Here is a 115,343-nt window from a genome sequence, read left to right on the forward strand (position 1 = left end):
GCCCGCCCTCGTCCCCGGCGTCGGGACCCAGGTCGATGACCCAGTCCGCCGTTTTGATCACGTCCAGATTGTGCTCGATGCAGACGACGGTGTTCCCCATGTCGACGAGACGATGAAGCACGTCGAGCAGCTTCCGCAAGTCGTCGAAATGCAGGCCGGTCGTCGGCTCGTCCAGAACGTACATTGTGCGGCCGGTGCTGGGTCGGCCGAGTTCGCCCGCCAACTTGACACGCTGGGCCTCGCCGCCGGAGAGCGTCGGGGCACTCTGACCGAGCGGCACATAGCCGAGCCCGACATCCGCGAGTGTCTGCAGCATTCGACGGATTTTGGGAACATTGACGAAATGCACGAGGGCGTCGTCGACGGTCATCTCAAGCACATCGGCGATGTTCTTCCCCTTGTAGCGTATTTCAAGTGTATCCCGCTGATACCGTTTTCCGCCGCAGTCTTCGCACGGAACCCAGACATCGGGCAGAAAGTGCATTTCGTGGCAGACCTGGCCGAGTCCTTCGCAGGCTTCACAACGCCCGCCCGGCCGGTTGAAGCTGAATTTGTTCGCAGTGAACCCGCGCACCTTGCTCTCCGGCAGACGGGCGAATACCTCTCTCGTGAGATCGAAGACGCCGGTGTAGGTTGCGGGATTTGACGACGGCGTCACGCCGATGGGCTGTTGATCGACGTTGATGACCTTGTCGATGAACTCCACCCCCTTCAGGCCGCGGTGCAAACCAGGTGTCACTCCGGCGCGATGAATTCTCGACGCCAGCGCCGGATAGAGGATGTCTGTGACAAGAGAGCTCTTGCCGGAGCCGGACACGCCGGTGACACATACAAAACGTCCGAGCGGGAACACGGCGTCAAGACCTCGAAGATTATTCTGGCTCGCGCCGAGAATCGTCAACACCGGTCGCTCGGCGTCGTGATGATCGATCGTTTCTCCGACAGCAATGGTCTCGCGAAATCCGCGGATCGGTCGGCGATTCGTCGGGACCGCGATTGCGTCGACTCCCGAGAGATATCGCCCCGTGAGCGATTCGTGATTCTTTCCGAGTTGCCGCGGTGAGCCGAATCCGACGACGTGACCGCCACGCGAGCCTGCGCCGGGTCCGAAGTCGATCAGATGATCGGCCGCCCGGAGAATCTCGTCGTCGTGTTCAACCATGAGCAGTGTGTTGCCGAGATCTCGCAGCTTCTTCAGCGCGCCGACAAGACGCTGATTGTCCCGCGGGTGCAGGCCAATCGTCGGTTCATCGAGCACATACAGCACGCCCGTCAGTCCGCTTCCGATCTGCGATGCCAGCCGGATCCGCTGTGATTCACCGCCCGAGAGAGTTGGAGCGGAGCGGCCGAGCGTCACATAGCCGAGCCCGACGTCGATCAGGAATTGCAGTCGGGAGTGTATCTCATGAAGCAATTCGCCGGCCAGCCGGGACTGACGACGGTCGAACTTCAGCGAGGAGAAGAACTCGAGCGCGGTCGTTAACTCCATGCCGCACACTTCGACAATGCGCCGGCTGCCCAACCGAACCGCATTGGCCTCGGGACGCACGCGACCGCCGCCACAGGACTGACAGGGAATCTCGGTCACGAGGTCGGCAAGTCTATGTCGGTAGATGAAGGAATTTCGAGTGGCCTCGTCGATGGCAGGAAAGAAGCCCTTCCATTGAAAACGTAAGCCGCTGATGCCGGCGGTCTTGTCAATCTCAATCCACTGATCGCCAAGGCCGAATAGTATGGCCCGCCGATGTTCGTCCGACAGCCTGCCCACCGGGAGATAGGGATCGAAGCCGATGGCGCGGGCCAGCGCGATCAACATGCCGCGCAGCATGGGGTTGGCATCCACGTTCTGCCAGACGGAGATTGCTCCATCGAGAATCGAGGAATGGGGTGCAATAATGATGGCATCATGGCTGGTCCCGCGCTGAACACCCAGGCCTTCACATGCGGTGCACCAGCCCATCCGCGAGTTGAAGCTGAAATGGTGCGGCGTGATTTCGTCGTAGCTTGTTGCGCACTGATCACAGGAAAAGTGCTGGGAGAATCGCAGTACGCGGTCGGCGCGCGATTCGTCCGATTCGTCGGCCCCCGGCGCATCCAGCACGTCGACCACCATCACGCCTTTTCCGAGAGACAACGCGTGTTCGATCGAATCACCGAGCCGGCCCCGACCACCGGAACGCACCACGGCGCGATCAACCACCAGTTCGACTCGGTGCGCGCGGCGGGCATCGATCTTCGGTTTGGAAGACAGTTCCACGACTTTGCCGTCGATGCGGGCGCGAACGTAGCCCTGGGCCTCGCAGCGGGCGAGCAACGATTCCCATGACTCTCCCGGAGAACGGTCAATCGGTGCACAAAGCAGCAGCCGTGTGCCTTCCGGCATCGCGGCGATTCGGTCGATGATCTCCTCGCTCGACTGCGTTCCGATCGGTCGATCGCAGGTCGGACAATGCGGCTGGCCAACGCGCGCCCAGAGGACTCGCATGTAATCGTAAATCTCCGTGACGGTCCCGACGGTTGAGCGCGGCGTGTTGCCCGCGGCCTTCTGCTCGATGGCGATCGCGGGGGACAGGCCGTAGACGTGGTCAACCTTCGGCTTCTGAAATTGGCCAAGGAACTGCCTTGCATAGGACGACAGCGACTCGACATATCGGCGCTGGCCTTCGACATAGACGGTGTCCATGGCGAAGCTGGTCTTGCCGCTGCCTGAGACGCCGCTGCAGACTGTCATCCCGCCGCGCGGAACACGCACCGTGATGTCCTTCAGATTGTGCTCACGCGCGCCGACGACAACGATGTCATTGTTGACGGCAAACGGCTTTCGATTCCCATGTCGGGTCTGCTTCGAACCGGCGGCCCGCCGCGCGGCCGCGGGGGCGGTCTTCTTCGATGATTGTCCTGTCAACACGGACGTGAGCGCCTGACCGGTGAATGATTCGGCGCATGCCGCGACAGCCTCAGGCGAACCGGCCGCGACGATCCGACCGCCGCCGCTACCGCCTTCCGGCCCGAGATCGATAATCCAGTCGGCCGTCTTGATGACGTCAAGATTGTGTTCGATCACGATCACGCTGTTGCCTGAATCGACGAACCCATGCAGCACCGCCAGCAACTTTCGAATGTCCTCAAAATGCAGGCCGGTCGTCGGTTCATCGAGAATGTACAGCGTTCGGCCGGTTGACTGACGAACCAGTTCCTTCGCGAGCTTGATGCGCTGCGCTTCGCCGCCCGAGAGCGTCGTGCTGGCCTGTCCCAGCTTGATGTAGTCGAGACCGACATCGTGCAGCGTGGCCAGCATTCTTCGAATCTTCGGAATGGCATCGAAGTGCTGCATCGCCTGCTGCACGTCCATTTCGAGGACATCGTGAATGCTCTTGCCGCGGAAGTGAATCTGCAGCGTCTCGTGGTTAAAGCGCCGCCCCTCGCAGACGGGGCAGGTGGTCCAGACATCCGCGAGAAAGTCCATCTCCACCCGATTTTGTCCGTTTCCTTCGCAGGCATCGCAACGCCCGCCCCCCTGCTCACCGGTGGATACGTTGAAGCTGAATCGACCTGGCGAGTAGCCACGGACCTTGCTGTCCGGCAATTTGGCGAACAGGTCACGAACTTCATCGAACAGCTTGATATAGGTGGCGGGATTGCTGCGCGGCGTGCGACCGATGGGCGATTGATCGATGTCGATCACCTTGTCGAGGTGCCGCACGCCCTCAATTCCCCCATGGCGGCCCGGATTGGCGGTTTCGGAGCCGTTCAATTCCCTCAGAAGCTGTTCGCGCAGGATGTCATTGACAAGCGACGATTTTCCGGAGCCGGAGACGCCGGTGACACAAACAAAGCGACTCAGCGGTATCTCGACGTCGATGTGCTTCAGGTTGTTATGCGCGGCGCCACGGATCACCAGCCAATCAAGGTTGTCCGCCGATTTCTTCGCGTCTGCGCCGGATTTCGCATCCTTCCGCGTGGCGGCGCCTGGGGGCTTCTGTTGCCGGGGACTGACTGCCATATTCTTGTTCGACGACATTCCTGTTCGTGGGAGCTGTTCGATATCGGTCTTGCCCGAATGTTAACCGAACCTGTTCCGAAGCGACACGGGCAATGACAAACGCCCGCTGTTATCAATGTCGAATAATCAGGACCCCATAACTCCGATGCACCACGGCCTGAACGCCATTCCTGGACCCTGGCGCGTTCGCGATTGACTGATATCAAGCCAGTCGGCGCGTTCGGCGATGTAGGGACATGTTGACCGGGGTTTCCGGTTGGGCTATTTACAAGGAGATCACATGTCTGCGCACGTCGCGACGCGAAACAAAACCGGCAAAGGCGAACCGAACATGCCAAAAAGCAAAACGAAGTCCGATGTCTCCCATGAGGCACACGAAACGACCGCCGCGGCGCACATGAATTTCAACCGCATCACCGACGAACAGTTCCAGGCCGCTGCGGATCATCTCAGGCTCGAACCGGATATTCAGTTGGTCTTGCGGACGCCCTACCGCGAGTTGATCGTTCAGATCCCCGTGCGCATGGACGATGGGCATCTCGAATTGTTCCATGGCTATCGCGTGCAGCATAACGCCGTCCGCGGACCCTACAAAGGCGGGCTCCGATTTCACCCCGAGGTCGATCTCAACGAGGTCCGATCGCTTGCGGCACTCATGACCTGGAAAACGGCGCTCGTGGACATCCCGTTCGGCGGCGCAAAAGGCGGCGTGACCTGCGATCCGACAAAGATGTCGCGCGACGAGTTGCAGCGACTCACGCGCGAGTTCACCCGCAAGATCGACATGGCTCTCGGCGTGTATCGCGACATTCCTGCGCCCGACGTCAACACCAATCCACAGGTCATGGCATGGATCATGGATGAATACGGTAAAAAACACGGCTACTCGCCGGCAATCGTAACGGGCAAGCCGATCAGCCTCGGCGGATCGCTCGGCCGCGAGCAAGCCACCGGTCGCGGCACGGTGATCATCGCTCGCGAAGCGTGCAATGCGATGAAGATCAATTTGCACGGAGCGACCGTCGCGATTCAGGGATTCGGCAACGTCGGATCGTGGACGGCAAGGCTGATCGCAGAACTGGGCGCGAAGGTCGTCGCCGTGTCGGACGTCAACGGCGGTATCCACTGCGAAAAAGGCATCGATGTGCCGGCGCTCTTCGAGCACGTGAAACGTGAAAGGACCGTGCAGGGTTTTCCCGGATCGAACGCGATCAGTAACGAGGACCTGCTCTGCCTGAAAGTCGATCTGCTGATCCCCGCGGCGCTCGGCGGTGCGATCAGTCGCGAGAACGCCGACAGCATTCAGGCCAGGCTCATCATCGAAGCCGCGAATTCGCCCGTGACGCCGCGAGCCGACGAGATGCTTCGGGCACGCGGGATCACGGTCATCCCGGATATCCTTGTGAATGCCGGCGGCGTGACGGTGTCGTACTTCGAATGGGTACAGAATCTCCAGCAGTTCCGCTGGGATCTTGACCGAGTGAATTCGGAGCTCGAGCGAAGAATGGTCGATGCGTGGAACCATGTGCATCGAATCGCCATCGAGCAGAAGCTCTCATACCGCGTGGCGGCCTTCTGCGTAGCGCTCGAAAAGGTCGCAGAGGCGACGCGACAGCGATTCTGATCGTACAACGCACGACATCAATCGCAGGGTTGCGAAAAAAAAGCGGAGACTGTCATTCACTTCGGTGCGGCATTGAGTTCGTGCCGTAGATGTGACACCGCGCGTTCGATCTGCGTAACATCGCGGCCGGATGCCCGAGCAAGACGCAAAAAAACGTCATACTCCGTCAGCGCCTCCATCGCGCGGCCGCAGATCCGAAGGCGCTCAGCCAGCGCATAGCGAAGGCCGACGTCGCCCGGAGCCAGCTCGACGGCGTGCCGGCTGAATTGCACGGCGTCATCACAGTGTCCTCCGCTCATCATCGCTGCATCGCCGATCTCGGAAATCAGAACCGGATTCGTCCAGCCGGTTTCCTCAGCCTGCGCGAGCCGCGATCGAGCCGCGTCCATCTCGCCGAGCGCCGCGTGCGCCTGCGCCGAAATCATCATCGCGAATCCGCGCCGATTCCCCAATTCGCCGGACAGCACCCGATCCACAAGAGACTTCGCTTCGGCTGCCGCGCCGGTCTTGGTCAACACGCGCGCCAGCGTCAGTTGGTAGTTCGCATTGGCGGGCTCGGCCGCCGCCGCTTGACGAGCCGGTGGCAGCGCCGCCTTCGGATTCATGTCCTCAAGGAAAAACGTGGCAACATGATAGTTGGCCATCGGCAATTCCGGAGCGATTTCGTGGATGTGAGTCCAAAGCACTCGTGAATCCACCCAGATTCGCTGCTGCGCGAGCGTGAACCGGACACAGCCCATGACCATACCGGCCGCGAGCATCGCGGGCAGGAGTAATCCCGTCCGGCGTGCGGCGTCCTTCGACGGAAATTCGCGACAAGGGTTCACGTCCCCACCGGCCGGCGTCATCTTGCAACGCGAAACCCATCGATCCAGTCCAATCGTGAGCGGAATCAACAGAAAGACGAGCGGCAGATAGAGAAACCGGTCGGCCACGCAGGTCGCGGTGAAGTGGACGCCGCCAAGCCCCGGGCTCAGGAGCACGGCGAAACCCACCAGCCCGACGAACAACGAACGGCATCGTCGGTACGAAAGTGCCGTCATCATGACATACCATCCAACAACCATCGCGCAGAGAAAGCCCGTCCAGGACATCCATGACCCGTCGGACGGTATCGACCTGAACGGACTCAACGCGGTCGGCCAGACCACATTTCCGAGGTAGAGCGTGAAATTATAGGCGACCAGAAAGCACCAGTTCACCGCGCGCTCAAAGCTGTCGACGCGCGGCAGACCCAGAACAGCGGTCTGTGCCTGCGACCGCCACGCAACATACGCCGCGAACGCGACAACCGGCAGAAAAGACAGCTTCTCCAGGACGGTCCTCGCACTGAATCGCCTCAACGGATGGATATCGAGCAACATCATCGCGATCGGCAGCGGTAAGACGATCGGTTTGGCCAGCGCGGCCAGCGTCATGAGCACGACACTGACCACCAGTGAGCCTCGCCCCCCCGTGCGACCGTACCATAGATAGGCAATCATCGCCGACAGGCCGAAGAATGCGGCGAGAACCGTCTTGCGCTGGGAGATCCACGCAACGGACTCCACCTGGGCGGGATGCAGCAGAAAAACGAGTGCTGCCGCGGCCGCGGCCCATCGACCCGCGAGGCACAATCGCATGAAGCCGAAAACGAGCATGCCGTTCAGGCCGTGTAAGATGACGTTGGTCAGATGGTAATAGAACGGATCCAGTCCGTCGCCGCCGGCCACTGCGGCATCCAACATGAGTGAAAGCATGGTCAGCGGTTGGTAGTATCCCTCGACCGTCGTCGGATGAAACACTTCGGAAAAGAATCGCCGCACGGAATCGAAGCTTGGCGTGCGAACCGCGTCGTTATCAACGACATACATGTAGTCATCGAGCGTGACAAACCGCCCCGCCAGGGCCGGCTCATACACCCAAAGCGCGATCATCAACAGGCCGACCATGATCGCAAGATCGAGCAGCCGGCGCGGTTTCGTTTCGCCGGTGCCGCCGGGACGATTCTCTTTTGCTTCGAGACTGCGAGGCATCATCAAGGAAAAACCTGAACCGCCCGCGCCGCGCCGAAGACGCCGAAGCGGCAGAGCCGGGAAATCACAATCCGTGAGCCCGCGTCGCGGCGGGCGCCTCAGTCGCATGCAGATCTTCGGGCGACGAATCCGCTGGCGATTCAATCAAATTGCCGAAGCCGGGAAAGTCGCGAAGCCTCAACAACTCCGGAGAGCGCCCGGCACGACGGGCATAGTTCGGATCTTTTGCGACAGCAGCCTCAAGATGTCGACGCGCGAATTCCATTTCGTCATTCGCAGCCCAGGCAATTGCCAGGCCGAGATGGGCCATCGGATCATTTCGGCGACGCAATGCCTCCTGAAATTCGGCGCGTGCCGAAGCAAAGCGCTGCACCTTCAGATAGGCGTGCCCAAGACCAAGTCGAATGCCGCTCGAAGCCGGCTGGAGGTCGCGCGCCCGTTCAAGATACTTGATCGCCTCCTCATTCTGACCGGAACGGGCCATCGCCACGCCAAGATTTTGCAGACACTCGATCCAATCCGGATTCGATTTCAGAGCGGCGCGGAGCATCTCAGCCGCTTCGCCGGCCCGACTGTCGTTGTTCAATAACAGGATGGTGCCGAGGTAGAACTGAACCGACGGATGATCCGGATTGCGCTGCGCCGCCCTTCGCGCCGCAACCAGCGCCGCGTCGAACTCATTCTCCTGAATCAGGGATTCAACTAGTCCCAGATGGGCGTGAATCCAGTTCGGATAGATGCGAACCGTGTGCTCATGCAGATCGCGACTGCTCTGCCATACCCATGTTTGCGCATGGGAATGCACGGCGAAAATCAGCACAAACGCAGCCGTGCCGATAGCGGTCCAGCGGCCCCACCACCATTGCCAGACCGGCCCGCGACGCCCCAGCCAGGCGGCCAACACGATCAGCGGCACGATCAATACGGCGTAGAGATACTGATCGCTCAACAGGAGACGGGCATAAGGCCATTCAAGCAGCGCGGGAGCAACAAACAGCACGCCGCCTGACAGCGCAACGAAAAAAGGTTTGCTCCGACGAAAGGCGATCACCGCGGCAACCAGCACCGCGACCACGACAAGAACATCAAACCACGCGCCCAGTTGAATACCACCGACCGACGCTGACGCAGGATTGTACGGAGTCAGGTTGATCGGCCAGAACAGCCGCGCGACCAGCGATGCAAACGCATGCGCCGGGCCGAAGGCGACCGCGGCGTCCCTTGCCGGTGGAATGCCTGCATCCGCCCGCGCGATGACCTGCATCGCGCCGGACAGGAGCGAGACAGTCAGCATCGGCAGCTTTTCCATCAGCGGAACCCAGCCCGTTCGGCGATACGGCCACACATCCAGTGTCAGCATGATGACAGGAAGCGCGATGAAAATGGGGCGACTCAACATGGCGGCCGCGTAGAGGATCGTCGCGAGCCCGATCCAGGCGCTTCTCTGTTGCGTTGCGAATGATCGAAGATAGCACCACAAGGACAGAAGCGCGAAGAACCCGCCAAGCAAGGTCATGCGCTGGGCGATCCATGTGACGGACTCCACCTGCACAGGATGAAAAGCGAATACACAGCTCAGCAGGATTGGCCAGATCACCGAGCCGGATAACCGCCGAACGATTACGAAGATGAGCAGCGTGTTCAGTATGTGCAGCACCATGTTCGTCAAATGAAATTGAAACGCCCGTGATGCCCAGCCGTGTGCCGCATCCACATCGACCTGCTCCGATGTCTTCACGGCGATCCAACCATCCAATCGAATTGAGAGTGCCGTCAGCGGCTGGTAATAACCTCCGGATTCGTCCGGTCGGTGAATGCGATCACGCGAAAATGTCCGACCCGCATCCGCCCAGCTCCACTCCGGCGACCAGATCGAGCCGGCCTCATACAGGTAAAGGTGATCCGTCTGATTCGCGAAACCGGCGGTCAACACGGGGAAATAGACGGTGCCCGCCGCGACCACGAGGGCAATGGCCGAACAAATCGAGATCATTGCAGGCGAAGGTTTCATACGCTGCCTTGGGCGCACAGGGGGTGCCGGATGCGGAATTGCAGCCGGCAATGGAACGCAGACGGCGAAGCCGCGGAGCGGGTCTCCGGAACAATACTCAACCGGCGGCGATTCACCGCTGTGGTAATTGTACGTCTCGTGCGGAGTCCCTACAATTCGTCGCCCTATGCGAATTCTGCTTACGAACGACGACGGCATTTACGCACCCGGCATTCTGACCATGTACAACGCGCTGGCGGGCCTCGGCAGCGTCGATGTCGTTGCACCGGAAACGGTGCAATCCGGCGGTTCTCATGCCATCACGATTCGCCACCCGGTGCTCTGGCGAAGCGTGCAGGTCGGGGACAAGTTCCGTGGGACGAGCGTCGAGGGCACGCCCGCGGACTGTGTGAAACTCGCGATCAACTCGCTGCTGCCGGAGCCGCCTGATCTCATCGTCTCCGGAATCAACGCCGGACTGAACACTGGGATTCACGTGCTCTATTCGGGAACGGTGGCCGCCGCGATCGAAGGTGCGATCCTCGGTCGCCCCGCTGTCGCCGTCTCCTTTGAGCTGTATCGCGACATGGATTTCATCGCGGCCGGTCGCATTGCTCGACGCATCATCGAACGCATCAAGGCCGAGGGTTTCCTGCCGGGCACCGTTTACAATATCAATATCCCGGAGTTGAAACCGGGCGTGCCGCGCGGCATCCGCGTCGCTCCCCAATCAATCCAGGCAATGGACGAACGCATCGAGCGGCGCAGTGATCCCTACGGCCGCGAGTATTACTGGCTGACGGGCGACTTCAAGAACATCGGCGAAGAAATGCACACCGACCGATACGCCCTCAGGGAGGGATATGTCTGTGTGACGCCGCTGCATTTCAATCTCACCGACCGCGCGCTGCTTGAAAAAATGAACGGCTGGTCGTGGCCCGACGATGAATAGGGGCATCCCCGAAGCGTCGGGCATGATGTTCAACGCATCGGACCGCATTCACTCGAGCGAACGCATGCCGGTTGCCTTTTACCTTGCCAAGCTTCGCAGCTCACGCAGACTCGACACCGGGATCATATCGACCGAAACAGGCTGAATCCGGGTGATTTTCCAGACACTGTTCTCACGCCGCCATTCAATGCGCCACACGGCGAAGTGAGTCGCCCCGATCTCCTTGCGGACACTCACGGTTGCGGCCCCGCCCAGCGTCATTATTGCGGCATCCCCTTCCACGCGCACCGTCCGCTGCGTAAACCTCGGATCGCGAATATCGATCAGATCGAACCAGTCCGCGAGGCTTGCGACGAATTCATCGCGACCAACTCCCTCACTCTGGTAGTTCGGACTGATGCGCACGCCGGCATCGACGGAGTCTTCACGGATGATCGACGCGACGAAAGCGTCCATTTGCTCAATGATCCGCTCACGATCGGTCGTCACGAGCATTTGCACAAGAAACAGGACGGCCGTGCCGGCAAGCGTCATCGGAATGGCACGCCGCTTCGCCCGGGCAGACTCCATTCGCTTGCGCATGAAGAGCACTATTGCAAATGCCGCAAAGCAGAAAAGCCCCAGCCAAAGTGGACTCTCGAACAGGACTCGGCTGAGGAAATCCATGACCCTTCGCTCGAATGAGGCGACGTCACGTGTTGAGCCTATTCGGCCCCGCAGTTCCACGCCGCGCCGGCGGCGATGAGCGCTTCCGGTCTGTCTCGCCGCTCAACCGGCGGATACTGCGATTCATCGCCGTACCATTGGTCCAGCATCGCGTGGAAATCGCCCGGCGACCTCACGCGCAGGAATGCCGACTTGACATCCAGATTCAACGGATGCAACTCGCTGTAACGCACGCCGAATTTGCGAAATTGAAGAACCGAAGCGGGCTCGCCGTGGTGCGCCGCGAGCAAATGCACGTGACGCTCGATCGCCGCTCGCTGGGCTGAGATGCTGGGCGGCCCTGGCAGTTCCCGTCCGGCCAGCAGCGCTCGAATTTCGCCGAAGATGAACGGATTGCCGATGGCTCCCCGCGCGATTGACACCCCGTCGATGCCGGTTTCGTTCAGCATGCGCACGCAGTCCCTCGCCGTGAAAAGGTCGCCGCTGCCGATGATGACGCGATCACCCACGTGTCGCTTGACACGTGCGAGAAACTCCCAGCGGCTCGGACCGACATAACGCTGCTTGACGGTTCGGCCGTGAACCGTCACAGCGGAACAGCCGATTTCAAATGCGGCGTCAAGAATTTTGAAAAAATTGCGCTCGCTTTCGATGGAATCATCCAGGCCGCGGCGCATTTTCAGCGTCACGGGCACGCGCCCGGAAACCGCATCGAACACGGCGCGGACGATCGAAATGGCGACGGGCGGATCCGACAGCAGAAAACCACCACGGCATCGGCCAAGCACTTTCTTCACCGGACACCCGAAGTTGATGTCGATGGCGTCGTACCCCATCCCGACCATGTCATCGGCCGCTTCCGCGAATTGTGACGGCTCGCTTCCCATCAGTTGGCCGCCGACGGGATGCTCCGCGGGATCAATCGACAGCATGCGCTTCATTCGCTTGCCGCCCTGCCCGACCAGCCGATCGAGCACGACTTCGTTCAGCGAATACGGGCAGCCGTACTCGCGAGCTAGCACGCGCATCGCGACATCGCTGTAACCGGAGAGCGCCGCTTGCGCGAACGGTGCGTCCAGCGAGATCGGACCGATGGCCAGCGCGGCAGGCGCCCCAACCGCGCACCGGCCGACAGGCACCGGCGCCCGGCGACAGACGTCAACGCCCGGCGGAATCGCCGGGATACTCTGACATGGATTCGACATCAAAATCCCGTTGCGTTACTTGGTCGATTCATTGCTTTTCTTCTTGCCGGACTTCTTCGACTTTTTCTTTTTGTCCTTCTCTCCCTTCGAGTCGTCGTCGCTTGTCACCTTCTTTTTCTTGTCATCGTCCGACTTTTTCTCGTCTTTGATCTCCAGATTCTTGACGAGGAACGCCAGAATTCGCTCCCGCACCTTGTCACCAAACGGCGAGGAAAGCATGTTTGTGCCGTGATATTCCTTGCCGCCCGGGTACTTCTCGGTCTCGACCCTGGCGCCACCGACCTCGGCCAGTTTCTCGACCGCATCGTACTCCGCCTCGGGGGAGATCAGCAGAATCGGCAGATAGGACGCGGCGGTCTTGATCGTCGCAAGCGAATCCAGGTCAAAATAATTCACGCCGGGCGAGAGGCAGACGATGGCCTTTGCATCGCTCGTTTGATTTGCAAAATCAAGCGATATGGTGCAGCCGACACTCGCACCGATGAGCGCAACCCGCGAAGTATCGATGTACTCCTGCTGGCGAAGGAAGTCGAAGGCCGCGACCGCGTCAAGCGTCGCGAGCTGGAACAGCGCGGTGGATCGCGCTTTGTATTGCTCGGTGAGATTCATGGACTCCGGCTTGGTACTGCCGCCGGTGCCGCGAATGTCATATGCCAGCACCGCGATCCCCTTTGCTCGCAGATCCGGGACGAATTCCTTCCAGCTCGAGCGATTCTTCGGATACATGTGTATCAGGACCACGGCGGGCGTGCGCTTCGGAACCTCGACCTTGACAGGATAGAAATCCGCCTCGATCGTGATGCCGTCGGGCGTGTTGAAGGTCACCTTGCGGTCACTGAAATCGGGCGGCGGGCGCTTTGACTTACCGATTTCCATCGTCGGTTTATCCTGTCCCACGGCTCCGCCGACCGCGCCGAACACCCCCACGATCGCGACCATGCCAAACACGAACCCACTTTGAAATCGTTTCATGATGAATACTCCCCGAACAGAGCCATCCGGCTCCCCAAGACCACTGTATTGCTCAGCGCTCCGGACTGCATACCGGGAGTTCGCTTTGTTTTCAGCATGCACATGACGAAGCTAGAGGATAAATTTGCTTAAATCGACGTCCCGCGCGATTTCGCCGAGCCGATCACGCACGTATCCGCCGTCAATAGTGACGTCCCGGCCGCTCATCTCCGGCGCATCAAAGGACATCTTTTCCACGACTTTTTCCATGATGGTCTGAAGCCGGCGGGCGCCGATATTCTCGGTGCGTTTGTTGACATCAGCAGCGATCGAAGCCATCTCGTCGATCCCGTCGGCAGTGAATTCGACCGCGAGCCCCTCGGTCGCCAACAGGGCGACCTGCTGCTTGGTCAGCGCGTTCCGAGGCTCGGAAAGGATGCGCACGAAATCCTCTTTCGTGAGGTCATCCAGTTCCACTCGAATCGGCAATCGACCCTGCAACTCCGGCATCAGGTCGCTCGGCTTTGAAAGATGAAACGCGCCGGCGGCAATGAACAGGACGTGATCTGTTCGAACGGGGCCGTAGCGCGTCGAGATCGTCGCGCCCTCGATGATCGGAAGCAGGTCGCGCTGCACGCCCTGGCGGCTGACATCCGGACCGTGACCGCTTCCCTGGGAGCAAAGCTTGTCCATCTCATCCAGAAAGATGATGCCGGACTCTTCGGCGCGACGAACGGCCAACTCGATGGTCTTCTCGCGGTCGATCAATTTTTCGCATTCGTCGTCGAAGATGATCCTGCGAGCCTCGCGGACCGTGACCTTTCGATTTTTCTGGCGCGTGGGCATCAGCCGATCCATGAGATCCTGAATCTCCGGACCGAGTTGTTCGGCGCCGCCGATGGTTGTCGCCAGCATGCCAACCGGCATCTGCTTCTGTTCGACCTGAAGTTCGATCAGCCGGTCTTCAAAATCGCCGGCGCGAAGCTGTTCGCGCAGTTTCTCGCGTGACCGACGGCGACTGCTTTCGGCACCCTCATCGACCACGTGGCCGGATAGTTCAGAGGATGGTCGCGGAAGCAGTTCATCGAGGATGCGCTCCTCGGTCAGTCGTTCCGCTGATTCGCGGACGACCTCGGTCTGCTCTTTCTTGACCATTCCGATGGAGATTTCGACGAGGTCGCGGACCATCGAATCCACATCGCGGCCCATATAGCCGACTTCCGTGAATTTGGTCGCTTCAATCTTCAGAAAGGGCGCGTTTACCAGCATGGCAAGGCGGCGGGCAATTTCGGTCTTGCCTACGCCGGTGGGGCCGATCATGAGGATGTTCTTAGGGCCGATCTCCTCGCGCATCGTGTCCGGCAACTGAAGCCGCCGCCAGCGATTTCGAATTGCAATCGCAACGGCCCGCTTCGCTTCGGCCTGGCCGATGATGTACTTGTCCAGTTCCTCGACGACGCGCCGAGGCGTGAGTTCCTTCATTCGAAATTCACCTTATCCAAGTGTTCGCGGGCCGCTTGATGGCTGACGATCTCGCGCGGCGCCGCGTTCCCCCTTCGTTTTCGATCAGCGCCGGCATGGCGCGGTGACTCAGGGCTTGCACTGCTTGTCTTCGATCTCGCGGATCTTGTCGATTCGTCGCTCGTGGCGGCCGCCTTCGAATTGCGTATTCAGCCACACTTCGACGATGCGCCGCATGAGCGCATCGCCAATGAGATCGGCCGGCAGGCAGAGGACGTTGGCGTTATTGTGGCGCCGCGCCATCTCCGCGGTAAGCTCATCATGGCACAGCGCGGCCCGGATGCCGTGCAGCTTGTTCGCCGTGATCGACATGCCGATGCCGGTGCCGCAGAAGAGAATACCCATGTCGCAATCACCGTTTTGAACGGCGCGTGACGCCGCGTACGCAGGATCGGGATAATCCATCGACCTGGACGAATCGGTCCCGAAATCCTGTGCCTGCTGACCCATCTCCTCGAGCAGCGCCTTCACCCGGGACTTGGCCTCATAGCCGCGATGATCGGCACCTAACGCGATTTTCATACTGTCACCTCATGCAGCCGCTTCCGCAGCGCGAGTTCAATCGCCCGGGCGGTCTCCTCATATTCTTCCAGCGGACCGCCGACCGGGTCGTTGATTTCCGTGTCAATCGCGATCGGCGCGACGACTGTTGACGGCCGAAGGGGGAACGCGGAAATCGCGTCAACATGGCTGCGGGTCATGCCGAAAATGTAGTCGGCGGCCTGAACCAGTTCACTCGACAACCCGCGCGATACATGACCGGAGATATCCACGCCGCGCCGGCGACAGACCTCAATTGAATATTCGGAGGCGCGACCGCCGCCGTAGGATGCCGCGCCGGCCGACATCACGTTCACGCCGCGTGCAGGAAGCTCGGACTCATCGCAGCCTATCTTCCGAGCCAGCATATTTCGAAACAATCCCTCCGCGATGGGCGAGCGGCAGGTGTTGCCGGTGCAGACGAACAGGATGTTGACCGCGGCAAGCCTGCGGATGGTCCGCTCGTCCCAGACGCCCTCGCGAATGATGGAGTAGCCGTCTCCGTTCAATTCAACAATCGTGGAGCCTTTGCGATATCTCGTCGGGCCGCTGTCGATCACAAAGTCGATCTCGTCGCCAATGGACGAAAGGATCTCGGCCGCCTCGACCGGCGCGGCCTGACCCGCGCGATTGGCGCTTGAGGCAATCACCGGAACCCGCGCGCTTGTTAGAAAAGATGCGCAGGCGACATGATCCGGACATCGCACTCCAACGCTCCCGCGAGAGTATATCGCATCGAAGCCCTCGGAACTCAGCCGCGGCCGAATAGGAACGTCCTCCGATGGATCCACTTTGAAAATGAGCGTGAGCGGCCCGGGCCAGCCCTTTTTGATGAATCGGCGTCCGATGTTGGACAGGGTTGGCACGAAAGGCTCGCATTCGTCAATCCGGCCAATGTGAACCGTAAACGGCTGTGTCGCGGCGCGTCCCTTCACGTCGCGAAGCCGATTCACGGCTGCCCCGCTGGCGGCATTGGCCGCGAGGCCATATACGGTTTCAGTCGGAAATGCAACGATGGCCCCTTCCGCGAGGGCCTTCGCCACGGCAAGAATTTCCGGGGCGTCGGTCGCATCGGGGCTGATCGAAATGAGTTGGGCCGTCATTTAACCGCTTTGCTCCGCTGAAATTATGAATCGAACGTCGCGGAGTGTCAAGAATGATTGTCAAGGGTGGGCAGGGTCAGTCCGGCTGTTCGGAACGGGCGAACGGCAGTGCGACGCCGTCACGCGCCGGTGCATTCGCCGCTGACCACTTCGAGCAATTCGATCGCCGGTTCACCATCACAGTGGATCAACCCGACGCGGCCATAAACCGGAGCGACGTTTGGTCGATCAAACGCCGCGACGATCGGTGATGTTCCCTGAAAACGCATAAACCACTTCGGTTCAATGCGACGCAGCACCCGATGGGAAATAAGAATCTCGCCAAGCGGCCGCTCCCGCCGGAGTATGGCCTCACGAACCGCGTCGGCGGTATGCTGAAGGTGAATCCGCACGGCCCCCACTTCGACGACGAAACCGGAATTCGCCAATGAGAGCAGGATTTTCCGTGCGTACACGGAGCCAATCAGCCGATCTTCGACTACTTCCAGTCGGAGTGATTGACCGTGGAATTTTTCGAGCACGGTCGTCATGTGCAATTCATGAACCAGAAGAGAATCAAACGGCGGCGGCACCTCGCTCGGTGTGAGAATCTCGGCTTCGGCTGCCAGACGCAAACCGAAGAAATCACCGGCGAGATGATCAACGGCCACGCGCGGATCACTGATTGATTCGAGGTTTGGCATGTCCGCGTGCGACTCGTGCATGTAAGCTCTTGAAATGGATTGCAGCGTCAGGCTATCCGATGATCGGCCAAGGACATCCGCCCTCGGCGGGGTTCGCTATGTATACCTTACATTCCGGAACTGGTCTTCGAAAAATCGCGGCAAGAGCGGATCGACGACCAGCAGGCCGGCCCGTGTGAGCGTGATGCAGTCGCCATCGATCCTGGCATAGCCATCGGCCACCAACGCGCCAAATGCCTCCAAGAACTGATCGGTGATCGACTCGCCGAATTTTTCGCGAAAGTAGGCGTCATCGAGTCGGCCCGTCTTTAACTGCAAAATCAGCTCGCGCGTCAATCTCTGCCTTGGGGTCATCGGAAATGCGCGATTGATCGGCAACTCTCGGGCCGCACACTTCGCGACATACTCGTCCCATGTGTCCACGTTCTGGAAATGGACGCCGGCAAAATGCGAGAACGAAGCCACGCCGGTTCCAATCATGTCGGCTCCGTGCCAGAGCGAGTCGCGATAAACAAAACTGCTGCGCTCACTGGGTTTCACCAGCGTGTATGCGCTGGAAATCGCATAGCCGGCCGATTCAAACCTGCGAAACGCATGATCAACCCAGGCTCGCTTTGTGGGCCAGCCGGCAATCGGCACCGGATCACCGGAAGACTTGCTCTCACGCGATAAGACCGTGTTGTGCGGCATCTCCATCTGATAGATGGTGAGGCTATCCGGCTGCATCGCCAGCGCCTTTTCAACGGCCGATTCCCACTTCGCATCCGTCTCACCCACCATTCCGGCGATGAGGTCGATATTAATCTGCGGGAAGCCGACTTCTCGCGCCCATTCGTATGCCTGAAAAATCTCGGCCGATTGATGCGCTCGGCCGTTCTGTTCCAGCAACTGGTCGTCGAAGTGCTCGACACCGAGCGAAAGGCGCGTGACGCCGATCTGTCTAATGGCTTCGAGCTTGTGTTTTTTCAATGTGCCCGGTTCGCACTCGAAGGTGACCTCGCGTGCCGCGTCCCACCGCCAATGCCGGTTGATTCTCTCGACCAGTTTGAGCAGTTGCTTTTCGCTGAGAAATGAGGGCGTCCCGCCACCGAAATATACGAATTCAAACTGACGGCCGTCCAGCGCGGGCATCCGTGAGTACAACTCAATTTCGTGGGCGAGCGCGTCGCAATAGACATCCACCTCGCTCGCGTTCTTGTCGGTGTACACGCGGAAATAGCAGAACTTGCAGCGTTTGCGGCAGAATGGGATGTGCAGATACAGGCCGAGCGGCGCCGGCGCCCTATCGTGCGGCTCGCCGACCGGTCGGGTGGGAACCGCATTCAGCGCGCTCAACGCGGCCGGCAGGTGGTCGCGCGACCAGACGGAAAACGGCGGGTAATTGGCGACAAAGTAACTGCCAATATCGGTTTCAGGCTTTTCGCCGGGGGCCGTGATTTGAGGAAGTTCCAACATCGCTGAAAGACATCGTAGTCCGATCAGGCGATGGATTCAAATTCGGGGTGATCAATCCGGAGACATCGCGTGCCTTTGGCGGAAAAATCGTGGGTGATGGAGGCTCGCTTACTGGCTTAACAATTCCTCGACAAGGGCCGCCGCGTCCAGATCATCGATCATGCCGTCGTCGTTCATGTCGCCGGCGCAAAACTCCCGGGGCGTCGCATTATCGGGATCAAGCCAGGTCGCCACGAACAACGCGAGGTCCTGGCCGTCGATCGCGGAGTCGCCGGTGAGGTCTGCCTTGTCGCAGGTCGCGGGCATGGTGCTGACACTGGTGAGATATACCCTGTCGAGGGAGTTGGCAAAGTTGTTGTTAATCGCGTTGCCGGCTGCAAAGAAATTGACCTGGCCCATATCGCTGTCCGGAGCGCGCCACTGAACGTGGTAAAATGCGGTATTGCCCAGACTGGCCCAGTTCGCCACAGCATTGCCGACGCCGGTGGCGGTGTGCGTGATAAAGTTTGTCCCACCCGTGCCTGACGAATGTCGCGTGTTTACAGCATCGGAAACAATGGGCGTGCCAAGAAACGCGCCGAGCGGACTTTCAGCACTGAACTCGAAACCCGCCCCCGCCTGAACGGTATCCGTCACCATGATGGTGATGTCGTAGACCCGATTGAAGTTGTACATGACTGGCGCATCAAGAATCTGGACGCTGCCGGTCGAGTGACCGAGACTTCCGGCATGGCAGGCGGAGCAGTTATTGCCGTTGCTCGCGGTGCCTCCATTTCGGAACGGCAGCGCTCCGGCGCGGTTGGCGAAGGCGAAATCGGCGCCGCAAATCAGAACGAACCCTATCACAATCCCGGACAATTTCGAATCGGGTGTCATTGTCTGCTCCCTCTCGTGTTTTGCCGCGCGCTCTCGAAGGCCTCGATCACCTCCAAGTGGACGACTCTGTGCGCGGCCATTTCCGTAGCAATGTCATCCGCTACTACCGGACATTGCACGAATCCCGAATTTTCTGTTGAGTTGGGAGTTCACCGCTCTCCGGTGGCCCGGCACCGGAGAGCGCGAACCCGCATGACGCAGACATTTCGTTCAAACTTGTCCAACTGGCGGCAACTGACGTGCAATGATTCGGCTATGGGCCGACATGAATTCGGGGGGAGATGATCTCGGTTTCTCACGATCGCGGGAGGCGGTCCCGCATAATTGACCGGAAGCCCAGCATCCTTTTTGCAGGTTGTTCAGAGCGCCGCGAGATAGATCTCCCGCAGCGACTCAACCGTCAAATCTCTCGGATTGAATCGTGCGGTCCACTGAAGAAGGGCCATGTCCGCCAGATCAGGAATCGCGTCGAGCGTCACGCCGATGTCACTTAAGCGGCGCGGCAGGCCAGCCGTTTGGAGCATCACCTCGACCCGGCAGGCAAGCTCTTCGGCGTTTCTGACCCCGAGGGGTCCATCGCCGCACAGGTCTGAGTATGGGTCAGATGCGCCGACCGCATTAAAACGAATGACATGTGGCAGCATCAGGCCGACGGCAATTCCGTGTGTGGCGCCATACATGGATGTCAGCGGATTGGCACAAGCATGCGCCGCGCCGAGCATGGATGCTTCGATCGCCGCGCCCGCACAATGCGCGCCGAGCAGCATGGCGGAGGAAACGGACAACTCCGATTCGACGTGTGCCGGGTTCCGGCCGTGCGATTCCGTAGCCGCCCCCGTGATCGCCGATTCGAATGCCGGATTCAGCAGCCGCCAGGCTGTGCGTGAAAGCTCGCGCGAGGCCGGGGTGCGTTTGTTGCAGGCAGCGGTTTCAATCGCGTGTGCCACGGCGTCGATGCCTGTTGCCGCGGCGACGGCGCGCGGCACCGTCGCAATCAGCTCGGGATCCAGAATGGCAACACGAGGCAGCGCTTTCCGATCGCCGCAGGCCATTTTCTGATGCGAATTGGGGTCAGTGATCAGCGCAAAGGACTGTGCCTCGCTTCCGGTCCCTGCCGTCGTCGGAACACAGATCGATGGCAGCATCGGCTTCGATGCCTTCCCGATTCCCCAATAATCATGCATTACCCCGCCGTTGGTCAGAATGAAGTTGATGCCTTTGGCGCAGTCCATGCTGCTGCCGCCGCCCAAGCCGACCAGAAAATCCACGCCCAGATCGCGAGCAATCCGGACACCCGATTCGACTTCATGGGTTGTTGGGTTTTCGCGGGCGCCGTCAAACGCAGTGACCTCGACACCCGCATCACGCAGCGACTGGGTCGCGCGCTCGGCATGACCGGCTCGAACAATTCCCGGATCGGTAACAAGCAGGACGCGTGTTGCACCCTCCTCGACAGCCAACGACCCGAGTTTGCGCAAGCTTCCTTCGCCAAAGACGATGCGAACAGGAGAATGTCGAAGGGCGGAATAGGATTCGATGAGGTCAAAGCGCATGGAGGCGTCCGAAGGAAGCTGACTCACGATGGGCGGCAAAACTGATAACGTGCGGCATATAGGTATCTTTCTGTCCAGCAGGCGGGATTCTCCGGCGATCCGGATACGCTCCTGATTTCAAGCTAGGTGGACTCAAGCGTCATTCCATCATAAGCCAGTTCCATGCCAGCCGGCAGACCGGCATTGGTTTCCGCATGCCCCAGTTCGTGGGCGATGTGTGTGAAAACTGTACGCCTCGCGCCGATCTGACGGGCATGCGAAACCGCCTGAGTCAAGTTGAAATGTGTCGGATGCTCGCGCTTTCGCAAGGCGTCGAGGATGAGAACGTCCAAACCTCGAAGCAACGGCCACGAATCCGGCGGGATGTAGTTCACATCTGTGCAATATGCAAAATTGCCGACGCGAAATCCCAAAACGGGCAGTTTGCCGTGCATGAGCGGAATCGGCGTGATGGTCCTGCCGCCGATTTCAAACGGGCCGCCAATCTCGTGCGTGCGGAGATTGGGAACGGCTGATGGGTAAGCATTCTCCGGATCGAACACGTAGGGGAACATCTGCCGAATGCGAACCAATGTGTCATTCGCGGCATACACCGGCAGTGGGCCGCCCTGAAGCCAATTAAAGCGCCGAAGATCGTCCAGCCCCGTGACATGATCGACATGATAGTGGGTGTAGAGCACGGCACTGACGCGGGAAATCGCGTGCGTGAGACATTGGATTCGCAATTCCGGCGTCGTATCGACGAGCAGGGAGGTCTCGCCATATCGGATGATCACGCTGGGGCGCGTTCGCTTGTCGCGCGGATCCGACGACGTGCAGACTGCACAGTCGCATGCAATCATCGGCACACCGTGCGATGTGCCGGAGCCGAGAACAAGGACGTGAACAGATGAATCGGGCATGATCCGGATTATACGGGACAGGCTCCGTGGGCCGTAATGAATGATTTGCGCCAACGCCGTGCCGCTTACCTCCTGACCTACGGCGAAATACTGCAAGAGAAAGCCATTCCATCGACGCCGGACAAAGCTTGTCCGCTGAAGTAGATGATCTGGCTTTCGGTTTCGCCCCGCGGAAGCACGATCGATCCGAACTGAAAGTAAATCGGATGCCAGCGGTCCTTTGTCGCACTGAAGACGCGTGTCCAATTTTCGCCGTCTCGCGAGATCCAGAGGCCGGCTTCGCGGCTGAGATTGACGCTCGACACCTCGATCGACGTGGAGAGGGCATACACGCCGCCGAACCGCGCGCCGTAAATGCAACTGCCGTCGAGTTCCTGCAATCGCTCGACGCGCGCGGTGGCCTTTTCGAAACGGATCACGGCGTTTTTCTCTCGCTCGGTGTCGGTGCCGTAGACCAGGGTGTCGCCGAAATCGAAAACCTGCACCGCCCGAAAGCGCTGCTCGCCCTTTGCAATCCAGTCGAAGTCGCGCAGGTCCTCGGACAGACGACCAATGCCCGGCTCGTGATTGTGGTCGCCGGCGAGCACCCAGTAACACCTCAGCCGTTCATCGAACTGAAGATTGTGCAGGTGGAGAATCGATCCGCCCTCGAAGACCCGCGCGATTCGATAGGATCGGCCTTGATCATCGGAGACGAACAGGCGCACCGGCAGGCCGTGCGCGGTTCTGGAATTGTACTCGCCCCAGAGGACGCGATCGTTGGGGCCGACTGTTATCGTCATCGGCGGCGCGAGTCTTTGACCGCCGTCTTCGATTCGCGCAGGGATCATGTCCGGATCACCCGACGCGGCGTAATAAACAAACTCGCGGTTCGAAGCGATGATCGTGTCGTCGGTTGTCACACCGATCGCCTTCACTTCGTGACGGAGCAGACGCGAAGCCAATCGCGAGCAGGAGGCAAGCCGGCGCAGCGCCGATTGCGGCATCGCGCAGCGGAGCTGCCATGATCGACCGTTGTCAGTCGATCGATAAATTCTGTACCCGCGCGATACATAGACATCTCCGCCGCGCGAGACGCTCAGGATGCGTCCGGGGCCGATCGGCGCGGTCTGAATCCGCTGTCCTGATGCACTCGATTCCTGACCGCAACTGAGATTCACCATGTCACCTGCTCGCCGGGCCGATCGATAAATGACTGCATCCAGATTTCAAGCGTGATTAGCGCGTAGATCAGGTATGCGTGATCCGCGCGGGATGCGGCGTTCTCCGCGAGGACACGCTGCACCGATTCAGGCGAGAACAAACCGCGATCGCGGATTCGCCGCTCGCCGAGCAGGTCGTTCATCACGGTGCTCAGATCGTCAGTGATCCATTTGCGAAGCGGGGCGCCAAAGCCGGTCTTGCTCCGATAGAGGATATCGCGACCGACCAGTGGTTCCATCGCTTTCTTTAGCACCGACTTCGTCTCGACGCCGCGGAGCTTGTAGCGTTCAGGAATGCGAGCGACCAGCCGCATGAGTTCCACATCCATGAAAGGCACGCGGGCTTCGAGGGATGCCGCCATGCTGGTCTTGTCGGTATAGAGAAAGTTGTGTGCCCCGAGAAATCCCTGGATCAGCATGTGCGAATGGCGGTTCAGCACACCCGAGCCGACAAAATCGTCGTAGTAGCGCTGCATGGCTGACGACAGGCGATCGGTTGTGGCGAGGCGCGCGGTGAATGCTGGCGAATAGAGCGATCGCCGGGTTTCCGGGCTGGACCAATCGGCAAAAGCCAGCGTGCGTGAGAGGCCGCTCTCCAGCAAGGCTCGCCGAAATTTTCGCAGTCGCCTGGGGATCGCCTTGCCGGCACCCAGCATGGCTGACGCAAGGGCCGCGGCGGAGGCCAACGCAGGACCGGATATCCAGCGCGGAATGCGGTCGAGCCGGGCATAGAGACGCTGACTGACGTGACTGCGATAACCGAAGAAGACTTCGTCACCGCCCGTGCCGGAGAGCAGCACCGTGGTGCCGTCGTCGCGAGCCAGTTTCGAGATCAGGTACGAAGGGAAGATGGCGGGATCGGCATCCGGCTCGTCAAGGTGATAGACCAACTTCGGCAGGAGTGCCACCATATCGGCACGCACATCGACGGACTTGAGTGTCACGCCGAGCCGGTCGGCGACTTTGACCGCAAAGGGATAATCATCCTCGAACTGGTCGAGCGCCATGTCCTTAACCGGGACCCGCGCGGTGTAGCATCGAATCTCCCTGTCCGGAAATGACTTCCGCATGCAGGCGACGATGCTGGACGAGTCCGCTCCGCCTGAAAGGAACGCACCAAGCGGCACATCGGACACCATTTGCCGGCGCGTGGTCCGAAGGAATGTCTCCCGGACGTCCTCGACCCAGTCCGCCTCGCGGCGGGAGTCGTCCGGTTCATACGCCAGGAAAAACCACCTTTTGTTCTCCACGATCCGGCCGTCGCGCCAGATCATGCGATGGCCCGGCTCGACTTTCTGTATGCCGCGGAGCAGCGTGCGTTCGCCGGGCACCCAGAGAAAGGTGAGATAGTCGTGCACGGCGTCCGCGTTGAGTTCGCGAGAGATGCCGGGTATCCGAAGCAGCGCCTTGATTTCGGAGGCGAAGAAGAGTCCTCGGCCAAGCTGCGTGTAATACAACGGTTTGATACCGACATGATCCCGTGCAAGCACGAGTTGCCGCGCCTTTGAATCCCAGATTGCAAATGCGAAGATTCCGTTGAGCCTGTGGACCAACTCAGGCCCCTCTTCCTCGTATAAGTGAACGAGCACCTCCGTATCACTGTGTCCGCGAAACACATGCCCCCGCGCGACCAGCCCTTCGCGAATCTCCTGAAAGTTGTAGATCTCGCCGTTGAAGGTGATCCATACCGAGGCGTCCTCGTTGGACATGGGCTGATGGCCCGCGGGAGACAGATCGATAATCGACAGTCTGCGTTGGCCGAGACCGACCATGGCCTGGGTATCGTGCCATGATCCGGAATCGTCCGGTCCACGATGCTCCATCGCGCGGCACATCGGCTCGATCAGCTCGGGACGATGTTCACCAACATAGCCGCAGATGCCGCACATGTAAGATCCGCCACCCTCCCCGCCGGTACCGCCCGACAAAACCTCGGCGCTGCCGGGTTCACTACGACCAGAAACCTAATCTCGTTTCGGAAATTCTTCAAAGCGGTCGCATTCCGCGTCCGTTTCGGTATGTCGCGTTGAGGCCGGTCCACGAATCCGAGTTTGCGGACCTGGATTCAGGCCAGGTGTCCGCGACTGTGCACTTGGATCAACCCGATTCCGATTCGAACGATTATCCTGAGAAGTTTGTCGGCCGTTACCTCGCCAAAGTTCGTTTGAGCATGTCGACCACCTTGTCAATCTCCGAGTCAGTCGTCGGCCGGCCTACGCTGAATCGAATGGTTCCGACCGCCCTTTCTCGCGAATATCCCATGGCTGTCAGCACGCGCGACGGCTTTGCATCGCCTGCGTGGCAGGCTGCTCCCGTCGATGCACACACACCGTCTAGCTGCGAGAGAATCTCGCCGCCGATCCAACCGGGAAAACTGACGCTGACCGTACTGGGGATGCGTTCGACCGGATGGCCGTTCAGCACGACGCGTTCGCCAAAGCTCTCCGCGAGCCTGCTCCAGAAGTAGTCTCGATGTCGATTGTGATCGCCCTTTTGTAAATACTCCGCGGAAAGCGAGCACGCCTTTCCCAGCCCGACCGCCATCATGAGATTCTCTGTTCCCGCGCGCCGTCCGGACTCCTGGCCGGCGCCATGAATCAACGGCTCAAGTTGCAGTCCGCCGCGAATGTAGAGCGCGCCGATTCCCTTGGGGCCGTAGAGCTTGTGTCCCGCAATTGAAAGGAAGTCGGCGTTCATGGTTTGAACGTCGACCGGCACCTTGCCGAGCGACTGGGCCGCATCGACATGGAACAAGACACCACGCTCGCGGGTGATCTGACCGATTTCGACGATGGGCTCCAGCGTACCGACCTCGTTCTGGGCGTGCATCACGCTGACGAGGATGGTGTCCGGCCGGATTGCCTTGCGAATCTCATCGGGATCGACGCGACCGTATCCATCAGTCGGCACCTCCGTATGGGAAACGCCGAACGACGCGAGCCATTTCATGGGATTCAAGGTGGCCGGATGCTCGACGGATGTGGTCACCATGTGCCTACCGGCCGACTGCCTCAACTGAGCCGCGCTCTTGATGGCCCAGTTGCTCGCTTCGGTGCCGCCACTGGTAAAGGCGATCTCACTCGGGTCGGCGCTGATCAGGGCTGCGACCTGCGCCCGCGCGGTTTCAATGGCTTCTCGCGAACGGCGGCCGAAGGCATGACCGCTGTTCGGGTTTCCGAATTCGCCATGCAGGTAGGGCATCATGGCTTCGGCGACGGCCGGATCGACGGGCGTGGTGGCGTTGTAGTCGAAGTAAAGCATGGTTCCAGATCGGGTGTTGTTTCGAATTACTGATACCCATCGCGCAGGCCGAATCGATTCACACGAATCTCGGAAGATTGCAATCCTATTGCGCGAAACGCCGATGAGCATTATATGGAGAATGCAGCAGATCTGACAGCCAAGCCGCGGGACGACGACCAAACGATCCGAAGACGAGATGACACGCACGTTCTTGCCGTCGTACTGGCGCGGGCAGGCAGCAAGGGGCTGCCGTCGAAAAACTCGCTTCCGATCAACGGCCGGCCGATGATCGCGTACACGATAGCTGAAGCGAAGGCCGCCACGTCGATTGATGCGGTCTGCGTCACCACGGATTCCAGTCATTGCGAGGCCGTCGCCCGGGAGATGGGTGTTTATGTCGTCGAGCGCCCGGCGGAACTTGCGAACGATACGGCAACGGTCGATTCAGCGGCACGCCATGCCGTTGAGACTTACGAGAAATTCCGCCGTCCGGTCACGCACGTCGTGCTGCTATACGGGAACGTGCCGGTTCGCGCCCCGGAGATTATCGATCGTGCGGTCTCGAAACTTCTGCAACACGGGTGCGATTCCGTTCGCAGCGTGACGCCGGTCGAAAAGCAGCATCCGGACTGGATTCACCGTCTTGAAGGCGATCGGCTTGTCCAGTATCGCCGAAACTCCATCTACCGCAGGCAGGACCTCGAGCCACTCTATTATCACGACGGCGCGGTCGTCGCGGTGTCGAGAGCGTCGCTCTTTAGAGTCCGAAATGACGACGCCCATGCGTTTTTCGGGATCGATCGGCGTGCCGTTATTTCGAGCGGCGGACCGACCGTTGACGTAGACTCCGCCGATGACCTGAAGCTGGCATCAGCTATTCTGTCCCGGACTGATGAATCAGCGGCACCGCCGCGTGACTATGCTCCTGCGACGCGCGTGGTTCAGATTGGAGACCGTCTGATCGGTCCGATGCAGCGGACATTCATCATTGCTGAAGCCGGCGTGAATCACGACGGTTCAATCGACAAAGCCAGACAACTGATTGACGCGGCGCGCGAAGCCGGCGCGGACGCCGTCAAATTTCAATGCTTCCGAGCCGACCGGCTCGTTGCGGCCGATGCGCCGACCTGCGACTATCAAACGATTCACGACGCCGGGGCAACCGATCAGCGCACAATGCTTCGGCGACTCGAACTCACGCCTGAAAACTTCAGGCAACTGGCGGAATACGCCCGCAGCGTCGGCTTGATTTTCCTGGCGACGCCGTTCGGCATCGAGGAACTGGAATTTATCGTCAACGAAATCGGTGTACCCGCGATCAAGATTGCATCGCCCGACATCATCAACGTCCCGCTGCTTGCCAATGCGGCGGACACAGGCAGGCCACTCATTCTCTCCACTGGCGCGAGCGACAACGCGGAGATCGAGTCTGCAATCTCACGGCTGAAGAATGTCGGTGCGGGCGATCGGTTGATACTGCTTCACTGCGTCTCTTCATACCCCACGCCGCCTCAATGCGCGCGACTCGCAAGAATCCGCCAAATGAGTTCCCGATTCGGCATGCCCGTCGGATTCAGCGATCACGTCGACGACGTCGCCATTGGCGCTGCCGCAGTTTATGCCGGGGCGTGCGTTCTCGAAAAACACATCACGCTCGATCGCACCGCGACCGGACCGGATCATTTCTTCTCTCTCGACCCAGATCAATTCAGAAACTACGTCGCGGCGGTGCGGACTGCCGAGGCGGCCCTCGGTGACGGCCGCACTGCATTGGATCCGCGCGAATTGCAGGTCCGGGAACGTGCCCGCGGTCGCGTAGTCGCGAGCCGGACAATTCGCGCCGGCGATCTGTTTACGCCGGACAATCTCACGATTCAGAGGGCGTCGCGCGGACTCTGCGCCTCAGAATGGGAAACCATTATCGGTCGGCAGGCCTCGATGCCAATCGAGGCGGGCGGGCCGATCACGCGGGCGTCAGTTCGGAGCCTCGCCCAGGAAGAGACCGGCGTTGGATCTCTGCGGAAATAGGCTGAATCGAGCGGCGTTTCGGACCGATGAGCCGTCAGAAGCGGCCCAGCCTGGTGGATTGGCCGTACGTCCATGCTTCGATAGATTGAGGTCGTTACATGTCACAGGCAGATGCACTAACGGGGAAGGCACTGGTCGATGCCGCGATTTCGGATGTCGGCGAGATCGCGACGCTGCCGGAAGTAACGGTCAAGATCATACAAATCGTCGAAAATCCAAAGTCTACGGCGCGCGACCTGCACGAAGTCATCAAGAATGATCCGGCGTTGTCCGCTCGCATATTGAAGGTAGTCAATTCGGCGTTTTACGGGCTTCCCGGACAAATTGCGAGCATCGATCGCGCGATCGTGCTGCTCGGTCTCTCGGCCGTGAAGAATATCGCCATCGCCGCCTCCATGACGCATCTCTTTAACAGCGGCCCGGCAATCGAAGGCTTCAGCGGATCCGAAGTCTGGAAGCACTCGATCGGCACCGGCGTCGCCGCTCGCATGCTGTCGGCCGCACAAGGCCGCCCGACTGTTGAGGAGAGCTTCCTCGGCGGCATCATCGCCGATCTCGGGCTGCTCGTGGAACGCCAGGTTTTCCCGAAGCAACTCGCCGAAGTCATCGCCCAACTCGATGCCGACGGCGGCGACTTCTGTGAGCTGGAGCAGCAGGTCATCGGCGCGGATCATCAGGCCTTTGGGGCGGCGCTCGCGGGCAAATGGCGGTTTCCGCAGCCGCTTTGCACGACCATCGGTTATCACCACAAACCCCACGTCCTGGCGCCGGCAATGCGCGAACTCCCCACACTGGTCTGCATCGCCGACATCCTCGTCAGTCGGCTGGGCATGGGCTTCTGCACCTACGGCGAAGACATGGAGATTCCGATGGAATTTCTTGACGTCGTGAAACTGACGCCTGAGGCCGTACAGAATGTGATGGATCAATTGCCCGAGCAGGTGGCACTCGTCGAAAATATCTTCGCCTCCTAAGCGTGGCTTGCGAGCGTCTGCGGAAAAAGACGGACGCCGTGTCGTCGGGTTCGCACGACTGCTATACTCTCGTGCATGTCCGAATCGCTCGCCATCACGGCCATATCGCTCGGCTTTCTGCACACAATCCTCGGCCCGGACCACTATCTTCCGTTTGTGGCCATGTCGCGCATCTGGCACTGGTCGCTGCCCAGGACCCTCGTCATCACAATGCTGTGCGGGATCGGACATGTGCTCAGCTCGGCCGTGCTGGGGATCGTCGGGATCGCACTGGGCTTGGGGCTTGAGAAGCTGGAGGCGGTTGAGAGCGTTCGCAGCGATCTGGCGGCATGGGCTCTCATCGCGTTCGGGCTTGTTTATCTTGTATGGGGAATGCGCGCGGCCTATCGCAATCGTCCGCACACGCATCTCAGCATCGGGGGCGGCATGATTGTAGAGGCGCATCACGGGCCGGAACACGCAGAGGTTCACGACTCCGCAAGCGAAATGCCGCGGCACGCTTCGATGACGCCGTGGATCCTGTTCACCATTTTTGTCTTCGGGCCCTGCGAAGTTCTTATCCCTCTGCTGATTTTTCCCGCGGCGACCGGGCAGATCACAAGTGTTTGGTGGGTCACATTCCTGTTCGGCATCACGACAATTGCCACCATGATCGCCATTGTCGTGGCACTGCTGCTCGGCGTGAAATCCCTCCGACTGCGGGCGTTCGAACGATTCGGGCATGCGGCGGCTGGCGCTGTCCTGCTTTCCTGCGGGCTGGCCATCAAGTTCGGTCTCTGATCCGCACCTCAGACAGATTTTGATTTCGAATTGATCCGCATCATCGGCCGCGGACCTGCTTCAAGCACAACCCACGAACGCTGGTCGGACTTCATCACATTCATGGGTTGAATGGCAAGGAATGTCTCAAGCTGAATGAGGCTCAAGTAGCGCGACCACGCTTCCGCGCCGAGGAAAAAATCGCTCTCCGCCTGAATAATGTCACGATAGGGTTTGATGATTTGACGAAGATCTGCCGGTTCTGATAGTTCGTGGTAATGGCACGCTCCAGCCACACCGATGCCACAAATCGGTCCTGACGGCAGCTTGAACCAGAGCAGGTCGCCCGGATCGACGGCCTGAAAGGGAATGCGTCGAATCGACGACAACCGGCATTCAACGCGTTTGCGACCCGTAGCCATCCGCTGCAAATATCGCTTGTGCAGTACGACAAGATGGTGTCGCATATTGAATCCGTGTGGCGAAGCGCAGTTGAGACCGCGGGCAATCCCGCGAAGTTCCGGCAACCGAGTATCATGCGAGTCAATCGAGTATGCAATCTCCGCCAGTTTCATTACGGCGCGATGTGATTCATGGCAGTTGAACAACTCCGATCTGACTGGTCAGCCGAACTCCAACAGGACCAAAAATGCGGACGATCGGGCGCGAGCCGGCACGCTTCGGCGATGGGCTCCACGACATGCTTTCGCGCACGCCGCTCGTAGCGAAACAGTTGAGAATTGCGGGCATACCGAAGGGCGACCCAATCGCCGCACGGTTTCTGCGGCTCCCGAGGCGCTCCTATCAAAAGGCCGTCACGGCGTTATCGCCGTATGACAGGACCCAGGAAACCTATCCCGATGGGCGTACATCGCTTCAGATGCTGATTGAACAGGCTATTGAGAAGAGGAAACCGCTCTTCGCATTCGTGAACAATCGACGGGGAGGCAGCGCAGCGGACGCGATTGAGGGGGTCCTGACGCAGTGGTTCTAGCGGCGGCCTAAAACCCCGAAGAACGCCGTGGACCACGGAGCCGTTGTTGGGCAATAGGGAGTCCACCTGAAATGTCGCGTTTGGGAAAACGAGGCTGACGGGGCTCGAACCCGCAACCTCCGGCGTGACAGGCCGGCGCTCTGACCAATTGAGCTACAGCCCCAAACGGCTATTTCATCATCATGCGGCCGGCCTTCGCAGACCGCCACCGAATGCCCCACCGACGGCGGATGAAACACCATCGATCGGACACTCCTAAGAGATTGAAAATTAGTCGCCCACCCTCGTCCTGTCAAGATCACCGCAGCCCGTATTCTTCGTCCTCATGATGGGACCATCCGTCTCCCCGCCGACCATCGGAGCGAGTAGAATGATTGGGAGAGCGGCCATCGCCATCCGACCCGCTTGCCGGTACGCGCCGGGGATGCGCGGCCATGGGACCTAGATGAGCACTTCGCCATCAGAAATGACTCGGCTTATCGCGGCCGTGGCACAGGGCGACCGGAACGCCTCGTCCGCCCTGTTGCCGGTCGTCTATCAAGAGCTGCGCGCATTGGCCGGCAAGTATCTGCGGGGCCAGCGCCGCGACCACACCCTGCAGCCGACCGCACTTGTTCACGAGGCCTATTTGAAGCTGATCGATCAGACTCAGGCCAAGTGGAACGATCGCGCCCATTTCTTCGCCGTCGCCGCAACTGCGATGCGTCAGATCCTGGTCAACCATGCAGTGGCGCGAGCGGCGCTGAAGCGCGGCGGTGGACGTGCGAAAATTGCGCTCGACGAGAATGTTGCGGCCGGCGATCAGCCCGAATTCGACCCGATCGCCCTCGACGAGGCGCTAAAGAAGCTTGCAGAATTCGACGAACGGAAGAGTAAAGTCGTCGAATTGCGATTCTTCAGCGGCCTGACCGTTGACGAAGTCGCCGAGGTGTTGAACATCTCACGGAGCACTGTCGAAGGTGACTGGCGTATGGCACGCGCATGGCTGTCTCGCGAGCTGGCTGAAGGGGTGTAAGCGGTGGACGCTGATCGATTCCGACGGATCGATGAGATATTCAATCACGCGCGCTCGCTGGAGCAGGACGATCGGACCGCTTTTCTTTCGGCTGCTTGTGGCGAAGACAGATCGCTGCGATCGGAAGTCGAGGCTCTGCTGAACCACGACGACCACCCCGATGCCCTCTTTCGAACCCCTGCGATCAAGGCAGGACTTCAGTTCTCAAGCCTTGGCGGCAGCGTCTCAATCGCCCCGGCGGATAGCCCCATCCCCGAGTCGATCGGCGGCTATCGCATTCAGCGCGTCCTGGGAGAGGGCGGATTCGGCGTTGTCTATCTCGCGATTCAGGACAATCCCAGCCGCACGGTCGCCCTGAAGGTCATCCGAGAGAGCATTGCGACACCGCAAATGCTCAAGCGATTTGACTACGAAGCACAGATACTTGGCCGGCTTACTCATCCGGGCATCGCGCAGGTCTACGAAGCAGGCACCGAAGGCACCGGCCGCGGCACCCGCGCCTTCTTCGCGATGGAATACATTGAAGGCAAGCGGCTGGATCATTACGCCGACGATATGGCCTTGGCTGTGGAGAAGCGGCTCGATCTTCTGGCCCGTGTCTGTGATGCCGTGCAGTACGCGCACCAGAAGGGCGTCATTCACCGCGACCTCAAGCCGCAGAATATTCTCGTTGACGAACTGGGAAACCCAAGGATTCTTGATTTTGGCGTATCCCGCACCACAGACTCCGACATCTACACCACCACGCTGCACACCACCGCCGGACAACTCATCGGCACCCTGCCTTATATGAGTCCGGAACAAGTTACCGGCGACCCGACCGAAGTCGATACGCGCAGCGATATCTATGCGCTGGGCGTCATTCTCTATCTGCTGATGACCGGAAAACTGCCGCACGATTTGGGAAGCCGGTCGATTGCCGAGGCTGCGCGCGTCATCCGCGATGAGCAGCCCACGCGACTCAGTTCATTCAGCCGTGCGTTCAGGGGCGATGTCGACACGATCGTCCTCAAAGCGATGGAGAAGGACAAAACCCGCCGCTATCAATCCGCCGCCGAACTCGCGACGGACATCCGTCGGCACCTGCGCGGCGAACCCATCGAGGCAAAGCGCAACAGTGGTTGGTATGTCCTGCAAAAGACCCTGCGGCGATACAAACTTCTCGCAACGGTCTCCGCTTCCTTCGTGGTTGTCCTGATTCTGGCAAGCATCGCACTGGCTCAACTCTACCGGCGTGCCGAATTGCAAGCCGGCATCGCCCGAACAGAAAGAGATACCGCGCAAGAAGCGACGCGGCAGGCCCAGCAGGAGACTGAGCGTGCCCGAATCGAGGAAAGTCGGGCGACGGCAATCAAGAACTTCATGCTCCGATTGCTTCAGTCCGCCGACACACGCAGCGCACGCGGGGAAGATCGCACGGTGCGAGAAATGCTCGATTCGGTTGACCCGTGGCTTGAAAAATCACTGGCAGCCGAGCCACAGGTCGTGGTTGCGATTCGCGAAACTACCGGCCAGGTCTACCTGAGCATGGGGCTTTACGAACAAGCCGCAAATCAATTTGAGAAAGCGCTGGCGACGGCAGAGACTTTCCGCAGCGAAGAACCCGCCGTTTATAGCAAGCTCAAGCTCCATCGCGCCGTAGTTCATGAAAAAACGGGACGGCTTGAAGAAGCCGAGGCCGAAACCGAGGAGAGCCTGAACACGCTACGGCAGTTGTATCCCCCGGACCATCCCGACATTGGCTGGGCGCTCATGAACCTTGCCGGCATTCGCATGTCGCGTGGGCGCCTCGATGGCATCGAGCAGATGCTCACGACGGCCGTCGAAATCGCGCGGAACGCGCCTAAAACGGGCTGCCCCCAGGAGAATGAGGATTCGGATCTGGCGGCCACCATCGGAATCCTGGGAGCCTATTACTTCCGACAGCGCGACTTCGACAATTCCGAGCGGTGCCTGCGAGAAGCCATTGAAGTCGGGGTCGCCAAGCTCGGCGAAAACCACCCGACGCTCGCGCCGATTTACAACAATCTCGCCGCTCTTCTCGACACGAAGGGCCGACTCGATGAATCGCTGCCATACTTCCGGAAATCGCTTGAGGCCGCCCGGACGACAATGGGCCCCAATCATCCCGACGTCGCATACGCTTTGTGTGGACTGGGACAGGCTCTAACCCGGCTTCAACAATTTGAAGAGGCACTCCAACTCTTCAATGAGGCGATCCAAATTCGGCGGGATGCCCTGCCGTCAAACCATCCACTGATCGCAGTCGCGCTCACCGGGGCCGGTCGAGCCCTCAACGGCCTGGGAAAGCCTGACCAGGCCGAGGCGATCCTGCGAGAGGCGTACGAGATTCGACTCGCGACAGCCCCACCCAACGACTATGGCCGGAACTTCACCGCCGCGATCCTCGGAGAATGTCTCGTTCAGCTCGGCAAACTGGACGAAGCCGAGCAGATCCTGATCACGGCATACGAAGGCATCGTCGCGGCGCGCGGCCCCACTTTCGCCATAGCGCAGGGCGCGGCTGCCAATCTGGCAAAGCTCTACGACGCGCGCGGGGATACCGCAAAAGCCGCCGAATGGTCCGAACGGTCGAACGCAAGTGAATGATCTTGATCGACGACAGATGCCGTCGATGGAGCGTGCATACCGGCTGGCTTTAGGCCATCGTCGATAAGCGGAGTGCCAGGTCGCAGACGCGGTTCGAGAAGCCCCACTCGTTGTCGTACCAACTGACGAGCTTCAGCATGTGGCCCTTGGCCATGGTTCGGGTCGAATCGAAAATCGAACTGTGCGGGTTGCGAATGATGTCGCTGCTGACGCGCGGCTCGTCGCAGTATTCCAGAATGCCCTTGAGGCGGGGACTCTCCGAGGCCTTCTTGAAGACGGCATTGACTGCCGCCACATCGACGGATTTATCCAGCGATACCGTGAGGTCCACGACACTGCCGTCGGCGACCGGCACGCGAAACGCGAAGCCGTCCAGTTTTACGTTCGGACTGGGCACCACCAACCCGATCGCCTTGGCGGCGCCGGTCGATGACGGAATGATGTTCGTTGCGGCCGCCCGCGCGCGGAGCAGATCGTCGCCATGCACCATGTCGAGAATGCGCTGATCGTTGGTGTACGCATGCACGGTCGTCATAAAGCCCTCGATTTTGTTCCCGAAGACTTCCGGGTGATCGACGAGCACCTTGATGACCGGGGCAAGACAGTTGGTCGTGCAGCTTCCGTTGCTGACAAAGGTGTGCTCCGGCTTAAGTGTCTCATCATTGACACCCATTACCACCGTCGCATCGATCTGATCCTTCGCGGGCGCCGACAGAATCACCTTCTTTGCGCCGGCCTTGATGTGGTCGTCGTAACCGGCCTTTCCGCCAGCCGCCCGCCCCGTAAACTTGCCCGTTGCCTCGATGACAATCGTGGCGCCGAGTTCCTTCCAGGGCAGATTGGCGGGGTTCGTCTCGGTCAGGACTCGAACGCGATCCCCGTTGACGACGATGCTGTTCTCATCGTGGGAAATTTCACCATTGAAGACGCCATGGACGCTGTCATACTTCAAGAGGTGCGCATGAACCTTGGGCGTTGAACCGACGTCGTTGATCGCGACGATGTCGAACTGCCCTTTCCGGGCAACCATTGCTCGCGCGACGAGCCGACCGATGCGCCCAAACCCGTTGATCGCCACTTTCACAGCCGCCATGTTACGTCACCTCCTTGACCAGGCGCCGGCCTACCGACGTCGGATCGCAAATAGCCGTTCGCGAGCGGACCGTGCGGCGCACGACCGTCGCGGGTGTTTTCGAGCATGAGGATAAAAACGGTCGATGGCAGCGTCAAGAAAGGCGGATGGGCGGCGGCGCACCGATCAATCCAGTCGAAAAGTGCTTTGAAACCCGATGCGCCCGGGCCCGACGGAGATCCATTACGGCAATTGGGCAGGATGACGAGGCGCTTCGCCGATGAGGACTCGGATCACATCGTCCGCAACCGTGGATCGCTCCTCCAGGGAATCAATCGTCAGCCCGGCAACATGCGGAGTCAGCAGGCAATTCGGCGAACGTCGAAGCGGATGCTGAAGAGGCAGCGGCTCGGTCTCAAATACGTCCAGCGCCGCCCCACTCAGGCGACCGCTCTGTAAGGCCGCAGCAAGAGCGATCAAATTAATCGCGGAGCCGCGCGTGATGTTGACCAGTGTCGCCTCCGGCTTCATCTTCGCCAGCGCGTCGGCATCAATCATCCGGCGCGGCGAAACCGACTGCCGAAGATGAATTGAAAGGACATCCGACGTGCCGAGCAGTTCGTCGAAGCTGACGGAACGGGCTTTGAAAGATCCAGGCTCCCCGCCGAGCGGATCGTGATAGATCATGGTCGAGTCGAAGGCCTGCTCCAGCATTCTGCCCACGTGCTCCGCGACCGGATCGAGCCCCAGAAACCCAATGACCGCATACCGAAACTCGCGCACTTGAATCTGCCGCGCGATGTCGAAGCGCCCCTCGCGTACCTGGCTGTCCAGAACAGGAATGTGGCGATGCGAGGCGATCATCAGGCCCAGCGCAAATTCAGCGGCGGATTTCACAGCGGCATTCGGCGAGTACACAACCGGAATATCGCGCCGCTTGGCGGCGCGCAGATCGATGTGATCGATGGTTTGGCTCGCGCGACCGATGACGCGAAGCTTTGGCGCCGAATCAATGATGCGGGCGGTGACATGTGCCTTGGCGCGAACGAGCAGGGCATCCGCCTCGGCCATCGCGCCGATGATGGTCGCGGGAGCGGAGTCGGGAAGTATGGTCACCTCCCCTACTCCACGCAGCTTATTGACGACAGCCTCGGAAAACGGCTCCGCCAACACGATGCGAAACGGCCTTCGATTCATCGAGCGCCGCCTCCATTTCTCCTCCCATATCGCCGGATCGGATCGATCCGCTTTCGTTCAACAAAGACTTTGCCTGTTCCAGCCCTTGTCCTATAATAACAACTTGTTGCACTGAAGCAACACTTTTTGTTACGGACGACAGAATTTGTCGAGGGAGTGACACATGCTTTCGCACCCGCTTCGGGGCCGACGTTCACCAACGCAATTCCTGCCGACTTTGACCTGCACTCTGATTCTCGCCTTCGGGGTCGCCGCCCGTGCAGATGATGCGCGTCCGGCCGGTCCGGAATCGCCCAGGCAGGGAAATCCCCCCGAAAGTGACACAAATACGACACCACCTTCGGTAACCCGTCCGGTCGACGGCGCGATCATCCGCGAACCTTCGCAGGGCCGTCCCATTTTCGTCACTCCGGGAGACACGTTCTATTTCGTCATGAGCCTGCCGCCCAACTTCAAGGGTGACGTCGGCTTTTCACTTCGCCATGCGCTGGAGCCGTCAATCAGTTCACTGCTGCGACCGAAGACGCCGCCCTCTTATTTCAACCAGGAGTACTGCCATATTGTCCTGCAAGTCGCCGAGAAGATCGAGCCGGGTCTGTACGATCTTGAAGTGAAAACACCGGATGAAACGTATTTCTCCCGCCGGAGCGTTCGCATCATTGATCGATTCAAGGACCGGTTCAGATTCGTTCATCTGTCAAACATGAACATCGGCGATCCGACGGCGCCCGATTTCGACGACATGCTGCCCAAGGAGATCAATCTGCTCGGGCCTGAGTTCATCGTTGCGACTGGCGATTACACCGAGTGGTCCCGTGTCGCGGACGACCCGAAGAGTTGGGCGCGCGTCCTGAAGTATTTCGAGCAGTTCAACGCCCCCGTTTACATGCTCTGCGGATCGCACGACCACGAGGCAAGCTTCACGAAGTTCGTCGCGACCGGCCCCATGGGCACGATCGACTACGGCGACTATCACGGCATCCTGCTGCTGGACCACCCGGCGAATCCCCTGGACCAGGATTACTCGCAGATTCAGTGGATTGAGGCGGATCTCAAACGGAACAAAACCAAGCGCATGAATTTCCTCTGCGCCAACAGCGACGAAATGGGGATACTCGACATCTGGCGAGAGCGCGGCGGTATCGAAGACTACGTCAGGGACCACCACATCAAGCTCTACGTCGCAGGGGGATCAACCGACTGGGACTTCAAGGAATTCGCCCACAAGCTCGACGGTCTCGACGACTTCCACTTCGCACGCACGCATCAGTCAAGCACCTGCATGCGGGACCGGGCCACCGGATTCAGTCACTATCGCGTGATCGAGATCGATGGCGACAACCTGGCGTATACCTATGCCAACGATACGGCACCGGAGCCGCTGCAGCACTCCGTTCCATCCGGCCGCCTTCGTGTCTATTTCGATGCGCCCAATGACGGCACCTCGAGCAAGGTCGGCGCGACCGTGCAAAACGCACTGAACCAGTCATTTGATAACGCTCGCCTCTGGATTCGCGTTGCCAAACGAGGTAATGAGAAGCCCGTGATCGCCCCCGGTCGCATCGTCCGCATGGTCGATGCCGGCGATCATTGGGGTTGCGAAGTATCCTACGATCTGCCGGACAAAGGCGCTGTACGCATCATGGCATCGACCAATCCGAAGGACATCCCGCCCAAACCTCCGATCGTCGTCGCGCTGGAAGGTCCGCGCCAGTGGCGCTTCCGACCGAAGTCGACTGACTTCGGCCTCACCTATTTCGAAAGCAAGGCCGATGTCGCCGTCAAACTGACGAACGAATCGAAGATTGAAATCGCCGCGTGGCCGGTGATTCGCGTCAATGGCGCCCAGTTGCATCCCGATCCGGAGATTGTGTCGCGACTGCCGCTGACGATGAAGCCCGGCGAGAATATCTCAATCCCCCTTGCCGTGAACCTGCGGCGGGTCAGTCCGGGGCCGCACAAGGTGCAGATCAGTTTCCTGGAAGACCCGCTGGGTCGCATTGAGACGTTCGACGTGGCGTTGCAGATGGATGATGCCCTGTCCGAGGCGGACGAAGAGTGATCTAGGGCGCCCCGGCGCCATTATTGCGGCGAGCCATGAACTGAGTCGCATGGAAAATCGTGCGCTGTCATTCCCCCGGCTCACTGAGCGGTCGGATCACTTTGACAAGGAGGAACCGAGCCGTCATCGGAGGCCCGCGATATGCCCGCACCCGCCAAACCGATGCGATTGATCCACCTGCTCGTCCTGCGGGCGGCGGCCATTGTCTACCATCCGCGATCAGTCACGTACACTTTCCTTGCGGCACTCCTGTTCGGCCTTGCCGTTTCAAGCTACTTCGTCTTTCGCGGCGAACATTCCGATAGTGATTCCGGCATAACGAGCAACTCCGCACCGGCCCGCGCGGTCGGCTCCAACCTCCCTCACTCTGCTGAGAGTCGCCAGCACGGCTTGTCGCGACCCGCCGCACAACTCGGAAGCCAGGCCACGAATTTCGCTGCGGGTGTTGAGCACCGCCGCGGCGATCCGCCTGCAGCTCCACCGGCAGACCGGCCAAAACCATCCATCGAGTTCGGCCCGTCGCTGGCCCAACTCATCCACGATCGCGGTCACATCACGGTCACCGTCCACATCGCGCTGTATGACGACGGCCGCAAGCGCCATCGTGCATTCGGCGACGGCGTCACCCCGGTGTCAAACATGTACTGGGGAGCGCGATTCGGCGTGGAAACACACATGGTCAAGGATGCCGGTTGGCAGCGTGTCTACGCCGACGAAGGCACCGGCGGAACGATACTATCTCGAATCGTTCTGCGCAAGCGCATCGAGCCGACAGCGGCATGGCGCGCGCGTTCGGTCGAAGCCCCTTTCGACCTGTATCTGCTCGCCCTGGCCTGGCCGCAGTCGAATATTGTCGAAGCGATGAACCGGCCCCTTCAGGAAGCGCTCTGCGGCGAAACGACCTTCATCCGCGTGGACGGACAGGACATTGCCTTCGGGGCTGAGAGTGTTCTGGTCGGCTATCTCGGTCAGAATCGGATGCTGACCCAATACTGGGACCCCTTCACACCGCTCGCGGACTGCCCGCCCCCGGCGCGTCAGATCGGCGTTTTCTACATCGCTCCGCGGAGTGCGGTGCTGCTGCATCGGCCCGCCGAGGATTACGGGCTTTACTCCGCCTTGTTCGCACGCGAATCGATTACGCCGGAGGCCTACGTCCTGAGCGGAATGCTCGCCGCCTTGGAATCCGGCGAAATCGACGACGCCTTCCTGCGTGAGTCGGCGAAGTCCTACGCCAAATATCAGAAATCCGTCACGCCACAGCAGGCAGGCATCCTATTGATCAGGTGACCTGAACGAGTCACCGGTCGATACGGCGATTGCCCCCTCACACACCTCGCGCGCTCAAAGACCCGCGCGGGATCTCGCGGCCCTCCGACGCAGATGAAGAATCAGTTCCACTTCGCCGATCGCCCGATCGACGCGCTTGGCGATTTCCACCGGCGCCCATCCGGCGTCCGACAATTCCTGAATACTCCGGTGCAGCGCGTCGGTCTCGTCCATCGCGATCGAATCGGTCCCATCGGATTTCGAGAGCGTGCCGGCCGGCTCAACGGATGCGTGCTCGTCGGCCGATGTGACTTCGGAAATTTCGCTTCGGATCTGTGTCGTCGCATCGTCCGAGACCAGCCACTCCATTTTCGCTGCTTCGGCATTCTCTCGCGCGACCTGTTCGCCCGCCGCATCGCCCGAGTCCGTCGAGCCCGAGCCTTCCTGCTTCCGAAGCGACTCGGCCCGCGCCAGAAGCGACTTCAACTCGTTGATGCGCCGATCGGCATCAGCAATGCTTATCTCCAGCTTTGCGAAGCGAGTATCGATCTGCCCGTTGACCGTGCGTGAAAGGTCGTTTAACTCCACAAGCACCGATTGAAGATCCTGGCGGATCGCCGTGCTCTCGCGCGTGGCACTGTCAATCTCTCGCCGGTACTGCCGCGGAGATCCGTCCCGAAGCCGCCGTCGGCGCAGCGAAATCATGAACATCATCAGCGCGAAGATTGCCACGCCGAAAACGAACAGCGATTGCTCGGTTGTCATGTCGCTAAATTGTGCCAACATCCGGAGAATCCGTTCTCCATTGCGCGGACGCACGCGCCCGTGCCGGGTGTCATGCCTCTATACGACATATGCCCTCGACACACCGCATGATAACCTGCGATGCCCGGCGTCACATCTCAAATCCGCGAACCGTTTGGAACCGGTCCACTACAGAATTTATCGACGAATTCCACCATAATTTCCGACCGTGGACGAGGGACCGCACTTCTTTGTCACCATCCTGCCACTTATTCGCTGTTGACCTCTCGTCCTGATTGGTTGTTCAATCTCCGAACAGCCGTCTGCGTAGCCCTGGGTTTTGATGAGGAGTGCCCCCGATGATTTGCGGATTCCGCATACAAACATGGATTCTCAGCGGCGTCATGCTTGCAGGGTTCTTCGTTGGCTGTGCCCGCCAGTCAGTCGAACTCGCAGCGACCGATCGCGCAACAGCAGAGTCGATTCCAACCGCGCCGCCGCCCGCACCAAGCCCGCACGCGAACTACTACAAGTCCATCGATCGAGCCACGCAGGAGGGCATGCGCCGAACGCTGCACGAGCGAATCCGCGGGCATCGGCGTCAGACCTATGCCCAGGTCTGGATCGTCCTCGAACGCGCCGACGAGAACCCCGGCGATCCGACCCGAATTCTCGATCTCTATCGCAACGAATCCATCACGAAATTCGGCGGCGGGAACGGGCCGTATAATCGTGAGCACACCTGGCCCAAGTCATACGGTTTCCCGAACGAATCAAGCCTGCCCTACACCGACTGCCACCATCTGTTCCTTTGCAACGTCAGTTACAACTCCAGTCGCGGTAACAAACCCTATGACGATTGTCCGGGGGGAATTGAAAAACCGACAGTGGCAAGTAACGGAACGGGCGGCAACGGAACGCCCGCGGGTGAATATCCGGGACAGTCAAACTGGACCATCGGCTCGGCGCAGTCCGGCAAATGGGAAACGTGGATCGGGCGTCGCGGCGATGTCGCGCGGGCGCTGCTGTACCTCGATGTTCGGTACGAAGGCGGAATCGATCCAGTGAGCAATCGTCCGGAACCCGACCTCGTGCTGACCGATGAAATGAACCGCATCCGAACCGGCTCGGGCAACGTGGCATACATGGGGCGCCTCTCAACACTGATTCGGTGGCACCATGAAGATCCGGTTGACGACAAGGAGCGGCGGCGCAACGACATCATCGAGGAATATCAGGGCAATCGGAATCCATTTATCGATCATCCGGAGTGGGTCGACTGCGTCTTCGAGGGACGATGCGATTAGCAATCCCGACACCGCTCGGCTACGCCGGCGCCGGCACGCAACACCGCCGCAAAAGTTGACTAATCGCTACAGACCGAACCCATATCTGCTGAGTGGAGTAGATCAGCCGCCGAGATCGCTATTATCGCACTCCTCGACGTATTCACCGCGTCGCGCAAAAGTCGCATGCCTCTTGCAACCAGTCACCTGTCCATCGATCTGTTTCCCGGAGGCCTGCAATGAGCGACATCAGCATCTCATCGTCCACTAACGTCAATCTGTCTACCTCGGGCATCGACGCCAGGACAACCGCGACGACCAAGGGTGAGACGGCCATCAATTCCGTCACTGCAAATCAACTGAACGTCGGACAAGGCGCGTCGCCGCGTCCTCCTTCTGGCGATTCGGTTTCAGGCGCAACCGGGCTTGAAACCGCCAACCAATACGGCCGGACGGTTGGAGCGACCTCGCAATCCTACTCAATGACGCTCGAACAGGTTGACTTCAACAAAATGTCGATTTTTGTTCTTGCCCTGCTGAGTTCCCTATTCGGCGGCAAGGAGAAAAAAGATGACGAAAAGAATAACCTGCTCGCCTTGCTGATGCTTGCCGGCGGGCAGCAGCCGACGACGTCGAAGATGACCTACTACGAATCCTACACGACCGAAACGACGCAGCTCTCAACAGCTACCAGCTCCAGCGCGGTGCAGGCAACACCCTATGGCACCGATACCGGGGTCGCGCCCGGCGCGGGAGGTTCGTCGGTCGGTGGCCGGGTTGACGTCTCCGCGTGAGTCGTTCAATCGAGGCAACCCATACGGTGTGCGGCACCTCGCAGCCGCACAGCGGTTTCGCGCCCATCCAATCAATTTTTTCAAAAGCCGGATCGACCCAGCCGTGCTAACCTGTCCCTGTATGGCCCGTCCACGGATCATCTGGGACAATGAGTGCGACCTGTGCAACAGGCTGCTCAACCGGATCATCCCATTCCTGAAATCTGACCGGTTCGACTTCATGCCGATTCGTGACTGGCTCGAATCACTCCCGCCGGACGAGCGAAGGACCGCGCAACTCCGCGATGAAATGAGGGTGATTACCGGGTCCGGAGCGGTTCTGGGTGGCGCCGATGCCGCACTTTACATCATGCGGCGTGCCGCTTGGGTGTGGCCGATCGGCGTGTTTGGCGCAATTCCGGGGATCATTCAGTGCTCGCGGTGGATGTATCGACGTCTGGCAGTCTGGCGCCGGACGAGTGCAACCGCCTGTCGCCCTCGTCGGCGAGAATTGAATGAGCCGTCATCCCCCGGGGTTGGCGGCAATCACACCCCTGGAAAGAAACGCCTTTAAGTGAGGTCGGGAAGCCGGTTGCTGCAATAATTGGCTGTGATTTTCGAGAAAACAGGATTTTTCCACTTTACAAGCGATGAAGAGTGGGTACTTTTTAATTGGTTCCCGATTAGAGACTTCCTTTCCTTTCTCTACTCTCCGGCCCGAGAGTCGGGAACTAGGAGCCCGCACTTGCTGCGGGCTTCCTTATTTTCTTCCCAGCCAAACAGCATTTTTGCTAGACAAACAGCGCTTCCATGCGCTGTCGCTCTCTCCGGGGAGTCTTTTCAATGAAGTGGAGAATACGATGATCTTGGTCCAAAACGACGCCCAATGAAATAGGGCGTTCTCCCTATTTTGTGATTCAGCCCGTTCCTCACTCGAGCGCGACAACTCAAAGCGCGTTTCCGACTTGAACCCGAGCGAAGGCGCGCGGTCGGGATGGATCGCGCTGGTAAAAGATTCCCCGAACCGACGGTCCTTCGCCAATCATTGGTCGTGGATAGGACGGTCGCACATACTGCGGAATCGGCGTTTCATGCGTCTTTTCGAAGAGATGGTATCCTGCAAGCCGTTGGCCATGTGGATCATCGCCAGCTGATTTCAACTCGCGATACGCGCCGCTCGACAACACTTCGTCCAACCGCAGCCCGTGATAGTCGCTCTCGCTGTACTTCGCGTCCCAGATAAGGATCGTCCCAGTCGGCATCGACGCGAGCAGGACGGCGTTCTTCATCGCCCTTGGATTCTCCACGAGCCCGAGACCGTATGCGAACCAGCCGCTCGCCGCAAAAATCGGGCGGTCGGACAACTGCCGCCGGTCAAGCTCATGGACCACCGACGCCGCAGCAATTTGCGCTGCACGCAACGTCAGTGGCCGAACCTGCACCGCAAACTGGCACAAGGCCGGAATGAGCATTGCGAGGACCCACGCACTGCGCACCCCTCGCTTCCAACGACCGCCGACTACGAATCCGGCAGCGGCAGTCAGCAGCACCACGCCCGCCAGGATCACGCGCACCGCCCACCAACTCGGCACATTTGTCGGCACAAGCCGACCGACCGCCCTTTCCCATTCGAGCGCGACGAACAGCACAAGCCAGACGAAGGCGGCCAACTTCCAGTGACGTCGCGCCACCGGCGTCGATCCGATGTCGCGGTGTGCCGCTCCATTGACATCACCGACAAGCGTGTCTAAACCTCGGACCGCCAGGATCGCAACGAACGGGGAAACCGCCACCATGAATCGACCATAGCCGCCGCTGGCATAGATTCCCGTCGCCTTGATGACGGCATGCACGAGAAAAAACGCAGCCGGAAGAATGACAACCAGCGCGTCGGATGCGGCTGCGAAACGGTCCGATGGCGTGCCGCGTGCGCGACACCGAAGCGAAGAAAGACTCGATGCCGCACCGACCACCGCCAGCACGGCGATCAGCGGCGTGACGGCATAGAGCGCGTCCGGCACAAACGCGCTCCACCCCGTCGGCGGATACTCGGTCGAACCGCGCGGCTGAAAGAAAATCGAGACCGGCCAGGCGCCAAGGAATACGCGAAACAGGACATTGTGTGCGATCGGCGCCCAGAGGCTCAACACGGCCGAAAGAACGACACGGCGTCGCAGAGGGCGCGGATTCGATTCCGTGGGAAACCCGGTTCGCCCCGCACCACCCCATCCCACCCACGCCAGGGCAGACCACCAGATCGGCACGAAGATCACAGCCTCGTGCCGGGTCAGCAGCGCAGGCGAGAACAGCAGGGCCGCCCAGACAATTCGCCCTCGCGACAAGAGCAGCACCGCAATCACAAGGTAGAACGCCGTGAAATTCTCGGTCAGCGTCGTAAACCCGAGCACACAGAACAACGGTTGCAGATAGCAAAACGCGACGGCTCGCCATGGATGCGGAGCGCCGCTCCGGTAGGCAAGCAAGGCTGCCATGTATGCGACACCTGCCGATACCGTTGCGGAAAGGAATCTCGAGGCGTGCCAAGCCACGTCGATATCCGCCGGCCATGCCGCCGCTGCCATCGGAATCGTGAAACCCGGTCGGCCCCAGACATGCAGCAGATACTTCGGATACCACCAGGCCCATCGCGCCATGAGAAAATGAACGAGATCATCGTCGTGATGAACACCATTTGAAAAGAAGCCCAGCACGATCGTGGCGAGCCAGCCGATCAGGACGCAGGCCGCGACGGTCCATCCGCCACATAGTGATTCGCCGCGAATGGATGTGAAATCCGAGTGGCCGGCCGCGGCGGAATGATCGGATTGGAGCGGTATCTCTTTGAACTGACGAGGCCTCTGCGCGGACAGGGAGCGAGAATCACGACCGGCCCGCGACTCAGGTGACATCGACACCCCATTTGAGCTTGCTGATCAACGTGTCGAGCGGGCGGCGCTTCGGGTTGCGAACCAGCAGCACCGCGTGCGGCGACTTTGACACGAAAATACGGGTGTTCGGAATCAGATTGCGCACGCGCTGACCATCCAGGACGGTCACAGCGCCGACGCTCTGCGGCAGCACCCGGATACACACGCGCGAACTCGCCGAAACCACGACAGGACGGTGCGTGAACGAATGCGGACAACGCGGCGTCATGATGATTGCCTCGACGGCCGGTTCCACGATCGGACCGCCGCATGACATGTTGTGCGCCGTCGATCCAGTGGGTGTCGCAAGAATGACACCATCCCCCGCCAATACGCACAGCGGCTGATCGTCGATCGTGACTTCGAGATTGATCGTGCGATACGGATCGCCGACGCGGACTACGCAATCGTTAAGAGCCATGCCGGTCCACACGTCCCCGCCGGGATCGATCACGCGTACATCCAGCACCAATCGGTGACTGATCAACTGCTCCTGTCCGATCAACTTCTCCAGCGAATCGTAAATTTCGTTCTCATCGAAGTCGGCCAGGTAACCCAACTTACCCATGTTGACGCCGATGATCGGCACCTGGCGTTGCTGCATCGCTTGAGCAGCGTGCAGGATCGTGCCATCTCCGCCCAACGCGATCAAATAGTCGGGGACGGACTCGTTCACGCGCTCAGGGTGCCCGTCCATGTCCGAGCCCGCCAGCATGCCTCGGTCTTTCAGCCACGCTTCCAGGCGGGCAAACGCCTCAGACACGAACGGTTTGCTCGCATTGCCGAGCAGGAACACGCCGCATTTTGGTTTTTCTTGTGACATTTCATTCCTGCCGAGTGGGAGCGAACGGGATCGTTGGGCCGGACGCTGAGTCTCCGCCAGTGGCGCCGCCGCGCGTTTCTCCGCCGTTTTTGCCGCGCAAAGCCCTGCCGTAGCACCGGTTGCGAAATTATAACGGAGAACCGGCGATCGGTTTATCGAAAAGCGGCACGGGAAGGTCGCGCGGGGATCGGGCGAGGCTTGGCAACGGCACGACCCCAAACAAGGACAATCCAACTCTTTTTTAGAACTGTCCGCCCGCGCGCTTTTCGCAGAATCCGGGATGGTCCGCGGCGAGCCCGCGCGCAGCGCGGCCTTCTGACTGAGTCCGAAAATAAGTGCAATCCAGGCACCGCCGATGGCCTGGCGTTCATAGAATGAGCATGGATGAGAGCCGATACGGTGGCTTCTCGCAACATACTACTCAATAAGTACTTATATCACGAATACTGAACAATACTCAGAGAACAACCTCCGGCATGACTCGCGTCGAGCTGAATAAACTTCGGTCGCTGCCGGCTCGTCGGACACATAGGCACCACGAATAATCACCGTGAGTTGCGAACGACGGCGGCCCGCCTTGGCTGCTTTACGACGTCGTCGACCGCGACGAGTGCAGCCAGGTACGGGATCGGGGACAATCCGCCTTCGTACACTCCCGCCGAGGGAAATCGGAGATGTTTCGGGCGTTCGCGTAACGCCCATTTTGTCCGCATCGATGCGGAGGCTCTCATCATGGCGAAATTTCAATACGAAGCGATGGATGCCGCCGGGCAGGAGCACAAGGACGAGATTGATGCGCCGACGTCTGAGGAGGCGATCGCAAAAATCCGTGCCCTTGGATACTTCCCGACCAAGGTCAAGCAAAAAGGCGGCCCGAAGAAAGCAGCCGGCCCCGGCGGCCCCGGCGCAAAGCGCAAAGGCGGCGGCGGAATTGGCGGCGTTTCGACCAAGCAACTGACGCAGTTCACACGCCAGCTTTCGACGCTGATGGATGCAGGTCTGCCCATTCTTCGTTCGCTTCGTATCCTCGAACAGCAGCAGAAACCCGGCGTGCTCCGCGTGACGCTTCGAGCGGTGGCGGAAGATGTCGAGGGCGGAGCCACGCTGTCGGAGGCGATGTTTCGCCACGCGCGCGTTTTCGACCGACTGTACTGCAACATGATTGCGGCCGGCGAGGCGGGCGGCGTTCTGGACGTCATCCTCCAGCGCTTGGCCGACTTCATGGAGAAGGCTCAGAAGCTCAAGCGCAAGGTCATTGGCGCGATGATCTACCCGTCGGCGGTGATCACATTCGCGTTCCTGATCGTCGCGGGCATCATGTACTTCGTCGTTCCGAAGTTTAAGACGATCTTTGCCGACTTCGATGCGGAATTGCCCGGACTGACGGTGCTGCTGCTTGATATGTCGGACTTCATGGTCGGCGTGACGCGCGGGCCGAACGGCGAGGAAATTCCGATGACCATCCCCGGGTGGGTCATCATTATCGCGACCCCGGTACTGATATTTGCGATCTGGAAACTCACTCGCCAGTTCAAGGGGGGACGCTATGCGCTGGATGTGCTCAAATTAAAGATTCCGATCATGGGTAACATCCTGCAGAAATCCGCCGTGTCAAGATTTACGCGCACGCTCGGAACGCTGATCGCGGCCGGTGTCCCCATTCTCGAGGCCATCAACATCACAAAGGATACTTCAGGCAATGAGGTCTACGTCCGTGCGCTTCAACGCGTGCATGACTCGATTCGCGAGGGCGAGTCATTTGCCGCTCCGCTCAAGGCGACGCGCGTTTGTGACGCCATCGTCGTGAACATGGTGGACGTCGGCGAAGAAACGGGCGATCTCGACAAGATGCTGATCAAGGTCGCCGACAATTACGATGACGAGATCGAGACCCTCGTCCAAGGCCTGGTCGCAATGCTTGAGCCGGTCATGGTCATCGTCCTCGGAATGATTGTCGGTTTCATTGTTATCGCCTTGTTCCTTCCCATGGTGAGCCTGGTGAACAATCTCACCGGCGGATGATGTGTCAGCGAGAGTTAGATTGCCACGGGACACCGGTCCTGATGGCTTGAACAGGATCAGACAGTCGTGACTTCAGGGATCGCAACATTTCGGCGGGTTTCGGGTGGCCGACCGCGGACGCACGAACGGCGATTGCCAAGCCTTCTGTTTGGCTACACGCTGCTTGAGATGCTTGCCGGTCTTGGCATCCTTGCGATCCTCCTGACGATCGTCATCGTCGCAAGCCGTTCAATGATCGGTTCGCAAGCCCGGACCTTGGCACAGCAGCAGTTGCAGCTCATCGCCGCGGGAATCGAGCGGTACGCCGGGTACTGGCCTCGTCCTGAGATCGGCGGACGGGTGATTGCGGACCGCGCCTGGCCGGATCCGTTCCCGATCCGGGTCTTCAACAATGCGAACTATCAGACGATCAGCCCATTCAATGACCACGCCGCTTTCCGTCTCACCGGTCTCGGAAGCGGCGTCATTGAGGATCTCATCAATTACACGCTTCCAGACCGCGTGGTCAGTTCGGACGGTACCGGCGGCGATGTGATGGCGGCGAACGTCTGCCTGACTTATGCGTTGCTGGCCCGCTCAGGCAGCGGACCATACCTTGAGGACACGGACGCCGGAGCGATCATCAAACGGGTTTCGGAAGTCGATGGCGGCAGTTTCCTGATTCAGCTTCCTCCCGCGACGGCGGGCAATGCCAATGTCCCGGCACGGGTTGTGGTTGATCCGTGGGGAACGCCTTACCGCTACTTCTGGGTTTACCGCGACTCGAACGCATACCGCGGCTATCTACCTGTACCGACCGCGAATCCGGCGTCACCCGCATTTCGCAAAGCCGTCGGGTTCGTGCTGGAGTCGGCTGGTCCGAATCGAAAATTCGGGGACGTCTGGCGCATCGGTGTGCCGCCGACGGTCGATCTGGACGAAGCCGCCGACAATATCGTGATCAGTGTTCCGTAGGAGTGTGAGATGCATCCGCGCGTGATGGAACAATCTCAAGCGAGGCGACCTGCCGGTCATCGGACCGGCGTGGCCTGCACTTCGCGCGGATTCACGCTGATCGAATGGCTTGTGGTGATTGCGATTATTTCAATCCTCATGACCGTTTCGACATTCGCATTCCGAAATGTGCGGGAAAAAGGCGCGATGGCGCAAGCCAGGAACATGATCCTTGCCTCGGCCGCGATTGCTCGGAATTACGCCATCGAGAACCACATCGAAGCGATGATGGTCATTAATCCTTATAGCGGTCGATTTGAACTGTGGCACTTGAATCCGCCGACCCGGGGCGGCGCATGGGACCCGTTTTCGGGCGGGATTGCACCGCCGTTCACGGATGGGTATGCCTTCGCTCCGGTCTACAACCGCCTTGCGACGCTGCCCGTCGGATCGAACGGCAAGCCGATGGTCGCTGTCTTTCCGGTCGACTACGACGATCCGACCTATCGCCCCACCGCTGACAATGAGCAGAACATGGACAACCTCACATGGACTGCCCTCTGCTTCGATGAAAATGGCAGACTGGTCACGCGCACGCGCCGCATCGCAACCCGCTCCTACCGATTTCGAGATGGCTCGATTCGCGCCGCCGGCCAGCGCAATCGTCTGGAATCTGAATTGCCGAATCTCGCATTGCGGGAGCAGCTGCCAATTCAACCGCTGGTGACTTCCGCCGATACGGCGATCACCTCGACGCGTGGCTTCGTGATTTGCGACTGGACCAGGGCTCAGGGCATCGTCGGTGACGCTCCTTCGCCAATCGAGCTGATCACCGGACTCCTCCGTGAAACCCGGCCGGGACGCCGTTACTCCAACCTTGGCGAGGTGGTTCTTCTGGATCGTTTTTCGGGACAACCGATGACGGGAGACAAGAAATAGTGCCGCACGTGCTTCACAATTCGGCCCGTCGCGCGTTCTCGCTGCTCGAGACAACGATCGGCATGGCTATTCTGGGCATCGGCCTCATCATGGTGGCGGCCTTGTTTCCCGTTGCGCTAACGCAACACCGCGACAGCGTCGATCGTGCCCGGTCGCTGGAACTTGTTCCGCAAGCCGTCGCGATGGTTCACAAGCGGATGAATCCCGACCTGCTTTGGTATAACGCGCCACTGCTTTCGCAGGGTTTCGATTCGCCCTGGAATGTCATGCCCCTATCAAATATTGATGCGGCCGGCCGGTGGTCATTCGACCCGGCCAATCCGAACAACAGCTCGTTCTCCGCTGGCTATGACTACATGCTGAATTACACAGACGCGATCAATGGCGCGCCGTTGTTCAGTGTTCACCAGGTTTATGCCAACGACATTCTCAGCGATCGAGAATTTCCGCTCAGTGACCGGCAGGCCAATGAGTCAGCTAACCGCCTCGTCTGGTACGGTTTCCACCGCAAGCTGGCGACCGGCGCGAATCTCTATGCCGCCGCCATCTGCAAGCAGCGGCGCGACCAGATTTTCGCAATGCAGGACCTCTCGGGCGCATCCGCATTGGTCGATCCGGTGCCGATCGCGGATCGTCCGCAGCGCTTCCCCGTGCCTTGGCGGGTGACTGTTTCGCGTGTGGCAGGCACCAACGCGCTCTACATCAACAACCCCTCGCCTGCGGCCAATTCGCTTACACTGGCTGATCTGGCGCCCGTTGCCGCCAAGATCATGGTGCGCGGCGTGCCTGATTCGCTCCCGCCAACCGTGCCTGTACCGGCCGGCCAGGTGCTTACCGTCTCGGAAACGCTGACGAACGGGACAGTTCTTGTCCGCGAAAACATCGACAAGATCGTTTCGGATGTTGACGTGTGGGTGTTCCCGCCGTCCATGAGCGGCCCGGGCCTGAGCAAGGAAGCTCCCGTACTGGAATGGAAGGTCGGTCTATGAAGCGCTCGGCGCGACAATCGACTCCGCTCTCCTGCACGACCGCGGCCGCGCCGTCGAATCAGTGCCGCATTCATGGCATACGACGGCCGTTCGCGCCGCGTGGATTCACGCTGATCGAGATTCTCGTGACAGCCGCGCTGCTCATTATCACGATGGCGGCCATGATTCAGATCTTCAACGTCACGTCGGACACGACGATGCGAACGACGGCCAACTCCGCCGTGATGTCGCGTTCCGCGGCAGTTCGCGAAGCGCTATCCGATCAGGTGGCAAAAATGAGCCCCGGCCTGCTCATCATCGAAAGCCCCACGCCGACGAGCGTCCGCGCCGAAACCGAAGACGGGTTTCGCATGTGGCGGCTCCGGCACGACCGGCTTGTCTTTCTGACGACGGGCGATGTCGACGAGTACCAGTCATTCACTGATCCGACCCGCGCGGATCCGAACGGCGCGGTAGCAATGAATCAGAAACCGCGAACGGCAACAAGCAGCGAAGCGCTGGTTTACTTCGGTCCCGGCACCCCGCTGACCATCTCTACGGGGCCTGTCAGACCGGCCCGCATTGATGACGATTCCGATCCGGCCGGCGCGGTCCTCACCGCCTCGGAATGGGTCTTTCTCCACCGCGCCATCCTGCTGAACCTTGACATCGATCCCAATGCGGATCCGGCATGGAATCCGACGACCATGTCGCAGGTGACCGCCGCGGGCGGCATGCTCTTCGGCGGCCCGCTTCGCCCCGAATTCCAGAACGGCACAATGGACGTGATCATCAGCGATCCGGTCGGCGGTTACCCCGCAACGGCCCGCACATTTGCTTCGTTGATTCTGTCGAAGACTGCCGGTCCGGCCGATCTGCTCGGCGAGACGCCGTCCATTGCGTCGCTGTGGCAGCCAAGCTATGCCCCGCGCAATGCGAACATGCAGAACGTGAACCTGCTCAACTACTACACGCGCAGCGGCTCCAACTTCGTGCCCGGGCTTGCCGATTTCCGAATCGAGTGGACCGACGGCGGCGCCAACGACCCGCTCGGGCCCGACGGCATCCCCTTTACCGGCGACGAGGATTTGCGCACGCGGTGGTTCGGCCTTCGACCGGATCCGACATTCAGTATCGACGACACGACATTGAACGGCATTATCTCGGGCACGGGTCCGGAATTGCCGTATGTCGCCGTGCGTCGTCAGGACTTCACAACCGACACGCGAAGTGACGCAGCCGTGGCATTCGGGATCGCGCCGGGAACGCAGAACCGCATTGAGTGGTCGCGCAACGGCAATGGATCGGACACGGATTCGGCCTACCGTGCAATCTGGCGGTTGGATACATGGCAGCATCGGCCAAAAGCTCTGCGATTCACCTATCGAATCTTCGATGAAGGGAATCGTCTCAAGCAGACGACGGAAATCGACTTGAACGAAAACGGAGACTTCGATCCGGATGACGGTCCGAACGATCAGCAGCGGCGATTGATCATGCGATGGGGACGCTCGTTCTCCGTCGTCGTGCCGGTGCCGTGACCTCGAACCGCCGGAACGCGCTGGACGATTGGCGTCCGCATACCATAAGACCGGGGATGTGACCCGGGAGTAATTTGGAATGACCAAAGTTGGGAAACATTGTCTGATCCAGTCGCAGGCGTCCCCGCGATCGCGGCGCAGGGTGATTCGCCGCGCCTCGGCGATGGTCTTCATTCTCGGAGTGCTCTCCCTGATTACGCTGGTCGGCCTGGCTTTGATCGTCAAAACGCATGGCGAAGCCGAGCGCATCACGATTCAGGAGACCGCCTCATCTGAAAAGGTCGCACTCGAGGGTACGATCGCCACCATTCAGGAGATTCTCCGTCGCGACATCTGGGGAGATCCGTTGCCGCTGGCCGAAGCCGCCTTTGAACGGCCGCTTTCGAATGACGCGCCCATCGGATCCGATCCCAATCCGATCCTCGGCACACTTGGCAATCGCCTGGGTCTCCGCGAGAACAATGAACCCTACGACGCACCAGGGGAAGCCGATCGGTGGCTGGCGTCGAACATGCCCTATCTGGCCGATCCGGCAAACCTGCCGCCAACCACTGAGACCAACGTGCTTGCATGGGACCATGTGTCCTACATTGGGTCGGACATTCTCCAGCCACGGATGGTGACGCGCATCGTGGGCGGCGCCCCCGTTACCCAACATGTCAATCCCTTTGTCTGGGCGATCAATTCGCGCAATCCCGCTGATCCGGAGCTGGTGCGATATGACGCATCGTCGCTCGACGGCGTTCCGATCATTCAATCTCCGGTTGATCCCGGGGATCTTCTTCCCGGCTCGACGACCAATGTGTCAATCCGAAACGCCCGCATCGTCTGGGAAAACTCGCAGGCAGGCGGCCACCTTGAAGCCCTCGCGGCCAAGCTGGCGCTCCCGGCGAACGCGGGCTTCGCGGCGGATGTTGTGCCGCAGTTTCCCTACTTCGACACCAATCGCGACGGCATCGTCGATCTGTGGGATGCCGACGGCGACGGCGTCCCTGATTCGCCACTGAGCCTCGTGATCGAAACTGATCGCGATGACGCCAATCAGCCACGGCGACTCTATGCGGCGGTCCGCATTGTCGACCATGGCGGCATGCTGAATGTGAATACCGCGTCGTCGCTCAGGTTGCCTAATGGCGTCCTGACTTTTGATGAGACGCGCGACGGCCTCCAGCGCCGTGGGAATCGTGCCGTGGATTTCAGCTTGAACGGCGTTGTCCATCGTGACGATTGGCTGAACAGCTCGCGAGTTTCGTCGCTGATGGACTATCGTTCCAATGGCGTCGATCCGGATGTGTTCGATCGTGACTTCATTCGCCGGACACTGGTCGGCGGCCTGCCGGATCCATCGACGTTTTTCCTTCCGTTCGACCTGCGGGATGAGTCATCGCTGCGGCATCGCAATCTGCTGGTTCGGTATGATCGCATTCGCGACCAGTTGGCCAATGCAAACGACTATCGAAACATCGACCGCGCCTTGCGAAACACGCTGCTGTGGTCCAGAGAGATTTCCTCAGTCACCGACGGCACCTACGCCGGCTCACCCCGATGGGCACGCCTGAATTCGAATTATGAACCGCCTGCCGCGACCACGGAGTATGAAGGCTACACCAACGCGGGCGGCGCGGGTTGGCGTCAATTGCTCGATGAAGAACAGCTCTTTGCCGTCAGAAAGCCCATGCTGACGACGGTCAGTTCGGAAGTGATGATGCCGCCAGACATCGGTCTGCGAACACTCCCGGCAACTGGAGATTCGCCGATCGATCGCCGATTGCGGCAGCTGTGGTCACTCGGAATGGATTGGCCGGTGCTCATGCAGGCCGGCTCCGCGATTGAGCAGGATCCGGCGCGACCCGATGCGGCCGCTTCGCTCTCGCTCATCGGCTCTTACATTCTGCCTGCGACCAAGCCGCTTCCGGCCGACTGGGCACGCGTCCAGTCGATCGATTTGAACATGGCATCGTCGACAAGCCCGATCTCCGCCAAGGCTGATTTCATTCGGTATGTCGCCGCGGCAACATATCTTGCCCTTGAAGCCGGCGCGAATACGGCCAGTTTCAACTACCAGGGCATTCCCCTGCTTGATACGCAAGCAGTTGGCGCTTCGCTGAATCGCCAGTGGCTCGCGTGGCAGCTTGCCGTCAATCTGGCCGATTACCGTGATGCGGATTCCGCTCCAACTTACTGGCCGTGGCGGCCCGCGCCCGGCGAACCGGTCCAATACGTCATCGGCGTTGATCGACAACCGTTCTTCACTGAAGCATTTGCCTTCCTGACTGCGGGCAACACCGAAGGCTCCGGTCCAATTGGCACCAACCCGCCGCCCGGTTCGCCCGGTACGCCGGGAGGGCCGCCAATTGTTCGCGACCGCTGGTACTATGCATTCGAACTTTTTGTTCCGCCAGGCTGGAATGTGAGCACGGCAAATCTCTATTTCCGCGCACCGGAACTCGGCCCGGACCTTATCCCCCTGTCGGCGTTTCGCCAGCAGACGGCGACGGGCCTGGGCGCAGTGCTGCCCGCGGTGCTTTCCGGCGGACCGGCCGATATCGACGCCGTCACCGACCGCGATCATGGAAACTACTATGTCTTCTGCAACTCGCTGGACGACGCACCGGCGGACATCCGTGCCAGGCTGACGGCATTTCCTCGTACCTATGTGTACAACGGCCTGGCCATTGATACTTCCGGATTCGGCAGAATGGAACTTGTCTATTCACCGACTGGCCAGGCAGCGCCGTCGGCAGGCTCATTCCCGAATCACGTGCTCGACGTCATCGGGCCTCAGTACTCAGGCGGCGAACTTGCGGATCAATCTTTCCCCGGCACCGGCGCAAACCTGCCCGGTACAACCGACGACTTCAGTTGGGCTCGTCGGCCGTCGCTTACGGTCATGCCGGAGGGCGGCATCCGCGCCTTCTCGCTTCGCCGCAGTACGAAGGGCTGGCGATTCACGACGGCGTGGCACATCTACAGCGTTGCGCCGACCGGTATAAGCCTTCCGAGGCTGGCCAATTTCGATGAATCACTGGGCGAGCCGAACCGGGAAACGAATCAGTCCGGCGCCGACATTGATTCGCGCATTCCCGAATCGGTCTGGCCGGCGATGACCTCGATGTCAGGCGCTGTGGCGGAGGACGACTTCGTCTCGGGTCTGCCGTTCGCGGCGTTCGACTCGGTCGCCGATTTGTCGCGCATGCTCATGGTCGGCCCCGTGAACCTGACAAACACGCCGGCACGACCCGTTCTGTTTGATTACACCGCCATCACGCCGACCATACGCACAGGCGTCGAGCTTCCAGCCACAGTGCTCATCGCCCAGACGCTGACAGCTCCGCCATCGGGCAATGCCCCCTTCGGTGATAGCTCGACGCGCGTGGCGGCCGGCCGGGTGGACTTTGTTGACGCCTACCGCGTGGGAAATCCGTCTCAACCGTGGACGTGGAAGCTCTTCGACTATCTGACTGTCAACAGTCCGCTTCATGACGGCATCGACAACGACGGGGACGGACTCATCGACTTTGAAGCCGATCCGACCGAGGCGGTCGATATCGGTTTCCGCATTGCAGGGCGCGTCAATCTGAACACCGCCCCCGCGACGGTGCTCCGCGCCGGGCCCTTCATGTCTCTGCTACCGACGTCACCGCAGATCGCCCTTTACAACTCCGCGCCGATCAATGATCCGATCGCCGCGTTCTTCGCTGGAACCGGTTTCTACTATGACCTGCCGTCCGCAATTATCGCAAAACGAGAGAACCGCCGGACGTGGCTGCGTCTGCCGGACGGAACCACGGGCGTACCGCAGGTTGTCGCCGTCGCGCAAAACGCTGCGCCCGGCGGTGGCGCGGGCCCTGGTGGAGGCTCCGGCGTGGGCAGCGCCACGACGCGAAAACCGTTCCAAACGATCGCTTCGCTCGCCCATTTGACTTCCGTGACGGACGCATCCGGTCGTGACGACCTGTTCCGAATCGATCGATATCACACATCCGCGGCGAGCGGCGCGTTGCTTTTCAACCACATTATTCCCGAGCGTGATCCAACAGTCGGCGGTTCCACCAACACGCACCCGCGGCTGGGGCTCGATGGCTCACCTTATTCGCCAGACTTCCGTTTCCGCCCCGGTCGAAGTGTCGCGGATTATGTGCCGATTGAGACGCCCGCACTCTTTGTCGGAGACCCCACCCAGGTTCGCAGCGATCCGATTGACGGTGCAGGAATACGAGGCCGCGACATCCTTTTGTCGCGCCTCACGAACACGTACACAACGCGGTCCGACGTCTTCACGGCATATATCGCCCTGATCGACGAGGACGGCAATTATGTGCACCGCAGCGAGGTGACCTTGGACCGCAGTCCATGTTTCAATGAGGTCTCGTCGCAGGGTGCCCCGAGGCGGCCGATCATGCCGCAGATATTGACCCGAACGGACGGGAGTTATTCGGACGACACGAAGTGATCGGCGTCCTTGTTTGAATGCTCCCTCCCGGTCACCCAACAGCCCCAATTGGACCAATCATGGGTCCGAGAGGGGCCTGCGACGTGGCCTGGACACACCCGGAGATGGGTCCGGAAGACGAAAAAAACCACTCCGCAAACGGCCGCGCGTCGCGGTCGCGGCAAGCCTTGCGGCGAGCCGAAAGTATATTGCGGAAAAGACTTTACTGACCGCTTTGAACGAGGCTACAATGTACCGAACAGGTCCTGCCTCGGGGGAAGGCGGAACGGATTCATACCTTCAGTGTTTACCTGACTAGCGGAGGAACGCAGCCATGCTCGCACGACGTACTCGAACCGCATTCACCCTCATCGAATTGCTGACGGTGATGGCGATTATCGTGATTCTGATCGGTATTTTGACGCCGTCGCTCACCGGCGCCCGGAATCGTTCGATCCAGACAGCCATCAAGGCGCAGATTAACGCCATGTCGGTTGGTCTCGAGTCGTTCCACGGCGATGAAGGCAAATACCCTGCCTCCAACCCGGTGCTCTGGGCGACAGACGTCAACAACACGCTTGGCATCCGCGCCGCTCAGATGGCTGCGTGGGAGGTTGACGACGGCAGCAGCGACCTTCAGGGTGCCCACATCCTCGTCGATGCGCTGGTTGGCCGCGATAATCTTGGTTATGACCCGCGCGCGCCGCAGGTCGGCCCTGGCGGCAGCAGCGACCCGTACAACCGATGGTCGCCGCAGAACGATCGCCGTGCCCCGTATATTCCGGTCGATGGCGTCAGCCTGACCACCGGCAATGAGCCGCCTGAGGACGTGCTCGGACAGTACACCAACCTGAACCAGGTACAGCCGACGATCGACGGCCTGAAGTGCCAGGTCTTCCGTGACAAGTTCGGCTGGCCGATCCTCTACTATCGTGCTAATCCTTCGGCCAATCAGAACACGCCGATCGTTCAACGAACCACCGGCGCGGCCTACGGCGACGGCGTCTATGACGGCGCGGATAACCGCTACTTCACGAGCTATGCCGGCTCGCCGCATCGCATCGCCGACGCGAACATCGGCCTCCCGACGCCCTATCCGAATTCAGCCTCGCTGGTGACGGCGACCTCCGGCAACTTTGCCGAGTTCATCCGCTCGATCCGGGCGACAACCTATGATGTCACGAACACGACCAACATTGTCTGGCCGCGGCCGGTCAAGGGCGATCGTTTCATCATTCTCAGCGCCGGTAAGGATGGCAAGTACGGCACGATCGATGACGTGGCGAACTTCGAGGTCTTCTCGACCGAACGCTGATCGATTTTGCATCGTGTGGCGGTCCGGCGATCGGCTAAAGAGGATTGCCGGACATTCGAAAACAAGTTGATTACTTCGCGGGGTCGCTCTTTGACGGGCGACCCCGCTTTGTTTTGCGCGATGGACCGCACATCACATTCTGTAAAGCATCCAATAGACGATCACACCCGTGACGGAGACGTACAGCCAAATTGGCAATGTCCATCTCGCGATCCGCCGATGATGATCGATCTGGTTCCGAAAGGCACGATACAGCGTGATCCCCACCAATACCGGAACGACAGCAGCCAGAACGACGTGAGAGATAAGAATGAAGAAATAGACGGCTCGGATCGTGCCGACGCCCTCATACTTCACCGAACCCACGTTGAAGTGATAGACAAGATAGCTGGCGAGAAATGCAGAAGAGACCGCCACCGCGCCAAGCATGCACGCCCGGTGCGCGATGATTCGCTTCGACCGCACCATCGCAAAGCCGGCGAGAATCATGAGGGTGGCCACCGCGTTCAGCGTCGCGTTCAGATGCGGCAGATCCTGGACTGTCACCGATTGACCTCGCGAAGAAGCCACATGATGTCAGCGAGAAGGCGGTCACGGGTCGCCTGAGGCATCGGCCGGCCAAAGACTTCGCTCCGCGGCCATGCCATTTCTTCGTCCGTGATGATCTCGTAGTAACCTCGAATTTGTCCGCGATGATCGATCAGCACAAAGCGCGGGGAATGCTCGACCTGATGTTCGCCTTCGTCCATCCTTGTCGCTGGCAGTTTAAAGCCGCTGCGTGATAGATCGTATATGGACAACGTATCTCCGGTAAGGAAGATCCAATCCATCGCGTCGGCATTGAACTGGCGAGCATACTGCAGCAAGACCGGGGGCGTATCCGTCTCAGGATCGACCGTGAAAGAAACGGTCACGACATTCTTCGCGCCGCGCGTGAAAAGCGCTTGATGCAATTCTCGCATTCTCTGCGTCATGATGGGACATGGACCGCCGCATGTGGTGAAGATGAAATCCGCGACCCAGACCTTGCCTATTAGATCCGCCCGCGTGACCGTTCGACCGGTCTGATCGATCAGTTTGAAATCGGGTACTTCGCCAATAATCGGCAGCCGCTGCTGTGCGGCAATTGACCGCCCCTTGCCGAATCGGGCTTCATCGACTCGGCGAAACTGCAAGTATGCCAGACTTCCGACGAAGACCAGTGAGACGACCATCAGAACCCAGAATCGCCGGGTAATGACGGGATCCGGGCGTGAACCGGCTGGGGGTGGCGGCAACGGCGGATCGACCGAGCTTGCAGACGAGACATCCGAATTGAGTCGGGCTTCTTCACGTGATGAGTGGATCATGCCATCTAATTCTAATTTCACAGTGCAATTGCGACAAATCGTCGCGAAGCCGCTGGACGCGGCGATGAAACCATGCTGGCCGAATCGACGCCGCCAATCGGACCGGAGGTCTATTGGGCCGCCCTGGCGGAATCTCGGATTGCGACGAAAATCGATATTCCGATCATGAGTAGGGCAAACGCCACTGTGACGCCGAGCGCTGCCCACAAATCGATGACATGTCCGACAGCCTCCGAACCACCGGGAAATACGGCATGTCGCAGCAGCGCGACCGAGTAAGTCATCGGATTGACCAGCGTAATCCACCGAAGCACGGCGGCCGATCCCGAAGGCGGAAAGAAAGCGCCTGACAGAACCAGCATCGGCATCAATAACAGGTTCATTATGCCGTGAAAGCCCTGTGTCGAGTCCATGATCCACGCCAGCCAGAATCCGAGCGCCGTCACTGCAATCGCGACTGGTATCATCGCTGCGGCCGTAAGGAGAAAACTCTCAATGCTCAACGGTACGCCGGCCGTCGGCGCAAGCAGCAGAAAGACAGCAGCTTGGCCGATCGCCAAGATCGAAGCGCCCATCACCTTACCCAGAACAATCGCCAGGCGCGGTACCGGCGCAACGAGCACGCCCTGCATGAAACCTTCGCGCCGGTCGTCGATGATTGAGATCATCGCGAATATTGATGTGAACAGGAGAATTGCCGCGAGCGCGCCGGGGAATGTGTACTGCATGTAAGTCATCGACGCGGCGCCCTCAGTGACTCCGCCGGACGCCCCCAATGAAAACGACCTCCCAAGCCCGCCGCCGACCATCAACCAGAAAATCAATGGCGTTCCCAGGGCACCAATGATGCGACTGCGCTGCCGCAGAAATCGGACGATCTCCCTCTGGATGAGCGTCCGGCACGGTAGCCACAAACCGACGACTGCATCGGACGGCGACACGGATTTCATGCTGGCAGCAGACTCAGGAGTCATTTCGCCACTCCGTTGCGCTCGGTGGCGTCTTCAAAGCGATGCCCCGTTTCATGGATGAACACATCCTCCAAAGTCGGCTTACCCAGTGTGATGGACCGGATTCGTGTACCAAATTGACCAAGCAGCCGCGCCATCAACTGGGCGCCATCCGGAGCCTCCACACGGACCACGCCGTTTACACAGCCCGCTTTCACGCGGAGTTGCTCGGTGATGTCTCGTGCCAGCAAATCGGCATCGTCCGAATCGATCGTCACGCACTCGCCACCGATTCGCCGCTTCAATTCATCAGGCTCGCCAATAACGACGACCCGTCCGCGATCGAAGACCGCCAGTCGGTCGCATCGGTCGGCCTCGTCCATGTCGTGCGTCGTGAGCAGCAGCGTTGTTCCACGGGATTGCCTGGCCGCAAGCAGATGCTGCCAGAGTTCCTTGCGGGCCCGCGGATCCAGTCCGTTGCACGGTTCGTCGAGGATCAGCAGCGACGGCTCGTGCAGCAGGCACTTCGCCAGTTCGACCCGGCGTTTCAGCCCCCCCGAGAGTGTCTTCACAAGCGAGCCGGAGCGTTCGGTCACACCCAGAGTGGCCATCACTTCATCAACCCGGCTACGCAACGAGGATCCCATTAGTCCGTAAAGACGTCCGCCATGCATCAGATTTTCGCGAACGGTCAGTTGCGCATCGAGGCTGGGTGATTGAAACACAACCCCGATCCGACCGCGAACGAGCTCACGCTGATTGACGACGTCGTAGCCGGCGATGGTCGCCCGGCCCATCGTGGGAGGAAGCAGCGTTGTCAGGATTTTGAAAAGCGTGGATTTGCCGCTGCCGTTCGGGCCCAGAAGTCCGAAGCACTCGCCCGACGATACATTGAAGGAGACACCGTCGAGCGCGAGTTGCGAACCATATCGATGGTGGATGTTCTCGACAGTGACGATGGACACGACTCTGGCACCCTACCTCGCAGCAACGCGCGGTCGTTGCATGTCACACCGCGATGCCCCCCAAATGCCATTCGGAACAAACGCGGGCATGCGCGAAACGAAGGCTCCGATCCGCAGACGTCCACGCGAGACAAAGTCGACCTCAAACCAGCCATCGGCCGGCCATGAACAGCCCCGCGAGCAGCGGCAGGTATGCAATCGAAGCCAGCAGCATCGATCGAGCCGATCGACGATCGCGCGAACAGGCAAATCGGATCGCACAGATGAGCAGGCCGTAACCAAGAGTCCCCGCTCCGAATAGATAGGCCATGCCGGCCCGACCGACAAATGCCGGCGTCAGCGACACAAGCAACAGAGCGATCGTGAAAAGAATCGTCTGCCGGCTGATCGACCGGCCGCTGGGATCGACGACACTCAGCATGCGATATCCGCCCCTGGCATAATCCTCTCGATAGAGCCATGCGATCGAGAAAAAATGCGGAATCTGCCAGACAAACAAAATGGCAAAAAGCAGCCAGGCATCCACGGTCAGTGCCCCCGCGGCAGCCGCCACGCCAATCATCGGCGGGATTGCACCCGGTACCGCACCAACCAGCGTGTTCAGACTTGTAACCCGTTTCAACGGCGTGTAAACAACCAGATACAGAACCAGCGTCGACAGCGCAAGTAAAGCTGCCAGCGAATTGACAACCAGCAGCAGGTATGCAAATCCGCCCGCGCCGGTCAACACGCTGAAAACGACGCCGCCAAGCGGTGTCACCCGACCGGCTGGAATCGGCCGACCCGAGGTCCGCACCATGCGGGCATCGTGGCGTCGTTCCATCACCTGATTGCCCGCATTTGCCGCAAATGCGACCAAGGCCGTCCCGAAAATGACATGAAAAAGACCCGCGGCCGTCGCCGACGATCCAGCGGCCAGACCGTATCCAACCGCGGTCATTGCAAGGACGAGCAAACTCAGCCGGAACTTTGAGAGTTGCAGGAAGTCCGCGACGCGGTTGCGAATCGGGGATGCGGCCGCTCGGCTCGCGGACAACGGCGCTGTGATTGACATATCGAGCGGTGGAGTCAACCTACTGCGCCTCCAGCCAAATCAGCGGTCTTGATTGTCGCGGAGCCGCACAGACGCTCTGCAGACTGAGTTCCTGTTCGAGGCAGCCGAGCCGTCCTGGTGAATCCGATCACGCGCAGCACGGCCGTCCACGAAACACCGAGGAGAATCGCACCCGTCGCGACATGCGCCGTCGCGATCCAGGGCGCCTTGCCAGAAAGCACAGTCCATGCGCCAAGTCCGACCTGTGCCGCAACCAGCAGCGCCGCCAGCATCACTGGCCGTGCAATGGGCCCCGGAGCCGGCCGCCGAATGACCACACAGAGCGCGACAATGACGGCGACGATCACGATCAGCGCTCCGGCGCGATGCAGCAGGTGGACGCCGATTTGAAATCCGGAGACCTCGGGCAAGAAGAATGTGAAGGCTCGTTCGTGGTTATACGCCGCAACATCCGCCTCGCTCAAGCCCGGGAGGAGCCGCCCATACGCCAGTGGGAAATCCGGCACCGCCAATCCAGCATGCGAATGCCGCATCAGGGCGCCGAGAAAGAGCTGACCGAAGACCAGCGAAGTCAGTGCCACGGTTGCGACACGCATCGCCCCTTTTTCCACGCGACTTCGCTCCGGCGGACGATTCCGCCAGAGCGGCCCAGTGCAGACGGCGATCGCAACGATGATGCAGAAAAACGTCTGCGCCAGACACGCATGAAAGACGGAAATCCATGTTGGAAGATGAAAGATCACCGTCATCCCGCCAAGCAGCCCCTGCGCGATCACCACGCCGAGCGCCGACCACCCGAGACGACGCATCCATTTCCGATGATCGACGCGCTGCACTGCGACGGCCAGTCCGATCGTCAATAGTCCGACAGTCGATGCGATCAGGCGATGGACATGCTCGTACAAGATGCCGCCGACCCACTTGCTCGGCGGAAAAAGAAACATGTTATCGCCGTAAGAATTGGGCCAATCGGGCACGGAAAGCCCGCTGCCGGTGCTCGTTACCATTCCGCCTGCCGTTATCAGGACAAGCGTGCAACACGCCACGACGCACGCATACGCATGGAGCCGGCGCTCCGCGCGGCCGTGCCGATCATTCGGTGATGCGCTCGCGGAGATGTATGATTGCGGTATTTCCGATCGGAAGCCAGACATTACAATGACGTTCCCATTCGCCTCGCGCGAACGATCCACGACACAATCAACGCCCCCCCACCCAGCAGCAGTACATAGGTAACCGCCACCATCAGTATCACGCCAGCCTTGGCCCCGCGCGTCAAATCGGAGTCGGCATCACCCTGACAAACAGCGCAGGCCCACGCATCCGAAGCGCTGGCAAGCACGAACAACAGTGTGGCGAGCATCAGCCAGACAGCCGATCGCTTTCGGTTGACTCGCAAGATGCCAAGTTTTCCATCATACATAGCTGTGAGCCTTTAACTTTCGGAGAAACCAGCGTCCATAGACCATCAGCACGGCCGCCGATGCAAAGGAACTGCCAGACATCACCAGCATCGTCCTGTCGCCCGCGGACGAATACTCCCTCGCCGCCCAGACGCCGAAACCGACTGCCAGGATCACACTACCCGCGATGAAAACGATATGAAAAGCCTTCAACGACACGGCACGCCTCCCGCACCTTTACTTTCCGGAGATCGGATCGACAAATCCGGCCATCGGGTTGTCATGCGTGGTAATGACCGGCAAGAGCAAAAGGACGACGAAGAACAGGCCACACAGCGCGAGAATCCAGTAGAGCATCCCGCGCTCGGTAAGAAGGTGCATGAAATAGCATGCGACCAAAGTACCTTTGATCGACGCTACAAAAAGCGCGATCACAATGCCCGCCAGGATGCCGACATCCAGATAGGCCACACCGACGGTCACGCCCGTCAGGACGAGCAGCGCGCCGAATACCATCATGTAGAGCTGAACGTGTTTCTTGATTTCCGCAGCGGTAGAGCCCATCGCCGAATTCTCCTTCGATTAGAGGAGGTACAACACGGGGAACAGAAAAATCCAGACGAGGTCGACAAAGTGCCAATACAGGCCGGTACACTCGACCCGATTCACCAGCTTATCCGGAGAGCGCTTCCACCAGCCGGACGCTGTGAGATAAAGATAGAGGATGACAACCATGCCGCCAAGAATGTGGAGGCCGTGCAGCGCCGTCAGCGTAAAGTAGATTCCGAGGAAGGTGCTTGCCTGCGGACCCCAGACCGAGATTCGCTTGATCAACGAACGATCGATCAGAATCGGATCGTGTGAGCCTGCGGCGTGCGCGTCCGCGGCATGTGATTCAGATTTCGCGCCGTGAGGGGCCTTTACCGGATCCGGCACGATCTTGACGTAATCCTGCTCCTCGTTGTTCTCGGTGACGTGTCCGTTCACATACCAGAGATCGCGCTCGCCGGCGTTCGTCTGAACGGTCAGGTGACCGACGGCCTTTTTCAGTGAGTCATCGCTCGGCGCTTCACGCAGAACAATGTGATGGTGCGTGAGCTTCGACTTGTATTCGAAGTACTTCACCACCATGAAAGTGCCGGCAAGCAGGAATGTCACGAGCAGATACATGCGGCCCTTGCCCAGCTCGCCGACCTTCAATGCGGCCCACGCCAGCACCATCGTCACGGACGATGTGATGAGCACAACCGTGTTCAGCGTGGCCAGCGGTACGTTCAGTACTTCGTGCCCGTGCACGGACGGTGCGCCGTAGATCGGCCACGTTCCGGGCGCAGCCCCGACGCGAAGCAGCACGTACGTGCTGAATAGCGCGCCGAAGAGCATGATTTCCGAAGCAAGGAACAGCCAGATGCCGAACTTGCCGTTGTACATCCGTGTGAGCGGATGAGGTTCAATATCGTGTGGAATCGGAATATCGGACAACGGCTATGCCTCCATCTTTCCGGCTTGCATGCAGAAATCGCGCGTTTCGCCGGGAACACTGTACTCATACGGCCCGCAGCACACGACGGGCGTGCCGATGAAATTGCCGTGAGGCGGGGGCGACGGAGCCGACCATTCAAGCGTCGTCGCCTCCCAGGGATTCGCGCCGACTTTTTTGCCGGCGAAGATGCTCCAGAAGAAATTGATGATGAAAGGAATCTGAGCCGCCCCCAGAAGCCAGGCGGACCATGATGACATGACAGTGAGCCCGTGAACGGCCGCTCCATGCAGCTGTTCTGTCTGATCGAATTGCCGACGCAGGACGCCCGCCATTCCCATGAAGAACATCGGCATAAAGATGCCGTTCATCGCGACAAACGACGGCCAGAAGTGGAGTTGCCCCAGCGTCTCGCTCATTCGGCGACCCGTAACCTTCGGAAACCAGAAATAGACGCCGGCCAGCAATGCGAAGACGGTGCCGGGCGCGACGACATAATGGAAATGCCCGATGACATAGTACGTGTCGTGCAGATGGATATCAGAGGCCGTCAACCCAAGGGGCAGTCCGGTCAGTCCGCCGATCGCAAACATGGGCAGGAAGGCGAGCGCGAAAAGCATGGGTGTATTGAACCGCATCGCGGCACCCCAGAGGCTGATGATCAGGCACGTCAGGATGATGACGGACGGTACTGAAATGATCATCGTTGTGGCCTGGAAGAAAGTGCTGAGCGTTGTTCCCATCCCGGTCATGAACATGTGGTGCGCCCACACGATGAACGACATGAATCCGAGAAAGATCGCTGAATAGACAAGCGACTTGTAGCCCCACAGCGGCTTTCGGGTGTTGTTGGCCACGACCTCCGAGACGATTCCCATCGCAGGAAGAATCAGCACATACACTTCGGGATGAGCCAGGAACCAGAACAGGTGCTGCCAAAGCAGCGGACTGCCGCCGCCCGCGAGTTGATCCTGTACGACGGACGAGACCACCAACCCCGAGGGCATGAAAAAGCTCGTCCCCGCGAGGCGATCCATCAATTGCAGAACACCGGCGGCCTCGAGCGGCGGAAATGCAAGCAGAAGCAGGAAAGATGTAATCAACTGAGCCCACACGAAGAACGGCAGGCGGAAGAATGAAAGACCCTTCACGCGGAGTTGCACGACCGTGACAATGAAATTAATCGAACCCAGCAGCGACGATGTGATGATCAGCACCATCGCAAGGAGCCACCATGTTTCACCGTTCTTGGCCGTCACAGATAGCGGCGGATAAGACGTCCAGCCGGATGCCGCTGCGCCGCCGGGCATGAAGAAGCTGGCGAGCATCAGCAGCGCGCCCGGGAGGAAGATCCAGTAGCTCAACATATTGAGTCGAGGAAATGCCATGTCCGGCGCGCCCACCTGTAACGGCAGGACGAAATTGCCGAAACCGCCGACGGCAAGCGGCACGACGCCAAGAAAGATCATGATCGTGCCGTGCATCGCTCCCAGGGCGTTGTATCCGTCTCCGGTCAGAATGAAGCCGCCGCCGAGTTCCGCCGGCAAGGCACCCACGAGGGTCCCGCCCAGGAACTGACCGATGAATGGGATCGGCTGGTTCGGGTAGGCGAGCTGCCACCGCATGATCATCATCAGGCAGAAACCGAAGAACAGACACGCCAGCGCCGTGACCGTGTATTGAACCCCGATGACCTTGTGGTCTACCGAGAATATGTACTTTCGCCAGAACGGCAGATCATGACCGTGGTCATGGGCATGATCGTGGCCTGGCGCGTGTGCATGAGCATTTGCCATTTTGAATTTCCCTGGACAACCAGAAACGTGATCAGAAATCGCCGCCGAAATCAATCTCGACCGGTGTGGACCGCTCTTTCACCCATGCATCGAAGCCGGCGGCATCGTGCGTGATAATCTGAGCCTTCATCTTGAAATGACTGTTGCCGCAAAGTTGGGCGCAGATCACTTCGAGCGGGTTGCGCGGCTGCAGCTTGATTCGCTCCACACCCGCCGCACGCAGGTCGTCGATCAGCTTGGTGCCGTCAGTATGCGTCGAGCCAAGGTCCGAACCCTTCGCCAGAATGATCTGCCCGGACTTGTCACGATAATCCTCGCAGGAAACATGGTGCCGCAGCTTGTACCATGTGGCCGACGCCGTGTCGTACTCCTGCGTCATTTCCTCCTTGAGCTTTTCGGTCGTCGCGCCTTCCTTCACCTTGAACCAGACAGGCACTTCCATGCCGGGTATGGCATCCTGCTTAACACGCATGGTCGGAATGGCAAACGAATGAATCACGTCCTTCGAAGTGATCCGAACATTGATATCGCGGCCCGTCGGAATGTGAAACTCATTGATGGTCTGGATGTCATCGGCGGCATTCGGGTCTGCTTCGTCAAGACCAATCGGATTTGTGCCGGTAATGAACTTCGAATCAGTCCGGCCGAATTTACCGTCCGGGCCAGGGTAATGGAAATCCCATTGGAACTGTTCGCCGATTACGCGAACCTCGAGCATATTCGTCGGATCCGGCGGCGGATTCTTGTATTCAGCCCAGACAGGCATCGAGAGACCGACGAGCAGGAACACTTCGAACGCACCGACGGCAACCTCCGCATACTTTGATGCCTTGCCGCTAACCGGTTCGTAGATGGCGCGATGGCCTTCCCGCTTCCGGAAGCGGATCAATGTATACAGGAAAAAAATGCCCCAACCGACAAACAAGGCAAACATGAAGTAATGCACAACATCGATGAGATGGTCGATTCGATGGCCGTGCTCCGAGAGTTGGGGCGGCAACCAGCGTCCGTAGGTGCCGAAGTTGAACGAGGCGAGCATTTTGCAGAACTCTCCAGGATTGACGGTTTTCCGCCCGCTCGCGGAATCCGACGTCAATCCGCCGGTATTTTCACAAACTCTAAGGATGACATTCGATCCTCCGACCGCGCCGATTGGAGGATCATCGGCCTGCATAACGAGCCATCGCGCCGGATTCCGGCGACACACGCCCGACCAGCCTGCCGACCGATCTCGAGAAGATTTCGATCGGGATCGCGGATCCGCGACGGGCTCGAACCGCATTCCTGCTATTCAAGCCGCGCCGCAGTACATGCGCGATTTACTTGGCAACGTCAACCGCCGGCTTCGAATCGTGGCAATTCACGGTTTCCGATTTGTCCCGGCAGCAATCTGACGTAGACGCACCATTGGTATTCGAAGCCGTAATCTCGACTTCACGGAAAGTCGGCGCGAGCGCCTTCTTGCCGCCGATCTTGACTTCAATTTCCTTGGTTTCGCCGTCCTTGACTTCAACTTCCTGCTTCACGACGCCGAACGTCTCATGCCAAAATTCGAGCTCGAACTTGCCCGCGGGAAGATCCTTGATTTCGAAGGTTCCACGCTTGGCCTTGTCGCCGCCGTCACTCTCGTGGGATACGGTGACCGCAAAGAAAGGGTGTGCGACCACGCCGACGTAAGCCGCCATCCAACCGTGAACGTCGCACTTGATCTTGACGATTTCCGGCTTCGAGAAGGTCTCCTTGCCGCGAAGCTCCTTCTTCATGTCCTTATTCGGCTGCGCAAAATTGAACTGCGGATTCTTCTTCGCCAGCGAGTGAATGTTGTGATTGACAGGATCGCTATTGACGATGTCAATTCCCTGGCCGGCCACCATTCCCATTACATGCGGGTGGTACACGCAGCCCTGCTGGTCGAGGACAACCGGCGTCTCCGGGGCGTCATACTTGTCGTCGATACCCTTGGTGATCTGGATGAAGACGTATGGAACCGCGTTGCCTTCGCTCGCGTACACGATCAGCGATTGATCCGGAACCGCCTTTGGATTCTCTTTCTCGCACGTCGCATCTGCCTTCATCGCGAGTGGCTTGACCTTCGGCGCTGTCACCGAAGGATCGAGGACCACTTTGCCCTTGATCACGGCCGTGCCCTTTTTCCCATCCGCGAACGCTGGCGCGACAGCCAGAGCCGCAACTGAACAGGCCATCACCCACGTCAACATTTTTTTTGTCATGTTCTTTTACTCCTTATGCTACCCAGTTCACGGACACCAGAACGCCCCCCGGTACCCGCCGTTGTACCGGAAACGCCTTTATTTTCAAGTTGCGGCAGGCATATTTGCACCCAGCCGCACTCAACCAACGCACTTAACTACAGACACGCTCCACGCCGACAAGGCGAGGAGCAAATTCAGCAGATCATTAACGATCGAAGTCGAATTCGACATCCTGATCTTTTTTCTCGGAACCCCCTGAATCGAAATCAAACTCCATGTCCGACTGGTCGGTCGATTCCGTGCCTTTTTCCGCAGCGCCCGGCTGAATCGCCGTGTATTTCCGTTCACCCAGCGCGAAAAGGAAATCCACGAGCAGATGTGCCTGATCCTCGATCGACTTGCCGAAGAGCTTTTCCTTCTCTGTGCGTATTTCCTCAGGGAGCGAAGCGTACGCATTGCCGCCCTGGAAGATCTGCGGCATGTTGGCTCCGGGCTGAATGGATTGCGGATCCTGCAGCCACTTCACAATCCAATCATAGCGCAATCGCCTGTAGGACAGCGCGAAGTTCGGCGCCTTGATCTCGGTGGTCGTGCCCGGGACAGTCGGGTCTCCACCCACGTGACAGGCCAGACATTTCTGGTCGTAAAAGAACTGCTCACCGAGCTTGAATCGCTCGTCGCTGATCGTGTGCGACCGGAGATCATTGTATGGGTACTGAACTCCGAACAGCTCGGCAAGGAAATCGGCGCGTCCGATTGCCTTCTTGAAAGCATCGTCGAGCGTCTGCGCCACCTGATCTGCGTCGTCGTCCGGCGATGTGACGAACTCAAACGGATTGGACTGCTTGTGCCGAACCGCGTAGCTCTTGAGAAATCGAGCAGACTCCGCAAACTTGTCCTCTTCAAACCAGTGCGGATTCATCGTCGATGCCGCCCCGCCTGAGTGGACATCCCGGAGATAACGTGCAATCGGCTTGATCCTGCCTCGAAGCAGATCGGCCTCGGATTCGCTCAGACCGGCAAAATACTCGACCAGCGTCGTCGCTTCCTCCGTCGTAAGGTGGAAGCTTGGCATGCGGGCAATCAACCACGGACGAAGCATCTCGACATTGTTAAGAAACCGGAACAGCCAGTCGTATTGAACCTTCGCACCCTCGCCCCAGAGCAGCGGCGGCCGGAAGCGGACGCTGTACCTGATGCTGTCGCTGAGGCCCGGATCCTCGGAGTAGTACTGATGAATCGTGGCTTCCTGATCGGCTTCGATCGTGTGGCAGCCGATGCAGTTCAATTCGTGCGCCAGTTCCCGGCCGCGAGCAATTCGACCGACCGGCGTGCCATCATACGCAATCTTCACGGCAGGACGAACGTCCGGATCGCGCCGACTCAGCACATAAGTCGTGAGCGCCCGAGCCTCGGCCTCAGTGAAGAAGTAGTTCGGCATCTTAAGTTTTTCATAGGGCTTCTTGATCTTTTCACGATCCCAGATGCGAGGATTGCGAAGCTTGTGATAGGCGAACGCGGCATGGTTGTGAACAATCTGCTGAGGGATATTTCCGCTCGTCGGAATCGCGCCGGCAGATCCACTGAGCAGATCGTCCGCCGTCTCGCCGATGTCGCGAATCAGGTGCGAGAATTCGACCTTGTCCTGTGATGTGGTGCTCAAGTAGAGATTGCCAAACACCTCGGGCTTCAGTTCGTGATCGTGTTCGAACACAGGGGAGAAGAACGCAAAGTCGAGCTGACTGATGAACTTCTGCGCCCAGGTCGACAATTCAGTGCCGGGGCGTGTGGCATCTTCGAAGCCGGCGATGGTGTGGCATGCGTAGCAGCCGTAGTGGCTGATCATTTTCATGCCGAAATAGAGCTGCTGTCGCTCCCGGAGCGAACCCGCCTGCGAGTCGATAAGGTGCGCCACGCGACGCCGTCCTTCCTCGCCGACCCCAAACGACGAGGCCGTCTGAGCGACGATCGCGCGCGTGAGCGGCCCAAACTCGTCGGACGGGTCCGCCTTCTCGTCGGACAGAATTCGATTCGATACGGCTTCGGTGTTCTGACCCGAGAGTAGCATCAGGATGAGGCGATTCATTTCCGCCTCATGTTCAGGCGTCATCGCAAACGGCTCGGTCTTGAAGTCGTCGTTGCGCAATGACAGCAGATAGGCAACGACATCCATGATGTCCTGATCGTTGCGTTTCTTCTGCTCCGCGGGCGGTAGATCCTGGTAGTAATTGTCCCGGAACATCCGGGGCATCACGGTGTAGGACGAATAATGCCGCGGGTCTGACAGCCAGTTGTAGAGCCAGGTCTTGCCCCGTTCCACCTGCGCAGCATCGTTCGGATCGTTGACCAGCTTTGTGCCCAAGCCGGAAAGTTCAGGACCATGACGGGTGAATTCCGGCGGAACATACGTCTTGAAAGGATCAGGATCGCGCGATTCATTGTCCGCCAGGAACAGTTCCGTCTTTGCCGCCAGTCGGGCCTTGTCGCGGCGGTGCCGGTCAAATCGACGGGAGGCATACCGCGCGCGGTCATTCTTGGACATCCGTTCGAACGCGGCCTTCGCTTCTGCCATGGCCGCATCGATGAAGCCCTGCTTCTCTTCGACGCTGGGCTCACGCCCCTGCGATATCATGCCGGCCGCTTGTTTCTCGGCTTCCGCCATGGCGATGTCCGTGACGATCCAATTCTCGCCGATGGTTCGGCCTTCGGAATCGGCGGAATCCTTCGCTTCCAGATCGACGTGACAAGCGAGACAGCCGATCGACGTGAGCAACTCCTCACCACGGGCGGGATCCCCTTCGACCCCATCCGGCAAAGGCAAGGCGTCGAACGGCTTCGAGAACACTTTCAGGTAGTGGGCCATCGCCTTGATTTCGGTCTCGGTTCGCAACTCCGGATGCGGGTCGAAATCGGCGTTGGCGCTCGACTGGGTATTATTCTCCTGATGGAAGAAATGCGGCATTCGCGTCGACGGGCGGAAATTATTCGGATAATCGACCCATCGCTCGATGAATCCCGTCGAAAGTTTGCTGCCGACATGCGTCAAGTCCGTCCCGACGCGCCGAGACTCAGACAAGCCCTCGACGTTGTGACAGTTAATGCAGCCGACCCGCGTGAACAGGTCGCGACCCTTGACGACATTGGATGCATCTTGCAGCGGTTCGGTCTCGTGCCGTTCAAGGTCATACACCTGATCATGGCACTTTACACAACTGGCGGAGGTATACTTCGACAGCAACATCGGCCGTTCCCAGAATTCCTCCACGATGTGGAATGTCGAAAGCGGAAGGCCCAGTTCCTTGACATAATACTTCTTCGCCCATTCCTTCTTCTGAGCGGAATTCGCGGGCATATGCGCCGCGAGGATGAAATCCGTATCGCGACCGGAGCCCTCGTGGCAGACTGTGCAGCCCATTTTCTTCATCGGGTGCGGCGAATTGGGCGACACGAACAGGTCCAATCGTGGATGCGCCGCCAATACCGGCTGGAACTCAGCGGGTGGACGCCGGCCGTCCACGGCCTTGGAGAGGTAAAGATTCATCGCGGCCGTCAGACTCTTGAAGTAATCATCCTGCTGCCGGGGCGTCATTTCGCCATAGCTCAGAGTCCGCGAACTGTTGCCGGACTTCAATTCAGGCCGCGCCGCCGCGAGAATCCGGCGAAATGCCTTTTCGATCTCGGACTGAACCCTGCCCCGATCGGGCGCTTCAGTTGTGAAAGCGGCTTGAATTTCCGCGGCTGGAATTAACGGACGATTCGTTTCTTCAAGAAAAATATTTGCGGCATTGACAAATGCGTTGACAAACTTGTTCGCATCCACTTCCGGGGGTGGAGGTTTGACATCCGCCAGTCGAACGGCCAACGTCGCCACCATCGCTTCATTCTTGTCGCGAAGATTCTCCGCGACGATCGAAGACTTGAGCGCGTCTTCCGCCTGTTTGATGTAGTTTTCCTTGCTGAAAGTCGGATCGTCGATCGCGAAGTGACAGGTTATGCAGCGATCGGTCGCGTGCGAATCGGTGAAGTTGTAATTGACGCGAATGTCGGGCATGAAGACCTGTTTAATCTCTTCACGACCCGGCGTGTCCTTCGTTGGGAAGGCATCCAGAATCGGCAGATTGAGCAGCGTACGAATGACGCCCGGGCCGAACATCTTGTCGCGATATTTCGCGTCCGCTTCACCCTTCTGGTCGGAACCGAGCGCGCGTTTCGCGGCCGTGAGCTTCGCGTGAATGGACTTCAGTTCAGTGTGCTTTTCGCGAAGCGCATCTTCCAGCTTGTCCTTCTCGGCTTTCAGCGACTGAATGGCGTTGATTTCCCGCTCATATTGGTCAGCGACCTTCCGGGTTTCCGGATGGGACTGCCCGTACACCATTTTCTTTTCTTCAAGCAGAAACGCAGTCACGCCGAGTTCGGCGTTGCGATTTCCATAGGTCAGCGAAACGCCCTGGAGTCGGCCCTCCAGCTCGCGTGCACTGCCTTCGAGTTCGCTGATTCGCGCCTTGAGTTCGGGTGCCGCCAGTTCGGCCTCCGCATCGGCGACGGCCTTTTCGAGTTGCTGGCGTCGCGCCCGGGCTTCGTCGGTCTGGTAGGAAAGCGCCGTAAAATGGGCCAGCGCGGAGCGGACGTTGCTGTACTCAACTTGGATGTCGCGCCACGGACGCTTGTAGTCGTGCCACATCATCCATGCGAACGAGATCAGCGCGATCAGAGATGCGACACCGAACCATACATTGAGTCGCCTGATATTCCAGAGCGTGTCAGTCGTAACGGGCATGTGCGCGATTTCCGTATGCGAGCCGCCGAGTCCTCAAACGTTGAAGAACCACTCCGTCTGAGCGAGGAAGTACTTCAAATTGAAGCCCCAGCGCAAAACCATTTTTATCGGGACGATGAACATCCAACTCATCAGAATCCAGAACACGCTGAATCGGATGAATCCGATGTCGCGATAGATCTTCTTGAAGAATGTGGCAGCCAGAAGTCCGGGGAGCACGAAGAAATAGGTCCCGAGAAGCACCCATCCCGGCGCCTCGCGCACCAGGTAACCGGGTATGCCGAGGAAAGACTCCGTCGGCAGGCCCGGCTTCCACCAGCTCACGTCAAGCCACGACGGCAGAACCACCCAGAACAAGTCCGAGACATTCACGTTCAGCAGCGCGGCCGGTCGATGCGGATCCCATGTTTCATAAGGACCGAAGATGTTCCAGTTCGGCCCCCGGAGAAACGTGCCGAGCACAATGAGAACGATCCACATGATCGCCCAGCCGAACATGAACATCGAGATGACAAACTTGCGTTCCTTGAACGTGTAGTAGCCGTTGCCTCGCGGGTTCTTGTCGATATAAGGTAGCGCGACCAACCCGAAGATAATCAGGAGCGGCAGAAGAACGCCGGCGATCCACGGATCGAAATAGACCAGCAGTTCCTGCAGGCCGAGAAAGTACCACGGCGCCTTGGAAGGGTTCGGAATATTGGTCGGATTCGCGGCCGGTTCGAGCGGCGCTTTCAGAATGATCGCCCATACGACCAGCAGCACACTGCACAGGATCATGCAGATCAATTCGGTATAGACGAGGTCCGGCCAGACCAGAACCTTGTCATCCGCGCCGCTTTCGATGAGCGGTTCACCCCGCTCCATCCGCTCATCGTTGATTGCCGCCTGGCGGAAGCCGACCCACGTCACGAGCGCCGTCGCGACCAGCATGATCGTGATGGGCACGTTGTCCGGCTTCGTAATGATCTTGGCGAAATTCTCGTCGAAAGCGCTCCAGACATAGAACGCCACACAAAAAAGGCCGATCATCGCGGCGACCCGTGGCCGGGTCCATCGCCGATAGGCGACCAGCGAGATGATGAGCAGGACGATGGTGGCGGTAACGAAGTACTTCGGATCGCTCCACTCGTTAAGCTTTCGCTTGATGAGCTCGCCGAGTCCGCCCTCGTTCGTCGCCGCCAGCAGGTTATGGAGATTCATTCTCATCACAGGTTGACTCGTTCCGAAAGCCTGGGAAACTCGCTCCGCGTCACGTCGCGCGAAGGTCGCCTGTGCCATGCACTACAGCGGTCCGGAGATGCCTCCATCCTTCCGGATTCGCCAGAAGTGCACAGCAATCAGCACGGCAACGACCAGCGGAATAAAGATGCAATGCAGAACATAGAATCGGAGCAGCGCGCCGGGGCCCACCGACGTGCCGCCGAGCAGCAGAAATCTTGCGTCGGAGCCCGCATGAATCAGGGGAATATCCCCGATCATCAGGAGCGATGACCCCGGACCTTCATGACCAAGAAACGGATGCGCGCGAGCCATGTTGGAACCAACCGTAATGGCCCAGATCGCCAACTGATCCCACGGAAGCAGATAGCCCGTGAATGAGAGCAGGAGCGTAAGGACCAGCAACACCACCCCGACACCCCAGTTGAATTCACGGGGCGGTTTGTAGCTACCGGTCAGAAAGACGCGCAGCATGTGCAGCCAGATTGCGATGACCATCGCATGCGCGCCCCAGCGATGAATCTCGCGAAGCAATCCGAGCGTCACCGTGGCTCGCAGCTCGAGAATATCCGAATAGGCGTACTCAACCACCGGGCGGTAGTAGAACATCAATAGAACGCCCGTGATCGTCTCCGCCAGAAACAGGAAGAACGTCAGTCCGCCCATACACCAGGTGAAGGACAGACGAATACCGCTCTTGCGAACCGCCACCGGATGCAGGTGCAGAAATACGTTGCTGAGAATGGCCATCGCGCGGGTGCGACGATCGCGCGGAATGCCGTGGCGGAAAATGGAGCCCCAGATCTGGCTCCCCCGTATGTATTCACCGACTGAGTTAAACAGACTCATCAATCGCTTCCAGTAACAATGGCCGGAACTCGTCAACGCCGTGACCGAGGCCGGGTGTTGTGCCTGCGCCGCGGCCAAGTTGACTCCCAACCGGCCGCCCCGTGCTGAATCCTGTCGCTATGCGGGAATGTACGCCTCCGGATCATTCCATACCGCGAGGTCATTGGGGCCCATCGCGAGGAATTTCTTCGATCGATCGACGATCACTTCGTCGCCGTCGACATAGATCTTGAATCGCTCCAGCGGTCGCGGAGCAGGGCCCTCGAAGTTGACGCCGTTCGCCTTGAAGCCGCTGCCATGACACGGGCACTTGAACTTTCGATCGTTCGGCAGCCATGAAGGAATGCAACCGAGGTGCGTGCAGATGATCGACATGGCAACGATTCGATCCTCTTCCCGAACAATCCAGAAGCCGCTGGGTTTCTCCGGCTTGAAATCCTCGTTAACATCTCCGGGAGCCATCGCCAAGTACTTCGAGAGTGCGCCGCAGCGCACCTTCGGATCCGGCACTTCCAGAACGTTCGGTGCCATGAAACGGGCAAACTCGAGCGTGCTGCCGCCACCCACCACAAGCATCGACGCCCAACCTGCGGCGACCATGATATCGCGTCGGGTCGGCTCGCCTTCCGGCTTTTGCGGCTTCGACTTCTCGAGCATCCGCTGTTGCCGCGCATCCGGGGGCAACTGGTCGATCGGCAGTTTGGCGAGTTGCTTCACGCCATCGGGCGCATCCTTCGTTCCCGAATGAATCACGGCATGTCCGCCGCGAACCGTCGTCGCCGCAAGCAGAGCCTGAATGGCCGGATCGACCACCTTTGGCTTGGGCGGTGCCGCAACCTTCGCAGCAGGCTTGGCCGCGGCCGCAGGCGCATGTCCGGCTTCAGCCGGCTGCGCGGGCTTGCCGGCCGTTGGCGCCGGTGCCCCCGGCGCATCATCCGCCACTTCGACCGCAACGGTCTCGAATTTGATCACATCGACCGGGCACTCTTCCGCAGCCTGTACGATCAGCTCGCTGCGCGGCTTGGTGAATTCAACTTCCAGCGCCGCCGGGCGAATGATGCAGGTGTTGTTTTCGTGCTGGACTTCAAAGACGTCTGGCGCGGTGGTCTCGCACGCATCGCATACAATGCAGCCCGGGGCAATCCACACCTTCGTGACGAGTTGCTTCGTGGCCATCAACACCCCTCGCCGATGCGGGCGACGCGCGTCACCGCCGACCGCCGACTTTCGCCATTGGCATTCTTCTCAAGCACCATTCGAGCCGCCTCCCGAACCTGAATCGCGGAATCCTGATCGCGTAACTTCTGAATCAGCGACTGCACGTCCGAATCGCCAAGATACGAGGCGGACAAGATTGCTCCGCACAATCGGTCATTCACTTCGCTTGCTGAAAGCCGTCGCAACACCCGGCCGCCGCCCTCCACGTAATCCAGGTCGAGCCGTTCCCAGAAACCGCGATCCAGCATATTCATCAGGATCAGCTTGCCGCGCGGACTGCCAAGCTTGGCCAGTGCGGCCGCCGCGTTCCACTGTTCCTCGCGGTCTCCTTCCAGCAGCGTTGCCACCTCTCGAATCGGCCGGTCTGCGCCGCGGTCCGCAAGAGAGGCTACGGTCAGACACGACACAATCCGCACCGCGACATCCGGATCCCGCAGCAGCGGATACACCTGATCGATCGACGCCCGAGCCGCCGGCAGTTTGTCCATCATCGAGAGCGCTTGCAGCGCCACCCGGCGAGTCGTGGCGTTCGAATGCCGCAGAAGTTCCACAATCGCCGGCACGGCCTTCGGCGTCTGAAGCCGGGCCAGGGCGAGAATAAGGAAATGATCCCGCTTCTCGCCTTTTCGCTCTTTCTCAGTCACAGCCGTCGCCGGGGCAGCGATTGAAAAAGACTTCAAAGCCGCAATCACTCGATCGGCCGCGGCTTCCGCCTCAGCCTCGTCCTTGAAATCGCGCCGTTCAAACCGATTCGCGAGTTCCTGTGCCGCCTGCCAGGACTCCTTCGCAGCCGGCAGGAGCATCAGGCCTTCGCGATCGCCGCTGTCGGCCTCGATCACGCGCATCAGTTCGCTCACCGTCGCCGGCTGATCAATGCTCGACGTGCCGAACATCACGACCAGAACCGCTGCTCCGAGCATGAGACACACCACGATCGCCGGCACGACAAAGAGCTTGCCGGCAAGCGTCGCCACGGACGGCGGCGCGCTCGACGAAACCGGACGAACGCCCTCCATCGAGGATCCGTAGCTCTCCGAATCAGCAGAGTTTACATGTGATTCCGAATGTTGCGACATCGAAAACAGGCTGACCGCAATGTAAATCCAGCCACGCGAAGTTCGTGATTTCTTTCACGATCTCGGACAAATAAATACGGCGAACCTCGCCGCCGTTCCAAACCTTGCAGTCTAGCGAGCACCGCCAGGACCGACAAGCCGGAGCCCTGCTCCCATAACCATCAGGATTATTCGATCCGGCGCTGGGGGTGTCAAGCGAAAAACGTCAGCGATGAATCTTCGGATGACCGCATCCCGGAAGGCCGACCGAACATCACGACTCGATCCTCCGCGCACTGAATACCCGCACGATTCGTACCTTGATTATCAAAACAAGCTGCCCGATTGCTCAGAGGCGGGCCGCTCCGGCGAAGCATGTCGGAATTCCGGTCGCCTGTTGTCATCATTCGTTTCGATTACAATGAAACCTGTTGATCGCTGCGAAAGTTCGAACGGGGACACCGGCGAACAACTCCCTGAATTGAGGTCGTTCATGCAGCCCATCGATTTGTCCTCCCCCGACATCACTGACGCGGAAATTCAAGCGGTCGCCGCGGTCCTTCGCAGCGGCCGCCTGTCCTTGGGGCCGAAGGTGACGGAATTCGAGAGTGCCGTCGCGGCATATGTAGGCACCAAACATGCCGTGGCGGTCACTAACGGCACATGCGGCCTTCACCTGCTCATGCGAGCGGTCGGCGTCCAGCCGGGCGACGAAGTAATCAGCACGCCGTTCTCCTTTGTTGCCTCGACAAACTGCGCAATGTTCGAGCGGGCCAAGCCGGTTTTGGTCGATATCGATCCGGAAACATGGAACATCGACGCGGCGCGAATCGAGGCGGCCGTCACCTCCAAAACCCGCGCGATTATCCCGGTGGATGTATTCGGCGTCGCGCCCGATCTCGACGAAATCCTCAAAATCGCTGCGCGGCACCGACTCCGGGTAGTCGAAGACTCCTGTGAAGCGCTGGGAGCCAGATACAAAGGCAAAATGCTCGGCAGCTTCGGCGATGCCGGCGTATTTGGTTTCTACCCGAACAAGCAGATTACCACCGGTGAAGGCGGGATGATTGTCACAAACGACGATGAAATCGCCCGGCTTTGCCAATCAATGCGAAATCAGGGCCGCGACGCCGGCATGGGCTGGCTCGCGCATGAAAGACTTGGGCACAACTACCGGCTCAGCGACATCGCTTGTGCGATCGGCGCCGCTCAGATGAGACGGATTGACGAAATCCTCGCGAAGCGGGCCCGCGTCGCCGCATGGTATCGCGAGCGGCTGGCCGACGAATCCCGCATCTCCATGCAGCGCGTGCCGGACGATTGCGAGATCAGCTGGTTTGTATTCGTTGTGAAACTCGCCGACGATTACACCGAAGAACGACGCAATTCCATCATTCATGCATTGAGGGACCGCGGCATCGGCTGCTCAAACTACTTTGCTCCAATCCACCTCCAACGGTTCTACCGCGACGATTTTGGCTACAAGCAAGGCGACTTCCCCGAGTGTGAACGAGTCGCTGCAAGAACGATCGCCCTGCCATTCCACGGGCATCTCACCGCATCCGACGTCGATCGAGTCTGCGAGACCATGCGAACCCTGCTGTAGCTGATCGGCTCGAAGCGATTCAGCGACTGGCGACCATCGCAATTTGAGCGACATCACCGACGAGGGAGGAGACATTTTCCTCGTGGCTGGCCGTTGCAAACCAGAAGATACAGGCCGTCACGCAACCAACAATGACTGCCGAAAACTGCCCCAGGATTCGCCGCATGATTCCGCATCCTCCTATCCGCGTACATCAATTCGCGACACGACAGCCGGCCGCGACCGGACGGAAGTACCCGTTGGATGCGGGAATCTGCCCCGACATTTCATAATTCTTTGTGGAAATTTAGGAATTCTTGACGCAGTTTCCGATTTCCGGGAAGGGGCGGCCCCGGTCCCCATTCTTCGGCCCCACGATTCTTAAGTACGGCATCCCGGATTGAATTAGGCCGGGGCCGTTTCTGAGCATGTCACCCGGGCAATGGAGAAATCGGAACCACGAAGGGCTAATCTGGCCGTCCGGGCTCTTCGAGGGAATCGATCAGAAAACGATTGATTCGGAATTGCCCTTTTCCGGTCAATTTGAACGACGTTCGGAAGAATGCAGGCGCCGGCCCGGTCTGAAGGGCGAAGCGCGCCGCGCCCGGACGCAGCGCGATCGTCTTCTGCAGGAGGAGTTGCCGGACGGTCGGATCGGAGAATACCTCAAGCCGCACGTCGGCTGCGGCCGTGCCTTCAGATTCGGTCTCGATCGTGAACTCGTATCGTCGATTCGGCCGAAGCGGCAAACGATCTGGCTTCCACTCGCCGCCCAGTGTGAGCCATTCATATTCACCCTTCGACAGGACAAGCAGTATGTTTGGGCCGGCATCCGCCCGGCCAATCAATCGCGTCGTCGGTTTCAATTCGGGCTCGTTCTCGATTCCCCGGGACGACGCAGTCCTCCTCGACAAGCCCCAGTTCTGCAACGATGAAGAGAGGTCATACTCCACCGCACGCAGATCGGCACGGATATCGCTCGATGATTCAGGATGGGCATGCCCCGCCGGCGTCCCGACCGCGCGCCACGCCGGTACCAGCCTGCGCGGAACCACTTTGACCAGCCGAACGGAATGCGTGCCTATCCGCTTTTCAACGAGCGAATCCGAGACGATGGAGTGGCCCACCACGAGGCCCAGCGTTGCCGTGCGCGTCTTCAGCGGATTGAACCAACCAACGTGCTGAACATCTGCCTGTAGGTCGCCAATGCGGAAAGTTCCGAGCGACCCGTGATCGGCGGACCAGCATATTACCTGATCTGGTCCCCCCCCGTCCGCATCGCCTTCATCAGCACCGAGAATCGGATCGTCAAAAGGCATGCTGGTCGGCGGAGGAGTCGGGCGCGGCAGCACAAGTTGACCGACAATGAGGTGATTTAGCAGCTGATCAATGAGCGTCCGCGGCGCGAACGGCTGTCGCGCCGCCTCGACATAATAAAACGGGCCGGCGCTGAGCATCGATGTGAGTTGGCCCTCGTCAATCAGGTTCGCGTTCATGATCCACGGAGCATTCATGTCTTGATAGACATATTTCATGCGATGACGAAGATAAGACGAGAGTACAATCGGCCCGTCGTTCTGACTCAGCGCGAAGCTCAATGCCGCCGCCGCGTTCCCGATGGTTGACGCGCGATATGCTCTTCCAGCCATTTCGTTTGCAACGGACAGCCCGGGCAGCGGCGAAGCGATCAGGATGCCTGCCATCAGACCAAGCAATAATCGCCTGAGCTTCGCGATGCGGACGCGATCGATCAGTGCGAGCATCCGACACGCAACAAAAGAAACCATGATGATCGCAAAAGGAAGAGCGGCGACGTAATAGCGTGATTGAATGCTCGGCGGAAAGTACTCTGACCAGCGCATCGTGCCCCATGTCAGAAATCCGAACTGCCAGAGCAGCATGGCGGCAATCGGCCATCGTGCATTCTTGAGGAACGGATAGAGCGCCAAGATCGCAACGAGGAACCACTTGAAGAAAGTCGGCAGATATCCGTAGTACTCATTCATTCGACGCTGCGCCCATTCGAATCGGGTGAGGGGATCAATGCCGTACGCTGAGACATGGCTGCGCACGGAGGGATCCAGGTCTTCAACCGTCCAGGCCAGGCGGAAAAACAGCTTGCCGAAAACTGTGGAGAAAAACGCGGTTTCGATCGCGAACGCCAGCACCATACCGAGCAGAAAGGCAAATCCGATCTGAATCGCGGTAAAGACGTGTCGCCCTCGACTGAAAACCAGCCACATCACAAAGTAAAACGGCAGTAGTATCAGCCCTGATTCCTTGATCAGGTACGCGCCTCCGACTGACACGCCGCAGACAAGCATCCACAGAAACAAAGGGCGCGCCGCATGACCATCTCGACGGTCGTAAGCTTGGAAAAAAGCGTATAGCGACAGCGCGACAAAGAAGGCCATGGGAATATCCGGCAATATCGTGGTGCTCATTTGAATCAGCGGGGGCGACAAGGCGGATAGGTACGCCGCCAACAGCGCCGTCCGCCGATCGAATAACCGCACGGCCAATGCGAATGTCACAATCGTCAGCGCCTGATGAATCAGAATGTAGGTCGCTGCCACGGCTTGCGGATTCGGACCGAGCAGGGAAATGGCGATTCGGTTCCAAAGGATAATCGGCAGCCGAAGGCCACCAATGAGATTTCCGCCCGCTGACGGATACGTGTCGTAGCGCCACCAATAGCGTGCAAACTCGTAATAGCTGATGTCATCACTCGAGTAGAAGCCCGTAAAGAAGAAGAGGTCGATCACGCAGGACAGGATCAGAATGCCGGCAAGGCATGTGACCGGCCTGAAACCCCCATCCTTCCATGCCGTGGCCTCCGCATTGACGCCCGCAGACTTGCTCGGAATCGCAATCGTCGACATCGAGGCTGTTCCCGCTTTCTGGCCGACATCCCCGACGCTCGCACCGGCCGCTGACAAGGATGGACTGTCACGTTGAATACCGCTTGGGAATGGCGTTGATCGTGCGGATCACGTCGTTGAACGGCCTGTCCATCTCAATCACGTCCAGATACCATTTGATCGCGTCGTATCGCGGCAGATTCTCCTTGCTGACCAGTTCGATCGCCTCTTCGCGAGAAATCATGCCTTCGCGAATCTGATTGCTTCGGAAGGTATCCATTTCCGTAAACCCCGCGACCGTGTGGTAGATATAGTTATAAAATGCCGAGGTGCCGTCACCGATGCGCCAAGTTGCGACGGTGTCCGGGGCAAGTTCCCAGCCATATTCTTCAAAGAGCGTCTGCATGATCTGCTTCTCATCCCACGGAATGAAATGGAACAGGTACAGGTATTCATGTGGCATCATGTAGGAACAGAAATACGCAAAAACCGTGTCGAAGACGGATGTGTTGATGTATGCCGGATTGAACAATGCCTGCCTGGCGTAATACGAGGCCAGCTTGATTTTGCTGCCCTGCGATAACGACCGAAGAATGCCTTTGGGCGCGGGGCCCACACCGCAGAATCCCGTCTTGAAGTTCGTCTGCTCGAATTCATTCCCCGCACAGAAGAGCATGAAATCAATTCCGGTCTGCTTTCGAAGCTGATTCATGTAATAGTAGAACTGCTTGTCTCCAGCCATGAACAGCGGAATCATGCCCAGGTCCGGTCGCTTCAACCAGGCGGACACATTCTTCCGGATGAATCGCCGCTTTCGAGCGATATCCGCTGAGACGAGGATGTGCTCAATTCCCAGCTTGCCGCACATCCGCGAGATGTTCCGCCTCGCGAGGTCCGTCACCATGCCCCAGTCATAAGTGTAAGCGATCGGATTCAATCCGAGGACGTTCTTGACGTAATGCAAGCCGTAGCAACTGTCCCGTCCGCCGCTGACGCCGACCAGGCACTCCGCCTTGCCGTCAGTCCGCCGGTAGCGTTCAACCGCCCGAAGCAGTTCATCCTTGCCTCGGTATTGATACCTCTGATGATTCCGGCACAGGCTGCAAACGCCGTCGGCATCAAATGAAAGAAACGGAAACGTCTCCGGCAGGATGCAACGACTGCATCGCCTGATCGTCGCGATGCGATCTTTGTCCTTGAAAAGCAGGCTCACATCGTCCGCGGTACCGCCCGCGCGATCAGCCGCACGGCGCGCGCTATTCGCACCACGATCAATTCGCCAGCCGGGCTGCATCGACAGATCGACTATTTCGCGTTCGAGCAAAGCCCCGCCCGCATCGATCGCTCCCGTCGGACCGGACTCACCGGCATCGCACCCCCACGCCGCCGACGGCCGCACGCGTTCTGAATCGCACAACGTGAATCGATCGACCCTGCCGTTGTCCAGACGCACCAGCGCCGCGGATCCTGCGGATAGATTCTCAATCGCATTGATTTGGAAAATCTGCCGCAATTCGGCGCGTTCGAGCAGGCGTCGCAGGATGTACTCCTCCGATGCAAACACGCAGCACCGGGAAGCCGCATTCTCGCAGAGGTAAAGCGCTCCGTTGTTCGTTGCCAGCAGCAGTACATTGAATTCGCGAAGAATCACCGCGACCGACGCCGCACCCACAATCGATTGAAAGGCCAACTGCACAGCCGCTTCCAATGTCATACCCTGTTGATGATGACGACGGATCAGCGCGAGCAATACTTCCGTATCAACCTCGCAGGCCCGTTGGATGTCGGGGTTGGCGGCCCATAGTTCGCGATCGTTCACGATGATGCCGTTGTGAATCCCCACCATGTCCGCCGCAATGACCGGCTGATTGTTGTAATGACGCTCCTGCACGCCATTGGTCACGAGCCGCGAATGCCCGATGATCGCGAGCGGCTGACCGATCCTCCCGACTCGCCCCGACCCGCCTCGCGCCAGCGCCTCAGACATGAGCATGCGATACGGCCTGCTGCGAACCAATTCCGAAGCAGCGATCGGCTGTTTATAGACCCGGATCGGTCCGCCATTGACCAAGGCCAGACCGGCGGATTCCTTTCCGCGCGATTCGGACAGGATGAAGAGTCGGTCGACAGCGGCGCGAAACGCATCCGCCGTCATCTCCGCCCCATCGCCTGCAATCACGCCAAATATGCCGCACATGCCTTCTGGACCCTTTGATAGATTCCATGAAGCATCCTATCCCGAACCAACGAATCGGGACAGCGAAAGCCGACCGATGGACGCATTTCGCCTCGGTACGATCGATCCCATGATCATTCGCGGTACTTCACAACATTCGCCGGATTTCCGACGGCAATCGCATATTCCGGGATGTCCTTCGTCACCACCGAGCCGGCGCCGATCACCGCGCCGCGACCGATTTTCACGTTTGAGAGAATCGTGACGTTCGCGCCCAGCCATGCGTCATCACCCACCTCGATCGTTCCGACTGAGTAGCCTTGATGCTTGATAAGGACATCGCGCCGGCCGAATTGATGGTTGGTCGTGAAGAAACTGACGCGCGGTCCCATTCGGACCCAACTGCCGATCCGGATCGGTCCGGTGGCTTCAAGAAAACACTCATAACCGATCCCGGAGTTGTCGCCGATTTCAATCTGACCCGGATTGATAAAATGCGCGCCCTCCAGAATGGTGACATGTCGCCCCATCCGCTTGAAGAACATCCGATAGATCGCCATTCTCGCCCCGATGCCCAGAACTCCGGGACACCACTTCAGGGGAAAGATCAGGTAATCGCCGATGAAATATCGAAACAGGAAGACCCCGAGCGGCTGTTTGACTTGAAACTTGCGATGATAGAAAACCGCGCAGCCGACCGCCGCGAGAGTCAATCCTGCCGCAACGATGAGCACCCATTTCCAGATCATGGATACGCTCTACCGCGAGGTCTTGTTGTAGTCCATGTCCATCCAGATCGCGAATAGTATCGACTGGAAGGTGACCAGAAACGTCGATATCAAGACCGCCAGCGTCGTCCTCGGCAACTCACCCACCGTAAACCACATGTAGAAGAATCGAACCGTAAACGGCAGCATGATCACCGCAATATTGAACGCCGCGAAGCCGTAGAACAGGACCAGCGGATGGAAGTCGAGCACGATGTATCGCTTCCACAGGCGGCGGAAGAACAATCGCAGGAGGATCATGCTTGTCTTCGGGATGTACTTCCAGAGCTTGATTTTGCTTTTCTCACGGTCGTACACCGGCCGTACTTCAACATCGGTCACCGCGAACCGCAGAATGTTCAGCATGTTCAAAATGTCGGCGTTATAACCGTAACCCTTGGTCATGGTTTCAATCGGGATCGCACGCAAGGCCGTGTTCCGAATCGCCGTGTAGCCGCACTGAGGATCCATCAGCGAGTAGTAACCTGTCGCAAACTTCGTGAGAATCGTCAAAATCGCGTTGCCGAAGAACCGGTGGCGAGGCATCGAGCCGACTTCACGATGCAGAAGCCGATTGCCCTTCACATAGTCGAATTGCTTCTCAATGATTGGATCAAGTAGCGTAGGCAGATCACCCGGGTGCATCTGGTTGTCGCCGGCCATTACGACCGTGATATCAACATCCGAATCAGCAGCCGCAAGATAGCCGTCGATCAGTGACTGCCCCAGGCCTTTGTTTGTTTCGTGATTGATAATTTCAATGCGCGGGTCAACCTCCCGGCGGCCGCGTATCAGTTCCAGAGTTCCGTCTTTGCTCGCGTCATTCACAACGAAGATGCGGTCGATGAACTCAGGCATGCCACCAAGCGTCTCGAGGATAAGTTCCTCCTCGTTGTACGCCGGCACAACGACCCCGATGCGATGATTCTTGTACAAGCCCGCTTCCTTGCGATGCGCATTCAGTCCCGCGCGGCAGCCGACTCAGCTCCCGAAAACCCTTCAGTGTCCCTGCGCCTGTGCTACCGGTTTTCGGCCTTGAAAATAATCCCGCGCCCAACCGATCGTCCGTCGGAGACCCGCGCGAAAGTCAGTGACGAACTGAAGACCCAGATCGCGACGAATCCGCGTGTTGTCGATCTCGAAAACCTTGATGTCCCCCGGCATCCAGTCCTTGTATTCAATCTTCTGATCTCGAATCCCCAGATCCTCCGCGATCATTCCCGCCAGTTCCGAAATAGTCACTTTGATCCCGGACGCGCAGTTGTATGCCTGCGCACGCGACGACTTTGACATCGTCGCCAGCAGGTTAGCCTTCACGACATCCTCAACCGCTGTGAATGAACGCTGCTGCGTCCCATCGCCAAAAATCGTGATCGGCTTCCCCTGCAACATCAGGCGCACAAAAATGGATACGACGCCGCCGACTTCGCTTGATTCCTGACGAGGGCCGTACACATGAAAATAGCGCAGCACCGTCGTATCAAGGTCGTAAAGGTGATCAAACGCCCGCACATACTTTTCGCCAGCCAGCTTGCTCACACCATAATACGATGTCGGAATCAGCGGGTGATCCTCATCCTGAGGAAAATACTGTGCTTCGCCATACACCGAACCGGTCGACGCGTGGACAAACTTCCTGATTTTGTGTTTGACGGCCAATTCAAGCAGATTGAACGTACCCTCCGCGTTGATCCGCAAATCACGACGCGGATCGTTCAAGCAGATCGTCTTCTTTGACGCTGCCTGATGAAAGACCACCTCGACGCCGGGAAAAAGCTTCTCCATGGCGGCGAAGTCCGTGACATCCGCCTTTACTTCGCGGAAGTTCTTATAGCCCTTGAGATGTTCAAGATTTTCATGCTTGCCGGCGTAATAATTATCGACGCTGATTGTATCGACACCGGCTTTTACGAGCGATTCGACAAGGTGACTGCCGATGAACCCGGCTCCGCCGGTCACCAGCGCCTTCTTGAATGTGAAATCCATCTCGGCTCCTCTCGCCGCGACCCTCGAATTTGAATTGATCGGCCGCCGGATTGAGTGTATCGCCACCGGACCCGATGTTCAAACACTAACCACGGGGCATCCCGCCGTCGACCCGGTTCCCCGCCGACGATAAGCTGCTCCATGTCGGATCCGTCGCGAACCCATGATCGAAGCATCCCCGTCAACGCAGCAGACGACACTCGGCGAGAAAAGGCGCCTGGCGATGCGCATTGTCCGCACCATCGTGCCGATACTCCTGCTTGGCGCGGTGCTCTGGACCACAAACTGGCCGCATCTGCTCAAATGCACTCGCGCTGCCGATCCGCGTTTGCTCGTAGCTGCGTTTTCGGTCTATCTGGCTGCCGTCCTGGTACAAGGTTGGCGGTGGCATGTGCTGGCCCGCAGTGACGGTGGCCATTGGCCGCTATGGCGCATGCAGCGCGTCAATTTTGTATCAATGTTTTTCGATTCATTCACGCCCGGCAAACTGGGCAGCGATGCCTACCGCCTTGCGACATTTCGCCATACGGGTCGGATGCATCATCTCGTCGTTTCCCTGCTCGCTCTGCGGCTCCACGGCATGGCGATGTCATTCGTCGTCGCGGCTGTTGTCGGGACGATCGTTTTATCGTTCAAACATGGCTGGACGCGCGTCGCGCTGCCAGCTGCGGTCGCCACCGCGCTCCTCATTCCGGTCCTGATGAAATCCTACAGCAGCATTCGAAAAGGCACGCTGCATCTCAAATACAACAAGCGCGGGCTGATTCAATATGCCGCAGCTCAGCTCTCAAAGGCCCACGATGCAATCAAAGCCATGTTCTCAGATCCGCGAACCCTCCACGAATCGAACATCCTTGCCTTGATTTATACGCTGCTGCTCGTAACCACCTACTGGTTGACCGGCCTTGCTTTCGGCATGACGCTGCCCTTTCAGAACTATCTGGCCGTCGTGCCTTTGCTCATACTTGCATCGGTTCTCCCCATTACGATTCAAGGCCGCGGACTGACGGAAGTCATCGCCATCGGCGTCTGGCAAGGTCGCCGCGCTTCGCAGGAGCAGATCCTGCTGACATGCCTCAGCGTGTTCGCCATCATGGTGCTGCAAGGATTGATCGGCGGTGTGATCTGGGTCGTTACTCGCACCCGCTCCGGCACGGATGGCCAGCCGGAACAAACTGCTAAATGAGCGACCGTATCCAGTTTTCAGGCGGAAGCGGATTTCAATCAGCGAAGCCCGTCAACTGCCATAGCGCGTCGGAATGCAATTGATCGTTTCAATGACACGATTGAACGCATCGTCAAGGCCGATGATTCCCAGATACCACTTGATGCTCTCATATCGCGGCCGGTTTTCGTATTCGATGTGCTTTAACGCCTCGTCGCGCGTGATCATGCCTCGCCGGATCTGCTCGCTGCGAAACGTGTCATTCTCCGAAAATCCGCAGACCCGGTGATAGATATAGTTGTAGAAGCTCGCGGTGCCGTCACCGATGCGCCAGGTCTGTTTCGTGTCGCTTGCCAGCTCCCAGTCATATTCGCTTCGCAGAACGGACAAAAGCTCGTTCTCGTCCCACGGTAGATAAGAAAAAAGATAGATATAGTCGTGCGGTATGACGTAGTACGAGTAAAACGCGAAGACCGTATCGAGCAGCGAACGATTGATATACGCCGGATTCATCGCGAATTGTCGGGCGTAATACGCCGACAGTCGCAGCTTATTTCTGAAATTCACCAGTCGCGTATTAATGCCGCACAACCCCCACTTGAACTTCGTATCCTCCAGGCCGCTGCCGCTGCACCAGATCACAAGATCGACGCCCGTCTGCTTCCGCATCCGCTCGCAGTAATAATAAAATTGCTTGTCCCCCGCCATGAATAGCGGAATTACGCCCATATCCGGTCGTCTCAGCCACGCCAGGATGTTGCGTCGAATGTTCGCGCGTTTCTTGTTGATGTCCGCGGAAACAAGAATGTGCTCCACCCCGAGTTTCCCACAGATCCGGGAGATGTTCCGACGCGCAAGGTCCGTCACCATGCCCCAGTCGTACGTATAAGCGATCGGGTTCATCTTCAGAACCTGCTTCATATAATGAAGCCCGTAGATGCTGTCTCGTCCGCCGCTCACTGCCACAAGGCAATCGGGCCGACCGTCGCTTCGGCGATATCGCTCCACCGCCGCAGCCAGCGCATCCGAACCTTTCGGAATCACACGCCTCGGGCTGTTGCAGTGATTGCAGACGCCCGCGGCATCGAAGCGTATGAATGGATACGTCTCCGGCAGCACACACTTCGCGCATCGTTTCAACGCACGCACGCGACCAAGGTGCTCAAACAATAAATCCTGGTTGTCGTTCGAAGAATAAAGTATCGGCTTAAAAACGCGGACACGCCGCGCCGCGAATTCAGCTTCGTACTTGTCCGAAACGTCGATAATCTCGCGCGAGGCGGTCCTCGCGCCGAACGACCGGGTCGGATCGGTCGCTCCGCGGCCCGATTCGCCGAACAGTCCGAACGGGCTCGTCGCCAGCGTGTCAATCGCAATCCACAGGCCGTAGCCCGGCTCGATGCGCTCGGGTGCAACCGACCCGAAGAGCGAACGAAGGTCTCGCCGACCTATCAGCGTGCGAAGAATGTACTCTTCCGATGCAAACGCAATGATCCGAGACGTCGACGGCCGCACCCAATACAGCGAGCCATTATTCGTCGCCAGCAGCAGCTCGTTCCGGTCGTCGAAAAGCACTGCGACAGACGCATACCCCTCGATCTCGCGAAATGCCGCACGAACGGCATCTCCGTGCGGGAGCCCCTGAGAGAGAAACAAGTGGATGAGACGCAGCAGTACCTCTGTATCAATCTCGTACGATCGCGTCAGTTGCGGATATTTGGCCCACAGATCGGCATCATTCGTGATGATACCGTTGTGAATCGCGACCATCCCGTCGGCCACGACGGGTTGATTGTTGCAATTGCGCTCCTGAGCTCCGTTCGTCACCAGGCGCGAATGTCCGATCAACGCAGCAGATGCCAAGGGACCCCGAGAACCGCTCCGATCACCGGCTTCCGCAACCGAGCCGCGCACGATCTCGTTGAACGCCCGGCTTCGCACCATCACAGAGGCCGGAATCGCCTGTTTCAGTACCTGAATCGGACCGCCGTTGACAACGGCCAGCCCGGCCGATTCCTTGCCGCGAGTCTCGGAAAGCGTGAACAATCCGGAGACGGCCGTCACGACCTGCGCGACCGATGCCTCTGCGCCGTCACCAATAACAATCCCGAAAATTCCGCACATGGAGAGAAATCTGCGGCGCGCCGAAATCCTGTGGTTCGACACCCTGGTCAGTCTTCAGTCCGGAATCGCGCAACGCGATTCGCTCAAAGTAGCCTAACGCCGAAATGCCGTTTCGCGAAGACGACTGTCAGGATCCCTTGAAGGACATACGCACTGCCCGTCGCGATGGCCGCCCCGTTGATCCCGTAAGCGGGAATGAGTGCCAGATTCAGCAGGATATTCCAGGTCAGCACCAACGCCATCAGTTTTGTCTGCTCGCCCGGCCGGCCACCCTGAAACAGGATCCCTCCCATTGGAGCGAAACCGCTCTGAATGGCAATGCCGATGATGAGGATCGCGAACGCCCAGGCGCTCTCGTCATATCCTTTGTCAGGAAAAGCAAGCCGCATCAGCGGGCCGTACAGCGGAATTGTGACAAGGCACAAACCGAACATGATCGCATGCAGGACGCGGCGTGTCTTCCGGGCCATCCATTCGATTCGGGCCTTGTCATCTTCGGCAAACGCTTTCCCGATCAGCGGATTCACGTTTCGTTGAATAACAACCGGAAACTGATAGAACCCTTCGGCGAGTACCGCCGCCATCGAATACAGACCAACCAGCGCATCCGTCCTGAAGTATCCCAGCATGATGGCATCGACGCGTGTATTCAAATCGGACACCAGCGCCGAAAGAAACCCGCGCACCCCGAATCCGAAATGCGCCGCCATGCGGGCGCGAAGATCGACTGCAATTCGCAGCGGAAACACCCGAACGCCGACATACCGAACGAGGCAGACAAACAGCGCCACCTCGGCCATGGAAAGCGCCGCCGCGAGATGCGCGTAGTGAATTCTCGCTATGAAAATCACCAGCACGCCAAGCAAAATCAACAGATAGCGCATCGCGGCAAAGACCGCATACGCCCGCATGTGACGCACGCCATTCAGGATGTTCAGCAGAATCTTGTTTAGCGAGAAAAAGAACAGACCCGGCACGACATCGCGCAAGCCGATCGCCACATCGTCACTATTGAGGAGTCTGCCGACGTAACCACAAAGCGGGTAGCAGACCGCGCAAACGACGGCGGCAATCCCTGCGCCAAGGACCAGTCCCGAAGTCGCGGACAAAGCGGCACGCTCGAGGTCATTCTGCTGATACGAAACCTCCTTCAGCACCGACGCATGGACTCCGCCCACGGCGAGTTGAGATAGCACGATATAGATCGCATAGACCTGGGTGAATACGCCGAGCGCGTCCTTGGACCAGGCCCGCGCAACCACGAAGTTGAGCACCAGTCCCGCCGCCGCAAGGACGGCGAGACTGCCCAGATTCCAGACCGCATCCCGATTGAATCGACTCTCGGGAGAGAAGGTGCTTTTTATCCGTGTCCAATTCATGCGGTGGCCGGACCGTCGTAACATCACCGCGCAGTGCGATTGACTTTCACGGTTGGCGAGAGTCAGATGACCCGAATACCCTTCGCCCCGCGCTCGACTGCACGTCCGCGCGGTGTGATCCCGTCGTACGGTCGATAATACCCATCGACCGACGGCCGTCGAGGAATATAGCGCATGTCAACTACGATCGCTACCAACCTGCCTGAGCTTCCCACCATCAACCTGACCGCTCGGCTGCGAGAGCTATACGCCCGAAGGGAAACAATCATGTTTCTCGTCACCAGTAACCTCCGTGCCGGCCACCGAGACAAGTTCTTCGGCAGATTGTGGAGTCTGCTCGATCCTCTCCTGTTCATGCTCGTCTATCTGGTCGTGTTCGGCTATTCATTCCGGCAGATGAAAGGCAGCGTGGCGGAATTCATCATTTACCTGCTCTGCGGCGTCATGTCGTGGCGATTCTTCGACGGCTCCATCACAGCAGCAACCGGATGCATTCGGTCGAACCGCGGCCTGATACACGAAATCAATTTTCCGAAGGCCGTCTTTCCGACGTCGGCCTGTCTCGCGCGGCTTTCCGATTTTCTCTGGGGCTTCGCCGCGATGTTCATCATCATCATTCTCGTGGGACGATCGCATTTCAGCCTGCAAATGTTCTGGATTCCGGTCATCATGGCTGTGCAACTCGTGTTCACGCTGGGCATGTGTTTCATGGTCGCCTACATGGGCGCGTTCTTCGCTGATACTGCAAATCTGATCGGCGTCGGGCTTCGACTCATGTTCTACATGTCCCCGATCTTTTATCGTGTCTCAAAGTCCGAAGGCGGAATCGTGCCCGATGAGTATCTGCCCTATTACATGCTCAATCCCCTGGCTTGCTTCTTCGAAGCCTTTCGCGCTTGCATCCTCAAGGCCTCACCGCCCGATCCGGCACACATGACCTACGCGACGGTTGCGGCCATTGCGGCGTTCGCGGCCGGTTTTTACGTGTTCTCGCGAGGCGAAGGTCACTTTGCCAAGTACATCTGAGACCGCGGGACGATGGAAAGTCCACCGCGGCAACCTGATGAATGACACCACCTCGGCATACTCCGGTTGCATCGTCTCACTGACGGCCGTCACATGGGATTTTCCCCTCGTCGGCCGGACCCGCATGTTGACGGAGGCATGGCGAAGTCAGTGCATCCATTCGGTGTTTGTGGAGCCGCCGCACTCCTACCGCAGCCTTCTCCGGAAACTGATTCTGCGTGAACATCGCCCGTTGAACGTCGTCCGCCCGCTGCCGGTCCGGTATCCGGTGCGCTGGTGGCCGAAGCTGGATTCGCGTCGCCGAAGACGAATGATGCTGGACCGCGCTCACGGCCTGCGTCGGCAGCTTGAAAAGTACTGCCGGCTTGAGGAATCCGCCGCCATCGTCATCTCGCCGATGTGGGCCGACTGGCTCAGTGCACTCCCCTTCGCTCGCGTGGTCTACGACTGCATTGACGACCTCTCGGTGCATGCGCCAAACTCTGAGTTTCGCCGCCTATACGAACAATGGGAGGCCGACCTGTTGGCTCGATGCACCGCCGCGATCACGACAGCCGAGTCGCTCAAAAGGCAACTTCGATCCAAACGCCCGGACCTGCCCATCGAAGTCATACGCAACGGTGTCGATCCAGAACGATTCCGGTCCCTGGCTGAGAACAAGCGGCGGCCGCACGACCTCCCAATGAGCGCGAACCACGATTCGCGACCGCTCATCGGCTTTGTGGGCGCGCTCTTTGAATGGATTGACTGGGAGCTGATACGGCACGCAGCCACCTCGCTGCCGAATTATCAATTCGTCTTCGTCGGTCCGAACAATCATCCCGGTGAAGTCGAGTCGCTTTCCTCGCTTGAGAACGTCGCCTTCCTCGGTCCGCGCGAATATGAAGAGGTTCCGGCCTATGTCGCGGCATTCGATGTCTGCTGGGTGCCGTTCAAGGCCGGGGACATCGCGTTCGCGGCCAACCCGGTGAAAATGTATGAGTACCTCGCGCTTGGGAAGCCCGTCATCACGACAAAAGTCGCCGACACGGATTCATTCGGCGATCTCGTCAAGGTCGGAACGACGCCGGACGAAATCATCACGGCCTTGCAATCCGAATCGCGTCCGGCGGCACGCTCAGCGGACATCGTCGCCGCCCGCATTCGATTCGCCGAAGCCAACTCCTGGCAGGTGCGTGCTCGTCGGTTCATCGAATTCCTGTCGAGCATACCCGCGCGCGATTGACAACCGATCCAATCGCGGCAAATCATTCCAAATATGTCGACGCTCGCGACGATTCGCCTCTGGGGCGAAATGGTCAAATTCTCACACTCGGTTTTCGCCCTGCCGTTTGCCCTGCTGGCAACGTTCATGGCGGGCCGAAACATGCCTGGCGGCTTTCCGAGGCCCGCCCAGCTCGGACTGATCGTTGTCTGTATGATCGCGGCACGCAGTTTCGCAATGACTTTTAACCGAATCGCCGATGCCCGAATCGACGCGAACAATCCGCGCACTGCCGGACGGCCGATTCCGGCAGGCAGGATGACGATCCGCCAGGCGATGGTCTACCTTCAAATCAGTGCCTTGGTTTTTCTCACTGCCTGCGGCGGATTCTATCTCCTGTACGGCAATCCTTGGCCGGCCTTGCTGGCCATCCCCACCCTCGCCGGGCTGTCCGCATACAGCTTCGCGAAACGTTTCACGACACTCGCCCATTTTGTCCTCGGTGCCGTCATCGCGTTCGCGCCGACCGCCGCATGGATTGCGATTCATCCCGCCACGCTGGGATGGCCGGCACTGCTGCTTACCGGAGCCGTGCTTTTCTGGATCTCCGGATTCGATCTCATCTATGCTTGCCAGGACGCCGACATCGATCGGCGCGATGGATTGTTCTCAATTCCGGCCCGGTTCGGAATCGCACGGGCGCTGCTCATCTCGCGCATCGCACACGTCGCTACGGTCGCCCTGCTCATTGCCCTCGGCTGGACAACCGAAAGAAACTGGCTCTACTGGACGGCCGTCGGCATAACCGCCCTCCTGCTCGCATCCGAGCAGGCGGTCGTCAAGCCCAACGACTTGTCACGCGTTAATCTCGCGTTCTTCACGCTGAACGGTTTCGTCAGCATCCTCTTCGCTTCAGCTGCCATCGCCGATCTGATCTGGCTCTGAGCGTCGCTTCACCAACCCAGCGTATTACAAGAACGAACCGTGCGAACCCATCATCTTCGGACCACACGGGCCCCATACATTCACAATTCCTTACCAAGCCGGGGGTTACATCGCATAATCCCTGGTCCACGAATCACGATTCACACATTGAACCCCCTTCCCGACCGTAAGCACACCCAGTATATTTCCAAGGCTATGGATCGCGGGCTGCAAAACCACTTCCAGCACGGCGCGATTTTCGCTTCGCTCCTCGCGTTGATCATTGGGCCCAGCGCGGCAGCGGCACAGGCACGCTACGTACAGCGAGCCTGTCTCGAGCGCAAGTCCGCTTCCGAAAAGGCCCGAGCCAGGACCGCGCCCGGGCCGAACGAGTCGGCCGGCCGCACGCAACTCACTTCAAAGACTCCGGCCTCCTCGCCCACCGAGAAGTCGGCTCAGCCACCGACTGACAAATCTCAGTCAAGCCGCGAGCGAATGATCACGGCCTTCGTCCCTCCGGCCGCCGCCAAACCCACCGATACCCAGTCGTCGGACCATTTCGGCTTTGCAACAACCTCGCCGGCCGCTTTCGGCAGATCGCCCGTTCGCGGCTACTGTCACGTGTTCGAATCACAGGCCGCCCCACTGATTCACCATCGCCACGCGAACCGTTCACACGCGCCGCCAGGCAATTGACCCACATCTCGAATGCTGTGCGGCCGCTCGTTTCTTGATTAAATCGGCCGCGCCAGTCTCTGACAGCTCCAGCTCGTACAGCCAGGGCTGTCATCAAATTCCGTTTGAGATCTGGCGGATGTCGATGACCCGACGCCGGATCTCTGATCGTAGCGATTCGCCCACGGGCGAAACCTCAAACATTCTCTCAATTGAATAGGTATTTCTAATGCAGGAACGCGACTTGTGGTGGAAGATCGTTTTGGTAGGAGTGCTCGTGGCCTTGGGTTTCGCGAGCGTGTGGCCGATCCAGGAAAAAATCAAGTACGGCATCGACCTCGCCGGCGGTTACAGTCTCCTCTATGAGTTGGACTCAACCGGCATGGAGGGTTCGGATCGCACCAACCTCTCACAGCGCGTGATTGAGGTTCTGCGCCGCCGCGTCGATCCCAAGGGCGTCTTCAACCTGGTCTGGCGGCCGGTCGGTGCCAACCGAATCGAAATTCAGATGCCTGCGGCAGCCAAATCCGTGACCGCGGCACGTGCCGACTTCGAAACCCTTCAGCAGGAATTGCAGGACACAATCGTCCGCCGAAGTTCGGTCGTCAGCGCAGTGTCGCGACCGGAAGGACGCGCCGCCGCGTTTGAGCGATTGAGCAAAGGCGTCCCTTCCCGCCTGCCGCTGTTGCAGTCCGCGGCAAAGGCATATGACGAACTGCGAGCGATGGACGCCCTCAAGGACGTCGACGCCACGCGCAATGCCCTCCTCGCGGCACTTGCCCTGCAAGCCGAACAGCGACAGGCCGCCCTCGACGCTATGATCGCCGAACTACCCGACCGACGGCCTGCGATTGAGGCCCTTGTCCAGGCTTATGATGACATGAAGGCAGCCGAGGCCGCCCCGCCACCTGCCGAGCCGGCCGCAGTCCCCGCAACGGACGATGCGACGGCCAAGCGCGTCGCCTACGACGCGGCGCTCCAGCGCGTCCTGAACGTGGTCGAAGACCGTATCGCCTCACTCGAACGCGACTTCGATAACGCCGTCGGCGCGGTCGTCGCAACAAATGTCGACATCAACCAGTTGCTCTCCCTTTTGGAATTAAAGCCGCGCGACCCCCAGCGTAAATCAAAGCTCGATGAACTGACAAAGGACTTTCCGGGCCTGGCCGATCTCATCAGCAAAATCGTTGAACAGAGCGACAACCTCAAGGAGACACGCCGGCGCGGCGAAGGCCGCCTCGAAGACCCAGCGGACCTGCAGCGATTGCTCAAGGGAGCCGGTGTGCTCGAATTTCGAATCATTCCCACCGGCGCTTCCGATCCGAAATTCGATGAATACCGCGCCTCCCTCAAGCGGCGAGGACCGCGCCCCCAACCCGGAGAGTCAACCTACCAATGGTTCCAGATTGAAGACCCGGTCGAGTTTCTTAATCTCAAAAAGGATCAGGCCAAACTGCTCGAAACGCAGTTTGAAGAAATGAAGAAAGGATTCTCCGTCGTCGTCGAGCGATATGGCGACAAATACTACGTCCTTTCACACATCGGCGAAGGCTACACGATGACCCACTCCGCAAGAAGCGGCGAGAGCGATTGGTCACTCGTCTCGGCATTCTCAACACGAGATCAACAGGGAGGACCCGCCATCGGCTTCCGGCTCGACACGGTCGGCGGCACCAAGTTCGGACCCCTCACGCGAACGCACCGCGGCTCGCAGCTCGCGATCTTCATCGACGACGAGTGCATCTCCCATGCAACCATTAATACCCCCATCGTGACCGAAGGCATCATCCAGGGCCGATTCACGCCCCAGGAAGTGCACGAAATGGTCAAGAAACTCAATGCGGGAAGCCTGCCGCAGAAGCTGAAGGATCCGCCCATCAGCGTTCGGGCCATCGGTCCCTCGCTCGGAAAGGCAAATCAGGAGTCGGGACTCAGGGCCGGTGCGATCGGCGCGTTGTGTGTCGCGATCTTCATGATTTTCTACTACCGATATGCCGGCTTTGTCGCCGTCGTCGCGGTTGCCATCAACATCCTATTCACTTTCTCAATGATGGCTATTCTCGGCGCAACCCTGACGATGCCCGGCATTGCCGGTATCGTCCTGGCCATCGGAATGGCGGTCGACGCCAACGTCCTCATCAACGAACGCATTCGCGAGGAAATGAACCGCGGCACCGCCCTGCGAATGGCCGTAAAACTCGGCTACGAGCGGGCATTCAGCGCCATCCTCGACTCAAACGTCACCACCATCCTTACCTGCGTCATTCTCTACCTCATCGGAAGTGAGCAGATCAAGGGCTTTGGCCTTACCCTCGGTATCGGCGTGTTCATCAACGTCTTCACGGCCTATTTCGTCACGCGCATGTTCTTCGACATGATGTCGATGATCTCAATCCCCCGTGAAGTCCTTCGGCGTCCGTTCACCGTTGGCGTCGTCCTCACCGCGCTCGGAGCCGGCCTTTACGCATTGGGCTACGCCTTGAACACGGCCGAAGGACGTGCCACCTCGACATCCATGGCGTTCGGCAAATCGTTGATCGACGTCGGACCGGCCGTGCTGGTTCTGCTCTTCCTGATGTGGCTGATCCGGTTCATTCACTCCAATCGAAAGACACTTCCGATGTCGGCCCTCATCGGCATCCCGAATATCAATTGGATCGCAGCACGCAAATACTTCTTCACCTTCTCAGCCATCATGGTCGGCGGCAGCATTGCGCTCTTCGTCTTCCTGCCCGCCGAAAAGTTATACGACATTGAGTTCCTCGGCGGTGTCAACGCCCAGATAGATCTGAAGGCTGACAGCCCGATCACAAAACTCGCCACCGGCTCCGAAAGACAGAAGGCCATCGAGGAACGCCTCGCTAAAAGCGCCGAAAGCCTTAAGGCCGCCGCCGATGCCATGTCCAAGGCACAGGTGACCGGCGCCAGCGGAACCTACACCGTGGCGACCCCCGGTATCCCGGCCAGCCGGCTTGCCGCGGTCCTCCGGCAGGTTCTCAAGGATGACCTCAGCAGCACCAACGGCGTCAGCTACTCCGATCCGGCTTCCGAAGTCGTCACTGTTCACACCGCCGAAGCGAGAGAGCTTGATCCGGCGAAGCTGAAAACGCGGATTACCCAGGCCTTCAACTCCGCCGCAGAGTCAATCGGTGGTGCACAGGTTCAGGCAATCGCCGGCTTCGAATCGGGCGGAGCCGACGGCCGCTCCTTCACCGTCGTGACCCGCGAAACCAACAAAGAGCTCGTGATGGATGCCATCGTCGAGAATCTGGAGTCGGACCTCGATATCCAACAGGCACTCGAGTTCAAGCTCGCCACCAATTCCGCTGACGGCGGCGTCAATTACTTCCCGATTCGCGAGAGCAACCCGAAGGCGCTCGGCATCAACCTCACCGATTCCGAGGCGGCATCCCTCGAACTGGAAGGTTGGGAAGGCGGCGTCGCAATCGTGCTTGAAAATGTGAATCCGCCTCAGGACATTCCGACCCTGCAGCGACGATTGAAGTCCATGCGTTTGCAGCCCGACTTTGAAAAGTATGGATGGCGTGAATCCCGAGTCCTCGGCGTGACACCCGCCCCCAACAGCCAGAATCTCTACTCAAGGCTCATCGTGCTCGTGTCGGATGAAAACTATCCGCTGCTCGACGACCAGGGCAATCTGTCCGGCATCTGGCAGTCCGAGCTGGCCGTCCCGGAGGTTGAGCTGTTGCAATCAGCCCTCCAGCGACAGACTTCACTCGCCTCTGTCACCCAGTTCGACCGCGAAGTCTCCGACGAATCCAAGGTTCAGGCCTACGTCGCCCTCGCGCTCTCCTGGATCATCATCATCGCTTATCTCTGGTTCCGGTTCGGAAGCGCCCGATGGGGTACTGCGGCGGTCATCGCCCTGGTGCATGACGCGATCATCGCAGTCGGCGCCGTCGCATTCACCTCCTTCATTGCTGGCACTGCCTTCGGCGGCATGTTGCTGCTCAACGAGACCATCCGCATCGATCTCGCGGTCGTGGCCGCCCTGCTGACCATCGTCGGATTCTCGGTCAACGACACGATCGTCATCTTCGACCGCATCCGCGAAAATCGCGGTCGAATGAAGGACATCTCCGCCGAAATCATTAACGCCTCAGTCAACCAGACCATGTCCCGAACCATTCTGACGACGTTGACGGCCGTCATTACCGTTCTTATCATGTATATCTTGGGCGGCAGAGGAATTCATAGCATCAACTACACGCTTCTCGCGGGCATGATTTCAGGAACCTACAGCACAGTTGGCATCGCAACGCAATTCCTATTGCGACGCGAACAAATCGCCCTCGCGAAGGCGTAGGATAGTCGGACGCGCTTGCCGGTCGGTCCGATGGCGGGCCGGCCGGCATCGCGCGGATTTTTCGATTGGCTTTCCGGTCGGAATGCCGCAACAATACGTTCTGGCGGATCCATCCACGAAGATGGATTCCGCAATCAATTGACGTCATGGAGGATGTCAGATGGGCACGGAAGTTCGAATCGGTATCGCGACCGGGCTGGTAATCGTCGGCGTCGCGGGAGTCTACTTCTTCTACGGCAGCAATCGAGACGCCGCTGACCTGAAGATCGTCACCAGTGGATCTGCCATCGCCCCACCGCAGATTCCGGCCGGCCGAAACAAGACGCCCGACGCGACGACTGCCGCAGCCAGACCCTCGGGAATCTCACCGGCTCACGCGAACAGTCCCACCCGGCCGCCGGACGCATCCGCAACGCGTACGGTTCATGCCACAAATCCGCGAGAGTCCGTGGCAAATACAAACCGGCCGTCCGTGCCGACAAAAGCCCTCGCATCCAATCTCCCCACGCCGGATCGATCGATCACGACATCAGTCGGCGGTTCGTCATCCGCAATGCCTGCAACCTCTTTGCAGGCAGGCCCAGCCGGTTCCTCGTGGGTCACGCCGATCACCGCATCCACCGGATCACAAGTCGGTGCCAATCGACCCGCCAGTCCCCCCACAGTCGGCCCGTCGACCTCCAACGATCATTCAGCCCGGACGCTCGAATCCATCAACGATGCGACTCCGCTGCGCACGTCGCCCTCGTCGTCGTTGCGGGAAGCCACTCAACGCAATCTCGAATCCGCCAGCGTCGATGCGCCGCAATCGAATAGCGCGCCGATTGCTTCGCCCCTCTCGACCGATTCGTCGCGAAACACGACGAAGACGCCGATCGCCATCGAGTCGTCCGCTTCCTCCGGCAGTCGGCCCGCCGGGTCCGGATCGATCACGTTGCCGCCCTCGCTCCAGCCATCCGGCCCGAAACCCGCAAACAATCAGCCGAATCAAGCAACGATGGTTTCAAACGCGCAGACTCCGGCCGATCGCGGTGCGTCCGCTCCGCCGATTGCTTCCGGAGCCAACGCGCCCAGGACCACCGGCCAGACCGGGCCCGGAGTGATTAATACCAGCGGTGCGTCCACCACAAATGACAATGGCTCCACCACGCCAGTCAAGCCGACGGCTGGCAACATCGCGGCGCCGGCCATCCCGGCGTTGCACATCATTACGGCGGGTGACACTTTTTCGACCATTTCATCGAAGTATTACGGATCAACGAAGGAGGTCGCGCGAATCGCCGCTGCCAATCCCAACCTCGATCCGCGTCGGCTGAAGATCGGTGATTCCGTCATCCTGCCCGCCCGCAAGGAATCCAACGGTCCCGCAGCCGCGCCGGCTTCAGAAGCACGAATCCCCGCACGAGCCGCCGCGATGCCAAGCGGTCCGACAACTGCCGCCACCGTCGCTCGGCCAGCCGTCGCGACGACCAGCGTGCCATCGACCGGGTCAGTCGCAAAGCCGGAAACCGTCGCAACCTCACGAACATACACCGTTCGTGAGGGCGATACGCTGTACGGAATCGCCGAACAGGTTCTGGGCAAAGGTGCCCGATGGAAAGAACTGCTGGAAAAGAACCGCGCCACCCTGAAGAACGATCCGAAACGCCTCAAGCCCGGAATGATTCTGAACGTCCCTTGAAAAATCCGACTCCTCCGGGCTGCCAATCAAGGTGCGACTGCGGTATCGCGCTCCGAACGGGTGACATCGAGCGCAACCTGCGCCCGGCGCCGATCATTCGGCCCAATGACCAGCATCAAGAATGCGAGGAACGTGATCGCCGATGCGCACCACTGACCCGGCGCGAGGGTCAGCCAGTTCCGGTGCAGCACGGATCGCCAGAAAGCCACCCATTCGCCGTCACCGGTTCCCGGCCATACCCACAGCAGGTTCAACGTTGACACCAGCAGAATCACACCGAATCCCAACCACCAACGGCGATCATTGCTGAACGCCCAGAGCCACATTGCGACGGCCGGCACGATATACCGCTCGTGCATCTGAGTGGAAAAAGCGAAGAAGCTGATCGGCAAAACCGCAACCGCCCACTGTAACACACCCCCGCCGCATCGGCCGCGCAGCAGGCGCACGCCGACAACAATCCATGATCCCATCAGCAGAGCGCCGCCGATCACCCGAGCACTCATTCCGCCAAACAGCGGAAGCGTGTCGCGGGAATAGGATGAAGCCATCGTCTCCAGTTGAGGCGACAGGATTGGACTCGTCAGGAACCACGCACTGAACCCGTTCAGATGGGTAAACGGATAGTACTCGGCCGCGCCGGCGTAAGCTCGCCAGAGCCCATCCGATTGCGATAGAAACGGGAGCGCGATCGCCGCGGCGGGAACAATCGCCGCAAGCGCGACACGAGCCCAACGCCTGCCGTCAGTGCCCGCGTACTGCCACGCCAGCAGCAAAGCCAGAGGCGCCATCATGGCGGCCTGGGCCTTGACCATGAACGCCGTCGACGCCCAGAACGCCATCGCCTCAACACGGCCGCGGGACCCCATTTCGATCGCCAGCAGCAATGGAAGGATGAATACCGATTCCACCTGCCCCCATGCCGCGGAGTCCCAAATGATGGGCGGCGCAAGGGCGTAAACGACGCCCGTCACCACGGCCGACCGTTCATCAAGACGGCGACTCACCCAGAGCAGAAGCAGTGCCGCGATGACGGCATCTGCAATGACCGCCGGCCCCTTGAATATCCACATGGCTCGCCGAACGCCGGAGTCGTCGGCGCCCGAGCGAATTCGCCGGATCAAATCGAGCGACAAGCGCTCCGGCTCGGGCGCGATCGAATCGTGGATCGTTGCAAGCCCGCGAAGCACGATCAGGTATCCGGGTGGATAATTCGACCAACTTCGCCCGCTTCCGCCCGGCCGCTCCGCATAAACCATCGGCAGCCCGCCCGGCGGCGCGATCCGCGAGCCTTCCCGGGAAATCTCCGCCCATGCGACAAACTGCGCGAGATCCTCCGTATAACCCGGTGATCCGATAAAAGGCAGCCGCGCCGCCAGCGCCAGAATGGCCGCCCCAAAAGCCAGGGATCTCATGCGGGTGGTCGGTACGTTCGGCTGGGTTCGGGCCGGCAGAGTCATCATGTGTCTCGCACCAATGGAATTATCGGCGCCATCATAAGCGCATGTCCGTGAATGCTTAACTGTCTTTCATCGTGGTCCGATGAACAGATGGGTGTGACCGGTTCGGCGGAACTGGACGATGCGTTCGCTTTCTCCAATCCGGCATCATTCAACGGACGCGACTCAACCCGGCAAGGCGACGGAGAACCGCAGGAAAGAGGCATGGATCTACCGGCAATCATAGGATCAGTCGCCACCATCGGGCTGCTTGGCTACTCACTCTGGGTCGGCGCGAAAGGCGACGTCGTCGGCACGTTCTGGGACATGGCATCCGGCATCATGGTCATCGGTGGCGGCATCTTCGTCACCCTGGTGGCCAGCCGCGGCGACAACATTGCCAGCTTCTTTGCAACGTTGAAGGTGGTCATCCTGAATCGAAAGCAGGACCCGGCCCAGCTCATTAAGCAGATCGTAAAGCTCGCGGACATCGCACGACGCGAGGGCATCCTGTCGCTTCAGAACTCGATCGCCGAAATTCGCGACCCCTTCGTCGCCAACGGCATCCAGATGGTCGTCGACGGTACGGATGCCGACACAGTCACAACCGTGCTGCAAGCTGAAATCGACGCCATCGGCCAGCGACACGCCGAGGCCAAGAGCGTCCCCGACCTCCTCGCGAAATATGCCCCGGCCTTCGGCATGATCGGTACACTCGTCGGACTCGTTGTCATGCTGAAGAACATGGCGGACCCATCCGCCATCGGTCCAGGTATGGCCATCGCCCTTCTGACCACATTGTACGGCGCGATGGTGGCCAACGTGTTCGGATTGCCCGTCGTTGACAAACTCGCGACAAAGAACGACGAGGAAATGCTCTATCTCGAAATCGCAAAAACCGGCATTCTCTGCCTCCAGGCTGGAGACAATCCCCGAATGCTCGAGATGAAACTCGCCGTCATGCTCTCGCCCAAGAGGCGAGCCGAACTTGCCGCCGCAAAGAACGCCTGAGGCGGTCGACTCGAAGAAGGACGCGCCACATGGCCCGTAAGCACAAATGTCCGCCAGTCGGCGCTCCCGCGTGGGTCCTCACCTACGGCGACATGATGTCGCTGCTTCTGTGCTTCTTCGTCCTGCTCGCCTCGCTGGCGAATTTTGACAAACGCGACAAGCTCTTCATGGCCGCCATGGAATCCATCCAGCGAGCCTTCGGTGCCACCGGACAATCCGGCTACTACCCCGAAAACATCGTCGACTTCAAGAGCTTTCTCATGAGGCTCCAGTCGGCCGCCGTGCCCGATCTCAACAAGAACTACGGCCACTCCGAGGAACCGGGCATGGATGGTCGCTACTACCGCGTCCGAAAAATCCGCGACGGCGTCGAAATCACCATCGGCGGCCCCATTGCCTTCAACCGCTTCAGCGCTGATCTGGAGCAGCCCATGCGGGAAATTCTCGATCAACTGATCGACGAGGTAAAAGGCAAAACCAATAAACTCGAAATCCGGGGGCACGCGACCAACGAGCCACTCCCGCCCGATTCACCCTACCGTGACCCCTTCGACCTCGGCTTCGCCCGGTCTCGGGCCGTCGGTGACTACCTCATCGAGCGCGGAATCGATCCGCGGGCGCTACGCCTGTCTTCCGCCGGATGCTACGAACCCCTCAAGCAGAATGTTTACCTCGACGAACGCCGGGCAGTGAATCGCCGTGTTGAGATCGTCGTAATGCCCGTTTTGATCACCGATTACATGCCAAAACCGGAGGCATCCGTCGCCGCCCCGGCCGCCGAACCGGAAAGCCTCTCGCCTGCCGGTTGAAGCAGGCCGTGCTTCTCCTGATTAGACCAAAACCGTGATTTGAGGCGTTACACGTCGTTTACGATGCGCTGAGCAATGCTCATGTTATATTCAAGGGCGATTGAGTCGATTTCCCAATCCACGGAGAATCGTCTAACTCCTGTGGCCGCGAGGCCCTTTCCGGAGACTGTGACATCCATGAATCATACTTTTCGGCGGCGGCGGTGCGTTTCCGCCCTGCGTAATTTGACCGCGATGATCGCCGTGCTCGCGGCCGCACAATGCGTCGAGGCGCAGCAACCCACCCAGCCGGCCGGCGCCAAAGCAGTGGCCCCGCCCCATCCACCAAAGAATTCGCCGACTCGAGCTTCGACGTCAGTCGTTGGCCCAAGCGCTCCAGCCGCGACGTCCGAGTTCGTCGGACCGCCGTACGATCAGGTCGACTCCGCCCGCGCAGTCGCGGGACAGCCGGCCAATCCCGCCGCGATCAAATCCGGGAAGGTCGTCCCCAATGTTCCAGCGCCGACTGTCCAGCTCAAGCCTGGCGAGGTGCCTGCGATCCGATTCGACACGCCGACATACGATTTCGGTTCGACGCGAGCCGGACCGGACATTCAGCACGAATTCTGGTTTACAAACACAGGCAACGGACCGCTGGAGATACTCAGCGTCAAGCCGTCCTGAGGCTGCACCGTTGCCGGTCAGTTTGACCGGATTGTTGAACCAGGCGACAGCGGCAAGATTCCGATTCAGATCAAGTCCGGACATGGAAACGGTCCGATGTCAAAATCGATCACCGTGCACACCAACGTGCCGGGTCCGGACGCACAAGTCATCCTCACATTCAAGGGCGAGATCTGGCAGCCGATCCAACCGAGCGCCCCGGCTGTCGCCTTCGGTCGCATCACGCCCGCCGATTTGGCCAATCCGGGCAAGCAGGCCATCACGCTGACGAATCGTACAGGCGGCCCGATCCAGTTTTCCGAGCCGAAAGTCAGTGTAACTGGGTTTTCCGCAGCCATCGCGCCGATCGAAGGTACCGACAACTATGAACTGACCGTCACGGTCGTTCCGCCGCTGAAACCGGGAAACAACTCGGGCTGGATCGAAATGCAGACCGGTATCGCTGATCCGCCGACGGTACGCATCCCCATCAATGCCTTCGTTACGGCGGCCATCGATGTCATGCCTCCGTCACTCGTTTTGCCGCCGTCGCGGGTGGTCGATCTCTCGCGGCAGTTCTACGTTCGAACCAACGTGAATCGATCATTCAAGATCACGCGTTTATCGAGTTCCAACCCGCAAATCGCCGTGCAATCGACTGAACAAGCGGAGGGCAAGAGCTACCAGATCACGCTCACGATACCGGCGCAGTACGCCCCCTCGGATGATGCGGGTGACCTGGTGACGATCGAAACCGACGATCCCGAGGCCCCCTCGCTGAACATTCCGATCACCGTCGCCGCCGCTCGCAAACAGCCGGCGAACGCCGCGATTCACGGAGCTGCCGGTAGCCCCGCAGCGGTCGCTCCGAAGCCGAACCCCGGGGTGCAAACACCGATCGGCCCGGCCAAGACGCCTTCATGATGGTTTGACGATCACAAGCGTGACGTCATCCGCCGGCTCGCGCGGGCTGCAATGCTGCCGGACGGTCCGCGCGAGATCACCGGCGATTTCCGACGCCGTGCCGTCGGCGAGGCGCGCGAGTTCCGCGCCGACCCGATCCAATCCGAACTCCACTCCGTTCGCATCGACCGCTTCGGTCACGCCGTCGCTGCAGAGCAAAAGCGCCCGGACACCCGGCAAATTCCGCAACACCACGTCCTCATCCCATGTTGGCATAATGCCGAGGGGAATGCCCACTCGCGATGGAAATGCTTCAACCCGTCCGTCGCTCATCAACCAGAGCGGCGCATGATGGCCGGCGTTGACGATCTCGACTTCACGACCGTCCGCAGACCATCGCACGATGATCATGGTCGCGAAGCAGTCCGGCGGGATGCTGTCGATCAGTGCCGAATTGACGCTGCCGATGATCTCAACGAGATCTTCATGGTGGCGAACCGCCAATCGAAACGAGCTTTGAAGTATGGCCGTTACGAACGCGGCGGGAACGCCCTTGCCGGAAACATCCGCAATACTGACAAGCAAACGTCCCTTTGAGTCCATTCGGACATCGTAAATATCGCCGCTCATTTGATCGGCCGGCTGATTCAGCGCCGCAACCTCACCCCACGCCGGCTGCGGAATCGGCGACGGCATCAGCATCTTCTGCATCTCCCGACCGACATCGATGCGGCCTTTCAGTCGAGCATAGTCGCGCGCTTTGGCCTGAAGCTCGTCCACGCTGACCGCTCCCGCGGCCAGATCGACCGCTGCCATCGCGAAGTCAAGATCGGTCGTTTGAAATGGGAATCTCGAGAGGTCGCGGTCCGCGTACATGACGGCTCGGACCCGACCATCAACCATCACGGGGACACAAATCACGGAACCCGAACGGTTATCAACGAGGCTTCGGGCGTCGGCATATCGCTGATCCTGAAGCACCTGTTGAATCAACATGCCCTGCCCGGCCGCGATGGTGTCATGCAACACCGAATGGCTGACGCCCAGTGGCTTATCGATTTCGGCACTGCGCGTTCGTGGTGCAAGGCGATAGATCGCGCCGGCCTCATCGACTCCCACGAGCACACAGCGATCGGCCGACAAACACCGCTGGAGCGCCGCATGAATGATCTGCCAGAACGAGCCGTTGTCCCGACGGGCCAGAATCAATCGGGACATCGCGTAGAGGTCTTCAAGCCGCTGCTGAATCACGGAGCCCGAGTCCTGCGATGTTCGCACATACGTCGGAACCACGCCGCTGTAACTCAGATGAATCGAGCGGTCGGATGCCTCGTTGGTGTCGCCCGTCTGATCATCGAGTACATTGATCGAGAAGGGGCGGACGTCGATCACGTCGCCGGCCGCCAGGATCGAACTCGACACCTTGCGGCCGTTCACTCGGATGCCGCGCGCCGTGTCATGATCGACAATCCGCCAACCTTGCGGCGTGCGCTCGATCCACGCGTGCAGTTGGGCGACCTCATCGTCCTCAAGGCGTATATCACAATCGACCGACCGGCCGATCGAAAGTCGCTCGCCGGCCAACCGAACTTTCCCGATCTGCCGCAACTCGCGACGGATCATCAGATTGAAATCGGATTTCCCTGAGTCTGTCGGCATTTGCATCTCTTGATTCAGCGGCCCGGGGCGGCCCCCATCATGTCATGACTGACTCGGCCCCGCACTCTTTGATCATGGAAAAACGCTCAAGCCGCATCATGCGCGGCCGGTAGCCGCGGTCCGGGTTTTCAGACTACACCATACGTTATCAGACAATGCGAGAAATGGCTCACCTCGTTTTTTTGCCATTCCAGGATCTGATCGGGGACTCAAGCCCAGGGCTGTCCGCAATGATAATTCACGCTTGGAAGTCTCGCTCATTTCTTGATGCAGGTCGTGTCCGGCCGTATACTGGATGCAGCTCGCGGGGGAACCGACAGACGCGATTTGTCCCGTCCCGGCCGAAGTGCAGCACGGTCATGGCTGGTGCCAAACCATGTTCCAATTGGCGCACGGACGGTCGAATCACTGAACCACCGCATGATCAATCGTCGATTCTCCGGTTCGAAGGGATACCCGACCTCAGGCAAAGATTCAGTCCGCTGTATATTGAAATGAAGCGACGTCACCTCTTCAAAACTATTTTGCCCTTGCTGGTTGCTCTCGCGACCGTCGGATCCAACGTGAGAGCGGCCGAGCTTCTCGGGATCGATTTCGACGGTGTGCTTTATGACATCAACCTGACGACGGGTGCTGCGACGAATCCTCGCCCGACGGGGGTGCCCACCCTGTCAGGACTGGCCTGGTCGCCGACGGCCGGACTGTATGCACACGACGCCGCGACCAACTCGCTCTTTCGCCTCAATCGCCTGACGGGGGAGGCGACGCGAATCGGCTCGCTCGGACTCGACGCCACCGAGGGCGATCTGGCCTTTCATCCACTGACGGGCGTGCTCTATGGTTCGCAGACCGCGGGTTCGGATCGACTGTACACGATCGACATTCAATCGGGGCAGGCGACCGTCATCGGATCCGTTCTATCCGGGGGCGATCTCTCCGCCATGGCGTTCAATCGCAACGGCGAATTGTTCGGCATCGACACTTCAAACCACCGAATTCTGAAAATCGACCCTTTGACCGCACAGATCATCGGGCAGCCGCAGGTCATTCAGGGAAACACGCTCGGCGCCACGGCGGGCATGGCATTTGATCCAGACGCCGCGAACGACCTCAATGCGTGGGTTGTCGGCCGATCGTCGAGCTATCCCGGCGGGGATCCGAACAATCCGTTGAATCCGCTCTATGCGCTCACACTCGAAAACGGCTTCCTCCGCCCCGGGTCCCGCAATACCGGCCTTGCGGACGGACTCTCGGGCCTGACATTCGTGCCTGAACCGTCGAGCCTGGCGTTGCTGGCCGTGGGCTTCCTGCTCATCCAGCGGCCGCGACGCACGTCTGTTCGCTGAGCCAACTGAAATTTGCGCTGAATCCGCGGTCACTTCTGTTGTATCGACTTTATAATGCTGCATGCCGGCGCCGGCTCGGTTTCGCCCCCGCCGACATCGTGGGGACTCATTCCGTGGGGATGCGATTCACATGTTTGTTCCGGTTACGCAGTTTTCCGTATTTCTGACCAACAAGCCCGGCATTCTCTCCAAGGTCTGCGACGCCCTTGCCACTGCGAAGATAAACCTGATCGCCGTCACCTTGATGGACTCCGTCGAGCACGGGGTATTCCGAATTGTGACGGGCCAGGCCCAACGCACCCGGGATGTCCTCAAGGCACTGAATGTTCCACTGACCGAAACTGACGTGCTGCTTGCTCAGCTTTCCAATCGCCCCGGAGCGCTCGCGGACATCTGCGGCAAACTCAATTCGGAGCACATTTCGATCAAGTACGCCTACGTGACTGCCGGCGCGGCCGGGGGACGCACGACAGCCATCTTCAAGGTGGACAACTCCAAGAAGGCGCTTGGATTGAAGCTGGGTGACGACAAGAAAGGGAAGCGAAAAGACACGTTCGGCCAGGTTCGGTCAAACCGTGCGATCACGGCACGATAGCGCATCGTACCCTGGAAGCGAGCGGACTTCGCGGAGCGCGCTCACTTTGTCGGCAGAGAATCAAGAAACGGGGCGGCGTCGTTCTCGGGCATCTGACTGACCACATAGCCAACCGCCGAGTTAAGGGTTGCCCGGTCGAACGGCGACGCCCATTCAAGAAGTGCATTGAGAACCGATGCGCCGGTTGTCTGGTATCTGCGCTCATAATCCCTGAGCAAGGTCCCGCGGATGACGTAAAGTTCTCGGCAGAGCAACAGGCGCTTCACTTCACCATGATCAATCAGAACCACCGAAGGAGAAGACACGGCACGTCGAACAACATCGTCAAGCTGAATGTCCAGCATGTCTGCCGTGAACGGTCGCCGATTCAGCCGAGGACCGTCCGATCGCCCGCTGAATAGTGCCAAGCCTACGCGCCAATCCGCGCCGGCCAGACGGATGGCTTTATCTCGGAGCGTCAGTACGGTTTCGCTTCGCCCGTCGATCGCATACCGGCCGCGGCCGACACGCATTGCAGTCGTGCTGGAAGCCGCGAGTTGTGATCTGAATTCAGCCAGTACAAGCAGATTGTGCGCATTAATCAGATAGGCAAGGCGGCTTGGCGCGTCCTGAAATGCCGCGGCATCGCGCGTCGGTCCGTGTTCGGCAAGTTGATTCAACATGCGTTCGATCAGGTCGCCGGAGGTCCACAGCGCCGCGGCGTCGAGTTTGTCGCCTTGTACGGTTCGAAAGAGCAACAGGCCGTAGTGGCTCCAGTCAATCGGACTGAAGCGCGAGATCTGTGGATCGTCAGCGTCGTGGGTGGTTGCTGTGGCTGATGGACGATCTTCGCGGACCACTCCCGCGCTCGATTCACCGGACGGCACCGGCGACCTGCACGCCGCCGAGAGGCTGATGACGAACAGCAGGCCGAACCCTCGACAGTCGCGCGCCGTTGGGCGGCAAGCCGGCACCAAGCTGATTCGGATCGGCAGCATCGGGTCAATCAATCCAAGAGGCCGTTAAGCCCGTTCAAACAGCACGGCGAGCCCCTGACCGACACCAACGCAGAGGGCGGCCAGACCGCGCTTCGCCCCGCGGCGGTTCATCTCCCGAATTAGCGTTGTCGCGAGTCTCGCGCCGCTGCATCCGAGAGGATGCCCCAGCGCGATGGCACCGCCATTGACGTTTAATTTTGCCGGATCGATGTCCAGCTCGCGGACGCAAGCGAGCACCTGGGCCGAGAACGCTTCGTTGATTTCGATCAGGTCCAGATCGCGGAGCTTCCAGCCGGCTCGATTCAATGCTTTGTTCGTTGCCGGAACCGGCCCAAGCCCCATGAACGATGGATCAACCCCGGCCGAGGCGCTCGGCCGAACGAATGCCATCGGACGAAGGCCGAAACGCTCGGCGGTCTTCGCCTCCATCAGCAGAAGCGCAGCCGCTCCGTCATTCAGACCGGAGCTGTTTCCTGCGGTGACCGTGCCGCCTTCCCTGAATGCCGGCTTGAGCCGGGCGAGCGCCTCCAAGGTCGTATCGAATCGTGGATGTTCGTCGGCGGCGATGACGGTCGTATGTTTTCCGTTCACGATCTCGACCGGCACGATCTCTTCGGCCAGCCGCCCCGCCTCGACCGCGGCCTTGCAGCGCATCTGGCTTTCGAATGCGAACTGATCCTGCGATTCACGCGAGAGCTTGTACTTCTCCGCGACATTTTCCGCCGTTTCCCCCATGCTGTAGGGTGGGTGAAGCCGCGCCAGCTTCGGGTTGGTCATTCGCCATCCAAGCGTGGAGTCGTACATGGTTTGATTGCCGCGCACCCACGGCTCGTCCGGCTTGGGCAACACGAGCGGCGCCCGGCTCATCGACTCGCATCCGCCGGCGATGAACACATCGCCGTGACCGGCCTCGATCAGTCTGGCTGCCAGCGCGACCGCCTCCAGCCCGCTGGCACAGAGCCGATTGACCGTCGTGCCCGGAACGGAGTCCGGCAGCCCGGCAAGTAGCAATGCCATGCGTGCGGCATTCCGGTTGTCCTCGCCGGCCTGATTGGCCGCCCCCCAATAGACGTCATCGATCGACGCTGGATCGATGCCCGACCGTGACACGACCGTTCGTATGATGTGCGCGCCCAGATCGTCCGGTCGAACCGGCACGAGCCCGCCGCGATACCGGCCGATCGGCGTTCGCAGACACTCCACCACGACTGCTTCACGCATGGGCGCATTGCTCCTTCCAGTTCGGATGCTGATCAGTTTCGCACCGCTTCGGACGATGCAGAGAGACTGCCCAACCCTCGCATCCACGATTCTACGCGACGAGACCGAACTCGCAACGCGTTTCGACGAAGGATCGCCGCGGCATGAGCATCAATCCGGCGCACCGTCGCGATCAGACTCTATTTCTCCGATTTCCTGACGAATGTGAGCCAGCGCGCTTCGAATATCGGCGACGAAGCGATCGAGTTGGGCCTCGACGCGCGGCGGAGGATGAGTCCATTCACCGAGGATGTCAACCAATTCCAGAATGACGCCGGCCAGCCAATCTCGATCGTGCGTGCGGTACGCCCGCAAGGTCTCCCGGTACGCCTGCTCCGCTTCCCGATACTCCGGACTGCCATGATCAGTTGTGCGCGCGATATGGTGAAACCGGTGGACCGAAGCGGCCAGTTCCTTGATTTCCGTCGCGAGCGACTTTTCACGGGCGATGAGCGTCTCGATCACGACATGATGGTCGTGTGCGGAGCCTGCTTTCGACATGGCCTCGCGGATGTCGTTGAGTCGATCTTCAGGCAACAACTGGGGTTGAGCGGTATGTATGCTCGATAGACGCCGAAGGCAACTGCTCGATCTGTCATGATCGCCCGCCCGGGCCGATGCGATGGCTTGTTCGGCCAGTTCGTCCAGCTGTGATTGGTAGCGCGCCCGACGATCGGCAATTCCGTTCAATATCGCCTGGCAGTGTTCCAACGAGTCGTTCGAAACCGACTGAGGATACTGTTCGCGAAGCTCTCGTAATCGGTCGAAGATGGCCCGAGATTCCGCTTCGTAAAGGCGGGCGGCGTATTCATCAAATTGCCGAACCAACCGCGTCACGGCGTTGCGAACGTCTTCGGAACGGTCAGCGTGGGACGCCTCGATGTGTTCGGTTTGAATCGCGCTGGCCGGCACATGCGCGACGCTCGCGGCGCCCTTCTTTGGCTTGTTCTGTGCGAGTTCATTTGCACGCTGAACGCCGAAGGCTCGAATCATGCCTGCCAGAATCGGATCGCTTTGAACCTCGGAATCCGCCAGCGCACGGCGAAGTTCATTCTGTAGCGTCCTGGCATCGATTCCGCCTCGCGTGATCTGGGCATGCCAGTGCGCGTAGGCCATCTCACGCCGTCTGACATCGTGAGTTGGTTCGTGTTCGGGCCTGGCCATGGCGCACACTCCGGCACGAGCGGAAAACCGCTGCCAGCGGAAAGTCTACGCCACTATAACAGGAACTTCCACCAGGTCGCCTCGAACCAGGAGCCGGAACCAGCGCGAGTCACTGCGCGCTACCGGTATCGATCCGTCGCGCCGTCTGCCGCCAGGCGTGAGGC

The 115,343-nt window shown here is 59.5% G+C and carries 88 protein-coding genes and 1 tRNA gene (2 of these 89 only partly in view); 33 read left to right on the forward strand and 56 right to left on the reverse strand.

Features of this window, described 5'->3' with window-relative positions:
- Nucleotides 1-4,021, reverse strand: partial view of an excinuclease ABC subunit UvrA gene (gene uvrA, locus KF841_10115; GenBank protein MBX3395710.1) — the 5' portion only. 1,163 nt of this gene lie to the left of the window's left edge; only the first 4,021 of its 5,184 coding nucleotides appear in the window; its start codon is at nt 4,019-4,021; its stop codon lies off the left edge, out of view.
- 379 nt (nt 4,022-4,400) lie between these two features.
- On the opposite strand from uvrA, the gene KF841_10120 reads away from it, so the two are divergent.
- The gene (locus tag KF841_10120; GenBank protein MBX3395711.1) at nt 4,401-5,627 is read left to right on the forward strand and encodes a glutamate dehydrogenase; all 1,227 of its coding nucleotides are present in this window, start codon (nt 4,401-4,403) and stop codon (nt 5,625-5,627) included.
- Between the two features lie 56 nt (nt 5,628-5,683).
- Here the strand turns inward: KF841_10120 and KF841_10125 are convergent, their stop codons facing one another.
- Both KF841_10125 and KF841_10130 read right to left on the reverse strand, forming a co-directional pair.
- Complete coding sequence (locus tag KF841_10125) at nt 5,684-7,645, reverse strand: hypothetical protein (protein ID MBX3395712.1); 1,962 nt, start codon at nt 7,643-7,645, stop codon at nt 5,684-5,686.
- A 61-nt stretch (nt 7,646-7,706) separates the two neighbouring features.
- Nucleotides 7,707-9,653, reverse strand: a complete 1,947-nt coding sequence (locus KF841_10130; GenBank protein ID MBX3395713.1) for a tetratricopeptide repeat protein — start codon at nt 9,651-9,653, stop codon at nt 7,707-7,709.
- Between the two features lie 166 nt (nt 9,654-9,819).
- Between KF841_10130 and surE the strand changes: the two genes are divergently transcribed.
- A complete protein-coding gene (surE, locus tag KF841_10135; GenBank protein ID MBX3395714.1) occupies nt 9,820-10,584 on the forward strand; it encodes a 5'/3'-nucleotidase SurE in 765 nt (254 codons plus the stop codon).
- 78 nt (nt 10,585-10,662) lie between these two features.
- Here the strand turns inward: surE and KF841_10140 are convergent, their stop codons facing one another.
- From KF841_10140 to KF841_10205, 14 genes are all read right to left on the reverse strand, one after another.
- On the reverse strand, nt 10,663-11,250 hold the full coding sequence (locus KF841_10140) for a hypothetical protein (GenBank protein MBX3395715.1): 588 nt from the start codon (nt 11,248-11,250) through the stop codon (nt 10,663-10,665).
- A 38-nt stretch (nt 11,251-11,288) separates the two neighbouring features.
- Nucleotides 11,289-12,455, reverse strand: coding sequence for a tRNA-dihydrouridine synthase (locus tag KF841_10145; GenBank protein ID MBX3395716.1), 1,167 nt, complete (start codon nt 12,453-12,455; stop codon nt 11,289-11,291).
- A gap of 15 nt (nt 12,456-12,470) precedes the next feature.
- Entirely contained in the window at nt 12,471-13,427 is a 957-nt protein-coding gene (locus KF841_10150; protein MBX3395717.1) for an alpha/beta fold hydrolase, read from the reverse strand.
- 111 nt (nt 13,428-13,538) lie between these two features.
- Entirely contained in the window at nt 13,539-14,888 is a 1,350-nt protein-coding gene (gene hslU / locus KF841_10155) for an ATP-dependent protease ATPase subunit HslU (GenBank protein ID MBX3395718.1), read from the reverse strand.
- A 108-nt stretch (nt 14,889-14,996) separates the two neighbouring features.
- Nucleotides 14,997-15,449 carry a ribose 5-phosphate isomerase B gene (gene rpiB / locus KF841_10160; GenBank protein ID MBX3395719.1) on the reverse strand — a complete coding sequence of 151 codons (453 nt, stop codon included), beginning with the start codon at nt 15,447-15,449 and terminating at the stop codon, nt 14,997-14,999.
- Entirely contained in the window at nt 15,446-16,570 is a 1,125-nt protein-coding gene (locus KF841_10165; GenBank protein MBX3395720.1) for a threonylcarbamoyl-AMP synthase, read from the reverse strand. Before KF841_10165 ends, rpiB begins: the two co-directional genes overlap by 4 nt.
- Nucleotides 16,571-16,689: 119 nt before the next feature.
- Nucleotides 16,690-17,274, reverse strand: a complete 585-nt coding sequence (locus tag KF841_10170; GenBank protein ID MBX3395721.1) for a hypothetical protein — start codon at nt 17,272-17,274, stop codon at nt 16,690-16,692.
- A 75-nt stretch (nt 17,275-17,349) separates the two neighbouring features.
- Nucleotides 17,350-18,708 (reverse strand): coproporphyrinogen III oxidase family protein, encoded by a 1,359-nt coding sequence (locus KF841_10175; GenBank protein MBX3395722.1) that lies wholly within the window; start codon nt 18,706-18,708, stop codon nt 17,350-17,352.
- A 108-nt stretch (nt 18,709-18,816) separates the two neighbouring features.
- On the reverse strand, nt 18,817-19,584 hold the full coding sequence (locus tag KF841_10180) for a hypothetical protein (GenBank protein MBX3395723.1): 768 nt from the start codon (nt 19,582-19,584) through the stop codon (nt 18,817-18,819).
- A gap of 359 nt (nt 19,585-19,943) precedes the next feature.
- A complete protein-coding gene (locus tag KF841_10185) occupies nt 19,944-21,137 on the reverse strand; it encodes an iron-containing alcohol dehydrogenase (protein ID MBX3395724.1) in 1,194 nt (397 codons plus the stop codon).
- A gap of 122 nt (nt 21,138-21,259) precedes the next feature.
- On the reverse strand, nt 21,260-22,039 hold the full coding sequence (locus KF841_10190) for an MBL fold metallo-hydrolase (protein ID MBX3395725.1): 780 nt from the start codon (nt 22,037-22,039) through the stop codon (nt 21,260-21,262).
- 77 nt (nt 22,040-22,116) lie between these two features.
- Nucleotides 22,117-23,202, reverse strand: a complete 1,086-nt coding sequence (locus tag KF841_10195) for a hypothetical protein (protein MBX3395726.1) — start codon at nt 23,200-23,202, stop codon at nt 22,117-22,119.
- Nucleotides 23,196-25,130 (reverse strand): asparagine synthase (glutamine-hydrolyzing), encoded by a 1,935-nt coding sequence (gene asnB / locus KF841_10200; protein MBX3395727.1) that lies wholly within the window; start codon nt 25,128-25,130, stop codon nt 23,196-23,198. The genes KF841_10195 and asnB overlap by 7 nt, the downstream gene beginning before the upstream one ends.
- A gap of 256 nt (nt 25,131-25,386) precedes the next feature.
- Nucleotides 25,387-26,502, reverse strand: coding sequence for a cysteine desulfurase (locus KF841_10205; GenBank protein ID MBX3395728.1), 1,116 nt, complete (start codon nt 26,500-26,502; stop codon nt 25,387-25,389).
- Nucleotides 26,503-26,616: 114 nt separating this feature from the next.
- Between KF841_10205 and KF841_10210 the strand changes: the two genes are divergently transcribed.
- From KF841_10210 to KF841_10220, 3 genes are all read left to right on the forward strand, one after another.
- Nucleotides 26,617-28,512: an N-acetylneuraminate synthase family protein gene (locus KF841_10210; protein MBX3395729.1), complete on the forward strand. Its 1,896-nt coding sequence runs from the start codon at nt 26,617-26,619 to the stop codon at nt 28,510-28,512.
- A 98-nt stretch (nt 28,513-28,610) separates the two neighbouring features.
- Nucleotides 28,611-29,486, forward strand: a complete 876-nt coding sequence (locus tag KF841_10215; GenBank protein MBX3395730.1) for an HDOD domain-containing protein — start codon at nt 28,611-28,613, stop codon at nt 29,484-29,486.
- A gap of 75 nt (nt 29,487-29,561) precedes the next feature.
- Nucleotides 29,562-30,266, forward strand: a complete 705-nt coding sequence (locus KF841_10220) for a sulfite exporter TauE/SafE family protein (protein MBX3395731.1) — start codon at nt 29,562-29,564, stop codon at nt 30,264-30,266.
- A gap of 8 nt (nt 30,267-30,274) precedes the next feature.
- Here KF841_10220 and KF841_10225 read toward each other — a convergent pair whose 3' ends face one another.
- On the reverse strand, nt 30,275-30,712 hold the full coding sequence (locus KF841_10225) for an ASCH domain-containing protein (protein MBX3395732.1): 438 nt from the start codon (nt 30,710-30,712) through the stop codon (nt 30,275-30,277).
- Between the two features lie 182 nt (nt 30,713-30,894).
- Between KF841_10225 and KF841_10230 the strand changes: the two genes are divergently transcribed.
- On the forward strand, nt 30,895-31,239 hold the full coding sequence (locus KF841_10230) for a hypothetical protein (protein MBX3395733.1): 345 nt from the start codon (nt 30,895-30,897) through the stop codon (nt 31,237-31,239).
- 89 nt (nt 31,240-31,328) lie between these two features.
- Here KF841_10230 and KF841_10235 read toward each other — a convergent pair.
- Nucleotides 31,329-31,402: transfer RNA gene (locus KF841_10235), tRNA-Asp, on the reverse strand.
- Nucleotides 31,403-31,684: 282 nt separating this feature from the next.
- On the opposite strand from KF841_10235, the gene KF841_10240 reads away from it, so the two are divergent.
- A complete protein-coding gene (locus KF841_10240; GenBank protein ID MBX3395734.1) occupies nt 31,685-32,254 on the forward strand; it encodes a sigma-70 family RNA polymerase sigma factor in 570 nt (189 codons plus the stop codon).
- Nucleotides 32,255-32,257: 3 nt separating this feature from the next.
- Nucleotides 32,258-34,864 (forward strand): serine/threonine protein kinase, encoded by a 2,607-nt coding sequence (locus KF841_10245; protein MBX3395735.1) that lies wholly within the window; start codon nt 32,258-32,260, stop codon nt 34,862-34,864.
- Nucleotides 34,865-34,913: 49 nt separating this feature from the next.
- Here KF841_10245 and gap read toward each other — a convergent pair whose 3' ends face one another.
- Both gap and KF841_10255 read right to left on the reverse strand, forming a co-directional pair.
- Nucleotides 34,914-35,957, reverse strand: coding sequence for a type I glyceraldehyde-3-phosphate dehydrogenase (gene gap / locus KF841_10250; GenBank protein MBX3395736.1), 1,044 nt, complete (start codon nt 35,955-35,957; stop codon nt 34,914-34,916).
- Between the two features lie 222 nt (nt 35,958-36,179).
- Entirely contained in the window at nt 36,180-37,133 is a 954-nt protein-coding gene (locus KF841_10255) for a hypothetical protein (GenBank protein MBX3395737.1), read from the reverse strand.
- Between the two features lie 163 nt (nt 37,134-37,296).
- Between KF841_10255 and KF841_10260 the strand changes: the two genes are divergently transcribed.
- The gene (locus KF841_10260; protein ID MBX3395738.1) at nt 37,297-39,195 is read left to right on the forward strand and encodes a metallophosphoesterase; all 1,899 of its coding nucleotides are present in this window, start codon (nt 37,297-37,299) and stop codon (nt 39,193-39,195) included.
- 141 nt (nt 39,196-39,336) lie between these two features.
- A complete protein-coding gene (locus KF841_10265) occupies nt 39,337-40,485 on the forward strand; it encodes a hypothetical protein (protein MBX3395739.1) in 1,149 nt (382 codons plus the stop codon).
- Nucleotides 40,486-40,539: 54 nt separating this feature from the next.
- Here KF841_10265 and KF841_10270 read toward each other — a convergent pair whose 3' ends face one another.
- Entirely contained in the window at nt 40,540-41,250 is a 711-nt protein-coding gene (locus KF841_10270) for a hypothetical protein (GenBank protein MBX3395740.1), read from the reverse strand.
- A 518-nt stretch (nt 41,251-41,768) separates the two neighbouring features.
- Here KF841_10270 and KF841_10275 point away from each other — a divergent pair.
- The 3 genes from KF841_10275 to KF841_10285 all read left to right on the forward strand — a co-directional run bounded on the left by KF841_10275 (nt 41,769) and on the right by KF841_10285 (nt 43,841).
- Nucleotides 41,769-42,515 carry an endonuclease gene (locus KF841_10275; GenBank protein ID MBX3395741.1) on the forward strand — a complete coding sequence of 249 codons (747 nt, stop codon included), beginning with the start codon at nt 41,769-41,771 and terminating at the stop codon, nt 42,513-42,515.
- Between the two features lie 218 nt (nt 42,516-42,733).
- A complete protein-coding gene (locus tag KF841_10280; protein ID MBX3395742.1) occupies nt 42,734-43,288 on the forward strand; it encodes a hypothetical protein in 555 nt (184 codons plus the stop codon).
- A 121-nt stretch (nt 43,289-43,409) separates the two neighbouring features.
- Nucleotides 43,410-43,841: a DUF393 domain-containing protein gene (locus KF841_10285; GenBank protein MBX3395743.1), complete on the forward strand. Its 432-nt coding sequence runs from the start codon at nt 43,410-43,412 to the stop codon at nt 43,839-43,841.
- A gap of 373 nt (nt 43,842-44,214) precedes the next feature.
- Here the strand turns inward: KF841_10285 and KF841_10290 are convergent, their stop codons facing one another.
- Both KF841_10290 and KF841_10295 read right to left on the reverse strand, forming a co-directional pair.
- Nucleotides 44,215-46,176 carry a hypothetical protein gene (locus KF841_10290; protein ID MBX3395744.1) on the reverse strand — a complete coding sequence of 654 codons (1,962 nt, stop codon included), beginning with the start codon at nt 46,174-46,176 and terminating at the stop codon, nt 44,215-44,217.
- Nucleotides 46,166-47,017, reverse strand: coding sequence for an NAD(+)/NADH kinase (locus KF841_10295; GenBank protein ID MBX3395745.1), 852 nt, complete (start codon nt 47,015-47,017; stop codon nt 46,166-46,168). The genes KF841_10290 and KF841_10295 overlap by 11 nt, the downstream gene beginning before the upstream one ends.
- A 732-nt stretch (nt 47,018-47,749) precedes the next feature.
- Between KF841_10295 and KF841_10300 the strand changes: the two genes are divergently transcribed.
- From KF841_10300 to KF841_10330, 7 genes are all read left to right on the forward strand, one after another.
- Complete coding sequence (locus tag KF841_10300) at nt 47,750-49,039, forward strand: type II secretion system F family protein (GenBank protein MBX3395746.1); 1,290 nt, start codon at nt 47,750-47,752, stop codon at nt 49,037-49,039.
- 132 nt (nt 49,040-49,171) lie between these two features.
- The gene (locus KF841_10305; protein MBX3395747.1) at nt 49,172-49,993 is read left to right on the forward strand and encodes a type II secretion system protein; all 822 of its coding nucleotides are present in this window, start codon (nt 49,172-49,174) and stop codon (nt 49,991-49,993) included.
- A gap of 69 nt (nt 49,994-50,062) precedes the next feature.
- Nucleotides 50,063-50,911, forward strand: coding sequence for a prepilin-type N-terminal cleavage/methylation domain-containing protein (locus KF841_10310; GenBank protein ID MBX3395748.1), 849 nt, complete (start codon nt 50,063-50,065; stop codon nt 50,909-50,911).
- A gap of 8 nt (nt 50,912-50,919) precedes the next feature.
- Nucleotides 50,920-51,900 carry a type II secretion system protein gene (locus KF841_10315; GenBank protein ID MBX3395749.1) on the forward strand — a complete coding sequence of 327 codons (981 nt, stop codon included), beginning with the start codon at nt 50,920-50,922 and terminating at the stop codon, nt 51,898-51,900.
- On the forward strand, nt 51,897-53,420 hold the full coding sequence (locus KF841_10320; protein ID MBX3395750.1) for a type II secretion system protein: 1,524 nt from the start codon (nt 51,897-51,899) through the stop codon (nt 53,418-53,420). Before KF841_10315 ends, KF841_10320 begins: the two co-directional genes overlap by 4 nt.
- A 79-nt stretch (nt 53,421-53,499) precedes the next feature.
- Entirely contained in the window at nt 53,500-57,873 is a 4,374-nt protein-coding gene (locus KF841_10325) for a hypothetical protein (protein MBX3395751.1), read from the forward strand.
- Nucleotides 57,874-58,186: 313 nt separating this feature from the next.
- Nucleotides 58,187-59,167: a prepilin-type N-terminal cleavage/methylation domain-containing protein gene (locus KF841_10330; protein MBX3395752.1), complete on the forward strand. Its 981-nt coding sequence runs from the start codon at nt 58,187-58,189 to the stop codon at nt 59,165-59,167.
- 132 nt (nt 59,168-59,299) lie between these two features.
- Here KF841_10330 and KF841_10335 read toward each other — a convergent pair whose 3' ends face one another.
- The 18 genes from KF841_10335 to KF841_10420 all read right to left on the reverse strand — a co-directional run bounded on the left by KF841_10335 (nt 59,300) and on the right by KF841_10420 (nt 79,455).
- Nucleotides 59,300-59,713 carry a DUF420 domain-containing protein gene (locus KF841_10335; protein MBX3395753.1) on the reverse strand — a complete coding sequence of 138 codons (414 nt, stop codon included), beginning with the start codon at nt 59,711-59,713 and terminating at the stop codon, nt 59,300-59,302.
- A complete protein-coding gene (locus tag KF841_10340; GenBank protein ID MBX3395754.1) occupies nt 59,710-60,516 on the reverse strand; it encodes an SCO family protein in 807 nt (268 codons plus the stop codon). Before KF841_10340 ends, KF841_10335 begins: the two co-directional genes overlap by 4 nt.
- 110 nt (nt 60,517-60,626) lie before the next feature.
- The gene (locus KF841_10345; GenBank protein ID MBX3395755.1) at nt 60,627-61,466 is read right to left on the reverse strand and encodes an ABC transporter permease; all 840 of its coding nucleotides are present in this window, start codon (nt 61,464-61,466) and stop codon (nt 60,627-60,629) included.
- A gap of 20 nt (nt 61,467-61,486) precedes the next feature.
- A complete protein-coding gene (locus tag KF841_10350; protein ID MBX3395756.1) occupies nt 61,487-62,425 on the reverse strand; it encodes an ATP-binding cassette domain-containing protein in 939 nt (312 codons plus the stop codon).
- A 148-nt stretch (nt 62,426-62,573) separates the two neighbouring features.
- Nucleotides 62,574-63,503 carry a heme o synthase gene (gene cyoE / locus KF841_10355; GenBank protein MBX3395757.1) on the reverse strand — a complete coding sequence of 310 codons (930 nt, stop codon included), beginning with the start codon at nt 63,501-63,503 and terminating at the stop codon, nt 62,574-62,576.
- The gene (locus KF841_10360) at nt 63,500-64,492 is read right to left on the reverse strand and encodes a heme A synthase (GenBank protein ID MBX3395758.1); all 993 of its coding nucleotides are present in this window, start codon (nt 64,490-64,492) and stop codon (nt 63,500-63,502) included. The genes cyoE and KF841_10360 overlap by 4 nt, the downstream gene beginning before the upstream one ends.
- 146 nt (nt 64,493-64,638) lie before the next feature.
- The gene (locus tag KF841_10365) at nt 64,639-64,908 is read right to left on the reverse strand and encodes a hypothetical protein (GenBank protein MBX3395759.1); all 270 of its coding nucleotides are present in this window, start codon (nt 64,906-64,908) and stop codon (nt 64,639-64,641) included.
- Nucleotides 64,901-65,107: a hypothetical protein gene (locus KF841_10370; GenBank protein ID MBX3395760.1), complete on the reverse strand. Its 207-nt coding sequence runs from the start codon at nt 65,105-65,107 to the stop codon at nt 64,901-64,903. Before KF841_10370 ends, KF841_10365 begins: the two co-directional genes overlap by 8 nt.
- An 18-nt stretch (nt 65,108-65,125) precedes the next feature.
- Complete coding sequence (locus KF841_10375) at nt 65,126-65,452, reverse strand: cytochrome C oxidase subunit IV family protein (protein ID MBX3395761.1); 327 nt, start codon at nt 65,450-65,452, stop codon at nt 65,126-65,128.
- 18 nt (nt 65,453-65,470) lie between these two features.
- Nucleotides 65,471-66,361 carry a heme-copper oxidase subunit III gene (locus KF841_10380; protein MBX3395762.1) on the reverse strand — a complete coding sequence of 297 codons (891 nt, stop codon included), beginning with the start codon at nt 66,359-66,361 and terminating at the stop codon, nt 65,471-65,473.
- Between the two features lie 12 nt (nt 66,362-66,373).
- Nucleotides 66,374-68,164 (reverse strand): cbb3-type cytochrome c oxidase subunit I, encoded by a 1,791-nt coding sequence (locus tag KF841_10385; GenBank protein MBX3395763.1) that lies wholly within the window; start codon nt 68,162-68,164, stop codon nt 66,374-66,376.
- Nucleotides 68,165-68,195: 31 nt separating this feature from the next.
- Entirely contained in the window at nt 68,196-69,203 is a 1,008-nt protein-coding gene (locus KF841_10390) for a cytochrome c oxidase subunit II (GenBank protein MBX3395764.1), read from the reverse strand.
- Nucleotides 69,204-69,483: 280 nt separating this feature from the next.
- On the reverse strand, nt 69,484-70,395 hold the full coding sequence (locus KF841_10395) for a hypothetical protein (protein ID MBX3395765.1): 912 nt from the start codon (nt 70,393-70,395) through the stop codon (nt 69,484-69,486).
- A 187-nt stretch (nt 70,396-70,582) separates the two neighbouring features.
- Nucleotides 70,583-75,154 carry a c-type cytochrome gene (locus KF841_10400; protein ID MBX3395766.1) on the reverse strand — a complete coding sequence of 1,524 codons (4,572 nt, stop codon included), beginning with the start codon at nt 75,152-75,154 and terminating at the stop codon, nt 70,583-70,585.
- 33 nt (nt 75,155-75,187) lie between these two features.
- Nucleotides 75,188-76,018, reverse strand: coding sequence for a cytochrome C (locus KF841_10405; GenBank protein MBX3395767.1), 831 nt, complete (start codon nt 76,016-76,018; stop codon nt 75,188-75,190).
- Nucleotides 76,019-76,435: 417 nt separating this feature from the next.
- Nucleotides 76,436-77,221: a cytochrome b N-terminal domain-containing protein gene (locus KF841_10410; protein ID MBX3395768.1), complete on the reverse strand. Its 786-nt coding sequence runs from the start codon at nt 77,219-77,221 to the stop codon at nt 76,436-76,438.
- Nucleotides 77,222-77,338: 117 nt separating this feature from the next.
- Nucleotides 77,339-78,397, reverse strand: coding sequence for a Rieske 2Fe-2S domain-containing protein (locus KF841_10415; protein ID MBX3395769.1), 1,059 nt, complete (start codon nt 78,395-78,397; stop codon nt 77,339-77,341).
- Nucleotides 78,397-79,455, reverse strand: a complete 1,059-nt coding sequence (locus KF841_10420; protein MBX3395770.1) for a HEAT repeat domain-containing protein — start codon at nt 79,453-79,455, stop codon at nt 78,397-78,399. The genes KF841_10415 and KF841_10420 overlap by 1 nt, the downstream gene beginning before the upstream one ends.
- 532 nt (nt 79,456-79,987) lie before the next feature.
- Between KF841_10420 and KF841_10425 the strand changes: the two genes are divergently transcribed.
- A complete protein-coding gene (locus KF841_10425; GenBank protein MBX3395771.1) occupies nt 79,988-81,100 on the forward strand; it encodes a DegT/DnrJ/EryC1/StrS family aminotransferase in 1,113 nt (370 codons plus the stop codon).
- Between the two features lie 19 nt (nt 81,101-81,119).
- On the opposite strand, the gene KF841_10430 is transcribed toward KF841_10425, so the two are convergent.
- The 6 genes from KF841_10430 to KF841_10455 form a co-directional block, all read right to left on the reverse strand.
- Nucleotides 81,120-81,266 carry a hypothetical protein gene (locus KF841_10430; protein ID MBX3395772.1) on the reverse strand — a complete coding sequence of 49 codons (147 nt, stop codon included), beginning with the start codon at nt 81,264-81,266 and terminating at the stop codon, nt 81,120-81,122.
- A gap of 280 nt (nt 81,267-81,546) precedes the next feature.
- The gene (locus KF841_10435; protein ID MBX3395773.1) at nt 81,547-83,961 is read right to left on the reverse strand and encodes a glycosyltransferase family 39 protein; all 2,415 of its coding nucleotides are present in this window, start codon (nt 83,959-83,961) and stop codon (nt 81,547-81,549) included.
- A gap of 67 nt (nt 83,962-84,028) precedes the next feature.
- Entirely contained in the window at nt 84,029-86,137 is a 2,109-nt protein-coding gene (locus KF841_10440) for a hypothetical protein (protein MBX3395774.1), read from the reverse strand.
- A 113-nt stretch (nt 86,138-86,250) separates the two neighbouring features.
- The gene (locus tag KF841_10445; GenBank protein MBX3395775.1) at nt 86,251-86,676 is read right to left on the reverse strand and encodes an acyltransferase; all 426 of its coding nucleotides are present in this window, start codon (nt 86,674-86,676) and stop codon (nt 86,251-86,253) included.
- Between the two features lie 198 nt (nt 86,677-86,874).
- Nucleotides 86,875-87,819, reverse strand: a complete 945-nt coding sequence (locus tag KF841_10450; GenBank protein ID MBX3395776.1) for a glycosyltransferase family 2 protein — start codon at nt 87,817-87,819, stop codon at nt 86,875-86,877.
- A 63-nt stretch (nt 87,820-87,882) separates the two neighbouring features.
- Nucleotides 87,883-88,869 carry an SDR family NAD(P)-dependent oxidoreductase gene (locus tag KF841_10455; GenBank protein MBX3395777.1) on the reverse strand — a complete coding sequence of 329 codons (987 nt, stop codon included), beginning with the start codon at nt 88,867-88,869 and terminating at the stop codon, nt 87,883-87,885.
- A gap of 163 nt (nt 88,870-89,032) precedes the next feature.
- Here KF841_10455 and KF841_10460 point away from each other — a divergent pair, with 163 nt between their 5' ends.
- Nucleotides 89,033-90,055 carry a flippase-like domain-containing protein gene (locus KF841_10460; protein ID MBX3395778.1) on the forward strand — a complete coding sequence of 341 codons (1,023 nt, stop codon included), beginning with the start codon at nt 89,033-89,035 and terminating at the stop codon, nt 90,053-90,055.
- 51 nt (nt 90,056-90,106) lie between these two features.
- Here the strand turns inward: KF841_10460 and KF841_10465 are convergent, their stop codons facing one another.
- Both KF841_10465 and KF841_10470 read right to left on the reverse strand, forming a co-directional pair.
- Complete coding sequence (locus KF841_10465) at nt 90,107-92,158, reverse strand: hypothetical protein (GenBank protein ID MBX3395779.1); 2,052 nt, start codon at nt 92,156-92,158, stop codon at nt 90,107-90,109.
- An 83-nt stretch (nt 92,159-92,241) separates the two neighbouring features.
- Nucleotides 92,242-93,537 (reverse strand): polysaccharide biosynthesis C-terminal domain-containing protein, encoded by a 1,296-nt coding sequence (locus KF841_10470; protein ID MBX3395780.1) that lies wholly within the window; start codon nt 93,535-93,537, stop codon nt 92,242-92,244.
- Nucleotides 93,538-93,711: 174 nt separating this feature from the next.
- On the opposite strand from KF841_10470, the gene KF841_10475 reads away from it, so the two are divergent.
- The 5 genes from KF841_10475 to KF841_10495 all read left to right on the forward strand — a co-directional run bounded on the left by KF841_10475 (nt 93,712) and on the right by KF841_10495 (nt 103,374).
- Complete coding sequence (locus KF841_10475) at nt 93,712-94,563, forward strand: ABC transporter permease (protein MBX3395781.1); 852 nt, start codon at nt 93,712-93,714, stop codon at nt 94,561-94,563.
- Nucleotides 94,564-94,600: 37 nt separating this feature from the next.
- On the forward strand, nt 94,601-95,788 hold the full coding sequence (locus tag KF841_10480) for a glycosyltransferase (protein MBX3395782.1): 1,188 nt from the start codon (nt 94,601-94,603) through the stop codon (nt 95,786-95,788).
- A gap of 33 nt (nt 95,789-95,821) precedes the next feature.
- Complete coding sequence (ubiA, locus tag KF841_10485; protein MBX3395783.1) at nt 95,822-96,712, forward strand: putative 4-hydroxybenzoate polyprenyltransferase; 891 nt, start codon at nt 95,822-95,824, stop codon at nt 96,710-96,712.
- Nucleotides 96,713-97,649: 937 nt separating this feature from the next.
- The gene (gene secD / locus KF841_10490; protein ID MBX3395784.1) at nt 97,650-101,693 is read left to right on the forward strand and encodes a protein translocase subunit SecD; all 4,044 of its coding nucleotides are present in this window, start codon (nt 97,650-97,652) and stop codon (nt 101,691-101,693) included.
- 160 nt (nt 101,694-101,853) lie between these two features.
- On the forward strand, nt 101,854-103,374 hold the full coding sequence (locus tag KF841_10495; protein MBX3395785.1) for a LysM peptidoglycan-binding domain-containing protein: 1,521 nt from the start codon (nt 101,854-101,856) through the stop codon (nt 103,372-103,374).
- 26 nt (nt 103,375-103,400) lie between these two features.
- On the opposite strand, the gene KF841_10500 is transcribed toward KF841_10495, so the two are convergent.
- On the reverse strand, nt 103,401-104,837 hold the full coding sequence (locus KF841_10500; protein MBX3395786.1) for a hypothetical protein: 1,437 nt from the start codon (nt 104,835-104,837) through the stop codon (nt 103,401-103,403).
- Between the two features lie 51 nt (nt 104,838-104,888).
- On the opposite strand from KF841_10500, the gene KF841_10505 reads away from it, so the two are divergent.
- The 4 genes from KF841_10505 (at nt 104,889) to KF841_10520 (ending at nt 108,199) form a co-directional block, all read left to right on the forward strand.
- Nucleotides 104,889-105,824, forward strand: a complete 936-nt coding sequence (locus tag KF841_10505) for a MotA/TolQ/ExbB proton channel family protein (GenBank protein MBX3395787.1) — start codon at nt 104,889-104,891, stop codon at nt 105,822-105,824.
- 29 nt (nt 105,825-105,853) lie between these two features.
- The gene (locus KF841_10510) at nt 105,854-106,633 is read left to right on the forward strand and encodes an OmpA family protein (GenBank protein ID MBX3395788.1); all 780 of its coding nucleotides are present in this window, start codon (nt 105,854-105,856) and stop codon (nt 106,631-106,633) included.
- A 177-nt stretch (nt 106,634-106,810) separates the two neighbouring features.
- The gene (locus KF841_10515; protein ID MBX3395789.1) at nt 106,811-107,296 is read left to right on the forward strand and encodes a DUF1573 domain-containing protein; all 486 of its coding nucleotides are present in this window, start codon (nt 106,811-106,813) and stop codon (nt 107,294-107,296) included.
- Nucleotides 107,297-107,392: 96 nt separating this feature from the next.
- Nucleotides 107,393-108,199 carry a hypothetical protein gene (locus tag KF841_10520; protein MBX3395790.1) on the forward strand — a complete coding sequence of 269 codons (807 nt, stop codon included), beginning with the start codon at nt 107,393-107,395 and terminating at the stop codon, nt 108,197-108,199.
- Here KF841_10520 and KF841_10525 read toward each other — a convergent pair.
- Nucleotides 108,194-109,837 (reverse strand): SpoIIE family protein phosphatase, encoded by a 1,644-nt coding sequence (locus KF841_10525; GenBank protein ID MBX3395791.1) that lies wholly within the window; start codon nt 109,835-109,837, stop codon nt 108,194-108,196. The genes KF841_10520 and KF841_10525 overlap by 6 nt on opposite strands.
- A 494-nt stretch (nt 109,838-110,331) precedes the next feature.
- Here KF841_10525 and KF841_10530 point away from each other — a divergent pair, with 494 nt between their 5' ends.
- Both KF841_10530 and KF841_10535 read left to right on the forward strand, forming a co-directional pair.
- A complete protein-coding gene (locus KF841_10530; protein ID MBX3395792.1) occupies nt 110,332-111,183 on the forward strand; it encodes a hypothetical protein in 852 nt (283 codons plus the stop codon).
- 130 nt (nt 111,184-111,313) lie between these two features.
- Nucleotides 111,314-111,778, forward strand: coding sequence for an ACT domain-containing protein (locus tag KF841_10535; GenBank protein MBX3395793.1), 465 nt, complete (start codon nt 111,314-111,316; stop codon nt 111,776-111,778).
- Nucleotides 111,779-111,819: 41 nt separating this feature from the next.
- On the opposite strand, the gene KF841_10540 is transcribed toward KF841_10535, so the two are convergent.
- From KF841_10540 to KF841_10555, 4 genes are all read right to left on the reverse strand, one after another.
- Nucleotides 111,820-112,755 carry a DUF547 domain-containing protein gene (locus KF841_10540; GenBank protein ID MBX3395794.1) on the reverse strand — a complete coding sequence of 312 codons (936 nt, stop codon included), beginning with the start codon at nt 112,753-112,755 and terminating at the stop codon, nt 111,820-111,822.
- A gap of 24 nt (nt 112,756-112,779) precedes the next feature.
- Nucleotides 112,780-113,976: a thiolase family protein gene (locus tag KF841_10545; protein MBX3395795.1), complete on the reverse strand. Its 1,197-nt coding sequence runs from the start codon at nt 113,974-113,976 to the stop codon at nt 112,780-112,782.
- Between the two features lie 150 nt (nt 113,977-114,126).
- A complete protein-coding gene (locus KF841_10550; protein ID MBX3395796.1) occupies nt 114,127-115,179 on the reverse strand; it encodes a hypothetical protein in 1,053 nt (350 codons plus the stop codon).
- Nucleotides 115,180-115,298: 119 nt separating this feature from the next.
- On the reverse strand, nt 115,299-115,343 hold the 3' end of the coding sequence (locus tag KF841_10555) for a hypothetical protein (GenBank protein ID MBX3395797.1). The gene runs 192 nt beyond the window's last position; the window shows 45 of its 237 coding nt (coding positions 193-237); its start codon lies beyond the right edge, outside the window; it ends in the stop codon at nt 115,299-115,301.

The organism is Phycisphaerae bacterium (genome assembly GCA_019636475.1).
GTDB lineage: Bacteria > Planctomycetota > Phycisphaerae > UBA1845 > UTPLA1 > JADJRI01.

Bases quoted from the DNA above. Each gene is read 5' to 3' on its own strand.
- KF841_10395 (MBX3395765.1), bottom strand. From the start codon at position 70,395: ATGACAAAAAAAATGTTGACGTGGGTGATGGCCTGTTCAGTTGCGGCT.
- KF841_10230 (MBX3395733.1), top strand. From the start codon at position 30,895: ATGCGGACGATCGGGCGCGAGCCGGCACGCTTCGGCGATGGGCTCCAC.
- KF841_10145 (MBX3395716.1), bottom strand. From the start codon at position 12,455: ATGTCGAATCCATGTCAGAGTATCCCGGCGATTCCGCCGGGCGTTGAC.
- KF841_10120 (MBX3395711.1), top strand. From the start codon at position 4,401: ATGAATTTCAACCGCATCACCGACGAACAGTTCCAGGCCGCTGCGGAT.
- KF841_10535 (MBX3395793.1), top strand. From the start codon at position 111,314: ATGTTTGTTCCGGTTACGCAGTTTTCCGTATTTCTGACCAACAAGCCC.
- KF841_10445 (MBX3395775.1), bottom strand. From the start codon at position 86,676: ATGGCGATCTATCGGATGTTCTTCAAGCGGATGGGGCGACATGTCACC.
- KF841_10340 (MBX3395754.1), bottom strand. From the start codon at position 60,516: ATGATCCACTCATCACGTGAAGAAGCCCGACTCAATTCGGATGTCTCG.
- KF841_10405 (MBX3395767.1), bottom strand. From the start codon at position 76,018: ATGGAGCGGGGTGAACCGCTCATCGAAAGCGGCGCGGATGACAAGGTT.
- KF841_10440 (MBX3395774.1), bottom strand. From the start codon at position 86,137: ATGTGCGGCATATTTGGCGTGATTGCAGGCGATGGGGCGGAGATGACG.
- KF841_10520 (MBX3395790.1), top strand. From the start codon at position 107,393: ATGTCAAAATCGATCACCGTGCACACCAACGTGCCGGGTCCGGACGCA.
- KF841_10320 (MBX3395750.1), top strand. From the start codon at position 51,897: ATGAAGCGCTCGGCGCGACAATCGACTCCGCTCTCCTGCACGACCGCG.
- KF841_10525 (MBX3395791.1), bottom strand. From the start codon at position 109,837: ATGCCGACAGACTCAGGGAAATCCGATTTCAATCTGATGATCCGTCGC.
- KF841_10240 (MBX3395734.1), top strand. From the start codon at position 31,685: ATGAGCACTTCGCCATCAGAAATGACTCGGCTTATCGCGGCCGTGGCA.
- KF841_10460 (MBX3395778.1), top strand. From the start codon at position 89,033: ATGATCGAAGCATCCCCGTCAACGCAGCAGACGACACTCGGCGAGAAA.
- KF841_10140 (MBX3395715.1), bottom strand. From the start codon at position 11,250: ATGGATTTCCTCAGCCGAGTCCTGTTCGAGAGTCCACTTTGGCTGGGG.
- KF841_10125 (MBX3395712.1), bottom strand. From the start codon at position 7,645: ATGATGCCTCGCAGTCTCGAAGCAAAAGAGAATCGTCCCGGCGGCACC.
- rpiB (MBX3395719.1), bottom strand. From the start codon at position 15,449: ATGAAAATCGCGTTAGGTGCCGATCATCGCGGCTATGAGGCCAAGTCC.
- KF841_10170 (MBX3395721.1), bottom strand. From the start codon at position 17,274: ATGCACGAGTCGCACGCGGACATGCCAAACCTCGAATCAATCAGTGAT.
- KF841_10530 (MBX3395792.1), top strand. From the start codon at position 110,332: ATGAAGCGACGTCACCTCTTCAAAACTATTTTGCCCTTGCTGGTTGCT.
- KF841_10470 (MBX3395780.1), bottom strand. From the start codon at position 93,537: ATGAATTGGACACGGATAAAAAGCACCTTCTCTCCCGAGAGTCGATTC.
- asnB (MBX3395727.1), bottom strand. From the start codon at position 25,130: ATGTGCGGCATCTGCGGCTATGTTGGTGAACATCGTCCCGAGCTGATC.
- KF841_10180 (MBX3395723.1), bottom strand. From the start codon at position 19,584: ATGACACCCGATTCGAAATTGTCCGGGATTGTGATAGGGTTCGTTCTG.
- KF841_10425 (MBX3395771.1), top strand. From the start codon at position 79,988: ATGCAGCCCATCGATTTGTCCTCCCCCGACATCACTGACGCGGAAATT.
- KF841_10300 (MBX3395746.1), top strand. From the start codon at position 47,750: ATGGCGAAATTTCAATACGAAGCGATGGATGCCGCCGGGCAGGAGCAC.
- KF841_10495 (MBX3395785.1), top strand. From the start codon at position 101,854: ATGGGCACGGAAGTTCGAATCGGTATCGCGACCGGGCTGGTAATCGTC.
- KF841_10215 (MBX3395730.1), top strand. From the start codon at position 28,611: ATGTCACAGGCAGATGCACTAACGGGGAAGGCACTGGTCGATGCCGCG.
- KF841_10280 (MBX3395742.1), top strand. From the start codon at position 42,734: ATGAGCGACATCAGCATCTCATCGTCCACTAACGTCAATCTGTCTACC.
- hslU (MBX3395718.1), bottom strand. From the start codon at position 14,888: ATGAAGGAACTCACGCCTCGGCGCGTCGTCGAGGAACTGGACAAGTAC.
- KF841_10400 (MBX3395766.1), bottom strand. From the start codon at position 75,154: ATGCCCGTTACGACTGACACGCTCTGGAATATCAGGCGACTCAATGTA.
- KF841_10330 (MBX3395752.1), top strand. From the start codon at position 58,187: ATGCTCGCACGACGTACTCGAACCGCATTCACCCTCATCGAATTGCTG.
- KF841_10420 (MBX3395770.1), bottom strand. From the start codon at position 79,455: ATGGAGGGCGTTCGTCCGGTTTCGTCGAGCGCGCCGCCGTCCGTGGCG.
- KF841_10415 (MBX3395769.1), bottom strand. From the start codon at position 78,397: ATGGCCACGAAGCAACTCGTCACGAAGGTGTGGATTGCCCCGGGCTGC.
- KF841_10175 (MBX3395722.1), bottom strand. From the start codon at position 18,708: ATGTTGGAACTTCCTCAAATCACGGCCCCCGGCGAAAAGCCTGAAACC.
- KF841_10345 (MBX3395755.1), bottom strand. From the start codon at position 61,466: ATGAAATCCGTGTCGCCGTCCGATGCAGTCGTCGGTTTGTGGCTACCG.
- KF841_10360 (MBX3395758.1), bottom strand. From the start codon at position 64,492: ATGGTAACGAGCACCGGCAGCGGGCTTTCCGTGCCCGATTGGCCCAAT.
- KF841_10270 (MBX3395740.1), bottom strand. From the start codon at position 41,250: ATGTTGGCACAATTTAGCGACATGACAACCGAGCAATCGCTGTTCGTT.
- KF841_10285 (MBX3395743.1), top strand. From the start codon at position 43,410: ATGGCCCGTCCACGGATCATCTGGGACAATGAGTGCGACCTGTGCAAC.
- KF841_10465 (MBX3395779.1), bottom strand. From the start codon at position 92,158: ATGTGCGGAATTTTCGGGATTGTTATTGGTGACGGCGCAGAGGCATCG.
- KF841_10205 (MBX3395728.1), bottom strand. From the start codon at position 26,502: ATGCTTTACTTCGACTACAACGCCACCACGCCCGTCGATCCGGCCGTC.
- KF841_10225 (MBX3395732.1), bottom strand. From the start codon at position 30,712: ATGCGACACCATCTTGTCGTACTGCACAAGCGATATTTGCAGCGGATG.
- KF841_10255 (MBX3395737.1), bottom strand. From the start codon at position 37,133: ATGAATCGAAGGCCGTTTCGCATCGTGTTGGCGGAGCCGTTTTCCGAG.
- KF841_10275 (MBX3395741.1), top strand. From the start codon at position 41,769: ATGCGCCGAACGCTGCACGAGCGAATCCGCGGGCATCGGCGTCAGACC.
- KF841_10325 (MBX3395751.1), top strand. From the start codon at position 53,500: ATGACCAAAGTTGGGAAACATTGTCTGATCCAGTCGCAGGCGTCCCCG.
- KF841_10505 (MBX3395787.1), top strand. From the start codon at position 104,889: ATGCTTAACTGTCTTTCATCGTGGTCCGATGAACAGATGGGTGTGACC.
- KF841_10540 (MBX3395794.1), bottom strand. From the start codon at position 112,755: ATGCTGCCGATCCGAATCAGCTTGGTGCCGGCTTGCCGCCCAACGGCG.
- KF841_10455 (MBX3395777.1), bottom strand. From the start codon at position 88,869: ATGGATTTCACATTCAAGAAGGCGCTGGTGACCGGCGGAGCCGGGTTC.
- KF841_10365 (MBX3395759.1), bottom strand. From the start codon at position 64,908: ATGTATGATGGAAAACTTGGCATCTTGCGAGTCAACCGAAAGCGATCG.
- KF841_10480 (MBX3395782.1), top strand. From the start codon at position 94,601: ATGAATGACACCACCTCGGCATACTCCGGTTGCATCGTCTCACTGACG.
- KF841_10290 (MBX3395744.1), bottom strand. From the start codon at position 46,176: ATGTCACCTGAGTCGCGGGCCGGTCGTGATTCTCGCTCCCTGTCCGCG.
- KF841_10130 (MBX3395713.1), bottom strand. From the start codon at position 9,653: ATGAAACCTTCGCCTGCAATGATCTCGATTTGTTCGGCCATTGCCCTC.
- ubiA (MBX3395783.1), top strand. From the start codon at position 95,822: ATGTCGACGCTCGCGACGATTCGCCTCTGGGGCGAAATGGTCAAATTC.
- KF841_10550 (MBX3395796.1), bottom strand. From the start codon at position 115,179: ATGGCCAGGCCCGAACACGAACCAACTCACGATGTCAGACGGCGTGAG.
- KF841_10430 (MBX3395772.1), bottom strand. From the start codon at position 81,266: ATGCGGCGAATCCTGGGGCAGTTTTCGGCAGTCATTGTTGGTTGCGTG.
- KF841_10435 (MBX3395773.1), bottom strand. From the start codon at position 83,961: ATGTCGACGATTGCGATTCCGAGCAAGTCTGCGGGCGTCAATGCGGAG.
- KF841_10195 (MBX3395726.1), bottom strand. From the start codon at position 23,202: ATGGTGAATCTCAGTTGCGGTCAGGAATCGAGTGCATCAGGACAGCGG.
- KF841_10390 (MBX3395764.1), bottom strand. From the start codon at position 69,203: ATGCTCGCCTCGTTCAACTTCGGCACCTACGGACGCTGGTTGCCGCCC.
- KF841_10385 (MBX3395763.1), bottom strand. From the start codon at position 68,164: ATGGCAAATGCTCATGCACACGCGCCAGGCCACGATCATGCCCATGAC.
- KF841_10185 (MBX3395724.1), bottom strand. From the start codon at position 21,137: ATGCGCTTTGACCTCATCGAATCCTATTCCGCCCTTCGACATTCTCCT.
- KF841_10220 (MBX3395731.1), top strand. From the start codon at position 29,562: ATGTCCGAATCGCTCGCCATCACGGCCATATCGCTCGGCTTTCTGCAC.
- KF841_10165 (MBX3395720.1), bottom strand. From the start codon at position 16,570: ATGACGGCCCAACTCATTTCGATCAGCCCCGATGCGACCGACGCCCCG.
- KF841_10510 (MBX3395788.1), top strand. From the start codon at position 105,854: ATGGCCCGTAAGCACAAATGTCCGCCAGTCGGCGCTCCCGCGTGGGTC.
- KF841_10545 (MBX3395795.1), bottom strand. From the start codon at position 113,976: ATGCGTGAAGCAGTCGTGGTGGAGTGTCTGCGAACGCCGATCGGCCGG.
- KF841_10375 (MBX3395761.1), bottom strand. From the start codon at position 65,452: ATGGGCTCTACCGCTGCGGAAATCAAGAAACACGTTCAGCTCTACATG.
- KF841_10475 (MBX3395781.1), top strand. From the start codon at position 93,712: ATGTCAACTACGATCGCTACCAACCTGCCTGAGCTTCCCACCATCAAC.
- KF841_10265 (MBX3395739.1), top strand. From the start codon at position 39,337: ATGCCCGCACCCGCCAAACCGATGCGATTGATCCACCTGCTCGTCCTG.
- surE (MBX3395714.1), top strand. From the start codon at position 9,820: ATGCGAATTCTGCTTACGAACGACGACGGCATTTACGCACCCGGCATT.
- KF841_10210 (MBX3395729.1), top strand. From the start codon at position 26,617: ATGGAGAATGCAGCAGATCTGACAGCCAAGCCGCGGGACGACGACCAA.
- KF841_10500 (MBX3395786.1), bottom strand. From the start codon at position 104,837: ATGATGACTCTGCCGGCCCGAACCCAGCCGAACGTACCGACCACCCGC.
- gap (MBX3395736.1), bottom strand. From the start codon at position 35,957: ATGGCGGCTGTGAAAGTGGCGATCAACGGGTTTGGGCGCATCGGTCGG.
- KF841_10295 (MBX3395745.1), bottom strand. From the start codon at position 47,017: ATGTCACAAGAAAAACCAAAATGCGGCGTGTTCCTGCTCGGCAATGCG.
- KF841_10410 (MBX3395768.1), bottom strand. From the start codon at position 77,221: ATGAGTCTGTTTAACTCAGTCGGTGAATACATACGGGGGAGCCAGATC.
- KF841_10515 (MBX3395789.1), top strand. From the start codon at position 106,811: ATGAATCATACTTTTCGGCGGCGGCGGTGCGTTTCCGCCCTGCGTAAT.
- KF841_10190 (MBX3395725.1), bottom strand. From the start codon at position 22,039: ATGCCCGATTCATCTGTTCACGTCCTTGTTCTCGGCTCCGGCACATCG.
- KF841_10150 (MBX3395717.1), bottom strand. From the start codon at position 13,427: ATGAAACGATTTCAAAGTGGGTTCGTGTTTGGCATGGTCGCGATCGTG.
- KF841_10260 (MBX3395738.1), top strand. From the start codon at position 37,297: ATGCTTTCGCACCCGCTTCGGGGCCGACGTTCACCAACGCAATTCCTG.